Here is a 98,275-nt window from a genome sequence, read left to right on the forward strand (position 1 = left end):
GCCGCTTGCCCTGTCGATGGGGCGCATTATAGGGATCTGGATCACGCTGGCAAGGGATGTTTCGAATTAAATTCTAATTATTAGCTCGACCGCTCACCAATCCACCAAAAAGCCTATTTATCCCGCAATAAGACGCTCATTTGACGACATAGAGCTGTCTTCCGTGATGCCTTGCTGGTTACAGATCAAGGTTGTGGTGATTTGGTGTCACCACATCTATATGCATGGTGATCGAGGTCACGCCTTCGGGTAACATAGCGCCCCTTTGCGATTCACACACTCTTGGGCTTTGGAGAGTTTAATGCCTTTTGCACTTGGCCAGCGTTGGATTAGTGATACAGAGACGGATCTGGGGTTGGGGACTGTCGTTGCTGTTGAAGGACGCATGGTGACCCTGTTGTTTCCGGCTACCGGTGAAAACCGCATGTATGCCAAAGAAGAAGCGCCGGTCACCCGGGTCAGCTTCAATGTGGGCGATCAGATAGCCAGTCATGAAGACTGGACCATGACGGTCGAAGAAGTGCAGGAGAAAAACGGTCTGCTTATATATGTAGGTGTACGCACCGACAATGATGAGCCCGTTGCCCTCAAGGAAGTGTTTCTCAACAACTTCATCAAGTTCAACAAGCCGCAGGATCGCCTGTTCGCCGGTCAGATTGACCGTATGTCCCGTTTTACCCTGCGCTACGAAGCCCTGATCAACCAGCACCAGCGGCGTCGCAATCCGACCCGCGGTCTGGCCGGTGGCCGGGTCAGCCTGATCCCGCACCAGCTTTATATCGCCCATGAAGTGGGCCACCGCTACGCCCCGCGCGTGCTGCTGGCTGATGAAGTGGGCCTGGGCAAGACCATAGAAGCGGGCATGATCATCCATCAACAGCTGCTCTCGGGCCGTGCCCATCGGGTGCTCATCCTGCTGCCCGAGACACTCCAGCACCAGTGGCTGGTCGAGATGCTGCGCCGCTTCAACCTGCACTTCTCCCTGTTTGACGAGGAGCGCTGCATCGAGGCCTTCGCCGATGCGGAGAACCCCTTCGAAACCGAACAGCTGGTGATCTGCAGCCTCGACTTCCTGCGCAAGAAGCGTCGTCGCTTCGAACAGGTGCTGGAAGCCGAATGGGATCTGCTGGTTGTCGACGAGGCGCACCACCTGGAGTGGAGCGAGGAGGCCCCGAGTCGCGCCTACGAGATGGTGGAAGCGCTGGCCGAACAGGTGCCGGGCGTACTGCTGCTGACCGCGACCCCGGATCAGCTGGGCCACCAGAGCCACTTCGCCCGTCTGCGCCTGCTCGATCCCGAGCGTTTCTACGACTACGACGCCTTCCTCATCGAGGAGCAGGCCTATGGCCAGGTCGCCAGCGCCGCCCAGGAGCTGCTGGATGGCGAGAGCCTGAGCGACGAAGCCAAGCAGATCCTCGCCAGCCAGCTGGAAGGGCTGGATCTGAGCGATGCCGCCGCCCGCCAGCAGGCCGTCGCCACGTTGCTGGATCAGCACGGCACAGGCCGAGTGCTGTTTCGCAACAGCCGCGCCAATATTCAGGGCTTCCCGGAGCGTCACCTCAACGTCTACCCCATGCCGCTGCCGGAGCAGTACAAGACAGCCATCAAGGTGATGGGCATGATGGGCGGCAACGGCGGTGAGCTGCAGACTCGCGCCCTGCGCTACCTCTATCCAGAGAAGATCTTCCAGCAATTTGAAGGCGAGAACGCCACCTGGACCCAGTTTGATCCCCGCGTTGACTGGCTGCTGGAGCTGCTGCTCTCTGCCCGCCAACAGAAGGTACTGGTGATCTGCTCGGAAGCGGCTACCGCCATCGCGCTGGAAGAGGCGCTGCGTACCCGTGAAGGGATCCGCGGCACAGTATTCCACGAAGGAATGTCCATTCTGGAGCGGGACAAGGCCTCGGCCTATTTCGCCCAGCAAGAGAGTGGTGCTCAGGTGTTGCTCTGTTCCGAGATAGGTTCAGAGGGTCGCAACTTCCAGTTTGCCAGTCATCTGGTGCTGTTCGATCTGCCCCTCAACCCGGATCTGCTGGAACAGCGCATCGGCCGTCTGGATCGCATCGGTCAGCAAAATACCGTCGAGATCCACGTTCCCTATCTGGAAGGGACTGCCCAGCGAGCCTTGCAGCTCTGGTACCACGACGGACTGGATGCGTTCGAGCAGACCTGTCCGACCGCCCGCCCGGTATTTGAAGCCGTGCGTGACGAGCTGTTCGAACTGCTTGCCGCCAATACGGGTGATCAAGCCGCTCTGGATGCCCTTCTGGCCAGGACACGGGAGATCCACGAGCCGCTCAAATCCCGCATGGAACAGGGGCGCGATCGCCTGCTGGAGATCCACTCCAGCGGTGGCGTGGCTGCGCAGCAACTGGTCGACAAGCTGACTGCCGAAGATGACGACACCGGCATGATCTCCTTCGCCCTCAAGATGTTCGACGAGATCGGCGTCAATCAGGATGACCGTGGCGAGAATGCTCTGGTGCTGACGCCGGGGGATCACATGCTGGTCTCCAGCTTCCCGGGTCTGCCCCAGGATGGCATGACCATCACCTTCGATCGTCCGACCGCACTGTCGCGGGATGACATGGCGCTGCTCTCCTGGGATCACCCCATGATGCGCGGTGGCATCGACCTGATCCTGGGTTCCGAGATCGGCGCCACCTCTGTGGCCCTGCTCAAGAACAAGGCGCTGCCGGTCGGCTCCATCCTGCTTGAGCTCATCTTCGTGGCCGAGTCTGCGGCTCATCCCCAGCTCTACCGCTTCATGCCGCCGACGCCAATTCGCCTGCTGATGGACAAGAACGGCCAGAACCTGGGTGAGAAGGTGGCATTCGATGCCTTCAACCGCCAGCTGACACCGGTCAACCGCCACCTTGGCAGCAAGCTGGTAACCGCTTCCCAGCCGGTGATCCACGGCCTGATTGGCAAGGGCCAGCCGATTGCCGAAGAGCTGAAAGCCGGGATTGTCGACAAGGCGCGCGCCCAGATGGCGCAGACCCTGCAGCAGGACCTGGATCGTCTCGAAGCACTCAAGGCGGTCAACCCGAACGTGCGCGACAGCGAACTGGATTATCTGCGTAATCTGCAGGCAGAATTGCACCACCTGATCGATCAGACCCAACTCAAGCTGGATGCCATCCGCTTTATCGTGGTCACCCATAACTGACGCGATACTGAAGAGACATGACCGGCTCACGCGGGATCCCATGCCCTTTATGATTGTGGTTACCCATAACCGATGGGGGCTTGCCCCCACCTTCTGATGCGAGACATTTATGTTTGAATACTCACCGCCTCTGGAACCCTGGCTCGATATCCTGTTCAAGGACAAGGACATCATGGTGGTCAACAAGCCCACTGGCCTGCTGAGCGTCCCCGGGCGCGGCCCCGAGAATGAAGACAGCGTCCTGCATCGGGTGAAACAGCAACACCCCAAGGCGGCGGCAGCCCATCGCCTCGACATGTCCACCACGGGGGTCATTGTCATCCCTCTCACCCCCAATGCCCATCGGGAGCTGAGCCGGCAATTTCGCGAGCGGGAGACCGAGAAGCACTACCTCGCCTGGGTGTGGGGCGAGCCGGAAGCGGACTCGGGTCAGGTAGATCTGCCGCTCTGTGTCGACTGGCCCAACCGTCCGAAACAGAAGGTTGACTTTGAGGAGGGGCGCCACGCCCTGACCCTATGGGAAAAACTGAAGGTGGAGAACGGCAACAGCCTGATCAAGCTGACCCCCATCACGGGCCGTTCACACCAGTTGCGCGTCCATATGCTGGAGCTGGGGCACCCCATACTGGGTGACAACCTCTATGCCCATCCGGACGCGCTGGCGGCGGCCCCCCATCTCTACCTGCATGCGGCCATGCTGACCATCAGCCACCCGCGCAGCGGCGAGCGGATGACTTTTGAAGCCCCCGCACCTTTTCCGCTATAGGCCAGATCGTGGACATAAAAAAGCCCCCATCAGTTGATGGGGGCTTTTTCATTATGATCAGACGCGAATATCGATTTTACTCCCCAGTGTGGAGCTGGCCGATGTCGCTGCGGTCGGGGCTGATTGAGCAGCCGTCTGGAGCAGTTTCAAAGCGGCTTCACCATCCTGGGTTTGCTGTTTCTTGGCCAGACTGGCTGTCAGCAAAGCAGAACCAAATGACGTTGATGCAGAACTAGATATATCCATGGTGTACCTCCTGCCCTAAGACTATCGGCCATCCTGTGCCAGACATGAATCATTTTGGCTAAATTAAATACGTCTTGTTGGGTTGACGCCGCTCCAGCCACTGCTCTTCCATCTCCAACAAGGTCTGATAGACCTTCTCTGCCTGCTCGGGGCGACTGAACAGATAGCCTTGTCCGTAAAGATGAATGTCAGTGAGGGTGCGCAGCACATCGAGCTGGGCCTGGGTTTCGATTCCCTCACACACCAGACTCTTGCCCAGCATGGATCCCATGCGGCAAATGTTGGCGACCAGCTCCGAGGCTTCTACCGAGGTATCGATCCCCTGAATGAAGGAGCGATCTATCTTCACCTTGCTGACCGGCAGTTTCTGCAGATAACTGAGGGAGGAGTAGCCGGTCCCGAAGTCATCCAGTGCCAGCTGTACCCCCTGCTGATTGAGATCCTGCATCAGCTGCAAGGAGTTTTTCACCTCGCGCATGGTGGTGTCTTCCGTCACTTCCAGCACCAGGCTGGCAGCCGGGATATGGTGCTCCATCAAGGCCTTGGCCACCAGCTTCAACAAGTTGCGCTGGTACATGCCAGGCGAGATGTTCACGCACATCTGCAAGTCGACCAGCCCGAGCTGCTGCCACTGGTAGAGCTGCTCACAGGCGGTATTCAGCACCCAGCTGCCCAGTTTCTCGGCCAGCTGGAACTCTTCCGCCACCTGGATCACCTCATTGGGCGGGATGAAGCCCAATTCAGGATGGCGCCAGCGCAGCAGGGCTTCGACCGCCTCGCAGCGGCCACTTTCGAGATTGACGATGGGCTGGTAATAGAGTTCGAGTGCATTGTGCTCCAGCGCCATTATCATGTCGCTGGCCAGATGCTTGCGACGCGCAGTCTCATTGAGCAGCGAATTGTCATAGATGACATAAGGAACATGGGTCTTGCGACTGTGGAACAGCGCCTGCTCGGCCCGACTGAGCAGCTCCTGCGTCAACTTGCTGTCCATCGGGAAGAAGGCGATGCCGATCCCCACCTCCAGCCGGAACGGATAATTGTCGATGATGATGTCCTGCTTGAGTGCATGGAGCAGGCGTGCCACCAGCTCCCTCACCTGCCGCAGATCACTGCTCTCGCGCTGGATCATGGCAAACTGATCGCCCCCCAGGCGCGCTACCCACTCGTCGTTTTCACACAGGCTGCGGATCCGCTTTGCCAGCTCCTGCAGCAGGAAGTCACCTGTGTTGTAGCCGAACTTGCTGTTGATATCTCGAAAATCGTTGATATCCACCAGCACCAGCCCGAACGGTGTTTCCTTGGCCGCGTAGGACTCCATCTTCTCCAGCAACGCCAGCCGGTTGGCCAGCCCGGTCAGGGGATCGACCCGTGCCGCGCGGAAGTGCCGGCGAGCCTCGCGGATCAGCAGGCCACTGAGCAGCATCACCGACAGCACCAGGCCGGACACCATGAACAGCAGGGCATTGCGCAGCTGACCGAAACGCTTGTCATTGCCCGAATAGACATTGATGTTCTTCTGCATGACAGACGCAAGGGAGTAAGAAAGGGGTTCCTGCAAGGGGGCCAGTCGCATCATTATTTGCTGATAGTCCGGCGTACCAGACTTCAGCTGGGTGATGTTGGGCTCCATCTCGCGGATATTGCTTTCGATCAGCTGCACCAGCCGCAGTGTCTTCTGCTTGTCCTTCATGCTCTGGCGCAGCTGGCCACTGAGCAGGATCGGTGTGCGGCTCCAGAGGATGTCGTAACGCAGCATCAGGGTGTCGTGATCGATACCGCCATAATGATAGATCTCAACGGAGTTGAGGAAGCGCCCCAACTCCAGCTGCAGTTGCATCAGGGCCCAGGAGACATCATAGGTATATTTCTCCATCACCCGGGTCGCATTCTGTATCTGCGCGAGGCAATACAGGGTACTTCCCGTGAACAACAGGATGGATAGATAAAGCACCACAAGTAAAGGCCACGCCTTGGTCTTTGCTTTCACCCGCACTCCCGCAAACCATTCTATCAATGCTGGATATCAACCGAACTCAGTTGCCAGATCATCATGTCGGTAAATTCTGACCGTTTCAGCTCAGGATACTGATCCAGCGGTAGGATAAACCAAAGCGGCCCCTTATTCCGTACCCGCATGGTAACCCCGTCATCCTGCCAGGCCAGAATAGGGTCATATTGTTTGACCTTATCCCAGTTGATCCTGATCTGGAAACTGTTCAATGCGGTCAGAGTAATGGCCTTGCCATTAGCCCCGACGGCAGTCAGCACGTCCGCCAGTTTGGGCCCCACATACTTGTGCGGTTTGTCGACCCAGGGGTTGCTCGTCACTATCTCGTGCTGTGGCAGCGCCTTGAGCATGGTCAGATCGAAGGCAACGACCCCCTCGGTCGCCTCGGCGGGCATCACATTGCCGGTCACCTTCAAGATGACGGGTCCCTGCGGCGCCTCCAGGGCCATGGCTGGCATTGCCAGAGAAAACAGTAATGTAATCAAACCCAGTACACGCATATTCACCTCAGATAAAGTTGCCAACGATAGACTCAGTTTAGTCGCCATAAAAAAAAACGGCTCGCAAAAGCGAGCCGTTTGGTAACCATGGCAGAATTACATCATGCCCATGCCACCCATGCCGCCCATGTCAGGCATGGCAGGGGTATCTTTCTTCGGCAGCTCGGTGATCATGCACTCTGTGGTGATCATCAGGCCGGCGATGGAAGAGGCGAACTGCAGCGCAGAACGGGTCACCTTGGTCGGATCCAGGATACCCATGGCCAGCATGTCACCGTACTGTTCGGTGTAAGCGTTGTAACCGAAGTTGCCTTCACCATTCTTCACGGCGTTGGCAATGACGGAGGCTTCTTCGCCGGCGTTGATGACGATCTGACGCAGCGGTGCTTCCATGGCGCGCAAGGCAACCTTGATACCCACGTTCTGGTCTTCGTTGTCACCGCGCAGATTGGCCAGCTTGGCAGCGACGCGCACCAGCGCGACACCACCACCGGCAACCACGCCTTCTTCTACGGCTGCGCGAGTTGCGTGCAGGGCATCGTCAACGCGAGCTTTCTTCTCTTTCATCTCGACTTCGGTAGCGGCGCCGACCTTGATCACGGCAACGCCGCCAGCCAGCTTGGCTACGCGCTCTTGCAGCTTCTCACGGTCGTAATCGGAAGAGGTATCTTCGATCTGCTGACGGATCTGGGCCACACGGCTCTCGATCAGGGCTGCATCACCTACGCCATCGATGATGGTGGTGTTTTCTTTGGTGATGACGATGCGCTTGGCACGGCCCAGGTCTTCCAGGGTCGCTTTTTCCAGCTCCATGCCCACTTCTTCGGAGATCACGGTACCACCGGTCAGCATGGCGATATCCTGCAGCATGGCCTTGCGACGGTCACCGAAACCGGGTGCCTTGACGGCAGCCACTTTCACTATGCCACGCATGGTGTTGACCACCAGGGTCGCCAGCGCTTCGCCTTCCACGTCTTCGGCAACGATCAGCAGCGGCTTGCCTGCTTTGGCAACGCCTTCCAGCACCGGCAGCATCTCGCGGATGTTGGAGACTTTCTTGTCAACCAGCAGGATGAAGGGATCATCCAGCTCGACGGAACCGGTTTCCGGCTTGTTGACGAAGTAGGGAGAGAGATAGCCGCGATCGAACTGCATGCCTTCTACTACAGCCAGCTCGTCGTCCAGACCCTGACCATCTTCAACCGTGATGACGCCATCACGACCGACTTTGTCCATGGCTTCGGCAATCAGCTTGCCCACTTTCTCATCAGAGTTGGCGGAGATGGTACCCACCTGAGCGATGGCATTGTTGTCAGCACACGGCTGGGACAGCACTTGCAGCTCGGCAACGGCAGCGATGACGGCCTTGTCGATGCCGCGCTTCAGATCCATCGGGTTCATGCCGGCGGCAACGGCCTTCAGGCCTTCGTTGACGATGGCCTGAGCCAGTACGGTCGCCGTGGTGGTACCGTCACCGGCGGCATCGTTGGCTTTGGAAGCAACTTCCTTGACCATCTGGGCACCCATGTTCATGAACTTGTCTTCCAGCTCGATTTCGCGAGCAACAGAGACGCCATCCTTGGTGATGGTCGGGGCACCGAAGGACTTGTCCAGTACCACGTTGCGGCCTTTCGGGCCCAGGGTGACCTTGACGGCATCGGCCAGGATGTTGACGCCTTCGAGCATCTTGATGCGGGCTTCATTGCCAAACTTGACTTCTTTAGCTGCCATTTTCTTCAATCCTTAAATCAATTCGGGGAAAAGGGTGAATTACGCTTCGACAATCGCCAGGATGTCGGTCTCGGACAGGATCAGTACATCCTGACCATCCAGCTTCTCGGTCTTCACACCGTAGCCTTCGTTGAAGATCACCTTGTCACCCACCTTGACGGCGAGGGCTTTGACGTCGCCATTGTCCAGAATTCGGCCAGTCCCCACGGCAAGTACTTCACCACGGGTGGACTTCTGGGCCGCAGTACCAGTCAAGACAATGCCGCCAGCGGATTTGGCTTCAGCTTCGATGCGCTTGATGATGACGCGGTCGTGCAGTGGACGAATTTTCATCGATAACTCTCCCAAAATGAGTCTCTGTGTTGCTTTGAGGAATGGCCATTCCTGGCCAAATTAGATATGCCTCTGATGTGGGGCGTTTTTGTTAACCCTTCAAGGGCAAATACAAAAAAAATATTTTCACGTACTATGAATATCTTCGATGGATCGCCCGTGTCCCGGTCAGGAAACCGGATTTGCGCTGCTTGCAGCCAGAACGCACTTCGCCAGATGCAAGAGACGAGCCCGTGACCCGACCCAATCCCATGCTGACCGCCCCCATGACGTCCGTGTTGTTGCGCATGACGGGCCCCATGATACTCGGCATAGTCGCCATACTGGCGTTCAACCTGGTCGACACCTTCTTCATCGGCATGCTGGGCACCCAGGCGCTGGCGGCCATCAGTTTTACCTTCCCGGTCACTTTCGTGGTGACCTCGCTGGCGATGGGGCTGGGGGCCGGCCTCTCGGCCGTGATTGGTCACGCGCTCGGCCAGGGCCGGCATGACGAGGCCGCCCGCATCACCACCGACAGCCTGTTCCTGGCCGTGGTGCTGGTGACCCTGCTCTCCGTACTGGGCGCCCTGACGATAGTTCCCCTCTTCACCCTGCTCGGGGCCAGCCGTGAGCTCATCTCGCTGATCCACGACTACATGCTGATCTGGTACCTCACTGTGCCTCTGCTGGCGCTGCCCATGGTGGGCAATGCCGCCATCCGGGCCACCGGGGATACCAAGACCCCGAGCCTGGTGATGGGGGTGGCGGGACTGGTCAACGGTGTGCTGGATCCCCTGCTCATCTTCGGCATAGGCCCTTTTCCCGAGTGGGGGATCCGCGGGGCGGCCATTGCCACTTCACTCTCCTGGCTGATGGCCATGCTGGTCAGCCTCTATATATTGCGCCATCGGGAAGGCTTGCTGCGCTGGCGCCTATCCCCGCGCCCGCAGTTGCTGGCTCACTGGCGCGCCCTGCTGCACGTGGCGGTACCGGCCTCCTTTACCAACATACTCAACCCGCTGGCCAATGCCGTGTTGATGACCATCTTCGCCGGCTTGGGCACCGAGGTGGTGGCCGCCTATGGCGCCGCATCGAGAGTGGAAGCCTTGCTGCTGATCGTGATGATGGCGCTCTCTTCCGTGCTGGCCCCCTTCATTTCTCAAAACTGCGGAGCGGGCAACCCGGCCCGCGCCAAGGCGGCACTGCAGTTCTGCATGCGCTTCGCCCTGCTGTTCCAGCTCGGCGTCTACGGCCTGACCTGGCTGCTGGCACCGCTCATCGCCAACCTGTTCAGTGATCACCCGCAGGTGGTCCGTCTCATCATCCTTTATCTGCACCTGGTGCCCATAGGTTACGGCTTCCAGGGCATGGTGATGCTGCTGGCCTCGGCGCTCAACGGTGTCAGGGCCTCGAGCGTCTCGTTTCTGTTCAACGGGTTGCGACTGTTTGTCTTCTTGCTGCCAGGAGCCTGGCTGGGGGCGGAACTGGGTGGGGAACAGGGAGTCTATCTGGGGATACTGCTGGCCAATCTGGCGGCGGGCATACTGGCCTGGTGGTATGCCCGTCACCGCTTCGAACGGCTGTGCCATCAGGGCAAACCCTGACAGGCACAGTCTCAATACTGAGGTTTATTCTTTACGTTCAAACTCGCCTTCTATGGTGGTCCCGCCACGATTGGCCTCACCCGGTTGTTCCTCACCAGGACGCGCCTCGAACGTAGGCTGCTGCGCCTGAAAACCGCCCATCTGCATCCTGAACTGGCCGCTGCCCACCAGCTTGTCGGCCAACCTGTTGCGCAGCCAGGGCTGCAACAGCAGGATACCGAAGATATCGGTCACAAACCCCGGGATGATCAGCAGCAAGCCGGCCAGCGCCAGCATCATGCCCCCTATCACCTCGCGGCCCGGCATCTCGCCCTGCTGCATCTTTTGCTGCGCATTGAGCAGGGTCTTGATGCCTTCACTGCGCACTAGCGATGATCCGATCACGGCGGTCAGCACCAGCAAGCCGACGGTTGGCAAGGCGCCAATCACCGAGCCCACCTCGATCATCACGGTTAGCTCGAGCAGCACCAGACCGACCAACAACAGAAATAACTTGCCCATAACAACCTCAGTGCGGGTGAATTTGAATGAATCTCAGGTCGGTGGCAGCCACCGAAATAATCTTGCTGCCAACCCACCATGATATAGGTCCTTGATAATTAAAATGGGGGTACCCCTTCGTTTTTCAAGTCTGAAGGGTGATAGCACGCCGGATATTCAGAAAAAACGGCCCGCTGGACTGTGATTGAAGTCCTTGTTCTGTCAAAGTAAATCGTTCGATTGCAATATCTGTTTAATGACCACAAGTTATTTGAGGTTGTCTCAAATTTAGTGATCCAGGTCTAATATCAGATACCTCAATTGAGGTAATATCGACGCCAGTAATTAAGGGAGCAAAAAAGCCCCCAACTGCCCCACTCGATGTGTGGTGCTTCAGGATGAGCCGTGCGTAAGGAACTCGCGACCACTCGGTGAGGATCGTTTCCATTTATCTGATTTCTGAGGCATTACAATGAGCGACATCAAGAACGTCCGCATTGAAGAAGACCTGCTGGGCACCAAAGAAGTTTCCAACCATTTCTACTACGGTGTGCACACCCTGCGCGCTGTCGAGAACTTCAAGATCAGCTCTCAGAAGATTTCTGACGTTCCGGAATTCGTCCGCGGCATGGTACTGACCAAGAAGGCCGCCGCCATGGCGAACGGCGAACTGGGCACCATCCGTCCTGAGATTGCTGACAAGATCGTAGAAGCCTGCGACCTGATGCTGAACACCGGTAAATGCTTCGACCAGTTCCCGGTCGACGTTTATCAGGGTGGTGCCGGCACCTCCGTCAACATGAACACCAACGAAGTACTGGCCAACATCGCCCTCGAGATCATGGGTCTGGCGAAAGGCCGTTACGACGTCATCAACCCGAACGACCACGTCAACAAGTGCCAATCCACCAACGACGCCTACCCTACCGGTTTCCGCGTTGCCGTGGTGAACAGCACTGACACCACGCTGCATGCGCTGGAAGCGCTGATCGCCGCCTTCGATGCCAAGGCCGCCGAGTTCAAGAGCATCCTGAAGATGGGTCGTACCCAGCTGCAGGACGCGGTTCCCATGACTCTGGGCCAGGAATTCCACGCCTTCGCCGTCACCCTGCGTGAAGAGATCAAGTCCATCAAGCGTTGCCAGGAGCTGCTGCTGGAAGTGAACCTGGGCGCGACCGCCATCGGTACCGGCCTGAACACCCCGCCAGAGTACTCAGCCCTGGCCATCAAGCGCCTGGCCGAGATCACCGGTCGTGCCTACGTGCCGGCTGAAGATCTGATCGAAGCGACCTCCGACTGCGGCGCCTACGTGATGCTGCACGGCGCCATCAAGCGTCTGGCCATGAAAATGTCCAAGATCTGTAACGATCTGCGTCTGCTCTCCTCTGGCCCGCGCACCGCACTCAAAGAGATCAACCTGCCGGAAATGCAGGCGGGTTCCTCCATCATGCCGGCCAAGGTCAACCCGGTCATCCCGGAAGTGGTCAACCAGAGCTGCTTCAAGGTATTCGGTAACGACGTCACCATCACCTTCGCCGCCGAAGCCGGTCAGCTGCAGCTGAACGTCATGGAGCCCGTGATTGGTCAGGCCATGTTCGAATCCCTGAGCCTGATGGAAAAAGCCTGTATCTCCCTGCGCGAGAAGTGCGTCGAAGGCATCACTGCCAACCCGGAAATCTGCATGAACCACGTGCTGAACTCCATCGGCATCGTGACCTACCTGAACCCCTTCATCGGCCACCACGAAGGGGACATAGTCGGCAAGATCTGCGCCCAGACCGGCAAGAACGTCCGTGAAGTCGTGCTGGAACGCGGCCTGCTGACCGCAGAGCAGCTGGATGAAATTCTCTCCATCGAGAACCTGATGAACCCGCAATACAAAGCCAAGCGCTACACCCGCGAAGCCACCGTATAAGCGAGCAAATGGGCCGGGTTTATCCCGGCCCATAAAGTCAGTTCCCGATCGGTCTCACCCAGCCCCATCGGGAATTGGCTTTTCTGCCAAATAAAACCTAAAAAAACTGGAAAATGGAGTGTTCACTATGATTGTTATCGAGTTACTTGTCGTGCTCGCCGCTATCTATCTGGGAGCCCGGATAGGCAGTATCGGTATCGGCTTTGCCGGTGGTCTGGGTGTGCTGGTACTGACCTGGGGCCTGGCCCCTGGGACGTGATCATGATCATCGCGTCCGTCATCTGTGCCATTGCCTGTATGCAACTGGCCGGTGGCATGGACTACCTGGTGTCGCTGGCAGAAAAGGCCTTGCGCAAGAACCCCAAATACATCACCTTCGCCGCCCCGGTCGTCACCTATCTGATGACCATGCTGGCCGGTACCGGTCACACCGCCTTCTCCACCCTGCCGGTGATCGCCGAAGTGGCCAAGGAGCAGGGCATTCGTCCCTCCCGTCCGCTCTCCATCGCGGTTGTCGCCTCCCAGATCGCCATCACGGCCTCCCCGATCTCCGCGGCCGTGGTTGCCTTCTCCGGCATGCTGGAGCCGTTCGGTGTCGACTACCTGACCCTGCTGGCCATCTGCATTCCGTCCACCTTCCTCGCCTGTATCCTGGGCGCCTTCATTGCCAACATGATGGGCAAACCGCTGGAGCTGGATGAAGTCTATCTGGAGCGTAAAGCCAAGGGGCTGATCAAGCTGCGTGGCACCACCAAGCTGGAGCTGAAGCCTTACGCCAAGGTTTCTGTCTGGATATTCATCGCCGCCATCGTGGCCGTCATGGCCTATGCCACCGCCATCTCGGGCAAAGTGGGCCTGATCGCCAATCCGCCGATCCCCCGTGACGGTGCCATCATGGGCATCATGCTGGCTGCTGCCACCATCATGACCCTGGTCTGCAAACTGGACGCTACTCAAGTGACCAACATGCCGACCTTCAAGTCCGGTATGTCTGCCTGTATCTGCGTACTGGGTGTGGCCTGGCTGGGCAACGTCTTCGTGAAAGGCAACATGGACACCATACAGCTGATCGCCGGCGACCTGCTGAACCAGTACTCCTGGCTGCTGGCCGTGGTGCTGTTCTTCGCCGCCATGCTGCTCTACTCACAAGGCGCCACCACCAAGGCCCTGATGCCGGCCGCACTGGCGCTGGGTGTCAGCCCGCTGACCGCCATCGCCTCGTTCGCAGCCGTGAGCGCCCTGTTCGTACTGCCGACCTACCCGACCCTGCTGGCCGCGGTCGAGATGGACGACACCGGCTCGACCCGGATCGGCAAGGCCGTGTTCAACCACCCCTTCTTCATCCCCGGCACTGCGACCATCGCTTTCGCCGTGGCACTGGGCTTCTTCTTTGGCGGTCTGATACTCTGATCAGCATTTCATGCCATAAACCTTCAAACGGCCCGCGACGGGCCGTTTTTTATGCCTCGTTTTTACGTCAAATCATTAATTAATCCTCATCCGCTTCAGTTTCTATCAAGGTTCGCAGATCTACTCTGGGGCATCGGAACAGAGACCGATCAACAGGGCCGAGCACAGGTCCGACAGTGTTTACACCAGAGGAATGAACAATGAAAAAGACCGCATTGACTATGGCCATCTCCAGCGTGCTGCTGGCCGGTGGTGCGCAAGCCGCTACCGTCTATGACCAGAACGGCACCAAACTCGAGATCGGTGGCCGTGCTCAAGGCATGTACTACGGTACCGATAACAACGGCACCGAAGGTGATCAGAGCTACTTCCGTCTGCACGTTGGCGGCGAGACCAAGATCGACAACGAGCTGACCGCGTTCGGCTTCGCTGAATACAACCTGCCGGTCTCCGGCTCTGACAACGACGAGCTGCGTTTGGCTTACGCCGGCATCAAGCACGATCGTTTCGGTGCCTTCAGCTATGGCCGTCAGGATGGTCTGTTCACCAAAGCCGTGAACAACTACACAGACGTGCTGCCTGAGTGGGGCGGTGACGGCCTGGGTAAAGACACCGAAGTGTTCGGCACCGGCCGCACCAATGGTCTGGCCCAGTACATCTACACCTATCAGGGTCTGACCCTGGGTGCCCAGTTCACCGGCAACAACGATCCGCAGAACGCCGACCGTTCCGTGATGAACGGCCCGAACAGCGCCTGGAATTCTGAAGGGTCTGCAGAAGGTTTCGCCGTCTCAGCCAACTATGACTTCGACATGGGCCTGAGCTTGGGTACCGCCTACAACCAGGCAGGCAAGACCGACGAACAGGCTGCCAACGCCGCCTTCGGTGGCGATCGCGATGCCAAGCTCTACGGCGTGGGTGCCAAGTACGCAGTCGGCGACCTCTACCTGGCCGCGACCTACTCCCACGGTGAAGACCACCTGTTCGTCAACAACGGCTACGCCGAGAAGATGGATGGTTATGAAGCCGTAGCCCAGTACACCATCGGCAAGTTCAAGCCGTCTCTGGCCTACCTGCGTACCGACGTGAAGGACAGCGCTCACGGTATCGATGACACCGCCACCGAATACGTATCCATCGGTGCCTGGTACAACTTCACCGACAACTTCAACGCCTATGTTGATTACAAGATCAACCTGTTGGACGAAGTGGGTTCTACCAGCATGAATACTCTGGGCAAGAACACCGACGACGTGGTCGCCGTGGCCCTGCAGTACAACTTCTAAGTAATTGGAAGTCAGTTATACCCTGTGATACCAATGTCTACTGCTTGAATTACTTCCGGCCGCCCTGCGGCCGGTTTTTTTATTGCCTGTCAGATGTTGACCCGCGCCAGACTCGGCTCGCGGTGAAAACAGTTCACCAGCAGCAGCAAGGTCGTCACACCGACCGTCCCCAACACCAGCCAGGGTAACCAGGGCTGCCCCTGGGCATTGGCGTAATCATGCAGGGCACCTCCCCCCACGTATCCCGTCATGCCACCGAGCGCCAGCCCCAGCCGGCTGAAGCCCATGTAACTGCCACGCGCGCCCGGCTGCGCCAGCTTGGTCATGAGGGTCTCCCGCGCCGGCTCGGCGATGACGATCCCCAGATAGAAACAGGCAAGCAGCATGAAGACGGCGGGCAATGTGGTCGCAAACGCCACCAGCCCGATACCGGCCGTCATCAGCAACACGCCCGCCATCAGTCGGCTCTCCAGCTTGAAGTACTTCTCGCCATAACGGGCGAGAGGGTAGAGCAGCGCCAGCGAGATGGCGGTCTCCAGGGTATACATCCAGCCCACCGCCGTGGTGCTGCCCGCCATCTGTTTCACCAGGATGGGGAAGATCAGCATCACCTGCACCCAGAGCGCGTAGTAGCCGCTCAGGATCAGCACCAGCCGGCAGAAGGCCTTGTCCGCCAGCACCTGGCCGAGGCCGGCCCGGATAGGCGTCGGCCGCTGCGAGAGCTTGTAGGCCGGCAGGATCAGCAGGTTGCACAGCGCGGCGCAGACAAACAGGCCGGCCCCCAGCAGGCAGACATACTCGAAGTCGAAGTTGAGCAGCCAGCTGCCGAGCAGGGCCCCCACCACGGCGCCCGCGCTCTCCAGCATCATCAGCAGGGAGATGTAGCGACCCCGCTGGCGCGGACGGGTGAACTTGATCACCAGGGCGGCCCGGGGTGGATCGAACAGACAGCCCCCCAGCCCCGAGATGATGCAGGAAAGGATCAGCTCAAGCCCGCTCTGGGCATAGGCCAGACTGGCAAAGCCCGCGGCCCGCAACAGCATGCCGCCCACTATGAGTGGCCGGGCGCCAAACTTGTCTGCCAGCGAGCCCCCCAGCACCCCCAACCCCTGCTGGGTCAGCTGACGCAGCCCCAGCGCCAGACCGACCACCCCGGCCGCCCAGCCAAGCTGATCCACGAAGCGCAGGCTGATCATGGGCATCACCACGAAAAAACCCAGGATCACCAAGAGGGAATCCAACGCCAAAAACCACCGCCCCAACCGCCTCGCCCGCTCTACCATGACTGCCTGACCCCTGCTTCGCTAATGACATCCAACTCGCTCGTCTCATCGCCCGGATGACGCCGTCGCCAAACCGGGTCAAGGGTGACTGCAACCCTCTGACCCGGCATGGCAATATGCCAATGCACAACGATTGATACTGCTATTCTGGAAGGCCGCCAGATATAGTGGTAGCCGACAACTGGCTATATTTCATATTGGATTACGTTATGGCTATGACCCTGGATGACTTGCAACTACTACTGGATGTGGTCAATCGCGGCAGCTTCAGCAAGGCGGCGGCCATTCGCGGCTGGTCGCAACCCATGGTCAGCCAGCGGATCGCCGTGCTGGAACAGGCGCTGGGACAACCCCTGTTTCGCCGCCACAGACGCGGCGCCACGCCCACTCCAGCCTGCGAGCAGTTTCTGCCTGCGGCGGCGGCGGCCCTGAGTGCCTTGGAAGGGGGACGCCTGGCGATGCAGGGGGCGCCTGCCCTGCCCCGCATCAAGCTCTCCTGCCTGCCCTCCCTGACGACCGTGGTGTTTGGCCCCCTGCTGCTGGCGCTGGTGGATGAAGCGTTCGAGATCCGCTGCAACACGGATCACTCCGGCATCATAATGCAGGAGCTGCTGACCGGTGAGACAGACGTCGGCTTCATCCTCAAGTGCCCGGCCATCGCCGGCATCCAGCTCGAACTGCTCTACCGCTCCCCCATCATAGCGGTGGCCTGCGCCACCCATCCGCTGGCCGGGCGGCAGGGGCTGACCCTGCAGGACATAGCCAACGAACGGCTGGCCCCCCAGCAGTGGGGCACAGGCTGCGACGAGCTGATCCTGCAACTGCGACTGCTGCGCCAGGTGGCAAGCCCGCTGCACGCCATCCAGCCCGCCAGCGCGGCGCGGGAACTGGCGCTGGAGCACGGCTTCATCACCCTGATGCCGGCGCTCGCCATCAGCCGGGACCTGGAGTTTGGCCGCCTGGTCCAGCTGGATGTGGTGGATCTGCCGCAGGATCACTGGGATGTCATGATGGCCTGGCGCAGCGGCAAGCGGCCCAACCCCGCCAAGGAGCGGGTGCTGGAAGCCGCTCGCACCCTGGCCCGGCGCTGGTCTGGCAAACCCGCATAAAAAAGCGCCGGACAAGTCCGGCGCCAAACGCTAAGTCACATCAAGCAGGGATCAGTAGGTCGCCTTGAGGGTCACACCGGAGAAGGCGCTGAAGCCGCTCAGCTGCACATACCAGGTACCCGCCTTGGGCGAATTCAGGGTGCAGGTCTCGGTGTTGCCACTCTTGTAAGGGCGGCAGTCATAGCTGGTGCCGGTCGGCAGCGCCCCGAACTTCACATAGAGATCCGCATCGCCTGTGCCGCCACTGCTGGCGACCACCAGCTGGCTCTTGCCGGCCGGCACGTCGATGGTGAAGTTCACCTTGCCACCCTTGGCGGCGGAGAGCCCGCTCACCGGGACCCCGTTTTGCAGCACGCTGCCGGGGGGTGGCGGTGTGGTACCGCAGGAGGCGTTGACGCCGACCGTGGTGAAGGCCGCCGCCACGTCAGTCACGCTGTAGCCCAGATCGGTGGCCGCCTTGGTCACGCCGCAGGCGCCCTGATCGTAGGTGGTGTTGGCGCCCCAGTAGAGGCGGTTGGCCAGCACGAACACTTCGAAGGCCTTGCGGGTATTCCAGCCACTGGTGTTGGCCAGCAGGTAGAAGGCACGGTTGTAGACACCCGAGCTGTGGTGCACGTCGATGCCGTCATAGTAATCGCTGGCATGACCGATGGAGCTGCCGTCACGGGTCGGATCCTCGAAGTAGCGCAACGAGCCGTTGCCCTTGAAGATCTGGGCCCCGACCAGCCAGTCGTTGCTGCCCTTCATGTAATTTTCAGCCGCTTCCCCCGCCATGTCGGAGAAGGCCTCGTTGATGCCGCCCGATTGGCCCGAGTAGACCAGACCCGAGTTCTGCTCGGTGAAACCGTGGCTCACCTCGTGGGCGGCCACGTCCAGGCTCACCAGCGGGTAGAAGGTGGTGGCGCCGTCACCGAAGGTCATCTGGCTGCCGTCCCAGAAGGCATTCTCGTAGTTGCGGCTGTAGTGCACCCGCATCTTCAGCTTGAAGCTGAGCGGCGCCGTGTTGTACCAGTTGCGGTACATGTCGAACACCACGTTGCCGAAGTAGTGGGCATCGTTGAGCGGCGAGTAGGCACCGTTGATCTCCTTGACCGTATTCTCCGGGCAGGTGAACTGGTGTACGGCCCCCCCCGTGGTGGCGTGATTCATGTTGACCGTGTCCACGTTCGGGCTGGTCATGCGGCAGCTGTCGTCCACCAGCAGGGGGCCGAAGTCGGAGCCGTAGAAGTATTTGCCGGTCTTGACGTTGCCACCCGGGCCTGTGGCGTCCTTGTGGTTGATCCCCTCCCAGCGCTTGAGCTCGGCCCCGCTCTGGGCATCGATCACCACGAAGGGACGGCTCGGCTGCTCGCTTGCCGCCAGCCAGGAGACCAGATAGACCAGACGGGCCTGACCGGCCTCATCCTGCATCACGAACAGCTTGACCCGCTCGTTGCTGCCCTTGGCCCCGGCACGGGCCTTGCCAGCGGCATCGGCCGGTGACAGGGCGGCGGTCGGGCTGGCCACGTCGGCATCGATCTGGCGCAGGATCTGGCCGGAGACCTGGCTTATCTGACCACCGAGGGACTGTTCGGCCACCAGCACCTGGCCCCAGACCGGGATGCCGTGCCAGGTCTGCTCATAGCGCACCCGCTGCTGGCCATTGGGCAGCTTGACCGCCCGCACCTGACGAAACTCGCCATCCCCGGCCAGCGCGCTCACCCCAGCGGCACCGCTCGGTGCCCCCTGAATGCCCGCCACCTGATGTACGTCAACCTGTTCTGCAGCCAGCGCTGCGCTTCCCCAGCAGGCCAATACCACGGCCAAATAGACTTTGTTCATCTCGTCTTTCCTTAAGTCGATGAAGATTGCACGCCGGGTCCGTTGCCCGGCGTTCCTACACTAGTTGGCACGATCGAAATTGCTGCCTGTCATATGTGACAGCGCAGCACGAACCGGTAGCAGGATCTGCTGTTTCATATGTTTGGTAGCGCAAACAGAACTAAAGGCAGTGAATGACGCTAAAAAAGGGCGGAGAATGACAAGGCCTCGTACAGCCCCCAAGACAGGCCCCTCCATATGGGGATAGCGAACGCAGGCGAGAGACTGAAAGTCCTTGGCGCACAAGGGGTTGATTGGCTACATTGGCTGTTTGGCGGCCCGCACCGGGCCAAGACGCGGCAGGGAGGTAAGGATGTTTTCATGGCAACTGGACGATGAGTTGGCGCTGCTGTTCCTGCAGCCCGACATGGCCAGCGAACTCTTTGGCCTGTGCCGGGAGAACCGTGACTACCTGACCCAATGGCTGCCCTGGCCCCCCTACATACAGCAACCGGCCGACAGCGCCACCTTCATCCGCCACGCCATCGAGAAGTTTGCCCGCGGCGAGGGGCTGACCACCGCCATCGAGTATCAGGGCGAGGTGGTCGGCGTCATCGGCTACAACCAGATCGATCAGGCGCTGGCCAAGGTCACCATAGGCTACTGGCTGGCGGAACGCTGGCAGGGCAACGGCATCATCACCCGCGCCTGTCAGGCCCTGATCCACCACGCCTTCGAGGAGATGGGGATGGAGAAGGTCGAGATCAGCGCGGCGGTGGAGAACGAGCCCAGCCGGGCTGTGTGCGAGCGACTCGGCATGCAGCAGGAGGGGATCAGCCGGCGGGCCGAACGGCTGGCGGACAGGGTGGTGGATCACGTCCATTACGGCCTGCTGCGCGATGAGTGGTTAAGGCAACGAGATCACTGATGGCCGAGGCCGCCCTGGCTGGCACCATGCTTATGAATCCACAGAGGGAACCTTGATGGCACTACCGCACCTCAGCACGGCCCGTACCCGACTCACCGTATTGCCGCCCGAGCGGGCCGACCTGATGCTGGATTTCTATCTGCGCAATCGCGCTCACCTCACCCCCTGGGAACCCAGCCGGGACGAGAGTTTCTATACCCTGAGCCACTGGCATGGCCGCCTGCGCGACAGCTATGGCCAGTTCTTCAACGGCAGCGCCGTTCATCTGGTGGCGCTCGACCCCCAGGGCGAGCAGGTGATCGCCACCTGCAACTTCACCCACATACTGATGGGCATGTTCAAGGCCTGCCATCTTGGCTATGCCATCGATCAGGCCCATGAAGGCCAGGGCCTGATGCAGGAGGTGGTCGAGGCCGGCATCGAGTACCTGTTTCGGGAGCACGGCCTGCACCGCGTCATGGCAAGCTATATGCCCACCAATCTGCGCAGTGGTGCCCTGCTCGAGCGCCTCGGCTTCGAGCGGGAGGGCCTGGCCCGGGACTATCTGATGATCAATGGCCGCTGGGAGGATCATGTTCTCACCGCCCGGCTCAACCCGGCGGTCTAACGCCATCAGGCCAGCCATATGCCAATCCATCACACTGCGCAGCGCCGCCCTGCTCGAGCGCCTCGGTTTCGAGCGGGAGGGCCTGGCCCGTGACTATCTGATGATCAATGGCCGCTGGGAGGATCATGTGCTCACCGCCCGGCTCAACCCGGCGGTCTAGGCAAGAAGGGGCTGGCCAACCGCGGGGGACCTTGCCCGCCAGACATAAAAAAACGGGTCCGGAGCTTGGCTCCGGACCCGTCTTCAGCAGAGGTGCAGGCTTAGTTGGCCTTGGCATCGCTCACTGCGGCTTCAACCTTGGAGGCAGCTTTCTCGACGGTTGCAGTCGCTTCGGAAGCAGCCTTCTCTACGGTAGAGGTGGCTTCGCTAGCGGCTTTCTCAACAGTTGCAGCAACGTCGGCGGCCGGAGTAGCAGCCGGAGCGGCGGCTTCTTCTTTCTGACCACAAGCGGTCAACATCAGACCCAGGATACCGGCTACCAGTACTTTGTTCATGTGCATACCCTCAAAAAAATATGGAGAGATGGTTCGTTCAACCATCACAGTGCGTCCTTTCACCCGGTTAGAAACCCATAGGCCGGGAGCCAAGAGGCGCGCGAAATATATCCCCATACGCGCCTAATGAAAACGAGTATCACAATGATATTTTCTCGTTGGCTGGATGAAAAGAACTGCTACAACGACAAACATTAATACAAAACACTCACCATTCGGTCAACCTGTACAATAAAACACCGCAACTGGCGTAATTACTGGCGATAAACGGCGATTCTCCCCATTCGGGTGAGAGGCGAGATATGCATCTCAGTCAGACAAGTTCTGACAAGCCAGCCGCTTCCCTTGCTGGTGGCTGTCACGGGCCAGATCCAGCAGCGCCATCACCGCCAGTGCCTCGCTGGCCGGCACCGGATTCTCTCCCTCCCCCTTGATGGCGGCGCAGACGCCGCGATAGTAGGCGCCATAATCCCCGCCCTCACCGACCACAGTCTGCTGCTGGAGCTGACCATCCCGAATGCGGCTGAGCTGGCCGGGTTCGCTGTCGAGGCCCCAGTCCGCCGCCGGTGGCCGCTTGCCGAGCTTGAGCTGATCTTCCTGCACATCCATGCCGAACTTGATAAACGAGCCTTCACTGCCGTGGATGACGAAACGGGGCATGGTGGCCGACACCAGACAGCTGCCGTGCAATATCACTCTCAACTCGCCATAGCCCAGCACCAGGTGGAAGTAGTCATCCGCCAGGGCGCCTGGGCGCTGCTGCGCCAAATCCGCCTGCAGCCAGTCCGGTTGGCCGAACAGTTGCAACGCCTGATCCAGAATGTGGGGACCGAGATCGAACCACAGACCCGAGCCCGGGCCGCCCGCCTCGCGCCAGCGCTGGCGCACTTGTGGACGATAGCGATCGAAGTGGGATTCAAATTGGGCGATCTGCCCCAGGGCACCTTCTGCCAGCAGGCGGCGTACGGTGAGAAAGTCTCCGTCCCAGCGCCGGTTGTGAAAGATGCTGAGCAGCCGCTGCTGCTTCCCGGCCAGCTCCACCAGGGCCTTCGCCTCGGCCAGATCCAGCGCGAACGGCTTGTCGATCACCACGTGCTTGCCGGCCAGCAACGCCTGACGGGCTATGGGGGCATGGGTATCGTTCGGTGTGGCGATCACCACCAGATCGACGTTCGGATCGGCCAGCACCTGCTCCAGCGAGCCGACCCGGCAACCGGGCAGTTCGGCCTGCACCTTGGCGGCATCCCGGCTCACTACCCAACCGAGGGAGAGCCCCGGAGTGCTGGTCAGGAAGGGGGCGTGAAAAGTCTGGCCTGCGAAGCCATAGCCCACCAGGGCGGCGTTGAGAGTCTGGCTCATCCGGTTTTCTCCACGGGTCTGTCATTAGGGTCAGGCGAGGTATCGCCTGCAAAAGAGAAGGGGGCTCATGGCCCCCTGAGTGTGCCCATCAGAGCACAGGATTTATTGCAAACACAAGCGCCGGCCCTGCCGGGTCAACAGCAGCAACAGCGGCGGCAACAGCAGCCACATGTGCAGCGCCAGCTGATTGAGCGGATCCGGCATCAACCAACCAGTGATCCCCACCAGGGCGCCAGAGCCGCTCATCTGGAACAGACCGAGCAGGGCCGCCGCCGTCCCGGCGCAGTGGCCGAAGGGAGCCAGTGCCATGCCGGCTGCCGCCCCCAGCACCATGGCAAAGCCGATGCTGGAGAAGAACACGGGCCCCATCATGGCCAGCGGATGCTCGACGTGCTGCACCAGGGTCAGTGCTATGGCCGACAGCGTGATCACCAGCAGGCCGATGCGCAGCGTGCGTCTCGGCCCCACTCTGGCGATGAAGCGGGGCGCCAGGAAGCAGGCCAGTATGTTCAGCGCCGCATTGGCGGTGAACCAGTAGCTGAAGCCGCTCATGTCCAGCCCCAGCTTCACCATCAGCTGCACTGGCGCAGCCGTGACATAGGCCAGGATCACCGCCATCGCCAACATGCAAAGAGAGGCGTTGAACAGGAAGCTCGGGGAGCGCAGCACAGGGCTGTAGCGGGACCAGCTGATGAGCGGGCCGCTGCTGCTGGTCTCGTCCGGGCGGGTCTCCGGCATGCGCCACAGCAGCCAGCTGCCGACGACGACCGCATAACCGGCCATGAACCAGAAGTTGGCAGACCAGCCAGCCTTGGCGGTGAGCCAGCCGCCGAGCAGCGGCGCCAGCGCAGGAATGAAGCAGATGGCGCCGTTCAGGTAGGAGATCATCTGGCCGCTCTTCTTGGGGCCATAGCTGTCACGCACCACAGAGAAGGCAGCGACCGAGGTGGCACAGGCACCGAAGCCTTGCAGCACCCGCGCCAGCATCAGCTCACCCAGGCTGGCGGCAAAACCGGCCGCCAGTGCGCTCAGGCCGTAGAGCAGCACGCCGCCCAGAGCGATGGGCTTGCGGCCATAACGGTCGGCGAGCGGCCCTACCAGCAGTTGCCCCAGTCCCATGCTGAACAGGAACCAGGTGATGGTGCCCTGCATCAGGGTCGCTTCGGCACCGAGCTGCTCGGCCATCTGCGGGATGGCGGGCAGGTAGATGTCAATGGCCAATGGACTGAACAGCACCAGCAGGACAAGCAGAAGAATCAATGGCATCAGTCACCTCAAGCCGTAAGGGAAAATCGATTGGGGCGCGAGTCTACTGACTCACAGTAATGAATTGAAATGGTATTTAATCACTTTGGTTATTCCTATACGGAAACATGTAAGTTGTTCGCATCTCCACCGGGGCCACAGGAGTGGCAAGCCAGGGCGGTATTGAGGGCAATTGGCGCTTTTACTCAAGGCGTGCCCCGCATAGAATGCGCAGATTATTTTTGCGGAGGTGCTCGATGAACAAGCTTGTCCTGGCAACAGGTAACCAGAAAAAGGTGAAGGAATTGGCCGCCATGCTGGCCGATATGAAGATCCAGGTGATCCCACAGAGCGAGTTTGCTGTGCCTGATGCCGAAGAGACAGGCACCACCTTCGTCGAGAATGCCATCATCAAGGCCCGCCACGCCGCCCGCATCACGGGTCTGCCCGCCGTCGCCGACGATTCGGGTCTGGAAGTGGATCTGCTGCACGGTCGCCCCGGCGTCTACTCCGCCCGCTTCGCCGGCGAGCATGCCAGCGACAAGGATAACATCGAGAAGCTGCTGGCCGAGCTCAAAGGCGCCCCCGATTACCTCAAGAGCGCCCGCTTCTGGTGCGTGCTGGTCTACATGCGCCACGCCGACGATCCCACCCCCATCATTTGCCAGGCGAGCTGGGAGGGGATGATCATCGACGAACCCCGCGGTCAGCACGGCTTTGGCTATGATCCCGTGTTCTTCGTGCCCGACCATGACTGCACCTCGGCCCAGATGCCGAGCGAGCTGAAAAACCAGCTCAGCCATCGCGGCCAGGCGCTGGCCAGGCTGAAAGCCGCGCTGGCTGCGACTCACTGAGTTCGTAGCCCCTCACCAATCAAGCATTGTCATCTACAATGGGGGCCGTCAGCCCCCGTTTTTATTTTTGATTATTGGAAGCCCCATGCTGCAACTGCCGCCCCTCTCCCTCTATATCCATGTGCCCTGGTGCGTCCAGAAGTGCCCCTACTGCGACTTCAACTCCCACGCCCAGAAAGGGGAGCTGCCTCACCTCGAGTACGTGGCCGCCCTGCTGGAGGATCTGGATCAGGATCTGAAGTGGGCCCAGGGGCGTCCGCTCTCCTCCATCTTTATCGGTGGCGGCACCCCCAGCCTGCTGAGCGTCCAGGCCATGCAAACCCTGCTGGACGGGGTGCGCGCCCGTATCGCGCTGACCCCGGATTGCGAGATCACCATGGAGGCCAACCCGGGCACGGTTGAGGCGGACAAGTTCGCCGGCTTCCAGCGGGCGGGCATCAACCGCATCTCCATCGGGGTGCAGAGCTTCCAGCAAGAAAAACTGACCCGGCTCGGCCGCATCCACGGCCCCGAAGAGGCGCGTAAGGCCGCCGAACTGGCCCACGCCATCGCACTGCCCACCTTCAACCTGGATCTGATGCACGGCCTGCCGGATCAGAGCCTGGACGACGCCCTCTATGACCTGCAGCAGGCCATCGACTGCGCACCGCCGCATCTCTCCTGGTATCAGCTCACCATAGAGCCGAACACGGCCTTTGCCTCCAAGCCGCCCACCCTGCCGGAGGATGACACCCTGTGGGACATCTACGAGCAGGGCCACGCCATGCTCACCGCCCAGGGCTATCAGCAGTACGAGATCTCGGCCTATGCCAAGGCGGGCTATCAGTGCCGCCACAACCTCAACTACTGGCGCTTCGGCGATTATCTCGGGATCGGCTGCGGCGCCCACGGCAAGATGACGGATCTGGCCTCCGGCCAGATACTGCGCAGCGCCAAGGTGAAGCACCCGAAAGGCTATCTGGATCCCGCACGTTCTTATCTGGACAAGCAGTGGCAGGTGAGCGAGGACGAACTACCGCTGGAGTACTTCATGAACCGGTTCAGGTTGTTCGAGCCAGCCCCCAAGGTGGAGTTCGAGGCTTACACCGGCCTGGGCCTGGAGCGGGTGGAGACTATGCTGGCGATTGCCCAGACCAAGGAGCTGATCGAGGATCTCGGCGACAGCTGGCAGCTGACGGCCCTCGGCCATCGCTATCTGAATGTGCTGCTCGAGCTATTTATGGACGAGTAAAGACGGGTTCACAATCTTGCTGTAAGACAGTGAGCCAGAACCATCGAATAGAAAAACAATCGGGGCGCCATTGGCGCCCCGATTGTTTTTACTTCCTGCCTACGGCAGAAACCCGCTCAGCAGCAGACGCTCATCATCTGCTGTTGGCCGGGCTCCCACCGCTTGCCGTGCTTGGCCTTGCGCTGATAACTGCCCTTGCCCTTCTTGCTGGGCTCAACCCTTGCCTGGAACAGGGGGGAGGTCACCAATGCCTTGAGGTGATTGTCCTGGATGACCCCGCGTTGATGATCGTGAGCGGGCTCTGTGGTGGCGATAGCCACCTTCTGCTTGGCCATATCGGCTCCTTTGCGATGACTGACTCTCGTAAGCGATTGTTCAACGCCTGGCCGAAGTGGATCCCACGGTGGCGAAAAACGCGCCGATTGTGCGCCTCCCCGAAGCCGAGTGCAAGCGGGGGTGGCGCAAGGATTCAGGCGGCGGGCGGCAAGGATCCCGGCCGGTAGACGACCCGCACCAGACCACTCGGCAGCAGAGTGCTGGAGACGGGGTTGAGGCCGCCGGGCAGGGTGCCCGCAAACAGCGGCACGCCAGCGCCCAGGGTGACCGGCACCCAGAACAGGGTCAGCTCGTCGACAAGCCCGGCTTGCAGGCCCTGGCGCACCAGATTGCCGCCGTCCAGATAGAGGTGGCGCGCGCCCTCCTGCCACAGCTCGCTCAGTACCTGCGCCAGGGCGCCTTGCCGGAAAGAGACGTTCACAGCCGGCTCGGCCGGCCTGTGGGTCAGCACCACCACCGGCTTGTCGCCGTAGGGCCACTCAGGGAAGGCGCGCACGACATCGAAGGTGTTGCGCCCCATCAGCAGTGCATCCGCGCCCGCCATCAGGGCGTTGTAGCCGGTCTCCTCCCGCGAGTCACTGGAAAAGGGGGTCAGCCAGTCGAGACTGTCCCCCTCCCCGGCGATGAAGCCGTCGAGGGAGAGCGCCAGGAAGGCGGAGATCCGTGGGCGCTGCTTGGTGCTGATAGATTCAGTGCTCATGATCGTGATGCTCGTGGCGGGACGGGGCTCCGGACTCCAGCGTCTCGAGGATGGCGCAGTGCTCCGCCGAGCGCGGGCCGCCACAGCAGATGTTGGAGAGCTCGCGCAGGTTCTCGCGAAAGCGGGTCAGCTCCATGATCTTCTGCTCCACCTGGGCCAGCTTGGTGTCGGCCACCGCCTTCACCTCCTGACAGGTGACTTTGGCCTTGTTGGTATCCAGATCCAGCAGCTCACCTATGTCGGCAAGGGAGAAGCCCACCGACTTGGCACGTATGATGAACTCCAGTCGCCGCCTGTCCTGCTCGCCATAGAGGCGGTAACCGGACTCGTTGCGGATCCCGGGCGAGATGAGGCCGTTCTTCTCGTAAAAACGCAGGGTATCCGCCTTTACCCCGCACGCCTTGGCCAATTCCCCGATCCGATACATGCCCTCTCCCCCATTGGATTTGCCGTTCAAAAAACCGGAACCCACTATCGCCCCTTTGCCAATGGATTGCCAGCCAGGGGCAGAAAACGGGCAAGCAAAAGGTGCCGCGGTCACTTTTTTTCCATCAAAACACTGAAAAGACAAACGTTTCACAAAAAACCACCAGAAAACGTTTAACACCGCACCAGACAAGGCTTTGTCACCTTAAAAAATCCACCACAGCTCACATTTTTTGTGTAGAATACGCGCCCACAAGAGAGCGTCGCGTCAAGCGGGCATTTCCTAAAACACGTTTGCCAACAGCAGGTCTTTTTGGCGAGAGTGGTTTGCGAAATCCCCCACTTCCATTTATTTGGGGACTCTCTGTGTTGAGCCTCGTCTCCCATGGAACGGTCCCCGTTATGCTGAGGACGATAGTGTGATGGAACAAGCTCGACCCATTCGCCGTGCACTGCTGAGTGTGTCTGACAAGACTGGCATCCTGGAATTTGCCAAGGCACTCAACGAACGTGGCGTGGCCTTGCTCTCCACCGGCGGCACCGCCAAGCTGCTCGCCGATGCGGGTCTGCCGGTGACCGAGGTCTCCGACTACACGGGTTTCCCCGAGATGATGGATGGCCGGGTCAAGACCCTGCATCCCAAGGTCCACGGTGGCATTCTCGGTCGTCGCGATCAAGATGACGCCATCATGGCCCAGCACGCTATCTCCCCCATCGACATGGTTGTCGTCAACCTCTACCCCTTCGCCGCGACCGTGGCCAAAGCGGGCTGCACCCTGGCCGATGCGGTCGAGAACATCGACATCGGCGGCCCGACCATGGTTCGCTCCGCCGCCAAGAACCACAAAGACGTAGCCATAGTCGTCAAGGCAGCCGACTACGCGCGCGTGATCGCCGAGATGGATGCCAACGGCAACAGCCTGCAGCTTGCTACCCGTTTTGACCTTGCCATCGCCGCCTTCGAGCACACAGCCGCCTATGATGGCATGATCGCCAACTACTTCGGCACCATGGTGCCTAGCTATGGTGACAACAAGGAAGGCGACGCCGAGTCCCGTTTCCCGCGCACCTTCAACAGCCAGTTCATCAAGAAGCAGGACATGCGCTACGGCGAAAACAGCCATCAGGCTGCCGCCTTCTATGCCGAAGAGCAGGCCGCATCGGGCTCAGTCGCAAGCAGCCAACAGCTGCAGGGCAAGGCGCTCTCCTACAACAACATCGCCGATACCGATGCTGCGCTGGAGTGCGTGAAGGAGTTCAGCGAGCCGGCCTGCGTCATCGTCAAGCATGCCAATCCCTGCGGCGTGGCCATAGGTGACGACCTGCTGACGGCCTACGAGCGCGCCTACCAGACCGATCCCACCTCGGCGTTTGGCGGCATCATAGCCTTCAACCGCGAACTGGATGGGGCTACCGCCGCCGCCATAGTCGCCCGCCAGTTCGTGGAAGTGATCATAGCCCCGAGCGTCAGCCAGGCAGCCCGTGACGCCGTTTCCAACAAGCAGAACGTGCGCCTGCTCGAGTGCGGCCAGTGGACTGCGCCGGCTCAGGGCTTTGACCTCAAGCGGGTCAACGGCGGCCTGCTGGTGCAGGAGCGGGATCTTGGCATGATGACCCAGGGCGACCTGAAGGTGGTCAGCAAGCGCCAACCGACCGAGGCCGAGCTGAAAGACCTGCTGTTCTGCTGGAAAGTGGCCAAGTTCGTCAAATCCAACGCCATCGTCTACGCCAAAGAGGGCCAGACCATAGGGGTCGGCGCCGGCCAGATGAGCCGGGTCTACTCCGCCAAGATCGCCGGCATCAAGGCCGAGGATGAAGGGCTGACGGTGGCGGGCTCCGTCATGGCCTCCGATGCCTTCTTCCCGTTCCGCGATGGCATAGATGCCGCAGCGGCCGCCGGCATCGCCTGCGTCATCCAGCCGGGTGGCTCGATGCGCGATCAGGAGGTGATCGACGCCGCCGACGAACACGGCATGACAATGGTGTTCACCAACATGCGCCATTTCCGTCACTGATGGGTCAGGGTCGCCGCTGGCGGCCCTTTTGTTGTCTCTTTTCCACTGACTATTTTCAACCGGCGACGCGCCATCTGCGGGCCGAGTCGGTTACCACGAATAGAAGCGAGCGATACGATGAAAGTACTGATCATTGGCAATGGCGGTCGTGAACACGCCCTGGCCTGGAAGGCCAAACACTCCCCACTGGTACACCACGTCTTCGTGGCACCGGGCAATGCGGGCACCCAGCTGGAGCCAGGTGTCGAGAACGTCGCCATCGAGGCGACCGACATCGAGGGACTGCTGGCCTTCGCCAGGGAAAAACAGATAGGCCTCACCATAGTCGGGCCGGAAGCGCCGCTGGTGAAAGGGGTGGTCGATGCCTTCCGCGCCGCCGGTCAGCCCATCTTCGGCCCAACCGCCGCCGCTGCCCAGCTGGAAGGCTCCAAGGCCTTCACCAAGGATTTCCTGGCCCGTCACGCCATTCCGACCGCCGACTACCAGAACTTCACCGAGGTGGAGCCGGCACTGGCCTACCTGCGTGAGAAGGGCGCCCCCATCGTCATCAAGGCCGATGGTCTGGCAGCGGGCAAGGGCGTGATCGTCGCCATGACCCTGCAAGAAGCGGAAGACGCCGTGCGTGACATGCTCTCCGGCAATGCGTTCGGCGAAGCGGGTGCCCGGGTGGTGATCGAAGAGTTTCTGGACGGGGAAGAGGCGAGCTTCATCGTCATGGTGGATGGCGAGCACGTGCTGCCCATGGCCACCAGTCAGGATCACAAGCGAGTCGGCGATGGCGACACAGGCCCCAACACAGGTGGCATGGGAGCTTATTCCCCGGCCCCCGTGGTGACGGCGGACGTGCACCAGAAGGTGATGGAGCAGGTGATCATGCCGACCGTGCGTGGCATGGCGGCCGAAGGCAATGTCTACACCGGCTTCCTCTACGCCGGCCTGATGATAGATGGCCAGGGCAACCCCAAGGTGATCGAGTTCAACTGCCGTTTCGGCGACCCGGAAACCCAGCCCATCATGCTGCGGATGCAATCCGATCTGGTGGAACTCTGCCTGGCCGCCTGCGCCGGCAAGCTGGATCAGAAGGAGGCCATCTATGACCCCCGCGCCGCCATCGGCGTGGTGCTGGCAGCGGGCGGTTATCCTGGCGACTACAGCAGCAATCGCCCCATCAGCGGACTGCCGGTGGATGAAGTGGCCGGCGAGAAGGTATTCCATGCCGGCACCCGGCTGGAAGGGGATACCAGCCTGACCCAGGGTGGCCGCGTGCTGTGCGCCACCGCCCTCGGCCATACCGTCGCCGAAGCCCAGCAGCGGGCCTATCAGCTGGCGGCTCGCATCAAGTGGGACGGCCTCTTCTACCGCAAGGACATCGGCTGGCGTGCCATCGAGCGCGAGCAGCAGCAGTAATTTCCACCTGTGACACACAGATTATCATCAGGGCCTGCGGGCCCTTTTTCATATGGTGCGACCGGCTGGATTTGTTAACGGCTCTCACCCTTGCCCCAGGGGGATCCCTCACCACCGCCCTCACATTTTCCCCTCTGGCGTTACCATTTGTGACAAAAAACAGCAATTTTCACAAACAGTTCACGGTGGCTCATGGCATCATGCCTGACATGAACGCCAAATAAGGGTTCATAAGAAACCAATCTAAATTGATAAGCATGTCGTTAAATAAGGAAATCCCATGTTGAAAACTGTTCGCCCCCTGTTGCTGCCCCTGATGTTTGGCCTGATGACCCTGCCCGCCATGGCCGGCGAGCTGGAACAACCGATGAAGAAGATCGGCTTCAACTACAAGCAGGCCGTCAAGGCCGGCGACGCAGCCTCCATGGAGAAACACATCAACGAGATGAAGGCTCAGCTCGACGTCGCCAAGCAGAAGAACATGCCTGCCGCCAAGAAAGAGAAGTTTCTGGAAGGGATGAACGAGGTGCAGACCGAGCTGGATGCCAGCCTGGCAGCCCTCAAGGCGGGTGACGAAGCCAAGGCGCGTGAGCACCTGGCCAAGGTCAATGACCTGAAGAAGGAGTACCACAAATATGCCAAGCAAAAAGGCTGAGCCCTTTCACTGGGATAGTCTGGTCCGCCTCACCCACTGGGGTGTGGCGGCCGCCTGTATCGGCAACCTCTGGCTCAACGATGCCGGGGAAGAGTGGCACGAATGGCTGGGGTATGCCGCCATGGCACTGATCAGCCTGCGCCTGGTGTGGGGGTTCTCTTTCGCCAGGGGCCATGCCCGGCTGCGAGCCCTGATCCCGAGCCGGGCAGATTTTCACCAGCAGGCCGTGGAGCTGCGTGAACGCACCCCGGCAACCCCCGGCCATCACGGTAGCGGCAAGCTGGCGGTATGGGCGCTCTGGCTGACCGTACTGGCCACCGCCGGTAGCGGCTGGTTCCAGAACACAGAGCTGGGTTTCGAACTGGGGGCCGATGACTGGCACCTCTGGTGTACCTGGGCGCTGCAAGGGCTGATCGCGCTGCACCTGACGGCCCTCGCATTCACCTCCTGGCGCCAGCGCAGCAATCTGGTGGTGCGCATGTTGCCTGCGGTGCGCGGCGCACGCCCGCAGCAAGTGCCGGCGCGTCAGGATCAGCATTCCTGACATGTCAGACAGACCCGCGCGCCCCTGGCCGGGTCTGTCCCTTGTCGACTCGCCATTGCCCTCTACGCCGCCGATCTGGATCGATGCTGGTAAATAGCCAGAAACAAAAAGGCCGCTCATGATGAGCGGCCTTTTTACGGAATTTGGTGGCCCCTGCCCGACTTGAACGGGCGACCAATCGATTATGAGTCGACTGCTCTAACCAACTGAGCTAAGGGGCCAGATTGTTGGTTTTGCGGCGTGGATTATAGGGGATGTAGAGAAGCCAGTCTATAGGTAGATCAACCACTTGGCGACATTTTGTCCACTTTCCTGCCAATATTCCTGCCAACCCGCTCACGTCCCGTAAAGTCCGGATAAAACAAAGCCCCGCATGGCGGGGCTTTTGAGACGACGGCTCTGGGCACATACCCGGGACTATTCGTCCAGGAAGCTGCGCAGCACTTCCGAGCGGCTCGGGTGGCGCAATTTGCGCAGTGCCTTGGCTTCGATCTGACGAATACGCTCACGGGTGACGTCGAACTGCTTGCCCACTTCCTCGAGGGTGTGGTCAGTGTTCATGTCGATACCGAAACGCATCCGCAGTACCTTGGCTTCGCGGGCAGTCAGGCCAGCCAGCACTTCGCGCGTCGCGTTGCGCAGGCTTTCGCTGGTCGCCGCATCAGCCGGCAGAGCGAGCGTGGTATCTTCGATGAAGTCGCCCAAGTGGGAGTCTTCATCATCACCGATGGGCGTCTCCATGGAGATGGGCTCCTTGGCGATCTTCAATACCTTGCGGATCTTGTCTTCCGGCATGCCCATGCGCATGGCCAGCTCTTCCGGGTTCGGTTCACGACCCATCTCCTGCAGCATCTGACGGGAGATACGGTTGAGCTTGTTGATGGTCTCGATCATGTGTACCGGGATACGGATGGTACGGGCCTGATCCGCGATGGAGCGGGTTATGGCCTGACGGATCCACCAGGTAGCGTAAGTCGAGAACTTGTAACCACGACGGTATTCAAACTTGTCTACCGCCTTCATCAGACCTATGTTGCCCTCCTGGATCAGATCCAGGAATTGCAGACCACGGTTGGTGTACTTCTTGGCGATAGAGATAACCAGACGCAAGTTGGCCTCAACCATCTCTTTCTTCGCACGGCGGGCCTTGGCCTCACCTATGCTCATGCGGCGGTTGATGTCCTTGATCTGGGCGATGGAGAGACCAGTCTCTTCTTCGATCTGCTGCAACTTGCCGATGGAACGCAGCACTTCTTCGTCCATCTCGACCAGACGCGGAGACCAGGCTTTGCCAGCCTGTTTCTGGTATTCAAACCAGGCAGTTTCACACTCGTTGTTGGTGAAGGCCGCGACGAAGGTTTTCTTCGGCATCTTGGCCTGCTCAACGCAGAGCTTCATGATGATGCGTTCCTGTACGCGGACCCGCTCCATCATCTCGCGCATGTTGTTGACCAGGCGATCGAACTGCTTGGGCATCAGGCGGAATTGACGGAACACATCGGCCAGCAGGGCAATCGCAGCCTGGGTGTCTTCGTGAGCGCGGCCATTCTTCTGGATGGAGAGGCGCGTTACCTCATACTGGGCACGCAGCTCGCCAAACTTTTCGCGAGCGACTTCCGGATCCGGACCACCGTCACCGTCGTCGTCCGAGCTTTCGCCGTCTTCGTCTTCATCTTCGTCTTCATCTTCGTCTTCGTCGGCCAGATCGTCTTCGCCGAGTTCAGAACCGATGTGAGTCGCGGTCGGCGCGACGTCGTCGGTCTCGTTAGGATCGATGAAACCCGAGATGATATCGGACAGACGAAGCTGTTCGGCTTCGTATTTATCATACTGCTCAAGCAGATAGGTAATCGCTTCCGGGTACTCGGCAACTGAGCTTTGTACCTGGTTGATACCGTCTTCGATCCGCTTGGCGATGTCGATTTCGCCTTCGCGGGTCAGCAGTTCGACGGTACCCATTTCCCGCATGTACATGCGGACGGGATCGGTCGTACGACCAATCTCAGATTCAACAGATGCCAGTGCCTGGGCAGCTGCTTCGGCAGCGTCCTCATCGGCGGTGCCACCTTCAGCCATGATAAGGTCATCGGCATCCGGGGCGTTTTCAACCACCTGAATACCCATATCGTTGATCATCTGGATGATGTCTTCGATCTGGTCAGAGTCGACAATGTCTTGCGGGAGGTGATCGTTCACCTCGGCATAGGTCAGGTAGCCCTGTTCTTTACCTTTGGCAACGAGGAGTTTAAGCTGAGACTGCGGGGTTTGCTCCATAGAACTCATCCGGTTGGTGTTGCTAGGTTGCGCGTACAGTGCGCTGCTGCGCAAATAGCCAATTCTAATAGAAAACCGCCAGACATGCTATGTCTGGTTGCGGCGTCGGTCATGAGAAACCCCTGCCCGCAGTATTGTCGGGGCCAGGCGGTTATAAAATTTTTGCTTTTAATCCCGTCGATTCGGGCAACGGTATTCATATTGGGACTAATCACTCAAATATCAAGCCCCACTCTCATTTCTTTTCTCAATCTGTACCTCTCTGATCAGCATCATCAGCTCCTGCGTTTCCTCAGAGCTTAGCCCTTCCTGAGCCACCTTGGCCTGCAGTTCTTCAATTCGTTGCTTCAGAAACTGGTTGATGAAACCGACAAAGGTATCCTGCAGCTCTCCCAGAATATCCGGCTCCTGGTCGAGCTTGATCTCTTCAAACAAGTCGTGCATCGCCAGCTGAGCGAGGATCTCGCCCTCTTTGGTGCCGCGCCAATGCTCCAGCAAGATGCCAGTGGTGATCCCGGGCTGCGCCAGGATCTGCTGATGCAGCTGCAACAGGAACTTGATGCCTTGTACCCGCAGCCCCGCCAGCTCAGGCATGGCCGGCAGTTCGGCCGTCACCGCCGGATATTGCACCATCAGGGCCAGTGCCCGACGCAGCGGCGTCAGCTTGGCGGCCTTGGGTTTGGTGAGTTCGGCCTTGGGTTGGCTATTGCGGGCGAACAGTTCGGCAATGCGCTGCTTGTTCTCACCCCAGCGCATCATGCTGGAGAGACGGGTGATCAGCCCCTCGCGGGTAAACCCCTCCGGTACCCGGCGGATCAGTTCGGCAGCCTTGTTGGCCACCTCGAACTTGCCCGCCTCACCGGACAGTGCAGCATCCCGCCCCAGACGCTCGAACATGAAGTCGGCGAAAGGCTGTGCCTGATCCAGCAGGGCCTCGAAACCCTCCCTGCCAATCTGGCGGACCAGCGAATCGGGATCCTCACCATCGGGCAGGAATACGAACTTGAGTTCACGCCCATCCTGCAGATGAGAGAGGGCATTATCCAGCGCCCGCCAGGCCGCCTCACGGCCGGCCTTGTCGCCGTCATAGCAGCAGACCACTTCGGCCGTGGTACGAAACAGGGTGTGGATATGGTCAGTGGTGGTGGCAGTACCCAGCGCCGCCACCGCATAATCGATGTCGTACTGACCGAGGGCTACCACGTCCATGTAGCCCTCCACCACCAGGATCCGGCGAGGATCCTTGTGGGCCTGCTTCACCTCATAGAGGCCGAACAGCTCCCGTCCCTTGTGGAAGATGGGGGTTTCCGGCGAGTTGAGGTACTTGGGCGTACCCTCTCCCAGCACACGGCCGCCAAAACCTATGACCCGGCCTCGCTTGTCCCGGATCGGGAACATGATGCGATCACGAAAGCGATCATAGCTGCCGGGACCGCTGTCACGCGTGATCAGCATGCCACCCGAGATGAGCAGTTGCTCGTGATCCCGGCTGGCGCCAAAGCGGCGTCTCACCTGATCCCAGTCTGCGGGGGCATAACCGATATTGAAACGCTTGACCACTTCACCAGTCAGACCGCGCCCCTTCAAGTATTCTACCGCCTGGGGTGCGCTCTTGAGATTGCTCTCGTAGAAGCGGGCGATCTGGTTCATCAGCTCATAGAGATCCTTGCTGACGGCCGGTTGGCTATTGGTCGAGCCACCAATGCTCTGCTCGCGAGGCACCTGCATGCCCTGCATGCTGGCGAGCTCTTCGATGGCATCGGGGAATTCGAGACCGTCGTACTCCATGACAAAGCCGATGGCATTGCCGTGAGCGCCACAACCGAAGCAGTGATAGAACTGTTTCTCCTGGCTGACGGTAAAAGAAGGACTTTTTTCGTTATGAAAAGGGCAGCAAGCCTGGTAGTTCTTACCGGCTTTTTTCAGCCGCACTCGCGAGTCGATCAGCTCGACTATGTCTGTGCGTACGAGCAGATCATCGATAAAGGATTGTGGGATCCTGCCTGCCATAACCGTCCTGTTTCACTGCGTAGAAAATAAAAAAGCCGCGCATTCCCAGGGAAGCACGGCTTCTTCGACCAAACAAGAGAGTTGCCTGTTACGCCAAGCGGGTTTTCACCTGAGCACTGACGGCGCCGACATCGGCACGCCCCTGAATTTTCGGCTTCAAGACAGCCATGACCTTGCCCATATCAGCCATGACGGCAGCACCACTTTCAGCGATGGCTTGCTCAATCAGTGCGGCAATTTCGTCTGCGGTCAGCTGTTGTGGCAGGAATTCCTGCAGCACAACGATCTCTGCGGACTCTTTGTCGGCGAGATCCTGGCGACCGGCAGCTTCAAATTGGCTGATGGAATCGCGGCGCTGTTTGACCATTTTGGTCACGACAGCGAGGATATCCTCATCATTGAGCTCGATACGGGAATCAACTTCACGTTGCTTGATTTCTGCCATCAACAAACGGATCGCCCCCAAGCGAGCCTTATCTCTGGCAAGCATGGCAAGTTTTTGTTGATCCTTGAGTTGATCCTTCAGAGACACGGCATTATCTCCCGATTAGTACAGGCGGATACGACGTGCGTTTTCGCGAGACAGCTTCTTGGCGTGACGCTTTACAGCAGACGCTTTGGCGCGCTTACGAATGGTAGTCGGCTTCTCGTAGAACTCACGGCTACGAACTTCAGACAGGATACCGGCCTTTTCGCAAGAACGCTTGAAGCGACGCAGAGCAACGTCAAACGGCTCATTTTCACGGACTTTGATTACTGGCATGTGCCTTTCACCTCAGTGATATATTGTTAGCTGACCATCAGTCGATCAGCATGTCTTAAAATGGTGCGAAATTATACTCTGGACAGGGAATGAAAGTAAACCCGCAGAGATCGCTCTGGTTTAAAAAACCCGCGAAGGTTACCATAGCCGTCTCATTTTAGCAGTGAAATTTTTTAGCAATGCGTGTATTGGGCATAGAGACATCCTGTGACGAAACCGGGATCGCGATCTTCGACGATCAAAAAGGGATCCTTTCCCATCAGTTATACAGCCAGGTCAAGCTGCATGCGGACTACGGTGGCGTCGTCCCCGAGCTCGCCAGCCGGGATCACGTTCGCAAGACGATCCCTTTGATCCAGGCCGCATTGCAAGAGGCGGGACTGGATAAAGATGACATAGACGGCATCGCCTATACCGCGGGTCCAGGGCTGGTTGGCGCCATTCTGGTAGGGGCCACCATAGGCCGCTCGCTGGCAATGGCGTGGAACAAACCGGCCATCGCCGTGCATCATATGGAAGGCCACCTGCTGGCTCCCATGCTGGAAGAGAGAGCACCCGAGTTCCCCTTCGTGGCGCTGCTGGTCTCCGGCGGTCACTCCATGCTGGTACGGGTCGACGGTATCGGCAGCTATCAGCTGCTGGGCGAGTCGATCGATGATGCCGCCGGTGAGGCCTTTGACAAGACCGCCAAGTTGATGGGGCTGGACTACCCGGGTGGCCCCCTGCTCTCCCGGCTGGCCGAGAAAGGTGCCAGCGGCCGCTTCCACTTTCCCCGCCCCATGACGGACAGGCCCGGACTCGACATGAGCTTCTCCGGCCTCAAGACCTTTGCTGCCAACACCATTGCCGCCAACGGTGACGATGAGCAGACCCGCGCCGACATAGCCCGTGCGTTTGAAGATGCAGTGGTCGATACCCTGGCCATCAAGTGCCGTCGGGCGTTGAAAGAGACCGGCCTCACGCGGCTGGTGGTCGCCGGTGGCGTCAGCGCCAACCGTCACCTGCGTGCCCAGCTGGCCGAGCTGATGGAGAGCCTCAAAGGCGAGGTATTCTATCCGCGTACCGAATATTGCACCGATAACGGCGCCATGATCGCCTATGCCGGCATGCAGCGTCTGAAGGCAGGTGTATTCGAGCCGCTGGCGGTCAAGGCGGTGCCGCGCTGGCCGCTGGACACCCTGGATCCTGTGTGATCCTGCGGATCCGGTTGCAATGAAAAAGGGGCTCATGGCCCCTTTTTTGTTGTTGTCAGCCGCGCCAATGCGGCCTGATTGGTACTCGCTAATTGGTACGAAACAGCGCCTCGATGGAGAGTCCCTGCCCCAGCAGGATCTCCCGCAGGCGGCGCAGTCCTTCCACCTGGATCTGGCGTACCCGCTCCCGGGTCAAGCCGATCTCGGACCCCACGTCTTCCAGCGTGGCCGGTTCATAACCGAGCAGACCGAAACGACGCGCCAGCACCTCGCGCTGCTTGGGATTAAGCTCCTCCAGCCAGTGCACTATGCTGGCACGCATGTCGTCATCCTGCGACTCCAGCTCGGGCCCCATGCCACGTTCGTCAGAGAGCACATCCAGCAGCGCCTTGTCGCGATCTCCGCCGATGGGAGTATCCACAGAGGTGATCTTCTCGTTGAGCTTGAGCATGCGATTCACGTCGTCTACAGAACGATCCAGCGCAAAGGCGATGTCTTCTGCGGTCGGCTCATGATCGAGACGGTGAGAGAGTTCACGAGCGGTACGCAGATAGACGTTCAGCTCCTTGACCACATGGATGGGCAGACGGATGGTGCGAGTCTGGTTCATGATGGCCCGCTCTATGGTCTGGCGGATCCACCAAGTGGCATAGGTCGAGAAACGGAAGCCGCGCTCCGGGTCGAATTTCTCTACCGCGCGGATGAGGCCGAGGTTGCCCTCTTCGATGAGATCCAGCAGCACCAGGCCGCGGTTGTTGTAGCGACGGGCGATCTTGACCACCAATCGCAGATTGGACTCAATCATGCGCTTGCGGGCGGCTTTATCGCCTCGCAAGGCACGACGAGCGTAATAGACTTCTTCTTCGGCGGTGAGCAGGGGGGAGAAACCTATCTCCCCCAGATAGAGCTGGGTGGCATCCATCACCTTGTTCAGTTCCGGTGCCATCAGTTCGTCGGAAATAGTCTCTTCGACCTCGGCCGCTACTTCCCGAACCTCTTCCTCCTCGTGGGTCTCCAGCTCCTCGTCGAACTCTAACTCTGCATCCTGCATAACCAGTTGTTCTTGGCTCATGGCGTGTCTCCCTGACCTGAACCAGAGTATGACTTAACTCTCTGGGGTTAACGCTTTGGCAAATGGCTCATCGGGTTTATCGATTTGCCTCGATACCGGATTTCAAAGTGCAATCGCACATCCGGTGCGTCCGTGCTACCCATGTTGGCAATGACTGCTCCGCCCTTGACGCTGTCCCCTTCCCTGACCCGTAACTCATCATTGTGAGCGTAGGCAGAGAGGTAGTCATCATCATGCTTGAGGATGATCAGCTTGCCATAACCCCTTAGTGCGCTACCCGCATAGACGACCTTGCCGCCACTCGCTGCGTAGACGGGTTGTCCCTTCTGACCAGCGATATCTATGCCCTTGTTTCCCTGTTCTGCAACGGAGAAACCCTCGACGATCCGGCCTTGTGTCGGCCAGTGCCAAGAAAGTCTCGACTGAGGCTTGTTGTCTGTTTTTTGTTCTTTGATCTGAGCGTATTCTTTTGAAGATGGCTGAGCAATCGTTTTCTGTTTGATAAATGGGGTGGTCGTACCTGATGGCGCTGTCGCCAGAGGTTTGGGGCCGGTGCTTTGTGGCGTGACCGGACGGGTCGCGGCAACCATCTGGCTGTCTCCCGTACTGGCAGACTGCACATTCAGCACCTGGCCGACGTGGAGTGCATAGGGCGTCTGCAGACTGTTGCTCTGTGCCAGCGTCTGATTCGACATGCCAAACTGACGGCCTATGCTGCTCAGGGTATCACCGCGCCGTACCTGGTAGGTGCCGGCACTGCGGGCAACAGTCTGACTGCCAGCGGATGAATCGAACCGGATCTGTTGCCCTGGATAGATGTTATAGGGAGGGCTGATGCCGTTGAGGCTGGCCAGAGACGGCACATCATTGCCCGAGTTGAAGGCGATGGAGTAGAGGGTATCCCCTTTTTTCACCGTGTAGCTGTTGCCCTGAATGGCCGGCTGAGCCGCCCCCTGACGAATCGGTACTGTGGAAACGAGGCGATCATTGCCCAATCCCTGTACCGGAGCAGCAGTCTTGCTGGAAGAGCAAGCGAGCAGCAGCCATGACAACACGACGATACTGCTTCCTTGCCAAACACGCGAACGCATAGTGGATCCTTAACGACTAAACCAGAAATAGGCCACAACGGCCAAACCAATACAGAGCCAGCCCAGCACATCCACATAGTGCATCAGCTTGCGCTCCATCTTCTCACCGCCCCAGCGCATCAGGCCTGCCACCAGGAAAAAGCGCATGCCACGACCGATCAACGAGGTCACGATGAAGGGCAACAGCGCCATTTGCAGCAGGCCTGCCGTGACGGTAAACACCTTGTAGGGGATCGGCGTGAAGCTGGCAATAAAAATCACCCAGATGCCCCACTGCTCGAACCACTGCCGGGCCAGGCTAATTTTGTCTTCATATCCCACCGAGGCAACCAGCGGCTGCACCACTGGCTCCCACAGGGCATAGCCGAGTGCATAGCCAAACAACGCCCCCAATACGGAGAAGGTTGTCGCCAACCCGGCGTAGTGCCACGCCTTGTGCGGCCTGGCCAGCGCCATGGGCGCCAGCATGACGTCCACCGGGATCGGCCAGAACACAGACTCGACAAAGGCGGTGATCGCCAGATAATAAGGGGCGTACTTGTGGCGGGCCCACTGCATCACCAGCACGTACAGACGAGAAAACAAGGTCACTCAACATCTCCGTCGATCAGGGGAACAAACCGCACCGGCTCCAGGATCTTGCTGGTCAGCTGGGAGCCGGATCGCTCGATCAGCTGCAGCGTCTGCTGGCTGTCCCCCACCGGCAGTACCAGACGGCCGCCATCAGCCAGTTGATCGGTGAGGGCTGTGGGCACCTCGCTGGCCGCCGCAGTCACCAGGATCGCGTCAAACGGCCCCTTGTTGGGCCAGCCCAGCCAGCCGTTGCCGTGCTTGGCGGAGACATTGTGCAGATCGAGCTGCCGCAGCCGGCGTCTGGCCTGGAACTGCAGCGACTTGATCCGCTCCACCGTGTAGACATGCTCCACCAGGTGAGCCAGCACCGCCGTCTGATAACCGGAGCCAGTGCCGATCTCCAGCACGTGGGCCGGATCATTCTGGATCAGCAACTCTGTCATCCGCGCCACCATATAAGGCTGGGAGATGGTCTGACCGTGGCCTATGGGCAACGCCGTGTTGTCCCAGGCCTTGTGGGCCATGGCTTCATCCACAAACAGCTGGCGCGGCACTTTCGCAATCGCCGCGAGTACGCGGAAATCACGAATGTCCTGTGCGATCAGCTGGTTTAACAGGCGCTGTACTATCACACCTTCATCCCTGCAGGTCTAACCAAGCCCCCAGACCCGCCAGACTGCTGTAGGCAGTCATATCGATGGTCAGGGGGGTGATCGAGACGTAGCCCTGCTCGATGGCGGCGAAATCCGTGCCTTCTCCCGCATCCTGCTGGCTGCCGGGGGGGCCGATCCAGTAGATGGGCTGACCACGGGGATCCTCGCTGCAGATCACAGATTCCGCCCGATGGCGGTTGCCAAGGCGAGTCACCCTGATCCCCTTGATCTGATCGAGGGGCAGGTCCGGCACGTTGACGTTGAGGATCTGATCGGCAGGCAGCGGGTGCACCATCATGCCCTTCACCAGCAGGGCCGCATAGTGGGCCGCACTGGCGAAATGGGTCTTGCCTACCAGCGAGATGGCCAGCGAGGGAAAGCCGAGGTGACGCCCTTCGGTAGCCGCCGCGACCGTGCCCGAGTAGATGACATCATCCCCCAGGTTGGCACCGTGGTTGATGCCAGCCACCACCATGTCGGGTTCAGGGCGCACCAGTTCGTTGACCGCCAGATGCACGCAGTCGGTCGGCGTCCCCTTCACCGCATAGCTCTCGATCCCATTAAAACCGGTTTCGCTGAGACGGGTAACCCGCAACGGCACCTCCAGCGTCAGGGAGTGACTCGCGCCGCTGCGGTTGCGATCCGGCGCCACTACTATGACTTCGCCACAGGCCGTCAGCGCAGTGCTGAGGGCTCGGATCCCCTCGGCATGCACGCCATCGTCATTACTGACCAGAATTCGCATCGGACTGATTCCTGAAACCATGATCGGCCTCTTCGGCCTGCATTAATTCGCGTACCACGCTGGTGGCAAAGGCACCGGCCGGCAGGAAGAACGACAGGGTCAAGGCCTCGCCGTCCAGCTGCCAGCTCATCTGTTCCGGCTTGAGCAGGAGCGGGCGGCGGTCCTGATCCAGCCCGGCCTTCTCCAGACCTGCGCACCATTCGGGGTAAGCGGCCAGCACTCTCTGCTCGAACTCGGCCGCTGCCCCCTGGCTCGCCAGCCGGCCACGGCCCCACTGGGGAGCGGTCAGCTGCACGTCACCGGAAGCGAGACGCGCCTCCAGCTCCGGGGTCAGCAACTCTTCGCTGAAGATGGAGTGGCTGCCCTTTAGCATCACGCAATCACCGGCCAGCAGCTGGTGAGCCAGCCCCTGCTCGATACGGGCACTGACGATGGCATTGAACAGCATGCTGCGAGCGGCGGAGAGGTAGAGGGAGCGCTTGTTGCGATCATTGATCCGCTTGCCGGCAAACATCGCCTTGGCCGCTTCCAGATTGTTGCCACCCCGGCCAAAACGCTGCTCGCCGTAATAGTTCGGCACCCCCTGACTGGTGATGGCCTGCAGGCGAGACGCCAGTCCCTCGGTCTGTTCCAGCCCGGTCAGACGCAGGGTGAAGTGGTTGCCCTTGAGATAGCCAACCCGCAGCTTCTTGTTGTGGCGCTTCACCTGCAGGATCTGGATGCTGTCACTCTCGATCACCGAAAGGTTCGGCTCTGCCTTGCCCGGCAGGTGAATGCCGAACCACTGCTCGGTCACGGCGTGGCGATCCTTGAGGCCAGCCCAGGTCACAGCGTTGCGATTGACCCCGGCCGCATCGGCCAGCAGGCCCGCCACCCAAGCGGTGTTCTCGCCGGTTTTGCGCACCCGCACGAAAATGTGTTCGCCCTCGCCGCAGGGCTCGAAGCCGAGATCCTCAACCACCACGAAATCACTGGCCTCGGCCTTGAGGATGCCACGGGCGGCGGGCGCTCCGTGCAGATAACTGAGTTGTTCCAACATTATTGTTTCACCAGTAAGACGACGGCTTCGGTGGCGATCCCTTCCTTGCGCCCCGTAAACCCGAGTTGTTCTGTGGTAGTCGCCTTGACATTCACCCGGTTCAAATCACACATCAGGTCGGCGGCCAGCACGGCGCACATGGCGTCGATATGGGGTGCCATCTTGGGGGCCTGAGCTATGATGGTCACGTCCAGATTGCCGATGGCATAACCCGCCTTTTTTACTCGGGCAAACACGTCCCGCAGCAGGATCCGGCTGTCGATCCCCTTGAATTGCGCGGCGGTATCGGGAAAGTGGCGGCCTATGTCACCGGCGCCTATGGCGCCAAGCAGGGCATCGCTCACCGCGTGCAGTACCACATCGCCGTCGGAATGGGCCAGCAGTCCCTGTTCATACGGCACGGTGACGCCACCCAGCATGCAGGGGCCAACCCCACCAAATTTGTGTACATCAAAACCATGTCCAATTCGTATCACGCCTGACATCCTCCAAACACGCAGGAAACTTCTCCGCCTAAACCTTGTTCACCTCAAGATCGGCCTGACATCCTCCAAACAGGCAGGAGACTCATCCACCCAAACCCTGAGCACCTCAACCGCACGTCCCATCCGGATCATGCTCGCTCCTTGTCTGGGTGTATCGACTTATGCCTGCTGGCTTAAAAACAGCCCCGCCAGAGAGAGATCCTCCGGCCGGGTCACCTTGATGTTGTCGGCACGCCCTTCCACCATGCGTACTGTGAAACCGGCACGCTCCATGGCGGAGGCCTCGTCGGTAATGGTAGCCCCCAAGGCCAGCCCCTCCTCCAGCGCCCGCAGCAGAGTGCGGGCGGGAAACATCTGCGGCGTCAGGGCATGCCAGAGCTGCTCGCGATCGACGGTGCCGAGTATGTTGCCCATGGCGTCTGAACGCTTCATGGTGTCGCGCACCCGGCTGCCGAGAATAGCGCCACCACACTGGATGGCGGTGGCGATGAGCCGGTCGAGATCGCCGTGGGTCAGACAGGGACGGGCGGCATCGTGCACCAGCACCCACCCACCCTCTGCCACATGCAGCGCATTGAGAACGGAAAAGGCGCGCTCGGCGCCCCCCTCTACCCGCAGGACACGCGGGTCGGTCGCAACGGGCAGGGCATCAAACCAGCGATCGTGGGGCGCCAGCGCCACTATCACCCGAGCGATGGCCGGGTGTGACAGCAGGGCGCCGAGGGTATGCTCGAGAATGGTCTGTCCCGCCAGTTGCAGATACTGTTTCGGACAATCGGCGCCCATCCGGCTGCCAATCCCGGCGGCGGGGACTATGGCGCTCAGCCCGGTCTGGCGATCAGTCATCGTAGGCTGCGTCTCCCGAGCTGGAGCCCTTGTCCTTATCCTTGGGGATGATCCGGTAGAAGGTCTCGCCCTGCTTGATGTAGCCGAGATCGTTGCGCGACAGCTCCTCTATGGCCTCGAGGCCCGAGGTCAGATCGTCAATCTCGCGATAAATCAGGTTGTTGCGATCCTTGAGTACCAGATTGTCCTGCTGCTGCCGGGAGATGGCGTCGGACAATTCGTGATAATCGGACAGGCCATTCTTCCCCAGCCAGAGGTCATATTGAAGCCCTCCCAACAGGAAGAGCAGGATAAGAGTGAGTAGCCGCATGCACTGAGTCTCCTTCAAGCGGCCTAGTTTCCCATATTCGCAGGCAAGACAAAAGGAAGCCTGTGTCCCGGATGGGCTGGGCCGGAATAAAAAATGCAGAAACCGCACCCGGCGATGACGGAAACGAAAAAGCCCCGCCAGATTGGCGGGGCTTTGAGCAGATTAAGGGCGGGCTGGAATTAAGCCTGGTTTTTAACTTCTTTCAGACCGCGGAAAGGAGCTTTGGCACCCAGAGCTTCTTCGATACGGATCAGCTGGTTGTACTTGGCAACACGGTCAGAACGGCTCATGGAACCGGTCTTGATCTGGCCAGCAGCGGTACCAACAGCCAGGTCGGCGATGGTCGCGTCTTCGGTCTCACCGGAGCGGTGGGAGATGACGGCAGTGTAGCCAGCGTCTTTGGCCATCTTGATGGCAGCCAGAGTTTCGGTCAGGGAACCGATCTGGTTGAACTTGATCAGGATGGAGTTGGCAACGCCGTTGTCGATGCCGCGCTTCAGGATCTTGGTGTTGGTTACGAACAGGTCGTCACCCACGATCTGGATTTTCTTGCCCAGTTCAGCAGTCTGGTAAGCAAAACCGTCCCAGTCAGATTCGTCCAGGCCATCTTCGATGGAGACGATCGGGAACTTGGTGGTCAGGTCAGCCAGGTAGTCAGAGAAACCGTTGGAGGTGAAGATACGACCTTCGCCTTTCAGGTTGTACTCTTTCTTCTCTGCGTCGTAGAACTCGGAAGCAGCACAGTCCATGGCCAGGGTGATGTCTTTACCCAGGACATAGCCAGCAGCAGCAACGGCTTCTGCGATCACTTCCAGCGCTTCGGCGTTGGATTTCAGGTTGGGAGCGAAACCACCTTCGTCACCAACAGCAGTGTTGTAGCCCTTGGACTTCAGCACTTTGGCCAGGTTGTGGAACACTTCGGCGCCCATGCGAACGGCTTCTTTCAGGGTCTTGGCGCCAACCGGCTGGATCATGAACTCCTGGATGTCGACGTTGTTGTCGGCGTGCTCACCACCGTTGATGATGTTCATCATTGGCAGCGGCATGGAGTAAACACCCGCGGTGCCGTTCAGCTCGGCGATGTGAGCGTACAGCGGCATGCCTTTGGCGGCAGCGGCGGCTTTGGCGTTGGCCAGGGAAACAGCCAGGATGGCGTTGGCGCCAAACTTGGATTTGTTCTCGGTGCCGTCGAGGTCGATCATGATCTGGTCGATAGCGGCCTGGTCCTTGGCATCTTTACCCAGCAGAGCTTGAGCGATCGGGCCGTTTACGGCTTCGAGGGCTTTCAGAACGCCTTTACCCAGGAAACGGCTCTTGTCGCCGTCACGCAGTTCCAGCGCTTCGCGGGAACCGGTGGACGCGCCAGACGGAGCGGCTGCCATACCAACAAAACCACCTTCCAGGTGAACTTCGGCCTCAACGGTCGGGTTACCACGGGAGTCGATGATTTCACGACCGATCACTTTAACGATCTTGGACATGTGTATTTCCTCAGGTTTCGTAAAAAAACAACAAAAATATGCCAAAAAAAGCGGCTGTGGCACAGAGCCTCAACCGCATTTATTTTCAATTACTTCAGATTACGCTTCTGATACTCGCCTGCCGCCTTCACAAAACCGGCGAACAGGGCGTGGCCATCACGGGGAGTCGAGGTGAACTCCGGGTGGAACTGCGCCGCCACGAACCAAGGGTGATCCGGGATCTCGATAATTTCCACCAATTTTTTGTCGGCGGAGAGACCGGTCACTTTCAGACCTGCCGCTTCAATCTGCGGCAGCAGCTTGTTGTTCACTTCGTAACGGTGACGGTGGCGCTCGTAAATGGTCGGGCTGCCGTACATCTGACGCACCTTGGAACCTTCGACCAAGTGGCAGAGCTGGGAACCCAGACGCATGGTGCCGCCCAGATCGGACTTCTCGGTACGAGTCTCGACGTTGCCTTCGTCATCCACCCACTCGGTGATGAGACCGACGACCGGATAGGCGCAATCTTTCTTGAATTCGGAGGAGTGAGCCCCTGTCATGCCCGCCACGTTGCGTGCAAATTCGATCATGGCAACCTGCATGCCGAGGCAGATGCCCAGATAGGGGATCTTGTTCTCACGGGCATACTGGGCAGCCTGGATCTTGCCTTCCACGCCGCGCTCACCGAAGCCACCCGGCACCAGGATCGCGTCCAGACCTTCCAGCAGCTCGGAGCCACGGGTCTCGATGTCCTGGGAGTCGATGTACTTGATGGTGACGGAGAGACGAGTCTTGAGGCCACCGTGCTTGAGCGCCTCGTTGACGGACTTGTAGGCATCCGGCAGGGAGACATACTTGCCGACCATGCCGATGGTCACTTCCGCAGTCGGGTTGGCCTCTTCGAAAACCACCTGTTCCCACTCGGACAGGTCAGCCTCCTTGCACTCCAGACCGAAACGCTCGGTGAAGTAGGAGTCCAGATTCTGGGACTTGAGCAGGGCCGGGATCTTGTAGATTGAATCGACGTCTTTCATGGAGATGACGGCGCGCTCAGGCACGTTGCAAAACAGGGCAATCTTGGCACGCTCATTGGCCGGAATGGCACGGTCAGATCGGCAGATCAGCACATCCGGCTGGATCCCGATGGAGAGCAGCTCTTTCACCGAGTGCTGGGTCGGCTTGGTCTTCACCTCGCCGGCGGCAGCCAGGTAAGGTACCAGGGTCAGGTGCATGAACATGGCGCTGTTGCGGCCCACTTCGGCAGCCAGCTGACGAATGGCCTCGAGGAACGGAAGGGACTCGATGTCGCCCACGGTACCGCCCACTTCGACGATAGCAACCTGATGGCCTTCGGCACCGGCAATCACCCGCTCCTTGATGGCGTTGGTGATGTGCGGGATGACCTGAATGGTGGCACCCAGATAGTCGCCACGGCGCTCTTTGCGCAGCACGTCGGCGTAGATGCGACCAGTGGTAAAGTTGTTGCGGCGAGTCATCTTGGTGCGGATGAAACGCTCATAGTGGCCCAGATCCAGATCGGTTTCGGCCCCGTCCTCGGTTACGAATACTTCACCGTGCTGGGTCGGGCTCATGGTGCCCGGATCCACGTTGATATAGGGGTCCAGTTTCATGATGGTCACATCCAGACCACGGGCTTCCAGAATGGCTGCCAGAGAAGCTGCGGCAATGCCTTTGCCGAGGGATGAAACAACGCCACCAGTTACAAAAATATATTTTGTCGTCATGCTGAACCTGAAAGAAGTTTAGGGAATTTTAAGGGGTGCTTCGGGGATGAAGCAGGACGGGGAAACAGTATACCAAAACCCCCTCTCCCAAACAATGAACAAAAATCTATCAGGCTCACCGCCCCCTCATCTTGCGCCAAATCAACTTTGTTCGGTTTCCTTGGCCTTGTCCCAGGCTGCGTCCAGCTTTTCCAGCGAGCAATCGGTCATTTTCAGCCCTTCCGCGGCGATAAACTGCTCAACCTGACGAAAGCGACGTTCGAACTTGCTGTTGGCGCCCCGCAGAACCTGCTCCGGATCCTTGCCAAGATGACGTACCAGGTTGACGGTGGCAAACAGCAGGTCACCGAGCTCATCGCTCACCCGCGCCTCGTCGACGTCGGCCATCAGCGCCTCTTCCATCACCTCGTCGATCTCTTCGTGGATCTTGTCCACCACGGGGCCCAGCGTCTTCCAGTCGAAGCCAACAGTGGCACAGCGCTTCTGGATCTTGGCCGAACGGGTCAGGGCCGGCAGCGCGAGCGGTATGTCATCCAGCACGCTTTCCTTGTCGAGCGCGGCCCGCTCTTTGGCCTTCTCGGCCTCCCAGTTCACCTTCACCGCCTGCTCGTCACCGAGATCCGCATCGGAAAACACATGGGGGTGGCGACGAATGAGCTTCTCGCTCACCGTATCCACGATATCGGCGAAATCGAACAGCCCCTGCTCCTTGCCCAGCTGGGCGTAGAACACCACCTGGAACAGCAAATCACCGAGCTCCCCCTTCAATCCCTGCCAATCGCGGGTTTCGATGGCATCGGCGACCTCATAGGCCTCTTCCAGGGTGTGCGGCACTATGGTCTGGAAGCTCTGCTTGAGATCCCAGGGGCAACCCTCTTGCGGGTCACGCAGGCGAGACATGATATCGAGCAATTGAGAGAGGTCGTAACGTTGGGACATGGGAGATCCGCTTTCAGGTCGTTCAAACAGAGGAAAAGCGACCGGCCACCCTAGGCCGGTCGCTGGGTATCAGAGGCGCTTGGCGCTGATCACGTCGTTGAGCTGGCTGAGCTTGGCCAACGCCCGGTTGAAGGCGTTGATGTTGTAAATCTCCAGCTCCATGTCGATCTCGGCGGTCTGCTCGCGCACGTTGGAGCGCGAACGCACCCCCATCACGTTGATCTTCTCGTTGGCCAGCACTGTGGTGATGTCCCGCAGCAGACCCGAGCGGTCGTTGGAGAGGATGCGGATGGTAAGGCCATAACCACCCGAGTAGTTCTCCCCCCACACCGCATCGATCAGTCGCTCCGGGTTGCGACGGGAGAGCTCCTTGAGCTGCTCGCAATCATCCCTGTGGATGGACACCCCGCGCCCCATGGTGATGAAACCCTGAATGGTGTCGCCCGGGATGGGCTGGCAGCAGCGGGCGATATGGGTCATCAGATTGCCGACCCCTTCCACCACTATGTGATCCTTGGGCTTGGGCCGGAACGGGGTGTTGGCCTTCTGCTCCAGTTTTTCCAGCACACGGCGATCTTCTTCCTCCGCCGTCGGCTTGTTGTAACGGGTGTCCAGGTAGTTGAGCAGCTGGTTGATGCGGATGTCGCCGCTGCCGATACCGGCCAGCAGGTCTTCCAGCTCCTCTGCATGGAAACGCTCGAGCACCACCTTGTCCACCTTGGAGAGGGTCAGGTTGTGTCTGTCCAGCTCCTTCTCCAGCAGCTCCTTGCCGGCGGCTATGTTCTTGTCCCGATCCAGCTTTCTGAACCAGGTGGCCACCTTGGCACGCGCCCGGCTGGAGCGCAGGAAACCCGAGTTGGGGTTCATCCAGTCGCGGCTCGGGTTCGGCTCCTTCTGGGTGATCACCTCCACCTGGTCGCCGGTTTGCAGCGCATAGGTGAAGGGCACGATACGACCGTCAATCTTGGCGCCGATGCAGCGGTGGCCGATCATGCTGTGCACGTGATAGGCAAAGTCGAGCGGGGTGGCACCCGCCGGCAAGTCGATGACATCCCCTTTCGGGGTGAACACATAGACCCTGTCCTCGAACACCTGGCTGCGCAGATCCTCGAGCAGGGACCCGCTCTCGGAGAGATCCTCCTGCCAGGCGAGCAGCTTGCGCAGCCACTCGATCTTGTCTTCGAAGTTGTTGGCCTTGTTGGCGGCCTGGGCCCCTTCCTTGTAACGCCAGTGAGCAGCCACCCCCAGCTCGGCATCCTGATGCATCTGGTCGGTACGGATCTGGATCTCCACCGTCTTGCCTTCGGGCCCCACCACGACTGTGTGGATCGACTGGTAGCCGTTGGGTTTGGGGTTGGCGACATAGTCGTCAAACTCGCGGGGAATATGGTGGAAATGGGTATGGACTATGCCGAGCGCCGCGTAGCAATCCTGCAGCCGCTTGGTCACCACCCGCACAGCGCGCACGTCGAACAACTCGTTGAACTCGAGGTGCTTCTTCTGCATCTTGCGCCAGATGCTGTAGATGTGTTTCGGTCGGCCATAGACTTCGGCCTCCACATCCGCTTCCTTGAGGGCATCGCGCAGGGACTGCACGAACTCGCGGATGTAGCGCTCCCGGTCGAGCCGCTTCTCATCGAGCTGCTTGGCGATCTGCTTGTAGGTGTCCGGGTGCAGGTAACGGAAGGCGAGATCTTCCAGCTCCCATTTGAGCTGACCTATGCCGAGCCGGTTGGCCAGAGGGGCATAGATGTTGGTGATCTCCTGGGCCATCAGCACCCGGGTCTCTTCATCCGCCTTCTTCGCTTCCCGCAGGCAGGCGATGCGCTCCGCCAGCTTGATGACCACGGCACGCACATCCTCGACCATGGCGAGCAACATGCGACGCACGTTGTCGACCTGCTCCGGCGAGGTCTCGCTGCGGTGCAGGGTCTGCAGCGAGCGGATGGCTTCCATCTCCAGCACCCCTTCCACCAGCTTGGCGATCTTGGGACCGAAGTCTTCGTCCATCCGCTCCTGGCTGATGAGACCGGCTTCGACGAAGGGGTAGATGATGGCGGCCTTGAGGGTGCCGAGATCCATGCTGAGCATCAGCAGAATGCCCGCCATCTCGACGCCACGCACCAGCAGGCGGTTGGTGAGCGCCTCGTCACCAAGCGTCAGACAATACTGGTAGACGGTTCGCAACTGATCCTTGTCACTGTCACTCAAGGAGAGCGAGCTGACCCACTCTTCCAGGGTGAAGTTGTCTTTCAAATGAATATCGCGAACCGCAACCATGGTATCAATCCTTTAAATTATTGGGCCGAAAGCTGCCGCTTCCTCCCCCTCACCTGATGAGACTGCCTCAAATGGGGATATCTGGAGAACTTTTCAAGGCATATTGTCAATAAAGACAATAGAGTTCTCCAACAGGCCCTGCCGATTTACGAGGGGCTAGATTACCCCAATCACTCCCGCTCAGACAGCCTGATGGACGCCAGATACACCAGAATAAAAGAACATATCCGCGCCCCACACACATCAAACCAAGGGGCTGGATTACTCAGTTCATTCCCGCTCAGACAGCCCGATGGACGCGAGATACACCAGAATAAAAGAACATATCCGCGCCCCACACACATCAGACCAAGGGGCTGGATTACTCAGTTCATTACCGCTCAAACAGGGCCATGGACTCCAGATGGCCGGTGTGGGGGAACATGTCTAGCATCCCCAGGCGTACCAGTCGGTAGCCCCCTTTCACCAGCACCTGACTGTCACGGGCCAGGGTGACCGGGTTACAGGAAACGTAGACCACTCGCTTGGGTGAAAGTTTCACGACGTGCCCCATCACCTCCAGCGCACCGGGGCGGGCCGGATCCAGCAGCACCAGATCGAACCCTTCCCGCGCCCAGGACATGCCAACTATGTCACCGCTCAAGTCCGCCTTGTAGAAACGGGCATTGTCGATGCCGTTGCGACGGGCGTTCTCCTCGGCGCGGGCCACCATGGCCAGCTCCCCTTCCACGCCCACCACTTCCCGGGCCTGACGGGCCAGTGGCAGGGTGAAGTTGCCTATGCCGCAAAACAGATCCAGCACCTTGTCATCCTTGCTCGCCCCGAGCCACGCCAGCGCCTGGGCCACCATGCTCTGGTTGATGGGACCGTTGACCTGAATGAAGTCACCAGGAGCAAATGCAAGGGACAGGCCGTCCAGTGAGTAGGATGGCTGGAATACCTGATGCAACGGCTCGATGCGTTCATCGGCAGCCTGCAGATAGAGGTCTATCCCCTGCGCCTGCGCAAAGGCCACCAGCAGGGCGCGATCCCCCTCGTTGGGACGACCCGTATGGCGCAGCAGCATCATGATCCCCTGCTCGGCCTGAATGAGTTCGGCATGGCCCAGCTCACGCTGGCTCTTGAGGCGATTGAGGCAGTCGCGCAGAGGGTTAATGAGGGCAGAGAGCGGCTCGGCCAGTACGGGGCAGCCCTCGATCTCCACCAGGTCGTTGGATTGGCGACGACGAAAACCGACCCGGGTACAGCGGCCATTCTTGTCAAACTTGATGGCCAGCCGGCAGACCCGGCGGTAGGCGCGAGACTCCCCTGTCAGCACGGGCGCCAGCGCTGGCGCCTTGATCTGCCCCAGCCGCTCGAACAGGCTGACCAGGCCGGCCTCCTTGGCGGCCTGCTGATCCGCCTCACCGAGATGCTGGGCATTGCAACCGCCGCACTCACGGTAGTGGATGCAGAAGGGGGCGATGCGATTGACCGCCGGGGTCACCACCTGTTGCAAGGCGGCGTGGGCATACTGCTTCTTGTCTTCGAGGATGCGGGCCTTGACCTGCTCGCCGGGCAGCGCCCCTTCGATGAAGATCGCCTTGCCCTGATGACGGCCGATACCGACGCAGTGGTGATCCAGACTGTCTACCGTAAATTCAATACGTTGGGGCTGGGTGGATTTCTTTTGGGGCTTGAAAAACTGGGCCATAAAACTTGGTGCCTATAGGTGGCTATGTCATGATTGTGGAATCTGCAGCAGGCTATTGTCCCACAAGAATAATAGTATGACCAAATCCGGCCTGCGGGCCCGCCCACTGTCGTTTGCCCTCTTGCCAACCCTGCTCTTCGGGGGACTATCCGCATGACCCAATCCGGCCTGCGCGCTCATGTCGTGCCATTGACCATCTTGCCCACCCTGCTCATCGGGGGACCATTCGCATGACCAAGTACGGCCTGCGAGCCCGGGTGCTGGCCTTTACCATATTGCCGACCCTGATCATTGGCGGCCTGATGGCCGGCTATTTCACCTTCCACCGCTACCAGCAGCTGGAAAACAACCTGATCGATCAGGGCATCAACATCATAGAGCCGCTGGCCATCGCCAGTGAATACGGCATGACCCAGCACAGCCGGGAGTCGCTCAAGCGGCTGATTGGTCTGACCCACCGCAAGAATTCGCCGCTCATCAAGTCCATCGCCGTCTTCACCCAGGACAACCAGCTGTTCGTGACGTCCAACTATCACAGGGACTTCACCCGGCTGCGGCTGCCCGATGGCAGCCAGATCCCCGAGCTGACCAGCGTCACCCTGTACGGTGACGACATCATATTGCGCACCCCGATCCAGGCCGAGACCAGCATGGATGGCTTCCCGCTGCCCAGCGATGTAGAACCACCCATGATCGGCTACATCTCCATGCAGATGACCACAGACAGGGCCATGATCCTGCAGTATCGCGACACCTTCTTCGCGGTGATCATGGTGCTCATCGGTCTGGCCGTCAGTACCCTGTTTGGCTTCAGGCTGGTCAAGAGCGTGACCCAGCCCATCACCGACATGGTGCAGGCGGTGCACAAGATCAGGGAGGGGCGACTCGACACCCGGGTCAGCGGCCAGCTCACCGGCGAGCTGGACATGCTGAAAAACGGCATCAACGCCATGGCCAAGGCGCTCTCGGAATACCACGAGGAGATGCAGCAGAACATAGATCAGGCGACCTCGGATCTGCGGGAGACACTTGAACAGATCGAGATCCAGAACGTCGAGCTCGACATGGCCAAGAAGCGGGCGCAGGAGGCGGCGCGGGTCAAGTCCGAGTTCCTCGCCAACATGTCCCACGAGCTGCGCACCCCGCTCAACGGTGTCATCGGCTTCACCCGCCAGCTGCTCAAGACGGCGCTGACGCCGAGCCAGACCGACTACATGCAGACCATAGAGAAGTCGGCCCGCAACCTGCTCGGCATCATCAACGACATCCTCGACTTCTCCAAGCTGGAGGCCGGCAAGCTGCAGCTGGAACACATACCGTTCAGCCTGCGCGACACCCTCAACGAGACCATGCACCTGCTCGGCCCCAGCGCCCACGACAAGCAGCTCGAACTCTCCCTGCAGGTGGATGCCGAGGTGCCGGACTACCTCACCGGCGACCCCATGCGCCTGCAGCAGGTGCTGACCAACCTCACCGGCAACGCCATCAAGTTCACCGAGCGCGGCAACGTGGATGTGCGCATCGAGCAGACCGGGGGCAGCAACGGCAACAAGGTGCGGCTCAACGTGCTGATCCGCGATACCGGCATCGGCATCTCGGAAGAGCAGCAGCGCCAGCTGTTCCAGGCCTTCAACCAGGCCGACTCCTCCATCTCGCGCCGCTATGGCGGCACTGGCCTCGGCCTCGTCATCACCCAGAAGCTGGTGCAGCAGATGGGGGGCCAGATCCGTTTCGAATCCGAACTGGGCAAGGGCTCCGTCTTCTCCTTCAGCCTGGACATGGACGTCTCTCCCCTGCCCCAGACCGACAAGCTGCCGCTGGATCGCATCCAGGGCAAACGGGTCTGGCTGCTGGAGCCGGATCCCTTCAGCCACTCCTCCCTCTGCGCCCTGCTGGCGGAGTGGCAGCTGGATGTGCAGTCGCTCGCCATCGACACCATCTGGCCCGAGATGAGCAACCAGGACATGGTGATCATCGGCAGCAGCACACTGCACACACCGCAGCAGGTGATCGCCCGCCTCGACGGGCTGGACGGCCAGCAGAACACCATAGTACTGCTCAGCAGCCACGAGCCCGCGCTCTATGACGCCATGCTGGCTCACGGCGCCCAGCACTGTCTCTCCAAGCCCACCAACCACCGCAAGCTGCTGCACGCCCTGCTCTCCCCCGAGGCAGCCAAGAGCGCGCCGCTGCCCGCCCCGACCCAGCGCCAGGTGCAGCAAGTCAAGGTGCTGGCGGTGGACGACAATGCGGCCAACCTCAAGCTGATCGCTGCCATGCTCAAGGAGATGGTGAGCCAGGTGGAGGTGTGCAAGAACGGCAAGGAGGCGGTCAGACTGGCCCAGAGCCAGCCATTCGACATCATCTTCATGGATATACAGATGCCGATCATGGATGGCATCAGCGCCACCCAGGCGATCCGCAGCCAGTCCCTCAACACAGAGACGCCGATCGTGGCGGTGACCGCCCACGCCATTCCCGGCGAGCGGGAGCGGCTAATCCGGCAGGGGATGGATGACTATCTGGCCAAGCCCATCGACGAGAGCATGCTGGCCCAGCTCATCACCGACTTCGCCCATAGGCGCCACCAGAACCACGCGGATCAGCAGATCGACTGGTCTCTCGCGGTACGTCAGGCCGCCGGCAAGCTGGATCTCGCCAAAGAGATGCTGACCATGCTGATGGCCAGTTTCGACGAGGTGGATCCCGTGCTGGAGGCTGCCCTCGCCGGTCAGGTGGAGGATGCAGAGGTGCTGGCCCAGCTGCACCGCCTCAACGGCGGCTGCGCCTATTCCGGGGTGCCCGGCCTGCAACGGCTGCTCTCCCAGCTGGAGCAGCAGCTGCGCGACGGGGTGCCGGTCAGCGAGCTGGAGCCCGAATTGCTGGAGTTGCAGGATGCGATGGAGCAGGTGCGTCAGGAGGCGCCACGCTACCTCGTCTGAATGAGCGAGATGCAGGGCTGCCCGCCATTGGCAGCAGCCCCTTACCCCCTTTTCCTGACAGGGCCAGCCCCGCTTTTTCTGACGCGGGGCGCGCCAGATGGTAAAGTTGCGCCGTTTCTACAGGAGTCAACATGACCAACAACGATATTCTGCGCCGTCTGCGCTACGCCCTCACCATCAGCAATGACCAGATGGTCGAGATGTTTGCCAAGGGCAACCTGACGGTCACTCACGCCCAGCTGCACAGCTGGCTGATGAAAGAAGCCGCCGAAGGAGAAGAGCAGGAGGCTGGCTATGTCGCCTGCCCCGATGCGGCCCTGAGCCAGTTCCTCGACGGCTTCATCATAGCGCGTCGCGGTGTGCGGGAAGATGCCCCGGCCCAGGTGATCCCGAACCGGATCAACAACAACATGATACTGCGCAAGCTGCGCATCGGCCTGAACTACAAGGAAGAGGACATGCTCGGCACCCTCAAGCTCGCCGACTTCAACCTCTCCAAGTCCGAACTGAGTGCCCTGTTCCGCTCCAAGGATCACAAGCACTATCAGGATTGCGGGGATCAGATCCTGCGCAACTTCCTCATCGGCCTCACCGCCAAGTACCGCGCCTGAGTCATGGGCCAGCGTCTCCGCTCACTGTCAGCCCGCCTCTCGCTGGCCAGTGGGCGGCGCTGGCCGTCGCGTCTTCCCGCTCCGGGCGCGAACAGGGCCAGGTGGCTGCGGCTATGGCCACTCTGCCTCATACTGCTGCTGAGCGCCTGCCAGCCAGCCCCCTATCAGCTCTCGTCCCGTTACCCCAGCGCCAACCAGAATGAACGCATCGCCTTCCTGATCCTGCACTACACGGATGAGGACGATGCCCACTCTCTGCGCCTGCTGACCGAACCGGCCCACCAGGTGAGCGCCCACTACCTGATCCCCCGCGACACCGATCAGACGCCGTTCCCCGTCTATCAGCTGGTGCCCGACCGCCAGCGCGCCTGGCATGCGGGCCGCAGTCGCTGGCACCAGTATGCGGGGCTCAACGCCAGCTCCCTCGGCATCGAAATCGTCAACCTGGGCTATCCGCCGGAAGATGAGCTGCTACCCGCCCACCAGCGACGCTGGCAGCCTTACACCCGGGCGCAAATTGCCGCCATCGGCGCCCTCACCCAAGAGCTGGTGCAGCGCTATCAAATACCGCCAACCCAGGTGCTGGCCCACAGCGATGTCGCCCCCGAGCGCAAGCAGGATCCCGGCCCCCACTTCCCCTGGCGCGAGCTCGCCCTGCACTACGGGGTCGGCGCCTGGCCCGACGAGGCCAGAGTCACGGCCCTGCGCCAACAGCCAGCCCCCGCCTGGGATGCCCTCACCTGGCAACAGCAACTCGCCCGTTACGGCTATGGGGTCGCCTCAAGCGGCGCCTGGGATGAGCAGAGCCGCGCCGCCCTGCGCGCCTTCCAGCTCCATTTCCGCCCCGCCCTGGTCAGCGGCGAGCCCGATGAACAGAGCCAGGCCATACTCACCGCCCTGCTGGAGCGTTACTTCTCCGAGCCGGGCTGAGCATCGCTCCTGACAACGAAAGAGGGACGCCATGGCGTCCCTCTTTCTCAATCCCTTTTCGCGGCCCGGATCAGGCTGGCACCAGCAGCACCTCTATCCCCGCTTGGCGCAGCCCGGCCAGGGTCTCGGCCGCAATGGCGTCATCCGTGATCAGGGTGTGGATCCGCCGGGTGTCGACTATCTTGTGCAGGCTCAAGCGCCCAAACTTGCTGGAATCCGTCACCACTATGATGCGCTCGGCCACGTGGCACATGCAGCGGTTGAGGCGCGCCTCATCCTCATGATGGGTGCTGACACCGCGCTCCAGATCGATGCCATCCACCCCGAGAAACAGCAGGTCGAAGTGGTAGTTCTGCAGGGACAGATCCGCCTGGGCGCCGTAGAAAGAGAGCGACTTGCGGCGCAGGTGTCCCCCCGTCATCAGCAGCTCCACCCCCTCAACCTCCAACAGGGCATTGGCCACGTTCATGCCGTTGGTCATCACCACTATCTCCTGATGCTCGCGCAGGTGCCGCGCCACCTCCAGGGTGGTGGTCCCCGAGTCGAGAATGAGCCGACTCCCCGCCTGCACCAGGCTCGCCGCCATGGCACCGATACGCTGCTTGACCGGGGTATTGAGCACGCTCTTGTCGGCTATGGTGCGCTCGGGCACCGCCTGATTCGGTTCGCACAAGAGGGCGCCACCATAGGCGCGTACCGCCACCCCCTGCTTCTCCAGAAACGCCAGATCGTTGCGAATGGTGACTGTGGATACCTGATAGTGACTGGCCAGCTCGTTGACCTGGACGCTGCCATTGCTGCGCAGTTGCTGAATGATGCGTTCCCGCCGCTCGCTGGTGCCGAGCACGCTTTTTTCGGTTGTTTGCATAGTCTCTCTGCCGGAGTGCTGTGGTGAAAACCTGGGCTTTCACTTCGTTACGTTTGCCTATTAACGCCCAGCCTTTATGCCAAATCAAGCTTTCATTGGTTTAAAAAGCCTCACAAGACTCTTCCGGAACGTCAAAAGCCTTTCGATTCATTTCTTTTTGTGATCTTGCTCAAGATGCGAGCACGCTTTTATTTCGTTAAAGGGGCGAGGCGCCTAGGGTAAAGAAAGACATCGAAAGATAAAAATCGCATTCAGCCATGAGGAAGAGGGAAATGAAATCAATGCTGGCACTGATCGCACGACACAAGCAGGGGGAACCGGTCGGGATCCATGCCGTCTGCTCTGCCCACCCGCTGGTGCTGGAGGCCGCCCTGCGGCTGGCGGCACAAGGAGATGATCTGCTGCTGGTCGAGGCCACCTCCAATCAGGTGGATCAATTCGGCGGCTATACCGGCATGACGCCGGTGGATTTTCGCGATCGCCTGCACCGGCTCGCCGCCGAGTGCGACTTTCCCTTGCAGCGACTGGTATTGGGAGGCGATCACCTGGGCCCCAACCGCTGGCAGGGGGAGCCGGCCGAGCAGGCCATGGAACACGCCGAGGTGCTGATCGCCAGCTATGTCGCCGCCGGCTTCAAGAAGATCCACCTCGATTGCAGCATGTCCTGCCTGGGGGATCCTGTGCCGCTCCCCGATGAGCTGGTCGCCGAGCGGGCCGCCCGGCTGGCCCGGATCGCCGAGCAGACCTGCCAGGCCGAGTTTGGCTGTTGCGATCTGGTCTATGTGATAGGCACAGAGGTGCCGGTACCGGGCGGTGCCCATGAGCAACTGGCCGAGCTGGCCGTGACCACACCGGAAGCCGCCCGCCATACCTTGAACACCCACCAGCAGGCCTTCGCCCGGGTCGGGCTCGACGCCATCTGGCCCAGGGTGATCGGCCTGGTGGTGCAACCCGGGGTGGAGTTCGATCACACCCATGTCATCGACTACCGCTCCGACAAGGCCGCCCCCCTCAGCCGGATGATCGAAGCCTATCCCCATCTGGTGTTCGAAGCGCACTCCACCGATTACCAGACCCCAGACGCCTACTGCCAGCTGGTGCGCGATCACTTCGCCATCCTCAAGGTCGGCCCGGCCCTCACCTTCGCCCTGCGGGAGGCGCTGTTCGCCCTCGCCGCCATCGAGGAGGAGCTGGTGGTCGCCCGCGCCTGCTCGGGTCTGCGCCAGGTGCTGGAGGAGACAATGCTGGATCGTCCCGACTTCTGGCGCAGCCACTATCAGGGCAATGCCAACGAGTGCCGGCTGGCCCGCGGTTACAGCTATTCCGACCGCATTCGCTACTACTGGCCCGACAGCCGGGTCGACGACTGCTACGCCCGGCTGCTCGCCAACCTGGCCGCCGAGCCAATTCCCCTGCCTCTGCTCAGCCAGCATCTGCCGCTGCAATACCGCAAGGTACGCCAGGGCACGCTGTCGGCCAGGGCCCACGACCTTATTCTCGATCAGGTGCAGGAGGTGCTGCGTCAATACGCCCATGCCTGTGGCACCACCCCCGTCAGTCATTCCCGGCTCACCCCGGTTGCATAAGGAGTTGTAGAGATGATCCTCGGTTATCCAGAAGAGACACTGCGCAAGGCCAACGGCCTGGCCACCGCCCGCGAAATCCGCCAGCAACCCGCCGCCTGGCGGGAGACTCTCACCATGGTGGAGGAGTGCCGCGCCACCATAGAACGCTTCCTGCTGCCCCTGCTGTCCCGGGGCAACCTGCGGGTGATCCTGACCGGCGCCGGCACCTCCGCCTTTGCCGGCCGGGCCCTGGCACCCTACCTCTGCGCCAGACTCAATGGTCGCTTCGAGGCGATCGCCACCACCGACATAGTCACAGACCCTGGCGAATACCTGGCGCAGGATTGCCCGACTCTGCTCATCTCCTTCGCCCGCTCCGGCAACAGCCCGGAGAGCGTGGCCGCGGTCGAACTGGCCAGCCAGCTGCTGAGCGAGTGCCACCACCTGGTGCTCACCTGCAACGGCGAGGGGGAACTCTATCGTCGCTGCCAGAAGGATGCCCGCTCCCTGGCGCTGCTGATGCCGCCCCAGACCCACGACCGCAGCTTCGCCATGACCAGCAGCCTGACCAGCATGATGCTGAGCTGCCTGGCGGTGTTCCTGCCGCGCCAGTTCAATCCCGCCGCCAGCCAGCCGCTCATCGCCCTGGGGGACGCCATTCTGCCACAGGCCGAACTGAGCGTGCCCGAGTGGAATCAACCGCTGCCGGAGCGGGTCATCTACCTCGGCAGCGGCAGCCTGCAGGGGGTGGCCCAGGAGGCGGCGCTCAAGCTGCTTGAACTCACCTCGGGTCAGCTGATGGCCATGTACGACTCCCCCACAGGTTTTCGCCACGGGCCCAAGTCGGCCATCAACCGCCAGACCCTGATAGTGCTGATGATCTCCAACGATCCCTACACCCGCCAGTACGATCTGGACCTGCTCGGCGAGCTGCGTCAGGAGGGCCACGCCGCCCGGGTCGTCGCCCTGGCCGATCGGCACCATCCCGCCATCGAGGAAGGCGAACATATCTACCTGCCCACCCCCCTCAACGGCGACGATGCCGAACTGGCGTTCTGCTACCTGCTCTACGCCCAGTACTACGCCTTCCACACGGCGCTGGCGCTGGGCATCACCCCGGACAATCCCTGCCCGAGCGGCCGGGTCAACCGGGTCGTGCAGGGCGTCAACATCTATCCGTTCAACCAGCAAGGAGGCGTCTGATGCCCAACATAGTGCTGAGCCGTATCGACGAGCGCCTGATCCACGGTCAGGTCGGGGTGCAATGGGTCGGGTTTGCCGGCGCCAACCTGGTGCTGGTGGCCAATGACGAGGTGGCGGAAGACCCCATACAGCAGAACCTGATGGAGATGGTGCTGGCGGAGGGGATAGCGGTGCGCTTCTGGCCGCTGCAGAAGGTGATCGACAACATAGGCAAGGCCGCCGATCGCCAGAAGATATTGCTGGTGTGCAAGAACCCGACGGATTTTCGCACCCTGGTCGCGGGGGGCGTGCCCATCCCCCGCATCAACGTCGGCAACATGCACTACGCCGACGGCAAGCGTCAGATCCACAAGACGGTATCCGTGGATGAGACGGACATAGCGGCGTTTCGCGCCCTGCAGGACGCCCACGTCGAGTGCTTTGTCCAGGGAGTGCCGACCGAACCGGCACAGGACATTTTCAACCTGATCTGATTAAGGACAATTGTGATGGAAATCAGTTTATTGCAAGGGCTCTTGCTGGGCATTCTGGCGTTCTTCGCCGGACTTGACCTGTTCAACGGCCTGACTCACTTCCACAGGCCAGTGGTACTGGGTCCGCTGGTGGGCCTGATCCTCGGCGACCTGACCACCGGCATACTGGTGGGCGGCACCCTGGAGCTGGTCTGGATGGGGCTGGCCCCGCTGGCGGGGGCGCAACCACCCAACGTCATCATAGGCACCATAGTCGGCGCCACCTTCGCCATCACCACCGGGGTCAAGCCGGATGTGGCGGTCGGGGTCGCGGTGCCGTTCGCGGTGGCGGTCCAGATGGGGATCACCTTCCTCTTCTCGGTGATGTCGGGGGTCATGTCCCGCTGTGACCGGATGGCGGAGGCTGGCGATACCCGCGGCATAGAGAGGGTCAACTACCTGGCACTGCTGGCACTCGGCACCTTCTACTTCCTGTGCGCCTTCCTGCCCACCTACTTCGGGGCCGAACACGCCAAGACCGCCATCGACGTGCTGCCCGCCCGCCTCATCGACGGCCTAGGGGTCGCCGGCGGCATCATGCCCGCCATCGGCTTCGCCGTGCTGCTCAAGATCATGATGAAGAACGTCTACATCCCCTACTTCATCCTCGGCTTCGTCGCCGCCGCCTGGCTCAAGCTGCCGGTGCTGGCCATAGCCGCGGCCGCTCTGGCCATGGCCCTGATCGACTTCATGCGCAAGGACCCGGCGCCGCAAGCCCGCCCCACCCAGGAGGAAACTGAAGATGGTATCTAACAACACAGCCCGGCAGATCGCCCCGGCGGCCGAGCCGCAACCGACCCGCACCCTCTCCGACGACGTCTACGAAGATCAGCAACTGGGGGCCGAGCTGACCCGCCAGGACATCAATCGCTTCGCCTGGCGCTCCCTGCTGTTGCAGGCCTCCTTCAACTACGAGCGGATGCAGGCATCCGGCTGGCTCTACGGCCTGCTGCCGGCGCTGCAGAAGATCCACACCAACCCCAAGGATCTCTCCCGGGCCATGAAGGGGCACATGGGCTTCTTCAACACCCACCCTTTCCTGGTCACTTTCGTGATGGGCATAGTGCTGGCGATGGAGCGCTCCAAGCAGAACGTCAACAGCATACAGAGCACCAAGATCGCGGTCGGTGCGCCGCTCGGCGGGATTGGTGATGCCATGTTCTGGCTCACCCTGCTGCCCATCTGCGGCGGGATCGGCGCCGATCTGGCGCTGCAGGGCTCCATCATGGGCGCCGTGTTCTTCTTCCTGCTGTTCAATGTGGTGCACTTCGGCCTTCGCTTCGGACTGGCGCACTACGCCTACCGCATGGGGGTCGCCGCCATTCCGCTCATCAAGGCCAACACCCGCAAGGTGGGACATGCCGCCTCCATCGTCGGCATGACGGTGATCGGCGCCCTGGTCGCCACCTATGTGCGGCTCGGCACCACCCTGGAGATCACCGCCGGTGATGCCGTGGTGAAGCTGCAGGCAGACGTGCTCGACAAGCTGATGCCGGCCTTCCTGCCGCTGCTCTACACCCTGGCCATGTATGCGCTGATCCGCCGCGGCTGGAGTCCGCTGCGCCTCATCGTCATCACGGTCGCGCTCGGTATCGTCGGCAAGTTTGCAGGCTTCCTCTAATCCGGTGCCGGCGACAGGCCGGCCCCCTTTGCTGTAAAGGAACACCTTATGTTGGGCATCATCATTTGCGGTCATGGCGGCTTCGCCAGCGGCATGGAGCAGGCCATGAACCAGATCCTCGGCGAGCAGGAGGCGGTAGTCGCCATCGACTTTCCCGAGTCCTCCACCACGGCCCTGCTGCAGGGTCAGTGCGAGGCGGCACTGGCGCGGGTCGACCGTGGCGACGGTGTGGTCTTTCTGACCGATCTGCTGGGCGGCACCCCGTTTCGGGTCGCCTCCACCCTGGCACTGCGCCAGCCAGACCGGGAAGTCGTGACCGGCACCAATCTGCAGCTGCTGCTGGAGATGACCATGGATCGCGGCGAGCTGACCCCGTCCCAGTTTCGCGAGCAGGCCCTGTGCTGCGGCCATCGCGGCCTCACCAGCCTGGTGGATGAACTGGCGCGCGAGCGGGCCGAATCGCGGGTCGAGGAGGGTATCTAGATGGCAACACGGATCCGGGCCCGTCGCCTGCTGACCGAGCAGGGTTGGCTGGAGCATCAAATGCTTGCCCATGAAGGCGGCGTCATCACCGCCATCGCCCCCATCCCGGCCGACGATCCGGTGCGGGAGGTCGAGTTGCTGGTGCCCGCCCTCATCGATGGCCACGTGCACGGCGGGGCCGGCGTCGACGTGATGGACGAGGAGGCCGGCGTGCTGGCCCGGCTTTCCCTCGCCAAGGCGGCGGAAGGGGTCGGTGCCTTCCTCGCCACCACTGTCACGGCACCGCTACCTGCCATCACGCGCGCCCTGAGCCGGGTCGCCGATGCCATGGAGAGCGGCATGCCGGGCGCCCAGCTGCTCGGCAGCTATCTGGAGGGCCCCTACTTCACCCCCGACAACAAGGGCGCCCACGATCCTGCCCTGTTCCGGGAACTCGACCTGGCCGAGCTGGCGCAGTTGCAGCGCCAGGCACGCGGCACCCTGAAGGTCGTCGCCCTTGCCCCCGAGAAGGCCAACGCCCTGGCGGCCATCTGCCACCTCAAGGCGGCCGGCATCCGGGTCATGCTGGGTCACTCCGCCGCCGGCCACGACACCACACAGGCGGCACTGACGGCCGGTGCGACCGGTCTGGTGCACTGTTTCAACGGCATGCGCGGACTGCACCACAGGGAACCCGGCATGGTGGGAGCCGGCCTGGTGCATCCCACCGCCTGGCTGGAGCTCATCGCCGACGGCCATCATGTGCATCCGACAGTCCTCAAGCTGTGCCATCGCTGCGCCGGGGATCGCCTGCTGCTCATCACGGATGCCATGCGCGCCGCCGGCATGCCGGACGGCCACTACCTGCTCGGTGACTACCGGGTGGAGATGAAGGACGGGGTGGTGCGCACCGCCACCGGCGGCCTGGCGGGCAGCACCCTCACCCTGCTCGGGGCTGTGCGCAACATGGTGCATCTGGCCGGCGTGCCCCTTGCCGAAGCCATCCAGATGGCATCGCTGGCCCCTGCCCGCATGCTCGGCATCGACGGCCAGCTCGGCTCGCTGGCCGTCGGCAAGCGGGCCAACCTGCTCGCCCTCACACCGGCCCTCTACCAGCAACATATCTGGGTCGCCGGCAGGGAGATAACTCCCGCCAGCACCCCCGCCTCTTTCTCTGAACCCGACGCCACTCAAGGCGCCAAGGAGTCCTCATGTATCTGATCTCGTCCCACGAAATGCTCAAAGATGCCCAGCGCCGCGGCTACGCGGTACCGGCCTTCAACATCCACAACCTGGAAACCGTCGAGGTGGTGGCCCGCACCGCCGCCCAGCTGAGCTCCCCCGTCATCCTGGCCGCCACGCCGGGCACCTATCGCCATGCCGGGGTCGAGTATCTGGTCTCCATCTGCGCCTCGGCGGCCCACCAGTACCGCATACCGCTGGTGCTGCACCTGGACCACCACGAGGATGAACAGGATATCCACTTCAAGGTCGAATCCGGCATCCACTCCGCCATGATCGACGCATCCCACCTGCCATTCGAGGAGAACGTCGCCAAGGTGCAGCGGGTCGTCACCTTCTGCCACCGCATGGGGGCGAGCGTGGAGGCCGAGCTGGGCCAGCTCGGCGGACAGGAGGATGACCTGATAGTGGACGCCGCCAACGCCCATCTGACCGATCCGGACAAGGCGGCCGAGTTCGTGGCGCGCACCGGCATCGACTCCCTCGCCGTGGCCATCGGCACGGCCCACGGCCTCTACAAGGAGGAGCCGCGCCTCGACTTCGATCGCCTCGCCGCCATCCGGGACAGGGTCTCCATTCCGCTGGTGCTGCACGGCGCCTCCGGCATTCCAGACCGGGACGTGCGCCGCTGCATCGAGCTCGGGGTCTGCAAGGTCAACGTGGCCACCGAGCTGAAGATCGCCTTCTCCGACGCCATGAAGGCCTTCCTCGCCACCCACCCGGATGCCAGCGATCCGCGCCAGTATCTGGTGCCCGCCATGGCCGCCATGGAGGAGGTGGTCGCCGCCAAGATCCGCATGTGCATGAGCGACGGCAAGCTGTAACCGGCCTGCGGGCTCGCCAGCCTGGTGAGCCCGTACCCGATCCCGCAAATCCGCCAGCCTCAGGAGGACGCCAAGCCCCATCACCCCAGTCACACCGCCATTCATCATCTATACGGAGATAAATATGCACGCACGTACCGCCATGACGCTGCTGGTCCTGCTGACCCTGCCCGCCCTCGCCCGGGCCGAGGTGATGTCGCTGCAGGGCAACCAGTACCAGATCAGCGTCAAAACGGATGCCGGAAAATTCCAGGAGATCACCTTCACCAACAGGGCGAACGGGGATGTCATCCGCTCGAATACCCTGTTCGATATCAAGGGGCTGGATGACAGGCTGACCTCGTCGGCCGACTTCACTGTAGATGCGTTTGCCAAAGAGCAGGACCACATTGACATCGCACTGAGCAACGCCGACTTCCTGATCAAGAGCGAGATCCGGCTGGCCAAAGACAAGCGCTACGCCAGCATCGACTTCTCCCTCGACACCCTCAAGAATGGCAAGCGGATCAACGGCTTCTCCATGCTGCCGTTCCACTCCCAGGCACCCTTTGTCTACGGCGCCATCAACAGCTCCCCCATCGTCAGCGACAGTTTCTTCATCACGCCGCAGAATCCGCTGGTCAACACCCGCGCCTACGAGGGGGGCGTCAGCCAGCTGATCCCGCTCACGCTGCCGCTGGAGCAGGGCAAACCGCTCACCTATCGCACCTATGTCGGCACCTTCGACGAGGGTCAGCTCAGACGTGACTTCAACGAGTTCATCAACGACGCCCGCGACAGACCCTACGCCCCCTATCTGCACTACAACTCCTGGCTCGACATCGGCTTCTTCAACCCCTACACCGAAGCCGACGCCCTGACCCGCATCAAGCAGTTTGGCGAGGCACTGGTCACCCGGCGCGGCGTGACCATGAGCGGCTTCCTGTTCGACGATGGCTGGGACGACCGCAAGGGCAACTGGGGCTTCAGCAAGGACTTCCCGGACGGCTTTCGCAAGCTCAAAACCGCGGCCGAGCAGTATCACGCCCAGCTCGGCATCTGGTTCTCTCCCTGGGGTGGCTACAACAAGCCGAGGGATGAACGGGTCTCCCATGCCGCCGAATTCGGCTACGAGCTGAGCGATGGCAAGTTCGCCCTCTCGGGCCCCGTCTACTACAAAAATTTCCATCAGAAGGTGATGTCGCTCATCCAGGATCAGGGCGTCACCCACTTCAAGTTCGACGGCACAGGCAACGCCAACAAGCAGATCAAGGGCAGCCAGTTCACCAGCGACTTCGATGCCGCCATCCACCTGATCTCGGATGCCCGCGCCGCCAACAAGGAGGTCTTCATCAACCTGACCACGGGCACCACGGCCTCCCCCTCCTGGCTCTTCTTCGCCGACTCCATCTGGCGCGGTGGCGATGACATCAACTTCTATGGCCCCGGCTCCAGGGTCCAGCAGTGGATCACCTACCGGGATGCGGAGACCTACCGCTCCATCGTCAAGCAAGGCCCGCTGTTTCCGCTCAACTCCCTGATGCTGCACGGGCTTGTCTATGCCAAGCAGGCCAAACATCTGGATCAGCAGTCGCCACAAGATTTTGCCGATCAGGCCTGGAGCTACTTTGCCACCGGCACCCAGCTGCAGGAGCTCTACATCACCCCGGAGCTGCTGAGCGGCGAGAACTGGGATCTGCTGGCCAAGGCGGCGCTCTGGTCGCAGCAGAACCAGGCCGTGCTGTTTGACAGCCACTGGATTGGCGGTGACCCCACACTGCTGGCCGTCTATGGCTGGGCGGCGTGGAGCCCAGCAAAGTCCTTCATTACCCTGCGCAACCCTTCGAGCCAGCCTCAACAATTCTTCCTGGAACCGACTCGCCAGCTTGAAGTGCCCACCACAGAGGCGAAAGGCTTTAATATCAAGCCACTATATGGCGACAACAAAACCGTGCCGACGTCAATCAGCGATGGGATGGTCATCAAGCTGGCGCCACTGGAGCTCATCACCCTGGAGCTGACGCCCATCAAATAAGCATGGATCCAATCAGCCGGTGGCTGATGCCATACAAAAGGGACGCCGCGGCGTCCCTTTTTCATCTCTCATCAACCCAGGTCGGTCAGATCCCCTGACGGGCTTCCTGCATCAGCAGGCGCATGTCGCTGACCGCCTTGGTCAGGCCGTCGAAGGCGGCGCGGCCTATGATGGCGTGGCCAATGTTGAGCTCATAGAGCTCGGGAATAGCGGCGATGGCCTTGACGTTGTGGTAGTGCAGGCCGTGACCGGCATTGACCTTGAGCCCCTTGCCGGCGGCATAGGAGGCGCCGGCAGCGATGCGCTTGAACTCGGCGTTGCGCTCGGCATCCGTGCTGGCATCGGCGTAACGGCCGGTGTGGATCTCGATGAAGGGGGCGCCACTCTCGGCGGCCGCATCGATCTGGTGCGGATCGGCATCGATAAACAGCGACACCTGGGCGCCGATGGCCGAGAGACGCGTCACCGCATCCGTAATTTTGTCAAGCTGACCGGCCACGTCCAGACCGCCCTCTGTGGTCACCTCGGTGCGCTTCTCTGGCACCAGGCAGACGAAGTGGGGCTTGATGCGACAGGCAATGCCGATCATCTCCTCGGTCACCGCCATCTCCAGGTTCATCCTGGTCTGTATGGTCTGGCGCAGCACCTCGACATCACGGTCAGTGATGTGGCGGCGGTCTTCCCGCAGGTGGATGGTAATGCCATCGGCACCGGCCTGCTCGGCCACGAAGGCGGCCTGCACCGGATCAGGATACTGAGTGCCACGGGCATTGCGCAGGGTGGCGATATGATCGATGTTCACACCCAGATAGATTTCGCTCATTGATGACTCCTTGAAACACTTCATCTGTTAACTGTGCGGCTGCCGCCTTGGCGCCAGCGCGGATATCCATATGTCACTGTGTGCTGGCTTTGCGCTTTAAGAACAGCTCCCGGCTCTTCAACTGCCGTTTGCTGAAACATGGGAGGCTGCAGCGCCAATCGGCGTTAGCTTTTCCGTTTCAAAAACAGCTCCCGGCTCTTTAACTGGCGTTTTCCCAGATAGGGCTGCAGCGCCAGCCGGCTGAAACGCTTGGCCGCCTGCAGCAAGGGAGGCGTATCGAATCGCCCCTCGGAGAAGGCCAGCAGGTGGGCACCGAGAAACAGGGTACGGGGATCCGGCGCCCGCTCGCAAGCGACAAAGCCCAATTCGCGCTCGAAGCCGTAGAGCAGCTCGGGCTGGATCGCGGACTCGTCGTCGGCGGCGTATTCGAAGTCCACCGCATAGCCGAGCGCCTGCAGCAAGAGGAACTCGAAGCGACGCAACGGCAGCTCAGGCGTCTCGCCATCCGCCAGCGCCATCAGGGCACGGGCATAGGCGTCAAACACCTCGGGAAAGGGGGTGTGGGCCTCCAGCAGGTAGTAGACCAGCTCGTTGAGGTAGAGGCCGTAGAAGAGGCGGTCGCCACCGAGTCGCAATGAGTGATCCGGACATTCGACCTGGGCGAGATTCTTGAGATCCCCCTTGCCGCGCCAGCTGATGGTGAGCAGGGAAAAAGGTTGAAGCAGCCCCTTCAGAGGGGAGCGTGGCCCGCGAGAACCGCGAGCCACCAGGGTAAATCGGCCACTATCCTGGGTAAACACCTCGACCAGCTGACTGGTCTCCCGATAGGGCCGACTGTGGATGACGAAAGCCGGGCTCAGCAATCAGTCATCGCCATAGCCGAGACTGCGCAGGGCGCGCTCGTCGTCGGCCCAGCCTGCCTTGACCTTGACCCACAGCTCAAGGAACACCTTGTTCTGGAACAGGCGTTCCATGTCGATGCGAGCCTCTGTGCCTATGGTCTTGATCTTCTCGCCCTTGTTGCCGATGACCATCTTCTTCTGGCCATCGCGCTCCACCAGGATCAGGGCGTTGATGTGATAGATGCCGCTCTCTTCCACCTTGAAGCGCTCGATCTCCACGGTCACAGAGTAAGGCAGCTCCTCACCGGTGAAACGCATCAGCTTCTCGCGGATGATCTCGGAGGCCATGAAGCGGGAAGAGCGGTCGGTCACGTAGTCTTCCGGGAAGAAGAAGTTGTTCTCTGGCAGCAGATCCTTGGACCACTCGCGGATCTTATCCACGTTGGTGCCCTTCTCGGCACTGATGGGCAGGATATGGGAGAACTTCATCTGCTGGCCCAGCCACTCCAGATGGGGCAACAGGTCTTCCTTGTCCTTGACGTTGTCGATCTTGTTGACCGCCAGCACCACGGGACAGGGCAGATGGCGCAACTTGCCGAGCACCATCTCGTCATCCTTGGTCCAGTGAGTACCGTCGACCACGAACACCACCATGGCCACATCCCCCAGCGAGCTGGTGGCGGCGCGGTTCATCAGGCGGTTGATGGCCCGCTTCTCTTCGATGTGCAGACCCGGGGTATCCACATAGATGGTCTGATGGTTATCCTCGGTGTCGATCCCCAAAATCCGGTGACGGGTAGTCTGGGGTTTCTTCGAGGTGATGCTGACCTTCTGGCCGAGCAGCTTGTTGAGCAGGGTGGACTTGCCCACGTTGGGGCGGCCCACGATGGCGACAAAGCCGCAATAGGTGGTATCTGTATCTGTCATGACAGTCTTTCCAATGCTTGCTGCGCCGCCGCCTGTTCGGCCTTGCGACGACTGGTACCGACCCCGACCAGCGGACCATCCAGGCCTTCCACGTCGCACTGGACTGTGAATTCCTGGTTGTGGGCCTCGCCCTTGACGTTGGTCACCGTGTAGGTCGGCAGGGATTTGCGGCTTCCCTGCAAAATTTCTTGCAGGCGGGTCTTGGGATCCTTCTGCTCTATGCCCGGGCGTATCTCGTCCAGACGACTGGCATACCAGTTCAGCAGCAGCACCCGCACCGCCTCAAGATCAGTATCCAGATAGACGGCGCCGATCACCGCCTCAACCGTGTCGGCCAGAATGGATTCGCGGCGGAAACCGCCGCTCTTGAGTTCGCCGGGCCCGAGGATCAGGTGATCCCCTAGGTCAAACTCCCGGCCCAGTTCGGCCAGGGTCTTCTCGCGCACCAAGGTGGCGCGCATACGGCTGAGATCCCCTTCCGCCGCTTGCGGGAAGCGGTGGAACAGAGCATCGGCAATCACCAGACTCAAGATGGAGTCTCCCAAAAATTCCAGTCGCTCATTGTGACGGGAACCGGCGCTACGGTGAGTCAGCGCCCGGGTCAACAATTCCTGATCGCGAAAGACATGCCCGAGACGGGACTGCAGTCTGTTCATTTTGATATTCATTTACTTGATTCCGCCAATGCGGTTGAAGCGCACACCTGTCGGTACCCAGCTTGGCAGCAGGGAGCCTTCTTCACGCTCAAATTCAAAACTTATCCAGATAGCGACCGCCTTGCCCACCAGATTCTGCTCGGGCACAAAGCCCCAGAAACGACTGTCGGTACTGTTGTCACGGTTATCACCCATCACGAAGTACTGACCTTCCGGCACCACCCACTCGTCGGGGTAGGTGCCGGGCTGGCGATAGTAACGGCCGACCATATCGGGCATCAGCGGGTTGCGCAGGGTCTCGTGAGACACCTCACCCAGCTGCTCGGTATAGCGGTCAAGCGGGATCCCCATCTGGGTAAATTCACCCCTTTGTTCAAACTTGACGTCGAGCTTCTGGAAGCCCGGGCACGTTTTCCCTTCCTGCTCCTCGCACTTGGGCCGGATCATCAGCTCCTTGTTGCGATAGATGACCCTGTCACCCGGCATGCCGACCACCCGCTTGATGTAGTCCACCCGGGTATCCAGCGGATACTTGAACACCACCACATCGCCGCGCTTGGGTTCGCCAGTCTCGAGGAACTTGGTGTTGGTCACCGGATCCTTGAGGCCATAGGCAAACTTCTGCACCAGGATGAAGTCGCCCACCAGCAGGGTGGGCATCATGGAGCCAGACGGGATCTGGAACGGTTCAAAGATGAACGAACGCAAAATCAGCACGAGGGTGATGACCGGGAAGACACCTGCGGTCTGTTCGATCCAGACCGGCATGGGGGCAACCTTGGCCAGGGTTTTCTCATCCAGATGGGCGCCGCCATGGGCACGGGCCACTGCAATCTTGGCGGCCCGCTGCTTGGACCAGATCATCTTGTCCAGACACCAGATAACACCGGTGATCGCGCAGACCACCACCAGGATCAGGGAAAACGTGCTTGCCATCGATTAATCCTTTCCTACATGGAGAATTGCGAGGAAGGCTTCCTGCGGCACGTCGACACGGCCCAGGGACTTCATCCGCTTCTTGCCTTCTTTCTGCTTGTTCAGCAGCTTTTTCTTCCGGCTCACGTCACCGCCATAACACTTGGCTGTCACGTCTTTACGCAGGGCCTTGACGGTGCTGCGGGCGATGATCTGGTTGCCAATGGATGCCTGAATGGCGATATCAAACATCTGGCGCGGGATCAGCTCACGCATCTTCTCCACCACCTGGCGACCGCGATACTGGGCGTTCTCCTTGTGGGTGATGATGGCCAGCGCATCGACACGCTCACCGTTGATCATGATATCCAGACGGACCATCTCGGAGGTTTCAAAGCGCTTGAAGCCGTAATCCAGCGAGGCGTAACCACGACTGGTAGATTTCAGACGGTCGAAGAAATCGAGCACCACTTCCGCCATCGGGATTTCATAGGTCAGTGCGACCTGGTTGCCGTGATAGACCATGTTGGTCTGCACGCCACGCTTCTCGATGCAGAGGGTGATGACGTTGCCCATGTACTCCTGCGGCAACAGAATGTTGCACTCGGCGATAGGCTCACGCATCTCCTTGATGTTGTTGACCGGAGGCATGGCGGACGGGCTGTCGATATGGATGGTTGAGCCATCATTGAGCTCAATCTCATAGACCACGGTCGGCGCCGTGGTGATGAGATCCAGATCGTATTCCCGCTCCAGACGCTCCTGGATGATCTCCATGTGCAGCATGCCAAGGAAGCCGCAACGGAAACCGAAGCCCAGCGCGGTGGAACTCTCAGGTTCGAAGAACAGGGAGGCATCGTTCAGGGACAGTTTGTCGAGGGCATCACGGAACGACTCATAGTCATCGCTGGAGATGGGGAACAGGCCCGCATACACCTGCGGCTTCACCTTCTTGAAACCCGCCAGCGCTTTTTCGGCGCCGTTCTTGGCCTGAGTCAGGGTATCGCCGACAGGGGCGCCGTGGATGTCCTTGATGCCGCAGACGACCCAACCTACCTCGCCACAACCCAGGCCCTGAGTATCCACCTGCTTGGGCGTGAAGATACCGATACGATCGACACCCCACACCTGACCGGTGCTCATCACCTTGATCTTGTCGTTTTTCTTGAGGGAGCCGTTCTTGATCCGCACCAGAGAGACGACGCCCAGATAGGAGTCAAACCAAGAGTCGATGATCAGCGCTTGCAGCGGTGCATCGGGATCACCGACCGGCGCCGGGATGCGAGCCACTATCTCTTCCAGCACAAGGTCAACGCCCAGGCCGGTCTTGGCGGAGCAACGGACAGCATCGATGGCGTCGATGCCGACTATGTCTTCGATCTCCTCGGCAACCCGCTCGGGCTCTGCGGCCGGCAGATCGATCTTGTTCAGCACCGGCACCACTTCCAGCTCCATTTCCATGGCGGTGTAGCAGTTGGCCAGAGTCTGTGCCTCAACCCCCTGGCCGGCATCTACCACCAGCAGCGCCCCTTCACAGGCCGCCAATGAGCGGGAGACTTCGTAGGAGAAATCTACGTGGCCCGGGGTGTCGATAAAGTTCAGCTGGTAGGTGTTACCGTCTTGTGCCTGGTAGTTCAGGGTCACACTCTGTGCTTTGATGGTAATGCCGCGCTCGCGCTCCAGGTCCATGGAGTCAAGCACCTGAGCCTGCATCTCGCGGGAGGACAGGCCACCGCAAGTCTGGATCAGACGGTCCGACAGGGTCGATTTACCGTGGTCGATGTGCGCAATAATCGAAAAGTTACGAATGTGTTTCATCGAGCAAGAATCACTCAAAATTAGGTTAGGGCCGGATATGGAGGCAGGATTTTACTGGATAACCCGGTCGACGGCCAATCTTTAGTCGACGGAGCACCAGAAATACAGGCCTGCACGGTCAGGAGAGGTTGCGGGTGTGGAGTACCACGCCCAGCATGCGAGGGCCATATGCCCCCTGATCGAGTCGAGTGGAAAAGTAACGAACCAGTGAAAATCCGATGAGGCCACCCAGCAGGCAGCTGAGGATGGTGATCCCCTCACCGCCCGCCAACAAGGGTGCCAACCAGAGCTGACCAAGCAGGGCGCCAGCCAGCAGACAGAACAGCGGCAACACATATACCAGTGCTGCGCCCCGCAGTATGCTCGCCTGGGGAATGCCGAGCCTCACTTGCTGACCGACGCTCACCTCTGCGGTAAGGGCAACCCGCAGCCGTTGCTGCTTCATCGGAAACGCCTTGGCAACCGTACCGGTACCGCAGTTGGACTGTTGATGACAACCGCTGCAGGCGGAGCGCCGTTCGCACTCCACCCAGGCATGTTGCCCATCAATGGCCACTACGGTCGCCAGCTCTTCGCTCATTTCACTCACAAGACGTTTCCACAATAACGAGGGACAGATTGACCCAATCTGAACATGACTGCCCCGCTTGAGCAAGCGGGAGTACAAATACGACTACTGCACAGTCTCATTGCGGGCCAGAGGCTGCACCGACTCGGCGATGCGTTTCGCCGTTTCGGCCGGCACTTCACCCACGACCGTAATCTCGACCCCCACATCGTTGACGTAGCTCACCAGCGAGGTCGCCCCCTGGCGGATCAACTGCTGGCGCACCGCCTGCTTGGGATCGACCCTGGCCACATAGACGGAGAGATCCACCAGACCATCAGAGAGCATCATGTAATCCACCGGCAAGCTGGTGGTCACCAGCTGGTGCCGGTCCTGAGACAATACCTTGAAACCATCAGGCAACCAGGTGAGATGCCAGTTCAGCGTCTGCTGTGGCGCCGGGTAGGCATCCTCCAGCGCCAGCGCCTGGGGCAGCTTGCTGCCCGCCAGCTTCACCAGCCAGGGCGCGGGGGCGCTCTGCCTGTCCAGATCCACGCCCAGCACCTGCTCGACCAGGTTGCCTTCCCGATCCACCATGTCCACCCGCAACAACAGCTGGCTCTGCTCATCGACCCAGAGCACGAAGCCATACTTGTCCGCCTCTTTGGGCACCAGCCTGACTACCTGCGCCACCAGACCGGCGACCCGGCTGCGGCCAGCCAGCACGGGGTCATAGCTTTCCAGCACCCGGGGCAGCGGCATCTTCACCAGAGTGGCCCAAACACCGGGGAAGCGAGCGCCTTTGAGGGTGTAGGGTTCGTGGGTATTTTCGAAGAAGGTGAACTCGTCCTGACGCTGCAGGTACTCTATGGTCTTGCCGTCCAGGTAGCTCAGGTGAGCCACCTCCTTGCCATCGATCACCCCATGACTGAAACGTATGGGTTCGAGGCGCCCCTGACGGGCCTTGACCATGGATAATTCGAAATTCTGTTGCGAGACGGCACTCTGCATCTGCTGCAACAAGGCCTCGGCCGACTTATCGTCGGCCGAGGCCTTGGCACAAATCAGCAGGAGAGAGGCCAGCAAAATACGGCTGGACTGGCGCACGATCTGATCCCTAAAAATGCGTTATTCCTGAATCTGCTTGTCTTGCAGCAGACGCTGTTGCAACTGATGATCACGCAGGAAGGCATTGATGCGCTCACGCTGCTCCTGCATCTGTTGCTCACTCAACCCTTGCTGGCGGGCGGTCGCCCGATTGCCATCCTGCGGGTAGTGCACGCTCACCGGCGAGGCACTGCCACCGACAGGAATGGTGTTAAGCACAGGGTTGGTCGGTATGCCGTCATGACCCTGATACTGCTGCACCCCGAAGATGACGGCAGCGGCGACAGATGCGGCGATGGCGTATTGCCCCACCTGTTGACCGACCCGACGAAACAGCGGAACCACCTTGGCACCGGTATGAACCTGCGGCGCAGCTGGCTTGCTCTCCACCGGCTTGGGCGCCAGTATGGTGGGCTCATCTTCCAGCGCAGCCATTATGCTGTCACTGAGATCCAGCTGCAGATTGACCGGCAGGTCCCCCCGCATGGCATCACCGATCAAGTGGTAACGAGACCAGGTATCTTGCAGCGCCGGATCCATTCCCAGCTCGCTCAGAACCTCAACATCGCTCAAGTCACCATCCATCAGGGCCGAGAGTTGCTCTTTAGTTGCCATAAGTTAACCTGTCTTTCCCCAGTTAATTCTCGATCAGAGGTTTCAGCTTTTTATCGATTGCTTCCCTCGCCCGGAAAATACGGGATCTCACCGTACCCACAGGGCAATCCATGATTTCGGCAATCTCTTCATAGCTCAACCCTTCCAGTTCACGGAGGGTGATGGCTGTCCTCAAGTCTTCAGGCAAAGCTTCTATGGCGGAAAACACGGTGCGCTTGATCTCGTCGGTCAGCGCCAGGTTTTCCGGTGTTGCGACCTCTTGCAAGGCTTCGCCACCACCATAGTATTCTGCCTCGTCCGCCTCTACATCACTGCTGGGCGGCCTGCGCCCCTGAGAGGTCAGATAATTTTTGGCCGTATTCACGGCGATTCGGTACAACCAGGTGTAAAACGCGCTCTCGCCACGGAATGTCGGCAACGCCCGGTAGGCTTTGATAAATGCCTCCTGCGCCACATCCGGCACATCACCCGGATTGTTGACATACCTGGCAACCAGGTTGACCACTTTATGCTGGTATTTTTTTACCAACAGGTTGAATGCATTTTTATCGCCACGCTGGACCCGTTCAACCAGCTGTTCGTCCAGTAGATTCTGGTCGCTCATCAGAGCCGTAAAACCCCCATCAGGTTATCGTTTTTCTTTTCCGGCCCTTCCTAAGCGCACAAGTTCAGACAGGAGGAATCAGGGAAAGTTCGGTTGCATTGAAAAAAATGTGACGCAGGCTGCATCACCGCCCTCGCTTGGGCTACCATGGTGCCAGTTCTTAATCCAGGCCAATGATACTTATGAAAGCAAGTGTTGAATACCTTTGCGATGTACTGATCATTGGCAGCGGTGCCGCTGGTCTGTCCCTCGCGTTGCGGTTGGCAGACCAGGCCAAAGTCCTGGTTCTGAGCAAGGGGCCCATCAGTGAGGGGGCCACTCTCTATGCGCAAGGAGGCATCGCTGCCGTTTTCGACGAAACCGACAGCATCGAATCCCACGTGAGCGACACGCTCAACGCCGGAGCTGGGTTGTGTGACCCGGCCGTGGTGGAGTTCACAGCCCGCAACGCCCGCGAATCCATCCAGTGGCTGATCCAGCAGGGGGTGCCCTTCGATCAGGAGGAGGACGCCGAGGGCGAGTCCCACTATCACCTGACCCGCGAAGGGGGCCACAGCCATCGCCGCATCTTCCACGCGGCCGATGCCACCGGCAAGGCGGTGCAGCTCACCCTGATCGATCAGGTGCGCTCCCACCCCAATATCCAGCTGATGGAGCGCTTCAACGCGGTCGACCTCATCACCACCCGCAAGCTCAACCTGCCGGGCAACAAGGTGCTGGGCGCCTACGTCTGGAATCGCAACGCCGAGCAGGTCGAGGTGATCCGCGCCCGCTTCGTGGCGCTGGCCACCGGCGGCGCCTCCAAGGTGTATCAGTACACCTCCAACCCGGACGTGAGTTCGGGTGACGGCATCGCCATGGCATGGCGCGCCGGCTGCCGGGTGGCGAACCTGGAGTTCAACCAGTTCCACCCCACCAGCCTGTTCCACCCCGATGACCCCAACTTCCTGCTGACCGAAGCCCTGCGCGGGGAAGGTGCCTATCTGCGTCGTCCCGACGGCAGCCGCTTCATGCTGGAGTTCGACGAGCGGGCCGAGCTGGCCCCGCGGGACATAGTCGCCCGCGCCATCGACCACGAGATGAAACGCCTCGGTGCCGACTGCATGTATCTGGACATTAGCCACAAGCCAGCCGACTTCATCATCAAGCACTTCCCGACCATCCACGAGCGCTGCCTCGCGGTCGGCATCGACATCACCAGGGAGCCGATGCCCATAGTCCCGGCGGCCCACTACACCTGTGGCGGCGTGATGATCGACAACAATGGCCAGACCGACATACCCGGTCTCTATGCCATAGGTGAAGTGACCTATACGGGGCTGCACGGCGCCAACCGCATGGCCTCCAACTCCCTGCTCGAGTGCGTGGTCTATGCCCATCAGGCGGGAGCCGACATCATGGCCAAGCTGCCCATGAGCGTGGAACCGCCCCATCTGCCCGCCTGGGATGAGAGCAAGGTGGACGACTCGGACGAACAGGTCGTTATCCAGCACAACTGGCACGAGCTGCGGCTGATGATGTGGGACTATGTGGGGATAGTGCGTACCAACAAACGCCTGGCCCGCGCCAAGCGCCGCATCGACCTGCTCAAACAGGAAGTGCAGGAGTACTACGCCAACTTTCGCGTTTCCAACAACCTGCTGGAACTGCGCAACCTGCTGCAGGTGGCCGAGCTCATCGTCAACTGCGCATTGCAGCGCAAGGAGTCACGCGGCCTGCACTACAACCTGGATTATCCAGACATGCAGCCAGACTCCAAACCGACGGTGCTGACCCCGGAGCGGGACTGATACTGCACCAGTGATGAGCCAAGGGAGATACGCAACCTGCATCCCGGACTACCGGACATGCAATCAGACTCCAAACCCACGGTGCTGACCCCGGAGCGGGAGTAATCACCCGCTAGCCGTCACCCAGATGACCTCGCCCCGGCGGGGTCATTTGCTATGAGGGAGAAGGGGAGAAACAGACGGGACGATTAACGGGCGGGTAGCGTTAGTTTGATGGCGCGGGCCAGCGCCCTGTAATGCTCCGGCGCGAGCGCGTCGGAGAAGAGCCAGAGACGGGCATAGAGCCCATCCCCTGTTACCAGTTGCAACCAGAGTGCCCCTGGCAGGATGCGGCTGCGCGTGCCCAGCTGGTAGCGATGGCCCTGCCATTCCAGCCATTGCCCATCCCACGCCAGCAAACCGGCACTGCGACGGGTGCTGCGCCAGGTCAGCCAGCCCCCTATCAGCCAGCAGGGCAACCACAGAGCCCACTGCCAGCCATTGATCAGACTGGCAACCGGCCACCACAACAGCAGAAACAGGATCAGCAGCAGAACGCGCTGCTGCCGGGAAGGTATGACGGGCATGACCACCCGCATCAGGGATCAGCTCAAGCTGTCGTGGCGCGCCTGATTGCGCTCCAGGATCAGGGGGATCATGGCGGCAAAGGCGGGGTCAGCCGGAACGCCGTGGCCCATGCACCACTTGAACAGGTCAGGGTCATCGCTCTCCAGCAGACGAATGAAGGTCTGCTGCTGCTCATCGTTCAGGCTGTCGAACTCGTGTTCAAAGAACGGCATAAAGATCACATCCAGCTCGAGCATGCCACGACGGCAGGCCCACTTCAGGCGGGATTTTTCAATTGGGCTCAACATGGAACTCTCCTTACAAAGACCCGGGGATGGTAACAGCTGGATTTTCCGGCTGACAAACATTCCTTACGTCTTTACCATGCAGGTCACATACTTTCTGTCTCTGGAATACCATCGTGAGCCTGCAAACGCCTGTTTTTCCTGCCGAGCCAACCCTTTTCTCCCTGACCGACCTGGCCATCACCAGTCTGACCGGTGCGGATCGCGTCAAGTATCTGCAAGGCCAGGTCACCTGTGACGTCACTGCCCTGCAACCGGGTCAAAGCACGCTGGGCGGCCACTGCGATGCCAAGGGCAAGCTGTGGAGCGACTTCCGTCTGCTCTGCCTGAACGATCGCCTGCTGTTGCTGACCAAGCCCTCCGTGCTGACGCGTCAGTTGCCCGAGCTCAAGAAGTTTGCGGTATTTGCCAAGGTCGAGATAGGCGAGAATCATGGCCAGGCAGTCGGCGTGGCCGGTCAGGGGTCGGATGACTGGATCGCCACCCGCTTCGGCCTGACCGAGAGCGGGCTCATCGAAGAGGGCATGGCGGTACGGGTCGAAGCGGATCGCTGGCTGCTGGTGAGCGAGCAGCCGCAGGTACTGGATCTGCCTGCCGGCAGCGAATCACTCTGGTGGGGACTGGATATCAAGGCCGGCATCCCCCATCTGGAAGCCGTGCATCAGGGGGAGTACATACCCCAGATGTTGAACCTGCAGGCGCTGGATGGCATCAGCTTCATCAAGGGCTGCTACATGGGGCAGGAGACAGTCGCCCGCGCCAAGTATCGCGGTGCCAACAACCGCGCCCTGTTCGTGCTGGCCGGCACCGCCAGCGAGCCCGTCGCCTGTGGCGATGCCCTGGAGATCCAGCTCGGTGACAACTGGCGGCGCAGCGGCATGGTGCTCAACGTCTGGCAACAGGCTGGTCAGGTGTGGATCACGGCCGTGCTGCCCAAGGATACAGAGACCGATGCCCGTTTTCGTTTCAAGCAGGAGGAGGCCTCCAGCCTTGCTCTGCAAGCCCTGCCCTACTCGCTGACTGAGTAAGGTCGGCTAACGAGGCACCCGCGCCAGCAGTGCTTCTTTAAGCCAGCGCCCCGCCTGCCCGAGCGGGCGGGCGCGATGCCACTGCAACTCCAGCTCCAGTTCGGCCTTGGCGATGAAATCCGGGTTGAGCACCACCACCTCCCCCCGCGCCAGCGGCCGATGCAGCAGAAAATCGGGGATCGCCGCCCACCCCAGCCCTAATTTGACCAGCTCCAGAATGCCGAGATCCCCCTCCACCCACCACACCTGTGCCGAGAGGCGGAAGCGGTGGCGCTCCGTGCCCTCCCGCCGTCCCGTCACCATCAGCTGGCGGGCCCCTTGCAGATCGCTCTCTCGCAGCGGCGTCCTGTGGGCCAGCGGATGATCGGGGGAGACCACCAGCGGCATACCGACGGAGCCCAGCGAACGGGAGGCTATCTCCCGCTCCGGCTGCTCCTTCTGGTAACTGATGCCAAGCTGGGCCCGACCGCTCTTGAGCAGCTCGGTCACATCCTCCATCAGGGGAAACAGCAGCTCCAGTTCGACACCCGGGTAACGAGTGGCGAACTCCTCCAGCAGGGAGCCGAGCCATGGCAGGTGGGAATCATCGTCGATGGCCAGGGTGAGCCGCGACTCTATGCCTGCGGCCAGCTCCCCGGCGATCGCCTGCAAGCGCTCGCTTTGGGCCAGCAAGATGCAGGCTTCCTGGTGGATGCGGGTGCCCGCCTCCGTCAGCACGGGATAGCGGGCCGAGCGATCAAACAGCTCCAGCCCAAGATCTATCTCCAGGTTGGCGATAGCGGTGCTGACCACGGACTGCGCCTTGCCCAGCTTGCGGGCAGCCGCCGAGAAGGAGCCGGTCTCTGCTGCCGCCAGCAGCGCCTTGAGTTGTTCCAGCGAGGGGTTCATCCGGTTGATCCTGTCATGACCTGGCTGTGCGCCAATCTATCTATTTTAACGATAGATACCAACGTGAACCTATCATAAATTCGCGATAAATTGGCCGCCATAGACACTCAGACACAGATAGATAGAGAGACAGACCATGCGTAATACCCGTGACCGCCTGCGCCATGCCATTGGCTTCGAACTGATTGGCCTGCTGATCGCCGCCCCCCTGGCAAGCTGGATCACTGGCGTAGGACTCAACCATATGGGGCCGCTGGCGTTGTTCTTCTCGGTGCTCGCCACCGTCTGGAACTACGTCTACAACATCGGCGTGGACAAACTGCTGCTCAAGTATCAGGGTCACACCCACAAGACGCTCTGGCAGCGGGTATGGCATGCAATGGGCTTTGAAGGGGGCCTGCTGTTTGTCGCCTTGCCAGTGATGGCCTGGTGGCTCGAGATCAGCATGATGGAGGCGCTGGTGCTAGATCTGGGCTTCGTGCTGTTCTACCTGGTCTACGCCTTCATCTACAACTGGAGCTATGACAAGGTGTTCCCGATACCGGGTCAGGTGCAGCAGAACGCACTGGGTTAGGAGACAGGAAAACAGGGCAGGAATAACGAGGCACCATCATGCGACTGGCATGATGGTGCTGGAGGAAGGCAAGCCAGTCGGGCCTGCCGCAGCCTTCAGGCTTGCGCCTTCAGCTCTTCGGTCGGGGCATCCGCCTCTGCCGACTCCTGGGTCAACATGGCCTCAAGGTCGCTCTGGTACTGATTCAGCAGGCGCTGGGCCGCCACCATGTCACCCTTGTGCAGACGCTCGAACAGATGGTGTTGCACCACGCCGTTGAGATACTCCACCGTGACGGGTTGCTCCAGGGCAGCCAGCAGCTCCTCTTTTTCCAGTTCGGCATTGATTTCATCGGCACTGGTACGCAGCAGACCGGCCAGTTGTACCAACATACGGCGCTCACCTTCGCGCAACAGGCTCAACATACGGTTTCTCTGCTGCTCATTCTGTTGGGTCATACATTTCCTTACGTCGAGTGGGAACAAGCCCGCTCATTCTGCCCTGTCCCTTTGATAGCGTCTATCTCATGCCCCCCACTTATTTTCATGTCGAGCCGATAAAGGCCGCCAGATGCTATTTGCCCCGTCGCTAGGTATAGTAGCCACTGGTTTACGGGCGCCTGGCCGCCCAGCACGGACGAGATATTTCACCATGACAGATGCTATTCTGGTGCTCTGCACCTGCCCAGATGAGGCCAGTGCCGACCTCATCAGCGAACAACTGCTGAACCAGCGGCTGGCGGCCTGCATCAATCAACTGCCCGGTCTTACCTCCGTCTATCGCTGGCAGGGGAAGATCGAGCGGGCACGGGAGATCCAGCTCATCATCAAGTCGCGGTCCTCCCTGTTCGAACCCTTGCGCCAATGCATTCTCAGCCATCACCCCTATGAGGTGCCGGAGATCCTGGCACTCCCGACAAGCCAGGGCCATCAGCCCTATCTCGACTGGTTAACACAGGAAACCTCATGACGCTGTCTCGCCTGCTCTCCCCCCTGCTTGTGCTCTCCGCCCTGCTGCTGTCCACCCTGAGTGCGACGCCGGTTCAGGCCGGCAGTGACAGTCTGCTGAGTGCTCTTGGCATCGAGGCCAACGCCCAGCCCAAGTTTCTGAAAGTCGACGACGCCTTCGTGCTTGAGAGTGAACAGCAGGGCAAGCAGTTGCTGCTGACCCTGCGCATCGCCGATGACTACTACCTCTACCGCCACAGCTTCCGCTTCAAGGGCGAGAACCTCGCCTTCAGCGAACCCGTCTTGCCCGCAGGTGACGAGCATCAGGATGACTTCTTCGGCAAGACCCGGGTCTACTACCGGGAGGTGCAGATCCCCGTCACCCTGACCGAGGCGGGCCAGCAGGCCAGCCTCACCGTCAGCTATCAGGGCTGTACCGACGGCCTCTGCTACCCGCCCACCGACAAGCAGATTGCGGTGCAGCCCATGGTGGCCAGTACCAGCGATGTCGCGCAGGCCAGCATGGATGCAGCCGCCGACACCACGGCCAGCAGCCAGCAGGATCAGCTGGCCGCTGCCCTTGGCAGCCAGGGATTCTGGCTCAGCATAGCCGCCTTCTTTGCGCTGGGGCTCGGCCTCGCCTTCACTCCCTGCGTCTTCCCTATGTACCCCATTTTGACCGGCATCATAGCTGGTGCGGGCCATCATCTTTCCACCCGTCGCGCCTTCCTGCTCTCCTTCGTCTATGTGCAGGGAATGGCGGTGACCTATACCCTGCTCGGGCTGGTGGTGGCGTCGGCGGGCCTGAAATTCCAGGCGGTACTGCAACACCCCTATGTGCTGATCGGGCTCTCCGTCATGTTCGTGCTGCTGGCGCTCTCCATGTTCGGGCTCTACACCCTGCAGCTACCGAGCAGCCTGCAAACCCGGCTGTCCGGCCTCTCCAACCGCCAGCAGGGCGGCTCAGTGCTCGGGGTCGGCATCATGGGGATGATCTCCGGCCTGGTCTGCTCCCCCTGCACCACGGCCCCGCTCTCCGGCGCCCTCATCTACGTGGCCCAGAGCGGCGATCTCTGGCTCGGCGGCGCGGCCCTCTATGCCCTCTCCTTGGGGATGGGGCTGCCGCTGCTGCTGCTCGGCACCTCGGGCGGCAAGCTGCTGCCCAGGGCCGGAGCCTGGATGGACGTGATCAAGCAACTCTTTGGTTTTGCGCTATTGGCGGTGCCCATACTGCTGCTGTCACGGCTGTGGAGCGATCAGATGGCCACCCTGGCCTGGCTGGGTTGGGGATTGGTGCTGTGCGGCTATCTCTATCACCACAACCAGCATCAGAGTCACTCGGTGGCACGCAGCCTGCGCGGCTTCGTGCTGCTGCTGGCGATGATCAGCGCCGTGGTGGTGGGCAAGGACCTGCTGCTGCCCGAACCCGGCGTCAAGGCCAACGCCGACGTCCAGGCACCCCAGTTCATCCGCATCAAGACGCTGGATGATCTCAAGATGCAGCTGGCCGCCGCCCGCGGCAAGCCGGTGCTGCTGGACCTCTATGCCGACTGGTGCGTCGCCTGCAAGGAGTTCGAGCACAAGACCTTCAGCGATCCCGCCGTGCGTGAGCGCTTCGGCCAGATGGTATTGTTGCAGGCGGACGTCACCGCCAACGATGATGCAGATGTGGAGCTGCTCAACGGCCTCAACGTGCTGGGGCTGCCGACCCTGATCTTCTTCGACCGTGCCGGCAACGAGGTGAGCGGCCAGCGGGTGACCGGCTTCATGGGCCCCGCCGAGTTTTTGGGTCAGCTCGACAAGTTGCGTTGAAGGCGGCAGGCCCGGTCTGACGCCAGGGCCCAACGGTTAACCGCTGATTTTTCTGGCAATCCCTTGTATATGACAGGCGCCGTGGCAGAATTTGCCCTTTCCCGTCTCGTTCGTCCGGAGTTTTGATGAAAAAGTGGTTCATCCCCCTGCTGGCCCTCTGGCTATATGGCTGTTACGCAGGCCCCGGTGAAGAGGCGATCCAGTCCCAGGTGACCGCCAAACTGCAGGCAGAGACAGATACCCATCTGTTCGAGATCAGCGACTTCACCCTTATCGACAAGGAGGAGCGCATGGAGGGGGTCTATCTGATCAAGGTGAGCTACCAACTCCATTTCAAGAAAGGGCTGGATCAGTTGCGGGTGCAGCACGACGAGGACCTGGTCTATGACAGGGTCGGCCCCTTCCAGCAGGAGATGGGACTGATGGAGCTGGAGCGCAAATACGGCGAGTTCGAAGCGGGACAGGTGCTGCCACAGCAGGCCGACGTCTGGATGATGAAAACCGAACAGGGCTGGCGCCTGGCCGAGCCCCCTCAGTAAACGCCGACCCACAGCTCCCGGCCAAGGCAACGCCTCCTCGACGGTTTTCTCTCTCCTTACAGCAGATCCTTCATCCGGTGCCACAGCATCCCGAGCGCCAGCAGGGGCGAGCGCAGCGCCGGGCCACCGGGGAAGGTCATGTGGGGCACGCTACTGAACAGATCGAACCCCCGGCTCTCCCCCTTGATCGCCTCGGCCACCAGCTTGGCCGCCATGTGCGTAGCGTTGAGGCCATGACCGGAATAGGCCTGGGCATAGAAGACGTTGGGATGATCCTGCAAGCGGCCAATCTGTGGCAGGCGGTTGGCACCTATGCCTATCATGCCCCCCCACTGAAACTCGATGGCGGTGCCCGCCAGCTCAGGGAAGACCCGCAGCAGCTTGGGCAGCATGAACGCCTTTATGTCCTTGGGATCGCGCCCAGAGTAGTTGCAGGCCCCGCCAAACAGCAGGCGACCGTCGGCGGAGAGACGATAGTAGTCGAGCGCCACGTTCTGATCGCACACCGCCATGTTTTGCGGCAGCAGCCGCTGGCGCAGCCGCTTCTCCAGCACTTCGGTGGCGAGAATATAGGAGCCGGCCGGCAGCACCCTCCCCCCCAGTTCGGGATTAAGATCGTTGAGATAGGCGTTGCAACCGATCACCAGATAATCGCTGCAGACCCGGCCGTGAGCCGTGGTGATCTGCACCCGCTCGCCATAATCGATATGCGCCACCCTGGACTGTTCGAACAGGGCAACCCCCAGGCTGGCGGCGGCACGCGCCTCGCCCAGCGCCAGGTTGAGGGGATGCAGGTGGCCCGAACCCATGTCGATCATGCCGCCGATATAGCGATCAGACCCCACTACTGAGTGGATCTCCTCCCGTGGCACCAGCGTGATCTCGTGCTGATAGCCAAGGCTGGCCAGATGCGCCGCCTCCTCTTCAAACCCGGCCAGATGACGTTGGCGGGTCGCGAGATCGCAGTAGCCCCAGGTGAGGTCACAGTCGATGTTGAAGTGCTCGATGCGCTCTCGCACCAGCTGGACCGCCTCCAACCCCATCAGATCCAGCTCGCGCACCCCCTGCTCGCCTATCCAGCGGGCAAACTGGCCTGTGTCATGGCCTATGCCGCGAATGAGCTGGCCGCCGTTGCGGCCGGACGCCCCCCAGCCGATGCGATTGGCCTCCAGCAGGGCTACCTTGTAGCCCGCCTGTGCCAGGTTGATGGCGGTGTTGAGGCCGGTGAAGCCGCCACCTATGATGCAGACGTCGACATTGAGCTCACCGCTGAGCTCGGGCCACTGCTGATTGTCATTGCGGGTGGCCGCGTAATAGGAGGCCACGTGTTCATGATGTCCGTTGTGCTTTCCTGCCTGCATACTCAGCGTCCTGCCTTGGTAGCCATGCGTTTACTAAAATAAACAACCTGTCATCGATAATACCCAGCCCCCCGCCACCAATCCAGCCTCCGTGGATCACAGAAATGCAAAAGGCGTCCCAAAGGACACCTTTTGCTGCATTCGTGGCTTGAGGCAGGCCATCGACAGACTCATTTCCCCGGATACCGCAGGGATCTTTGCTGCGATCAGGGTCTGATACTGGCCCCCACAAACACGAAAGGCGCCCCGAGGGGCGCCTTTGCAGCAATCAAGATACGGTAACGAATTACAGTACGTTGATGGCGTTCAGGTCGGAGAAAGCTTTCTCCAGACGGGCGATCATGGAAGTCTGACCGGCACGCAGCCATACGCGCGGATCGTAGAACTTCTTGTTCGGCTTGTCAGCACCTTCCGGGTTGCCCAGCTGACCTTGCAGGTAAGCTTCGTTGGTCTTGTAGAAGTGCAGCAGACCTTCCCAAGTAGCCCACTGGGTGTCGGTGTCGATGTTCATCTTCACGACGCCGTAGGAGATGGACTCGCGGATCTCTTCCAGAGTGGAACCTGAACCACCGTGGAACACGAAGTCCAGAGACTTGGCAGGCAGACCAAACTTCTCGGAAACGAACTTCTGGGAAGCATCCAGGATGGACGGGGTCAGCTTGACGTTACCCGGCTTGTAAACACCGTGCACGTTGCCGAAGGAGGCAGCGATGGTGAAACGCGGGCTGATCTTGGACAGACGCTCGTAGGCGTAAGCCACGTCTTCCGGCTGGGTGTACAGGGCGGATTGGTCCATGTGGCTGTTGTCCACACCGTCTTCTTCGCCACCGGTGCAACCCAGTTCCAGCTCCAGAGTCATGTTCATCTTGGCCATGCGGGTCAGGTACTCGCAGCAGATGTCGATGTTCTCTTCCAGAGACTCTTCGGACAGATCCAGCATGTGGGAGGAGAACAGCGGCTTGCCGGTTTCAGCAAAGTGCTTCTCGCCCGCTTCCAGCAGACCGTCGATCCACGGCAGCAGCTTCTTGGCAGCGTGGTCGGTGTGCAGGATAACCGGGATGCCATAGGCTTCGGCAACGGCGTGAACGTGCTTGGCACCGGAGATGGCACCCAGGATGGCGGCTTTCTGGCCTTCCAGCTTCAGACCCTTGCCGGCGGTGAATACGGCACCACCGTTGGAGAACTGAACGATAACCGGCGCTTTGACCTTGGCGGCAGCTTCCAGCACGGCGTTAACGGAGTCGGTACCAACGCAGTTGACGGCCGGCAGAGCGAAGCCGTTCTCTTTGGCGATGGCGAATACTTTCTGAACGTCATCACCAGTGATCACGCCGGGTTTTACGAAGTCGAAAATTTTCTTAGACATGTTTAATCGTCCTGTTCTCGTATGCCGTTAATAAAAAATGGGGGGTTCATCATGAACCGGCACAGCGGCCACATGATAAACGAAACGGGAGGCTTTTGCCCCCCGTCTCGGGTCAATTAGGCTTTGGCGCGCTGTTCCAGCATCGCAACAGCCGGCAGTACCTTGCCTTCTACAAACTCCAGGAAGGCGCCGCCGCCGGTGGAGATGTAGGAGACTTTGTCGGCGATGCCGAACTTGTCGATGGCGGCCAGGGTGTCACCACCACCAGCGATGGAGAAGGCCGGAGAAGCAGCGATGGCTTCGGCGATCACCTTGGTGCCTGCGGAGAACTGGTCGAACTCGAACACGCCGACCGGGCCGTTCCACAGAATGGTCTTGGCGTTCATGATGATGTCGGCCAGGGCCTTGGCAGAGTCAGGGCCGATGTCGAAGATCATGTCGCCGTCGGTCACGTCGGAGACGGACTTGATGGTGGCCGGAGTGGACTCGGAGAACTCGGTACCCACGACCACGTCTGTGGTGACCGGAATGTTGGTCTCGGCGGCCAGTTTCTTGGCGGTGTCGAGCAGGTCGTGTTCACACAGGGACTTGCCGACGTTGTGACCGGCAGCTGCGATGAAGGTGTTGGCGATGCCACCACCGACCACCAGCTGGTCAGCAATCTTGGAGAGGGATTCCAGTACGGTCAGCTTGGTGGAGACCTTGGAGCCGCCCACGATGGCAACCATCGGACGCTCGGGCTTGAGCATGGCTTTGCCCAGGGCTTCCAGTTCACCGGCCAGCAGGGGGCCTGCACAGGCGATCGGGGCAAATTGAGCCACACCGTAGGTAGAACCTTCGGCGCGGTGAGCAGTACCGAATGCATCCATTACAAAGACGTCACACAGGGCGGCGTATTTTTTGGCCAGCTCTTCGGTGTTTTTCTTCTCGCCTTTGTTGAAACGGCAGTTTTCCAGCACAACCAGCTCACCGGCGGCGACATCTACGCCATCCAGGTAATCCTTGGCCAGGCGGACCGGGCAGGACAGAGCGTCTTTCAGATAGTTGACAACCGGAGCCAGGGAGAACTCTTCGTTGTATTCACCCTCGGTCGGGCGACCCAGGTGGGAGGTGATCATCAGCTTGGCGCCCTTTTCCAGAGCCAGCTTGATGGTCGGCAGCGTCGCCACGATACGTGCGTCGGAAGTGACCTTGCCGTCTTTTACCGGTACGTTCAGGTCAGCACGGATCAGAACGCGTTTACCCGCCAGATCCAGGTCGGTCATCTTGATAACAGACATATTCAGTCCTCTATATTTTCAGGTAATGTTAAAAACAGTAACCTTGCGCCCGTTCAGGCTCTCAGCCTGCGGCCATCATGGCCCGGGTGGTATCCAGCATACGGTTGGCGAAGCCCCATTCGTTATCGCACCACATCAACATCTTGACGAGGTTGGCATCGCTGACCCGGGTCTGGGTACCATCAATGATGCAGGAGTGTGCATCATGATTGAAGTCTACGGAGACCAATGGCTCTTCCGTGTAATCCAGAATACCGCTTAATGTACCTCTGGACGCCCGTTGCAGGGCTTGATTTACGTCAGTAACCGTCACTTTTTTACGAACAGTAATACTGAGATCCATTGCGGTTACGTTGATGGTCGGCACCCGTACCGCGATCGCCTCGAACTTGCCGGCGAAGTGGGGGAGGATTCGCTCCAACCCCTTTGCCAGCTTGGTATCCACCGGAATGATGGACTGGCTGGCAGCACGGGTTCGACGCAAGTCGCTGTGGTAGGCATCGATGACTTGCTGATCATGCATGGCCGAATGAATTGTCGTAATAGTACCACAATTTATCTCGAATTCTCGATGCAATGTTTCGATGACGGGCACCACGCAGTTGGTGGTACAGGAGGCGTTGGAGACGATCCGCTCCCTTCCTGTCAGCACCTGATGGTTCACCCCGTAGACGATGGTCGCATCTACATCCGCATCCGCCGGATGGGAGAACAAGACCTTGCCCGCCCCCGCTCCCAGGTGACGCTCGGCATCGGCCCGCGAGCCAAATACCCCGGTGCAGTCCAGCACCACATCCACCCCCAGCGCCCGCCACGGCAGGTTGGCAGGATCCCGCTCGGCGAACAGTGAGATGAGATCCTCCCCCACCAGCATGCTGCTGCCAGCCAGCTGCACCGGATACCGGAAGCGGCCGTGGCTGGTGTCGAAACGGGTGAGGTGCACCATGGCCTCGGGCGCCGCCAGCTCGTTGATGGCAACTATCTTGATGGTCTGATCGCGCCCGCTTTCATAGAGGGCGCGCAACACGTTGCGGCCGATCCGCCCGTAACCATTGATGGCAATCTTGATCATGGAAAAAGTGTGTCCTTAGCGACGGCAAAGAGGGCAGATGGATGGCTCACGACAGCAGGGCATCCTGGAATACGCCACGAGCCAGCAAGGCGGCCCCGAACACCCCGGCGCTATCCCCCAGGGCAGGAGCAATAATGGGGGTCGCGAAGCGGGGATTAAAGAGGAAGGGCAAAATTGTCTGCCGCCCGGCGCTGTAGAGACTCTGCACATTGCCAACCCCGCCACCGATGACGATCACATCCGGATCCAGAATGTTGACCACGTTGGCCAGCGCCTGACCAAACAGCAGGTGCAGTCTGTCTATGGTGAGCTTGGCCACGTGATCGTGGGCGCTGGCCGCCGCAATCTGGGCCAGCGACAGATGACGCTTGGCCTTGGCCTGATACCAGGCTTCCAGCGCGGGGCCGCTGATGAAGGTCTCGACGCAGCCGCGCTTGCCGCAGTAGCACTCGGGCCCGTCGGGGGAGAGCACGTTGTGGCCCCACTCCCCGGCGATACCGTGGTGGCCGTTGAGGATCTGGCCATTGATGACGATGCCGGAGCCGACCCCGGTGCCCATTATGATGCCGAACACCACGCGTGCAGAGGGATGGTGCTGGCGCACCGCCCCCAGGTGGGTCTCCGCCAGCGCGAAGCAGTTGGCGTCGTTGGCGATCAGCACGGGCACGCCCAGCCTGCGCTCCAGATCTTCCTTGAACGGCTTGTCGTTGAGTTCTGTGGTGTTGCAGTTCTTCATCAGCCCGGTCTGGGGATCCCGCGCCCCCGGCGTTCCCATGCCCAGCACGGTCGGCCGCTGACCCAGCCTGGCGGCGCACTCGTCCACCAGTTTGGCGATCTGGCCGATCATGTGCTGATAGCCGCCTTGGCGCTCGGTGGGGATGCGATGACGCAGCAGCACCTCGTCGCCATCGAGCACCACGCATTCACACTTGGTACCACCGAGATCTATGCCCCAATCCAGTGACTTCTTGCTCATCTTGCCTCCTGCCATGACCAAGGATGCTGCCGCGAGGACGCTACGTTTCCGCCTCAGCTGCGACCGCCCATCTTGCTCTTCATTTATCCGCGAGTGTGGCGCAGTGTAACCCGAGCCGGGGCCGGGATGCAGCCCCAAACCAGGGCGGACCGGATAACAAAACGGGGCCCGCAGGCCCCGTTCTCACTGTGCTTTTCACCGGTCTCAGCGACCGTGGTACTGAGCCGACAGCTCGTGCACCGCATTGACGAAGACGCCGGCGTGCTCGGGATCCACGTCCTGATGGATGCCGTGGCCCAGGTTGAAGACGTGGCCGTTGCCGCTGCCAAAGCCCGCCAAGATGGTGGCGACCTCTTCGCGAATGCGCGCTGGCGCGGCATAGAGCATGGAGGGATCCATGTTGCCCTGCAGTGCCACCTTGTCACCGACCCGGCGCTTGGCATCCGCTATGTCTATGGTCCAGTCCAGTCCCAGCGCATCGCAACCTGTGGCGGCGATCTGCTCAAGCCACTGGCCGCCGTTCTTGGTGAACAGGGTGACTGGCACGCGGCGGCCCTCATTTTCACGGATCAGACCATCGACGATCTTGTGCATGTACTGCAGGGAGAAGTCGCGGTAATCCCGCGGGGTCAGCACGCCACCCCAGGTGTCGAACACCATGACAGACTGGGCGCCGGCCTTGATCTGGGCATTCAGATAACTGATCACGCTGTCCGCCAGCTTGTCCAGCAGCAGGTGCAATGTCATGGGCTCTGCATACATCATCTGCTTGATCTTGGTGAAGGCCTTGGAGCTGCCCCCCTCCACCATGTAGGTTGCCAGGGTCCAGGGGCTGCCGGAGAAACCGATCAGCGGCACTTCGCCCTTGAGCTCGCGGCGTATGGTGCGCACCGCGTTCATCACGTAGCCGAGCTCGTCTTCCGGATCCGGGATGGGCAGCGCCTGCACGTCGGCCATGGATTTGATGGGGCGCTCGAAGCGCGGGCCTTCGCCGTGTTCGAAGTAGAGGCCCAGCCCCATGGCGTCGGGCACGGTCAGGATGTCGGAGAAGAGGATGGCGGCATCGAGCGGATAGCGGCGCAGCGGCTGCAGGGTGACTTCACAGGCCAGCTCGGCGTTGCGGCACAGGGACATGAAGTCCCCCGCGACGGCGCGGGTCGCCTTGTATTCCGGCAGGTAGCGGCCGGCCTGGCGCATCATCCATACCGGGGTCATGTCCACTTCCTGGCGCAGCAGGGCACGCAGGTATCGATCGTTCTTCAGCTCTTTCATCCCAGTTCCTGAGTTCATATCCAGCATAAAATGGCGGATATGATACCACTTTGTGCGCGGCGGCGGACGGCCCAAACGCGCCGCAGGGCCGCCGGAGTGCAAAGATGTGAAGGGGCGCAAACAAGCGCCCCGTTTTTTGCCGGGCTCAACCCGACCTCAGCCAGCCTCGTCCAGACTCTGCTCGATCAGGCGCCGCGCTATGGTGCCGTGGGGCGGCAGCCGTGGCAGCGCATCGGCCTCGAAGAAATCGGCCGCCACCAGCTCTTCATCCTGCACCCGGATCTCGCCGCTCTCGTAGTCGGCGGTGAAGCCCATCATCAGGCTGTGGGGGAAGGGCCAGGGCTGGCTCGCCACGTAGCGCACGTTGCGCACCCGGATGCCGCTCTCCTCGAACACCTCCCGCGCCACGCACTGCTCCAGATTCTCACCCGCCTCCACGAAGCCGGCCAGCACGGTATACATGGGATCGTCCGCCTGATAGTGACGGCGATGGGCCGCCAGCAGGATCGCCGGCCCCTTGCGCACCGCCACTATGATGCAGGGGGAGATGCGCGGGTAGACGACGTGACCCTGCCGGCACATCTGTGCCCACTCCCCGCTCTTGGGCGCCATGGGGGCGCCGCACTCGCCGCAGAAGCGATGGCTGCGGCGGAAGGTGGCCAGCTGCCAGGCTCGGCCCCCAAGGCGAAAACCCTCTTCATCGCCGGCCACCATCAGCTGGCGCAGCGGCATGAACCGACTGAGGTCGGCCTCAGTCCCCAGATCCAGCAGATAACAGGGCAAGCCGTCCCATTCGTCAAAATGCTCAAAGGTGGCGGATTGCAGATGGGCGGGCAGGCTGGCGCGGGGGCCTTGTGGAATGCGCCCCTGTTCATCCAGCAGGACGAGGTGATCGCCCCCCAGCACGAACCAGCGGGCCTGTTCGGTTAATGGCATCAGATGAACACTCTTGTTGCGATGTCAGATGAGAATGGCTTGCCCGGCATGATGCACAGGACGCGGCCCGGTGAAAAGTGACGAGTCGCGACCATATTACGACCGCATGGGCCCGCTGGCGACCCCAAGATGGCAGCCCAAAGGGCAAGGTAGTGCCAATAGAAAGGCCGCCCGCAGGCGGCCTGATGTTGGTCACGGTCGATCAGGCGTCGCCCATCGCCAGCAGGGAGGCGTTGCCGCCCACCGCCGTGGTGTTGATGGTGCGGGTCTTCTCGGTCACAAAGCGACTCAGGTAATGGGGGCCGCCCGCCTTGGGGCCTGTGCCGGAGAGGCCCTGCCCACCGAACGGCTGCACCCCGACCATGGCGCCTATCTGGTTGCGGTTGATGTAGACGTTGCCCACGTTGATGCGGCTGGCCAGCTCCTCGGCATGGGATTCGTTGCGGCTGTGGATCCCCAGCGTCAGGCCGTAGCCGGTGCCGTTGATATCCGCGATCACAGTGTCCAGCTCCTTGGCGGCGTAGCGCACCACGTGCAGGATGGGGCCGAACTGCTCCTTCACCAGCTCGCGGATGGAGCCGATTTCCAGCGCGGTCGGCTGCACGAAGTGGCCCGCCAGCGTTGCGGATGGCATGGGGGCCTGAGCGATCAGACGTGAGCGCGGGATCATGTGCACCAGGTGCGCATCCAGCCCGGCCTTGGCCTCGGCATCGATGACCGGGCCCACATCGGTATTGTGTTCGGCCGGGTTGCCCACTTTCAGCTCCTGCAGCGCACCGGTCAGGATCTCCAGCACCCGCGGCGCTATCTCCTCCTGCAGGTAGAGCACCCGCAGGGCGGAGCAGCGCTGGCCGGCGCTCTGGAAGGCGGCGCTCACCACGTCGCGCACCACCTGCTCAGGCAGGGCGGTGGAGTCGACTATCATGGCGTTCTGACCGCCGGTCTCGGCGATGAGCGGCAGTATGGCGCCATCGCGCTGGGCCAGGGTCATGTTGATCAGCTTTGCGGTCTCGGTGGAGCCGGTGAAGCAGACGCCGCCGATGCGGGCATCCGCCGTCAGCTTGGCGCCCACGGTGGCGCCGTCACCCGGCAGCAGTTGCAGCACGTCACCGGGAATGCCGGCCTGATGGGCCAGGGTCACCGCCAGGTGGGCGATGAGACCGGTCTGCTCCGCCGGTTTGGCGATGACGGTGTTGCCGGTGGCCAGCGCCGCGGCGATTTGACCGAGGAAGATGGCCAGCGGGAAGTTCCACGGGCTGATGCAGACAAAGACGCCACGGCCCTGCAGGAACAGCTCGTTCTGCTCACCCGTGTAGCCGGGCAGCAGGGTCGCCTGCCCCATCAGGCCACGGGCCTGCACCGCGTAGTAGCGGCAGAAGTCCACCGCCTCGCGCACCTCGTCGATGCCGTCCTGCAGCAGCTTGCCCGCCTCGCGGGTACACAAGGAGATGAACTGCTCGCGGTTCGCTTCCAGCAAATCCGCCAGCTTCTCCAGCGCGGCGGCGCGCTCGCTCACCGGCGTCTCGCGCCAGCGCGGGAAGGCGGCATGGGCCGAGGCCAGCGCCTGCTCCACCGCCTGCTCGTCGGCCCAGTGGATCTTGCCCACTAGCTGGCTCACGTCCTGCGGGCTCAGCACGGTACGGGCCTCGCTGCGCTTGAGGGTCTCCCCATCGACTATGGGGCCGGCCAGCCACTGCTTGCTCTCCAGCTCCTTCAGCTTGGCGAAGAAGGGGCGCTGGATGGAGACTATGTTCATGTTGACGCCGCTGGAGTTCTTGCGATCGGTGAACAGGTTCACCGGCTGCGGAATGCGGTCATTGGCCAGGCTGCCATAGCGCTTCAGGGTGCGCAGCGGGTGCTCGGCCAGGCTGTCCACCGGGGTGTTGGGATCCACCAGCTTGTGGACGAAGGAGGTGTTGGCCCCGTTCTCCAGCAGGCGGCGCACCAGATAGGGCAGCAGATCCTTGTGGGCACCGACCGGCGCATAGATGCGGCAGTGCAGGCCGGGACATTCGCTGAGCACGGCGTTGTGCAGCTCCTCCCCCATGCCGTGCAGGCGCTGGAATTCAAACTGGCGATCGCCGGCCATCTCCAGGATGCTGACCACTGTATTGGCGTTATGGGTGGCAAACTGGGGCGAGATGAAGCCGCGGGTCGGTTCGCTCAGCAGGTAGCGGGCGCAGGCGAGGTAGGAGATGTCGGTACCCGCCTTGCGGGTAAACAGCGGATAGCCGGGCAGACCGGCCTGCTGGGCATATTTCAGCTCGCTGTCCCAGTAAGCTCCTTTCACCAAGCGAACCGGGATCAGATCCCCCTGCTCGCGGGCCAGCCCGGTCAACCAGCAGAGCACAGGCAGGGCACGCTTGGAGTAGGCCTGCACCACCATGCCGAGCTTGCCCCAGCCACGGTTGGCCTCGGAGCGATAGAGCTGCTCGAACAGGTCCAGCGACAGCTCGAGGCGGTCCATCTCCTCGGCATCTATGCTGATGGCCACGTCCTTGTCACGGGCCAGACGCACCAGCCCCACCAGTCGCTCGCTCATCTCGCCGAGCACCCGCTCGCGGTTCGCCACGTCATAGCGCGGATGCAGCGCCGACAGCTTGATGGAGATGGAGGGGGCCGGGCCGCCGTCGCTGATGCGCTCATTGCCGACCGCCTCGATGGCGCGCTGGTAGTCGCCGAAATACTTGTCCGCATCGGCCAGGGTCAGGGCGGACTCCCCCAGCATGTCATAGGTGTGGGTGTAACCCTTCTCCCGGGACTTGCGGCTCGCCTTCAGCGCCTCCTTCATGTCGCGCCCCAGCACGAACTGCTTGCCCATGATCTTCATGGCGGCGTACATGGCGGAGCGCACCACGGGCTCGCCCAGCTTGTTGACCATGCGACCCAGCATGTTGGCCGGATTGCCGTCCAGCTTCTTGTCCAGCTTGATGATCTTGCCGGTCAGCATCAGGCCCCAGGTGGAGGCGTTGACCAGGGTGGAGTCGCTCTTGCGAAAATGGGACGACCAGTTGGCGCCGGAGAGCTTGTCCTTGATCAGGGCGTCGGCGGTCTCGGCATCGGGAATGCGCAGCAGGGCCTCGGCCAGGCACATCAGTATGATCCCCTCCTGGGTGTCCAGGCTGTACTCCTGCAGGAAGGCGTCTATGCCATCGCCGGAGCCACTCTCCTTGCGTACCTTGGTCACCAGGGTACGAGCACGCTGGGTCACCCGCTCCAGCGAGGCGCCATCCCCCGGCAACATGGCAGAGAGCTCCGCCAGATAGGCGTTTTCATCCACCACGTAATTCTGGGTGATGGCTTCGCGCAGGGCGGCCAGATCGGAGGGAAGGTAGTCAGCTGCAAGAACTTGAGTGGCTTTGAACATATGGGGTCTTCCTGTACGCCCGCAGGCTATATCGACGAAGGCGGCCGTGCCGCCGAAACGCCGACAATGTATACAATATCGACCCATAGATGAAATGAAATTGTTGCCTGATATTAACAAATATCGCTGATTGGCTCATTTGGCGCACATTAAAGCCGGGAGCTGGCGAGGTGGGCAATTTCATCGCCTTATTTTGTATACAATTTTATGCGGAGCAAAAAAGAAGGGTCGCTATTGCGACCCTTCTTCATCCGACCGACAGAAACGGTCCGTTTGTCCTGCATTCACCACGACTGCAACACCGGGGCAGAACCTGGATCAGTTCATCCAGCGCTCGCCGCGGCTGCGACGACGGGGCAGCATGGGGAGCAGGATACCGAGCAGTATGCCGCCGCCCACCATGGCACCACCGCGGATGAACCAGTCCATCTGCATGTCGTGCTCCTGGTTGTCATAGCTCTGGGTCAGGGCGTCGTTCTGCTCCTTTAGGTTCCCCATCTCCTCGCTCTGGCTGGCGAGCTGGGCCTTCAGGCTGGCGATCTCCTTGCTCTGCTCGGCGATCTTGCCATCCTTCTCGGTGAAGCGTTTCTCGTTGTCACCGTTGAGGTTCTGCAGGCGAGCCTTGAGCTCCTCCAGCTCCTTCTGGACCTGGGGCAGCCGCTCGCGCAGGCTGATCTCGCCCTGCAGCTCGCTGTTCTTGATCCAGCCATCGCGGCCACGACCGTCCACCACCTGGGTGAAGCCGGCCTCGTTGTTCACCGCCTTTACTTCCAGCGGTTCACCAGCCTTGACGCTGCCGAGGATCCGGTACTGGGTACCCGGACCATTGTGGATAAAGGTAAAGATGTTGTCTGAGACATAACGGGTATCGGCCAGTGCCTGTTGGGCACACAAGCAGATCAGGATCCCGAGAAGGGCGCGCATGGTCGATCGATTCTCTTCATTTGGTTAGGTGACTGGCCGAATGTTAAGGCTCTGTCCCAGTTATG

General features: G+C 60.8%; 89 protein-coding genes, 1 tRNA gene and 2 pseudogenes. 35 read left to right on the top strand and 57 right to left on the bottom strand.

Annotated elements, in window-relative coordinates; genetic code table 11:
• Positions 1-301 precede the first annotated feature (301 nt).
• Together rapA and rluA are read left to right on the top strand one after the other, a co-directional pair.
• The gene (gene rapA / locus BN1118_RS05510) at positions 302-3,169 is read left to right on the top strand and encodes an RNA polymerase-associated protein RapA (protein WP_043554918.1); all 2,868 of its coding nucleotides are present in this window, start codon (positions 302-304) and stop codon (positions 3,167-3,169) included.
• Between the two features lie 109 nt (positions 3,170-3,278).
• Positions 3,279-3,935 (top strand): bifunctional tRNA pseudouridine(32) synthase/23S rRNA pseudouridine(746) synthase RluA, encoded by a 657-nt coding sequence (gene rluA, locus BN1118_RS05515; protein WP_042872591.1) that lies wholly within the window; start codon positions 3,279-3,281, stop codon positions 3,933-3,935.
• A 57-nt stretch (positions 3,936-3,992) separates the two neighbouring features.
• Here rluA and BN1118_RS21010 read toward each other — a convergent pair whose 3' ends face one another.
• From BN1118_RS21010 to BN1118_RS05535, 5 genes are all read right to left on the bottom strand, one after another.
• Complete coding sequence (locus BN1118_RS21010) at positions 3,993-4,181, bottom strand: hypothetical protein (RefSeq protein ID WP_080741189.1); 189 nt, start codon at positions 4,179-4,181, stop codon at positions 3,993-3,995.
• A 58-nt stretch (positions 4,182-4,239) separates the two neighbouring features.
• Positions 4,240-6,171, bottom strand: a complete 1,932-nt coding sequence (locus BN1118_RS05520; protein ID WP_043554920.1) for a putative bifunctional diguanylate cyclase/phosphodiesterase — start codon at positions 6,169-6,171, stop codon at positions 4,240-4,242.
• Positions 6,172-6,194: 23 nt separating this feature from the next.
• Positions 6,195-6,692 (bottom strand): putative pterin-binding protein, encoded by a 498-nt coding sequence (locus tag BN1118_RS05525; RefSeq protein WP_043142043.1) that lies wholly within the window; start codon positions 6,690-6,692, stop codon positions 6,195-6,197.
• Positions 6,693-6,788: 96 nt separating this feature from the next.
• Positions 6,789-8,423, bottom strand: a complete 1,635-nt coding sequence (gene groL, locus BN1118_RS05530) for a chaperonin GroEL (RefSeq protein WP_043554921.1) — start codon at positions 8,421-8,423, stop codon at positions 6,789-6,791.
• 39 nt (positions 8,424-8,462) lie between these two features.
• Positions 8,463-8,756, bottom strand: coding sequence for a co-chaperone GroES (locus tag BN1118_RS05535; protein WP_005318973.1), 294 nt, complete (start codon positions 8,754-8,756; stop codon positions 8,463-8,465).
• Between the two features lie 233 nt (positions 8,757-8,989).
• On the opposite strand from BN1118_RS05535, the gene BN1118_RS05540 reads away from it, so the two are divergent.
• Positions 8,990-10,342, top strand: coding sequence for an MATE family efflux transporter (locus BN1118_RS05540; RefSeq protein ID WP_043554922.1), 1,353 nt, complete (start codon positions 8,990-8,992; stop codon positions 10,340-10,342).
• A 24-nt stretch (positions 10,343-10,366) separates the two neighbouring features.
• Here the strand turns inward: BN1118_RS05540 and BN1118_RS05545 are convergent, their stop codons facing one another.
• Complete coding sequence (locus BN1118_RS05545; protein ID WP_043142052.1) at positions 10,367-10,843, bottom strand: FxsA family protein; 477 nt, start codon at positions 10,841-10,843, stop codon at positions 10,367-10,369.
• 451 nt (positions 10,844-11,294) lie between these two features.
• On the opposite strand from BN1118_RS05545, the gene aspA reads away from it, so the two are divergent.
• The 3 genes and pseudogenes from aspA to BN1118_RS05560 all read left to right on the top strand — a co-directional run bounded on the left by aspA (position 11,295) and on the right by BN1118_RS05560 (position 15,433).
• Positions 11,295-12,737 carry an aspartate ammonia-lyase gene (gene aspA / locus BN1118_RS05550; RefSeq protein WP_043142053.1) on the top strand — a complete coding sequence of 481 codons (1,443 nt, stop codon included), beginning with the start codon at positions 11,295-11,297 and terminating at the stop codon, positions 12,735-12,737.
• Positions 12,738-12,864: 127 nt separating this feature from the next.
• Positions 12,865-14,147: pseudogene (locus tag BN1118_RS05555) on the top strand (anaerobic C4-dicarboxylate transporter).
• 200 nt (positions 14,148-14,347) lie between these two features.
• On the top strand, positions 14,348-15,433 hold the full coding sequence (locus BN1118_RS05560; RefSeq protein WP_043554925.1) for a porin: 1,086 nt from the start codon (positions 14,348-14,350) through the stop codon (positions 15,431-15,433).
• An 89-nt stretch (positions 15,434-15,522) separates the two neighbouring features.
• Here the strand turns inward: BN1118_RS05560 and mdtH are convergent, their stop codons facing one another.
• Complete coding sequence (mdtH, locus tag BN1118_RS05565; RefSeq protein ID WP_043554926.1) at positions 15,523-16,716, bottom strand: multidrug efflux MFS transporter MdtH; 1,194 nt, start codon at positions 16,714-16,716, stop codon at positions 15,523-15,525.
• A 209-nt stretch (positions 16,717-16,925) separates the two neighbouring features.
• Here mdtH and BN1118_RS05570 point away from each other — a divergent pair, with 209 nt between their 5' ends.
• Complete coding sequence (locus BN1118_RS05570; protein WP_043142060.1) at positions 16,926-17,825, top strand: LysR family transcriptional regulator; 900 nt, start codon at positions 16,926-16,928, stop codon at positions 17,823-17,825.
• Between the two features lie 51 nt (positions 17,826-17,876).
• On the opposite strand, the gene BN1118_RS05575 is transcribed toward BN1118_RS05570, so the two are convergent.
• Positions 17,877-19,646: a M4 family metallopeptidase gene (locus BN1118_RS05575; protein WP_043554927.1), complete on the bottom strand. Its 1,770-nt coding sequence runs from the start codon at positions 19,644-19,646 to the stop codon at positions 17,877-17,879.
• A gap of 352 nt (positions 19,647-19,998) precedes the next feature.
• Between BN1118_RS05575 and BN1118_RS05580 the strand changes: the two genes are divergently transcribed.
• The 3 genes and pseudogenes from BN1118_RS05580 to BN1118_RS21590 form a co-directional block, all read left to right on the top strand.
• On the top strand, positions 19,999-20,553 hold the full coding sequence (locus BN1118_RS05580) for a GNAT family N-acetyltransferase (RefSeq protein ID WP_043554929.1): 555 nt from the start codon (positions 19,999-20,001) through the stop codon (positions 20,551-20,553).
• 55 nt (positions 20,554-20,608) lie between these two features.
• Positions 20,609-21,160 (top strand): GNAT family N-acetyltransferase, encoded by a 552-nt coding sequence (locus tag BN1118_RS05585; protein WP_043554930.1) that lies wholly within the window; start codon positions 20,609-20,611, stop codon positions 21,158-21,160.
• 37 nt (positions 21,161-21,197) lie between these two features.
• Positions 21,198-21,320 (top strand): annotated as a pseudogene (locus BN1118_RS21590) (30S ribosomal protein S5 alanine N-acetyltransferase); the annotation flags it as partial.
• Positions 21,321-21,420: 100 nt separating this feature from the next.
• On the opposite strand, the gene BN1118_RS05595 reads toward BN1118_RS21590, so the two are convergent.
• From BN1118_RS05595 to BN1118_RS05605, 3 genes are all read right to left on the bottom strand, one after another.
• Complete coding sequence (locus BN1118_RS05595; protein WP_043142271.1) at positions 21,421-21,654, bottom strand: hypothetical protein; 234 nt, start codon at positions 21,652-21,654, stop codon at positions 21,421-21,423.
• Between the two features lie 309 nt (positions 21,655-21,963).
• Entirely contained in the window at positions 21,964-23,013 is a 1,050-nt protein-coding gene (locus BN1118_RS05600) for an oxidoreductase (protein WP_043554933.1), read from the bottom strand.
• Between the two features lie 102 nt (positions 23,014-23,115).
• Positions 23,116-24,279: a multidrug effflux MFS transporter gene (locus BN1118_RS05605; protein WP_043554934.1), complete on the bottom strand. Its 1,164-nt coding sequence runs from the start codon at positions 24,277-24,279 to the stop codon at positions 23,116-23,118.
• A 236-nt stretch (positions 24,280-24,515) separates the two neighbouring features.
• On the opposite strand from BN1118_RS05605, the gene BN1118_RS05610 reads away from it, so the two are divergent.
• Together BN1118_RS05610 and hemW are read left to right on the top strand one after the other, a co-directional pair.
• Positions 24,516-25,112 (top strand): XTP/dITP diphosphatase, encoded by a 597-nt coding sequence (locus BN1118_RS05610; RefSeq protein ID WP_043554935.1) that lies wholly within the window; start codon positions 24,516-24,518, stop codon positions 25,110-25,112.
• Positions 25,113-25,197: 85 nt separating this feature from the next.
• On the top strand, positions 25,198-26,343 hold the full coding sequence (hemW, locus tag BN1118_RS05615; RefSeq protein WP_043554936.1) for a radical SAM family heme chaperone HemW: 1,146 nt from the start codon (positions 25,198-25,200) through the stop codon (positions 26,341-26,343).
• Positions 26,344-26,459: 116 nt separating this feature from the next.
• Here hemW and BN1118_RS05620 read toward each other — a convergent pair whose 3' ends face one another.
• The 3 genes from BN1118_RS05620 to zntR all read right to left on the bottom strand — a co-directional run bounded on the left by BN1118_RS05620 (position 26,460) and on the right by zntR (position 27,806).
• The gene (locus BN1118_RS05620) at positions 26,460-26,678 is read right to left on the bottom strand and encodes an alternative ribosome-rescue factor A (protein WP_043554937.1); all 219 of its coding nucleotides are present in this window, start codon (positions 26,676-26,678) and stop codon (positions 26,460-26,462) included.
• A 134-nt stretch (positions 26,679-26,812) separates the two neighbouring features.
• Positions 26,813-27,364 carry a dihydrofolate reductase family protein gene (locus BN1118_RS05625; protein ID WP_378039944.1) on the bottom strand — a complete coding sequence of 184 codons (552 nt, stop codon included), beginning with the start codon at positions 27,362-27,364 and terminating at the stop codon, positions 26,813-26,815.
• 4 nt (positions 27,365-27,368) lie between these two features.
• Positions 27,369-27,806, bottom strand: a complete 438-nt coding sequence (gene zntR, locus BN1118_RS05630) for a Zn(2+)-responsive transcriptional regulator (protein ID WP_043142084.1) — start codon at positions 27,804-27,806, stop codon at positions 27,369-27,371.
• Positions 27,807-28,227: 421 nt separating this feature from the next.
• Between zntR and purH the strand changes: the two genes are divergently transcribed.
• The 4 genes from purH (at position 28,228) to BN1118_RS05650 (ending at position 32,426) form a co-directional block, all read left to right on the top strand.
• Positions 28,228-29,820, top strand: a complete 1,593-nt coding sequence (purH, locus tag BN1118_RS05635; RefSeq protein WP_043554939.1) for a bifunctional phosphoribosylaminoimidazolecarboxamide formyltransferase/IMP cyclohydrolase — start codon at positions 28,228-28,230, stop codon at positions 29,818-29,820.
• Between the two features lie 117 nt (positions 29,821-29,937).
• Positions 29,938-31,227 carry a phosphoribosylamine--glycine ligase gene (gene purD, locus BN1118_RS05640; RefSeq protein WP_043554940.1) on the top strand — a complete coding sequence of 430 codons (1,290 nt, stop codon included), beginning with the start codon at positions 29,938-29,940 and terminating at the stop codon, positions 31,225-31,227.
• A 280-nt stretch (positions 31,228-31,507) separates the two neighbouring features.
• A complete protein-coding gene (locus BN1118_RS05645) occupies positions 31,508-31,882 on the top strand; it encodes a cytochrome b562 (protein WP_043142093.1) in 375 nt (124 codons plus the stop codon).
• On the top strand, positions 31,863-32,426 hold the full coding sequence (locus tag BN1118_RS05650) for a cytochrome b/b6 domain-containing protein (RefSeq protein WP_043554941.1): 564 nt from the start codon (positions 31,863-31,865) through the stop codon (positions 32,424-32,426). Before BN1118_RS05645 ends, BN1118_RS05650 begins: the two co-directional genes overlap by 20 nt.
• 144 nt (positions 32,427-32,570) lie before the next feature.
• On the opposite strand, the gene BN1118_RS05655 is transcribed toward BN1118_RS05650, so the two are convergent.
• The 5 genes from BN1118_RS05655 to rpsU all read right to left on the bottom strand — a co-directional run bounded on the left by BN1118_RS05655 (position 32,571) and on the right by rpsU (position 37,473).
• Positions 32,571-32,647, bottom strand: a tRNA-Ile gene (locus tag BN1118_RS05655).
• A 196-nt stretch (positions 32,648-32,843) separates the two neighbouring features.
• Entirely contained in the window at positions 32,844-34,739 is a 1,896-nt protein-coding gene (rpoD, locus tag BN1118_RS05660; protein ID WP_290019324.1) for an RNA polymerase sigma factor RpoD, read from the bottom strand.
• A gap of 183 nt (positions 34,740-34,922) precedes the next feature.
• Positions 34,923-36,710, bottom strand: coding sequence for a DNA primase (gene dnaG / locus BN1118_RS05665; protein WP_043142101.1), 1,788 nt, complete (start codon positions 36,708-36,710; stop codon positions 34,923-34,925).
• Positions 36,711-36,798: 88 nt separating this feature from the next.
• Positions 36,799-37,242: a GatB/YqeY domain-containing protein gene (locus tag BN1118_RS05670; protein WP_043554942.1), complete on the bottom strand. Its 444-nt coding sequence runs from the start codon at positions 37,240-37,242 to the stop codon at positions 36,799-36,801.
• A 15-nt stretch (positions 37,243-37,257) separates the two neighbouring features.
• The gene (rpsU, locus tag BN1118_RS21015; protein ID WP_005309452.1) at positions 37,258-37,473 is read right to left on the bottom strand and encodes a 30S ribosomal protein S21; all 216 of its coding nucleotides are present in this window, start codon (positions 37,471-37,473) and stop codon (positions 37,258-37,260) included.
• A 179-nt stretch (positions 37,474-37,652) separates the two neighbouring features.
• On the opposite strand from rpsU, the gene tsaD reads away from it, so the two are divergent.
• On the top strand, positions 37,653-38,666 hold the full coding sequence (gene tsaD / locus BN1118_RS05680) for a tRNA (adenosine(37)-N6)-threonylcarbamoyltransferase complex transferase subunit TsaD (RefSeq protein ID WP_043142105.1): 1,014 nt from the start codon (positions 37,653-37,655) through the stop codon (positions 38,664-38,666).
• 88 nt (positions 38,667-38,754) lie between these two features.
• Here the strand turns inward: tsaD and rpoS are convergent, their stop codons facing one another.
• From rpoS to rlmD, 14 genes are all read right to left on the bottom strand, one after another.
• The gene (gene rpoS, locus BN1118_RS05685) at positions 38,755-39,738 is read right to left on the bottom strand and encodes an RNA polymerase sigma factor RpoS (protein ID WP_042872653.1); all 984 of its coding nucleotides are present in this window, start codon (positions 39,736-39,738) and stop codon (positions 38,755-38,757) included.
• 47 nt (positions 39,739-39,785) lie between these two features.
• On the bottom strand, positions 39,786-40,829 hold the full coding sequence (locus BN1118_RS05690) for a peptidoglycan DD-metalloendopeptidase family protein (protein ID WP_043554943.1): 1,044 nt from the start codon (positions 40,827-40,829) through the stop codon (positions 39,786-39,788).
• Between the two features lie 9 nt (positions 40,830-40,838).
• The gene (locus BN1118_RS05695; RefSeq protein ID WP_043554944.1) at positions 40,839-41,420 is read right to left on the bottom strand and encodes a YqaA family protein; all 582 of its coding nucleotides are present in this window, start codon (positions 41,418-41,420) and stop codon (positions 40,839-40,841) included.
• A complete protein-coding gene (locus BN1118_RS05700) occupies positions 41,417-42,034 on the bottom strand; it encodes a protein-L-isoaspartate(D-aspartate) O-methyltransferase (protein ID WP_043142113.1) in 618 nt (205 codons plus the stop codon). Before BN1118_RS05700 ends, BN1118_RS05695 begins: the two co-directional genes overlap by 4 nt.
• Before the next feature lie 4 nt (positions 42,035-42,038).
• A complete protein-coding gene (surE, locus tag BN1118_RS05705; RefSeq protein WP_043142115.1) occupies positions 42,039-42,800 on the bottom strand; it encodes a 5'/3'-nucleotidase SurE in 762 nt (253 codons plus the stop codon).
• Positions 42,781-43,839 (bottom strand): tRNA pseudouridine(13) synthase TruD, encoded by a 1,059-nt coding sequence (truD, locus tag BN1118_RS05710; protein WP_043142118.1) that lies wholly within the window; start codon positions 43,837-43,839, stop codon positions 42,781-42,783. The genes surE and truD overlap by 20 nt, the downstream gene beginning before the upstream one ends.
• Entirely contained in the window at positions 43,839-44,315 is a 477-nt protein-coding gene (gene ispF / locus BN1118_RS05715; protein WP_043554993.1) for a 2-C-methyl-D-erythritol 2,4-cyclodiphosphate synthase, read from the bottom strand. Before ispF ends, truD begins: the two co-directional genes overlap by 1 nt.
• A 168-nt stretch (positions 44,316-44,483) precedes the next feature.
• Complete coding sequence (ispD, locus tag BN1118_RS05720; RefSeq protein WP_043554946.1) at positions 44,484-45,170, bottom strand: 2-C-methyl-D-erythritol 4-phosphate cytidylyltransferase; 687 nt, start codon at positions 45,168-45,170, stop codon at positions 44,484-44,486.
• A complete protein-coding gene (gene ftsB, locus BN1118_RS05725; protein WP_042872668.1) occupies positions 45,163-45,480 on the bottom strand; it encodes a cell division protein FtsB in 318 nt (105 codons plus the stop codon). The genes ispD and ftsB overlap by 8 nt, the downstream gene beginning before the upstream one ends.
• Before the next feature lie 179 nt (positions 45,481-45,659).
• The gene (gene eno, locus BN1118_RS05730) at positions 45,660-46,961 is read right to left on the bottom strand and encodes a phosphopyruvate hydratase (protein WP_043142126.1); all 1,302 of its coding nucleotides are present in this window, start codon (positions 46,959-46,961) and stop codon (positions 45,660-45,662) included.
• A gap of 89 nt (positions 46,962-47,050) precedes the next feature.
• Entirely contained in the window at positions 47,051-48,688 is a 1,638-nt protein-coding gene (pyrG, locus tag BN1118_RS05735; RefSeq protein WP_042872670.1) for a glutamine hydrolyzing CTP synthase, read from the bottom strand.
• Between the two features lie 141 nt (positions 48,689-48,829).
• On the bottom strand, positions 48,830-49,627 hold the full coding sequence (gene mazG / locus BN1118_RS05740) for a nucleoside triphosphate pyrophosphohydrolase (protein ID WP_043554948.1): 798 nt from the start codon (positions 49,625-49,627) through the stop codon (positions 48,830-48,832).
• Between the two features lie 69 nt (positions 49,628-49,696).
• Entirely contained in the window at positions 49,697-51,907 is a 2,211-nt protein-coding gene (gene relA / locus BN1118_RS05745) for a GTP diphosphokinase (protein WP_043142131.1), read from the bottom strand.
• A 373-nt stretch (positions 51,908-52,280) separates the two neighbouring features.
• Positions 52,281-53,600: a 23S rRNA (uracil(1939)-C(5))-methyltransferase RlmD gene (rlmD, locus tag BN1118_RS05750; protein ID WP_043554950.1), complete on the bottom strand. Its 1,320-nt coding sequence runs from the start codon at positions 53,598-53,600 to the stop codon at positions 52,281-52,283.
• Between the two features lie 230 nt (positions 53,601-53,830).
• On the opposite strand from rlmD, the gene barA reads away from it, so the two are divergent.
• From barA to BN1118_RS05765, 3 genes are all read left to right on the top strand, one after another.
• Positions 53,831-56,542, top strand: a complete 2,712-nt coding sequence (barA, locus tag BN1118_RS05755) for a two-component sensor histidine kinase BarA (protein WP_043554952.1) — start codon at positions 53,831-53,833, stop codon at positions 56,540-56,542.
• A gap of 131 nt (positions 56,543-56,673) precedes the next feature.
• Entirely contained in the window at positions 56,674-57,153 is a 480-nt protein-coding gene (locus BN1118_RS05760; protein WP_005318863.1) for a YehS family protein, read from the top strand.
• A gap of 3 nt (positions 57,154-57,156) precedes the next feature.
• Positions 57,157-58,083: an N-acetylmuramoyl-L-alanine amidase gene (locus tag BN1118_RS05765; protein ID WP_043554953.1), complete on the top strand. Its 927-nt coding sequence runs from the start codon at positions 57,157-57,159 to the stop codon at positions 58,081-58,083.
• A 70-nt stretch (positions 58,084-58,153) separates the two neighbouring features.
• Here BN1118_RS05765 and BN1118_RS05770 read toward each other — a convergent pair whose 3' ends face one another.
• Entirely contained in the window at positions 58,154-58,951 is a 798-nt protein-coding gene (locus BN1118_RS05770; RefSeq protein ID WP_043554956.1) for a DeoR family transcriptional regulator, read from the bottom strand.
• Positions 58,952-59,223: 272 nt separating this feature from the next.
• On the opposite strand from BN1118_RS05770, the gene kbaZ reads away from it, so the two are divergent.
• From kbaZ to BN1118_RS05815, 9 genes are all read left to right on the top strand, one after another.
• Complete coding sequence (gene kbaZ, locus BN1118_RS05775; RefSeq protein WP_043554959.1) at positions 59,224-60,537, top strand: tagatose-bisphosphate aldolase subunit KbaZ; 1,314 nt, start codon at positions 59,224-59,226, stop codon at positions 60,535-60,537.
• A gap of 12 nt (positions 60,538-60,549) precedes the next feature.
• Positions 60,550-61,719 carry an SIS domain-containing protein gene (locus BN1118_RS05780; RefSeq protein ID WP_043142149.1) on the top strand — a complete coding sequence of 390 codons (1,170 nt, stop codon included), beginning with the start codon at positions 60,550-60,552 and terminating at the stop codon, positions 61,717-61,719.
• Complete coding sequence (gene agaV, locus BN1118_RS05785) at positions 61,719-62,192, top strand: PTS N-acetylgalactosamine transporter subunit IIB (protein ID WP_042872688.1); 474 nt, start codon at positions 61,719-61,721, stop codon at positions 62,190-62,192. Before BN1118_RS05780 ends, agaV begins: the two co-directional genes overlap by 1 nt.
• 15 nt (positions 62,193-62,207) lie before the next feature.
• Entirely contained in the window at positions 62,208-62,984 is a 777-nt protein-coding gene (agaW, locus tag BN1118_RS05790) for a PTS N-acetylgalactosamine transporter subunit IIC (RefSeq protein ID WP_043554961.1), read from the top strand.
• Positions 62,974-63,852, top strand: a complete 879-nt coding sequence (gene agaE, locus BN1118_RS05795; protein ID WP_043554964.1) for a PTS N-acetylgalactosamine transporter subunit IID — start codon at positions 62,974-62,976, stop codon at positions 63,850-63,852. The genes agaW and agaE overlap by 11 nt, the downstream gene beginning before the upstream one ends.
• A 48-nt stretch (positions 63,853-63,900) precedes the next feature.
• Positions 63,901-64,335, top strand: coding sequence for a PTS galactosamine/N-acetylgalactosamine transporter subunit IIA (gene agaF / locus BN1118_RS05800; RefSeq protein ID WP_043142160.1), 435 nt, complete (start codon positions 63,901-63,903; stop codon positions 64,333-64,335).
• Positions 64,336-65,535: an N-acetylglucosamine-6-phosphate deacetylase gene (gene nagA / locus BN1118_RS05805; RefSeq protein ID WP_043554966.1), complete on the top strand. Its 1,200-nt coding sequence runs from the start codon at positions 64,336-64,338 to the stop codon at positions 65,533-65,535.
• Positions 65,526-66,380 (top strand): tagatose bisphosphate family class II aldolase, encoded by an 855-nt coding sequence (locus BN1118_RS05810; protein ID WP_043554968.1) that lies wholly within the window; start codon positions 65,526-65,528, stop codon positions 66,378-66,380. The genes nagA and BN1118_RS05810 overlap by 10 nt, the downstream gene beginning before the upstream one ends.
• Before the next feature lie 124 nt (positions 66,381-66,504).
• A complete protein-coding gene (locus BN1118_RS05815; RefSeq protein WP_043554969.1) occupies positions 66,505-68,394 on the top strand; it encodes an alpha-amylase family protein in 1,890 nt (629 codons plus the stop codon).
• Positions 68,395-68,479: 85 nt separating this feature from the next.
• Here BN1118_RS05815 and pdxJ read toward each other — a convergent pair whose 3' ends face one another.
• The 10 genes from pdxJ to rpoE all read right to left on the bottom strand — a co-directional run bounded on the left by pdxJ (position 68,480) and on the right by rpoE (position 77,248).
• Entirely contained in the window at positions 68,480-69,217 is a 738-nt protein-coding gene (gene pdxJ / locus BN1118_RS05820; protein ID WP_042872703.1) for a pyridoxine 5'-phosphate synthase, read from the bottom strand.
• Between the two features lie 164 nt (positions 69,218-69,381).
• Positions 69,382-70,080 (bottom strand): DNA repair protein RecO, encoded by a 699-nt coding sequence (gene recO, locus BN1118_RS05825; protein WP_043554971.1) that lies wholly within the window; start codon positions 70,078-70,080, stop codon positions 69,382-69,384.
• Positions 70,081-70,986 carry a GTPase Era gene (era, locus tag BN1118_RS05830; RefSeq protein WP_043554972.1) on the bottom strand — a complete coding sequence of 302 codons (906 nt, stop codon included), beginning with the start codon at positions 70,984-70,986 and terminating at the stop codon, positions 70,081-70,083.
• Complete coding sequence (gene rnc / locus BN1118_RS05835) at positions 70,983-71,654, bottom strand: ribonuclease III (RefSeq protein ID WP_043554974.1); 672 nt, start codon at positions 71,652-71,654, stop codon at positions 70,983-70,985. The genes era and rnc overlap by 4 nt, the downstream gene beginning before the upstream one ends.
• Positions 71,655-72,578, bottom strand: coding sequence for a signal peptidase I (gene lepB / locus BN1118_RS05840; RefSeq protein WP_043142178.1), 924 nt, complete (start codon positions 72,576-72,578; stop codon positions 71,655-71,657).
• 3 nt (positions 72,579-72,581) lie between these two features.
• The gene (lepA, locus tag BN1118_RS05845) at positions 72,582-74,375 is read right to left on the bottom strand and encodes a translation elongation factor 4 (RefSeq protein WP_005318848.1); all 1,794 of its coding nucleotides are present in this window, start codon (positions 74,373-74,375) and stop codon (positions 72,582-72,584) included.
• Positions 74,376-74,493: 118 nt separating this feature from the next.
• Positions 74,494-74,955 carry a SoxR reducing system RseC family protein gene (locus BN1118_RS05850; protein WP_042872716.1) on the bottom strand — a complete coding sequence of 154 codons (462 nt, stop codon included), beginning with the start codon at positions 74,953-74,955 and terminating at the stop codon, positions 74,494-74,496.
• Positions 74,956-75,048: 93 nt separating this feature from the next.
• Complete coding sequence (locus BN1118_RS05855) at positions 75,049-76,029, bottom strand: MucB/RseB C-terminal domain-containing protein (protein ID WP_042872719.1); 981 nt, start codon at positions 76,027-76,029, stop codon at positions 75,049-75,051.
• Positions 76,030-76,050: 21 nt separating this feature from the next.
• Positions 76,051-76,644, bottom strand: coding sequence for an RseA family anti-sigma factor (locus tag BN1118_RS05860; RefSeq protein WP_043142185.1), 594 nt, complete (start codon positions 76,642-76,644; stop codon positions 76,051-76,053).
• Positions 76,645-76,666: 22 nt separating this feature from the next.
• Positions 76,667-77,248: an RNA polymerase sigma factor RpoE gene (gene rpoE / locus BN1118_RS05865; RefSeq protein WP_042033782.1), complete on the bottom strand. Its 582-nt coding sequence runs from the start codon at positions 77,246-77,248 to the stop codon at positions 76,667-76,669.
• A 182-nt stretch (positions 77,249-77,430) separates the two neighbouring features.
• Between rpoE and nadB the strand changes: the two genes are divergently transcribed.
• Complete coding sequence (gene nadB / locus BN1118_RS05870; protein ID WP_043554976.1) at positions 77,431-79,038, top strand: L-aspartate oxidase; 1,608 nt, start codon at positions 77,431-77,433, stop codon at positions 79,036-79,038.
• 188 nt (positions 79,039-79,226) lie between these two features.
• On the opposite strand, the gene BN1118_RS05875 is transcribed toward nadB, so the two are convergent.
• The gene (locus BN1118_RS05875; protein WP_209428858.1) at positions 79,227-79,604 is read right to left on the bottom strand and encodes a protein YgfX; all 378 of its coding nucleotides are present in this window, start codon (positions 79,602-79,604) and stop codon (positions 79,227-79,229) included.
• Positions 79,605-79,622: 18 nt separating this feature from the next.
• On the bottom strand, positions 79,623-79,892 hold the full coding sequence (gene sdhE / locus BN1118_RS05880; protein ID WP_042872728.1) for an FAD assembly factor SdhE: 270 nt from the start codon (positions 79,890-79,892) through the stop codon (positions 79,623-79,625).
• A gap of 113 nt (positions 79,893-80,005) precedes the next feature.
• Between sdhE and ygfZ the strand changes: the two genes are divergently transcribed.
• Positions 80,006-80,917: a tRNA-modifying protein YgfZ gene (gene ygfZ / locus BN1118_RS05885; protein WP_043554978.1), complete on the top strand. Its 912-nt coding sequence runs from the start codon at positions 80,006-80,008 to the stop codon at positions 80,915-80,917.
• Between the two features lie 6 nt (positions 80,918-80,923).
• On the opposite strand, the gene BN1118_RS05890 is transcribed toward ygfZ, so the two are convergent.
• Positions 80,924-81,805, bottom strand: a complete 882-nt coding sequence (locus tag BN1118_RS05890) for a LysR family transcriptional regulator (protein WP_042872733.1) — start codon at positions 81,803-81,805, stop codon at positions 80,924-80,926.
• Positions 81,806-81,941: 136 nt separating this feature from the next.
• Here BN1118_RS05890 and BN1118_RS05895 point away from each other — a divergent pair, with 136 nt between their 5' ends.
• A complete protein-coding gene (locus tag BN1118_RS05895; protein ID WP_021139191.1) occupies positions 81,942-82,379 on the top strand; it encodes a PACE efflux transporter in 438 nt (145 codons plus the stop codon).
• A 95-nt stretch (positions 82,380-82,474) separates the two neighbouring features.
• Here the strand turns inward: BN1118_RS05895 and BN1118_RS05900 are convergent, their stop codons facing one another.
• Complete coding sequence (locus BN1118_RS05900; RefSeq protein ID WP_042872738.1) at positions 82,475-82,816, bottom strand: hypothetical protein; 342 nt, start codon at positions 82,814-82,816, stop codon at positions 82,475-82,477.
• Positions 82,817-83,009: 193 nt separating this feature from the next.
• Between BN1118_RS05900 and cutA the strand changes: the two genes are divergently transcribed.
• From cutA to BN1118_RS05915, 3 genes are all read left to right on the top strand, one after another.
• Entirely contained in the window at positions 83,010-83,327 is a 318-nt protein-coding gene (gene cutA, locus BN1118_RS05905) for a divalent-cation tolerance protein CutA (protein ID WP_042872740.1), read from the top strand.
• Positions 83,324-85,117 carry a protein-disulfide reductase DsbD gene (locus BN1118_RS05910; protein ID WP_043554980.1) on the top strand — a complete coding sequence of 598 codons (1,794 nt, stop codon included), beginning with the start codon at positions 83,324-83,326 and terminating at the stop codon, positions 85,115-85,117. Before cutA ends, BN1118_RS05910 begins: the two co-directional genes overlap by 4 nt.
• Positions 85,118-85,242: 125 nt before the next feature.
• A complete protein-coding gene (locus BN1118_RS05915) occupies positions 85,243-85,656 on the top strand; it encodes a hypothetical protein (protein ID WP_043554981.1) in 414 nt (137 codons plus the stop codon).
• 56 nt (positions 85,657-85,712) lie between these two features.
• Here the strand turns inward: BN1118_RS05915 and BN1118_RS05920 are convergent, their stop codons facing one another.
• From BN1118_RS05920 to BN1118_RS05960, 9 genes are all read right to left on the bottom strand, one after another.
• Entirely contained in the window at positions 85,713-87,017 is a 1,305-nt protein-coding gene (locus BN1118_RS05920; protein WP_043554984.1) for an NAD(P)/FAD-dependent oxidoreductase, read from the bottom strand.
• A 286-nt stretch (positions 87,018-87,303) separates the two neighbouring features.
• Positions 87,304-88,383 carry a class II fructose-bisphosphate aldolase gene (gene fbaA, locus BN1118_RS05925; RefSeq protein ID WP_042872748.1) on the bottom strand — a complete coding sequence of 360 codons (1,080 nt, stop codon included), beginning with the start codon at positions 88,381-88,383 and terminating at the stop codon, positions 87,304-87,306.
• 116 nt (positions 88,384-88,499) lie between these two features.
• Positions 88,500-89,663 carry a phosphoglycerate kinase gene (locus BN1118_RS05930; RefSeq protein WP_005318809.1) on the bottom strand — a complete coding sequence of 388 codons (1,164 nt, stop codon included), beginning with the start codon at positions 89,661-89,663 and terminating at the stop codon, positions 88,500-88,502.
• 61 nt (positions 89,664-89,724) lie between these two features.
• The gene (gene epd / locus BN1118_RS05935) at positions 89,725-90,735 is read right to left on the bottom strand and encodes an erythrose-4-phosphate dehydrogenase (RefSeq protein ID WP_043142216.1); all 1,011 of its coding nucleotides are present in this window, start codon (positions 90,733-90,735) and stop codon (positions 89,725-89,727) included.
• 46 nt (positions 90,736-90,781) lie between these two features.
• A complete protein-coding gene (locus BN1118_RS05940) occupies positions 90,782-91,711 on the bottom strand; it encodes an ROK family protein (protein WP_043554986.1) in 930 nt (309 codons plus the stop codon).
• A gap of 204 nt (positions 91,712-91,915) precedes the next feature.
• Entirely contained in the window at positions 91,916-92,983 is a 1,068-nt protein-coding gene (hemE, locus tag BN1118_RS05945) for a uroporphyrinogen decarboxylase (protein ID WP_043554988.1), read from the bottom strand.
• A gap of 156 nt (positions 92,984-93,139) precedes the next feature.
• Positions 93,140-93,919: an NAD(+) diphosphatase gene (gene nudC, locus BN1118_RS05950; RefSeq protein ID WP_043554989.1), complete on the bottom strand. Its 780-nt coding sequence runs from the start codon at positions 93,917-93,919 to the stop codon at positions 93,140-93,142.
• A 202-nt stretch (positions 93,920-94,121) separates the two neighbouring features.
• Positions 94,122-97,286, bottom strand: a complete 3,165-nt coding sequence (putA, locus tag BN1118_RS05955) for a bifunctional proline dehydrogenase/L-glutamate gamma-semialdehyde dehydrogenase PutA (protein WP_043142225.1) — start codon at positions 97,284-97,286, stop codon at positions 94,122-94,124.
• Positions 97,287-97,604: 318 nt separating this feature from the next.
• On the bottom strand, positions 97,605-98,210 hold the full coding sequence (locus BN1118_RS05960; protein ID WP_043554990.1) for a TIGR04211 family SH3 domain-containing protein: 606 nt from the start codon (positions 98,208-98,210) through the stop codon (positions 97,605-97,607).
• Positions 98,211-98,275: the final 65 nt, after the last annotated feature.

The organism is Aeromonas bestiarum (genome assembly GCF_000819745.1).
Classification (GTDB): Bacteria; Pseudomonadota; Gammaproteobacteria; order Enterobacterales; family Aeromonadaceae; genus Aeromonas; species Aeromonas bestiarum.

What these genes read in the sequence shown, in the direction of transcription:
- rapA (WP_043554918.1), top strand. Translation starts at nt 302, where the DNA reads ATGCCTTTTGCACTTGGCCAGCGTTGGATTAGTGATACAGAGACGGAT.
- rluA (WP_042872591.1), top strand. Translation starts at nt 3,279, where the DNA reads ATGTTTGAATACTCACCGCCTCTGGAACCCTGGCTCGATATCCTGTTC.
- BN1118_RS21010 (WP_080741189.1), bottom strand. Translation starts at nt 4,181, where the DNA reads ATGGATATATCTAGTTCTGCATCAACGTCATTTGGTTCTGCTTTGCTG.
- BN1118_RS05525 (WP_043142043.1), bottom strand. Translation starts at nt 6,692, where the DNA reads ATGCGTGTACTGGGTTTGATTACATTACTGTTTTCTCTGGCAATGCCA.
- groL (WP_043554921.1), bottom strand. Translation starts at nt 8,423, where the DNA reads ATGGCAGCTAAAGAAGTCAAGTTTGGCAATGAAGCCCGCATCAAGATG.
- BN1118_RS05535 (WP_005318973.1), bottom strand. Translation starts at nt 8,756, where the DNA reads ATGAAAATTCGTCCACTGCACGACCGCGTCATCATCAAGCGCATCGAA.
- BN1118_RS05545 (WP_043142052.1), bottom strand. Translation starts at nt 10,843, where the DNA reads ATGGGCAAGTTATTTCTGTTGTTGGTCGGTCTGGTGCTGCTCGAGCTA.
- aspA (WP_043142053.1), top strand. Translation starts at nt 11,295, where the DNA reads ATGAGCGACATCAAGAACGTCCGCATTGAAGAAGACCTGCTGGGCACC.
- BN1118_RS05560 (WP_043554925.1), top strand. Translation starts at nt 14,348, where the DNA reads ATGAAAAAGACCGCATTGACTATGGCCATCTCCAGCGTGCTGCTGGCC.
- mdtH (WP_043554926.1), bottom strand. Translation starts at nt 16,716, where the DNA reads ATGGTAGAGCGGGCGAGGCGGTTGGGGCGGTGGTTTTTGGCGTTGGAT.
- BN1118_RS05570 (WP_043142060.1), top strand. Translation starts at nt 16,926, where the DNA reads ATGGCTATGACCCTGGATGACTTGCAACTACTACTGGATGTGGTCAAT.
- BN1118_RS05575 (WP_043554927.1), bottom strand. Translation starts at nt 19,646, where the DNA reads ATGAACAAAGTCTATTTGGCCGTGGTATTGGCCTGCTGGGGAAGCGCA.
- BN1118_RS05580 (WP_043554929.1), top strand. Translation starts at nt 19,999, where the DNA reads ATGTTTTCATGGCAACTGGACGATGAGTTGGCGCTGCTGTTCCTGCAG.
- BN1118_RS05585 (WP_043554930.1), top strand. Translation starts at nt 20,609, where the DNA reads ATGGCACTACCGCACCTCAGCACGGCCCGTACCCGACTCACCGTATTG.
- BN1118_RS05595 (WP_043142271.1), bottom strand. Translation starts at nt 21,654, where the DNA reads ATGAACAAAGTACTGGTAGCCGGTATCCTGGGTCTGATGTTGACCGCT.
- BN1118_RS05600 (WP_043554933.1), bottom strand. Translation starts at nt 23,013, where the DNA reads ATGAGCCAGACTCTCAACGCCGCCCTGGTGGGCTATGGCTTCGCAGGC.
- BN1118_RS05605 (WP_043554934.1), bottom strand. Translation starts at nt 24,279, where the DNA reads ATGCCATTGATTCTTCTGCTTGTCCTGCTGGTGCTGTTCAGTCCATTG.
- BN1118_RS05610 (WP_043554935.1), top strand. Translation starts at nt 24,516, where the DNA reads ATGAACAAGCTTGTCCTGGCAACAGGTAACCAGAAAAAGGTGAAGGAA.
- hemW (WP_043554936.1), top strand. Translation starts at nt 25,198, where the DNA reads ATGCTGCAACTGCCGCCCCTCTCCCTCTATATCCATGTGCCCTGGTGC.
- BN1118_RS05620 (WP_043554937.1), bottom strand. Translation starts at nt 26,678, where the DNA reads ATGGCCAAGCAGAAGGTGGCTATCGCCACCACAGAGCCCGCTCACGAT.
- zntR (WP_043142084.1), bottom strand. Translation starts at nt 27,806, where the DNA reads ATGTATCGGATCGGGGAATTGGCCAAGGCGTGCGGGGTAAAGGCGGAT.
- purH (WP_043554939.1), top strand. Translation starts at nt 28,228, where the DNA reads ATGGAACAAGCTCGACCCATTCGCCGTGCACTGCTGAGTGTGTCTGAC.
- purD (WP_043554940.1), top strand. Translation starts at nt 29,938, where the DNA reads ATGAAAGTACTGATCATTGGCAATGGCGGTCGTGAACACGCCCTGGCC.
- BN1118_RS05645 (WP_043142093.1), top strand. Translation starts at nt 31,508, where the DNA reads ATGTTGAAAACTGTTCGCCCCCTGTTGCTGCCCCTGATGTTTGGCCTG.
- BN1118_RS05650 (WP_043554941.1), top strand. Translation starts at nt 31,863, where the DNA reads ATGCCAAGCAAAAAGGCTGAGCCCTTTCACTGGGATAGTCTGGTCCGC.
- dnaG (WP_043142101.1), bottom strand. Translation starts at nt 36,710, where the DNA reads ATGGCAGGCAGGATCCCACAATCCTTTATCGATGATCTGCTCGTACGC.
- rpsU (WP_005309452.1), bottom strand. Translation starts at nt 37,473, where the DNA reads ATGCCAGTAATCAAAGTCCGTGAAAATGAGCCGTTTGACGTTGCTCTG.
- tsaD (WP_043142105.1), top strand. Translation starts at nt 37,653, where the DNA reads ATGCGTGTATTGGGCATAGAGACATCCTGTGACGAAACCGGGATCGCG.
- rpoS (WP_042872653.1), bottom strand. Translation starts at nt 39,738, where the DNA reads ATGAGCCAAGAACAACTGGTTATGCAGGATGCAGAGTTAGAGTTCGAC.
- BN1118_RS05690 (WP_043554943.1), bottom strand. Translation starts at nt 40,829, where the DNA reads ATGCGTTCGCGTGTTTGGCAAGGAAGCAGTATCGTCGTGTTGTCATGG.
- surE (WP_043142115.1), bottom strand. Translation starts at nt 42,800, where the DNA reads ATGCGAATTCTGGTCAGTAATGACGATGGCGTGCATGCCGAGGGGATC.
- truD (WP_043142118.1), bottom strand. Translation starts at nt 43,839, where the DNA reads ATGTTGGAACAACTCAGTTATCTGCACGGAGCGCCCGCCGCCCGTGGC.
- ispD (WP_043554946.1), bottom strand. Translation starts at nt 45,170, where the DNA reads ATGACTGATCGCCAGACCGGGCTGAGCGCCATAGTCCCCGCCGCCGGG.
- ftsB (WP_042872668.1), bottom strand. Translation starts at nt 45,480, where the DNA reads ATGCGGCTACTCACTCTTATCCTGCTCTTCCTGTTGGGAGGGCTTCAA.
- eno (WP_043142126.1), bottom strand. Translation starts at nt 46,961, where the DNA reads ATGTCCAAGATCGTTAAAGTGATCGGTCGTGAAATCATCGACTCCCGT.
- pyrG (WP_042872670.1), bottom strand. Translation starts at nt 48,688, where the DNA reads ATGACGACAAAATATATTTTTGTAACTGGTGGCGTTGTTTCATCCCTC.
- mazG (WP_043554948.1), bottom strand. Translation starts at nt 49,627, where the DNA reads ATGTCCCAACGTTACGACCTCTCTCAATTGCTCGATATCATGTCTCGC.
- relA (WP_043142131.1), bottom strand. Translation starts at nt 51,907, where the DNA reads ATGGTTGCGGTTCGCGATATTCATTTGAAAGACAACTTCACCCTGGAA.
- rlmD (WP_043554950.1), bottom strand. Translation starts at nt 53,600, where the DNA reads ATGGCCCAGTTTTTCAAGCCCCAAAAGAAATCCACCCAGCCCCAACGT.
- barA (WP_043554952.1), top strand. Translation starts at nt 53,831, where the DNA reads ATGACCAAGTACGGCCTGCGAGCCCGGGTGCTGGCCTTTACCATATTG.
- BN1118_RS05760 (WP_005318863.1), top strand. Translation starts at nt 56,674, where the DNA reads ATGACCAACAACGATATTCTGCGCCGTCTGCGCTACGCCCTCACCATC.
- BN1118_RS05765 (WP_043554953.1), top strand. Translation starts at nt 57,157, where the DNA reads ATGGGCCAGCGTCTCCGCTCACTGTCAGCCCGCCTCTCGCTGGCCAGT.
- BN1118_RS05770 (WP_043554956.1), bottom strand. Translation starts at nt 58,951, where the DNA reads ATGCAAACAACCGAAAAAAGCGTGCTCGGCACCAGCGAGCGGCGGGAA.
- kbaZ (WP_043554959.1), top strand. Translation starts at nt 59,224, where the DNA reads ATGAAATCAATGCTGGCACTGATCGCACGACACAAGCAGGGGGAACCG.
- BN1118_RS05780 (WP_043142149.1), top strand. Translation starts at nt 60,550, where the DNA reads ATGATCCTCGGTTATCCAGAAGAGACACTGCGCAAGGCCAACGGCCTG.
- agaV (WP_042872688.1), top strand. Translation starts at nt 61,719, where the DNA reads ATGCCCAACATAGTGCTGAGCCGTATCGACGAGCGCCTGATCCACGGT.
- agaW (WP_043554961.1), top strand. Translation starts at nt 62,208, where the DNA reads ATGGAAATCAGTTTATTGCAAGGGCTCTTGCTGGGCATTCTGGCGTTC.
- agaE (WP_043554964.1), top strand. Translation starts at nt 62,974, where the DNA reads ATGGTATCTAACAACACAGCCCGGCAGATCGCCCCGGCGGCCGAGCCG.
- agaF (WP_043142160.1), top strand. Translation starts at nt 63,901, where the DNA reads ATGTTGGGCATCATCATTTGCGGTCATGGCGGCTTCGCCAGCGGCATG.
- nagA (WP_043554966.1), top strand. Translation starts at nt 64,336, where the DNA reads ATGGCAACACGGATCCGGGCCCGTCGCCTGCTGACCGAGCAGGGTTGG.
- BN1118_RS05810 (WP_043554968.1), top strand. Translation starts at nt 65,526, where the DNA reads ATGTATCTGATCTCGTCCCACGAAATGCTCAAAGATGCCCAGCGCCGC.
- BN1118_RS05815 (WP_043554969.1), top strand. Translation starts at nt 66,505, where the DNA reads ATGCACGCACGTACCGCCATGACGCTGCTGGTCCTGCTGACCCTGCCC.
- pdxJ (WP_042872703.1), bottom strand. Translation starts at nt 69,217, where the DNA reads ATGAGCGAAATCTATCTGGGTGTGAACATCGATCATATCGCCACCCTG.
- era (WP_043554972.1), bottom strand. Translation starts at nt 70,986, where the DNA reads ATGACAGATACAGATACCACCTATTGCGGCTTTGTCGCCATCGTGGGC.
- rnc (WP_043554974.1), bottom strand. Translation starts at nt 71,654, where the DNA reads ATGAATATCAAAATGAACAGACTGCAGTCCCGTCTCGGGCATGTCTTT.
- lepB (WP_043142178.1), bottom strand. Translation starts at nt 72,578, where the DNA reads ATGGCAAGCACGTTTTCCCTGATCCTGGTGGTGGTCTGCGCGATCACC.
- lepA (WP_005318848.1), bottom strand. Translation starts at nt 74,375, where the DNA reads ATGAAACACATTCGTAACTTTTCGATTATTGCGCACATCGACCACGGT.
- BN1118_RS05850 (WP_042872716.1), bottom strand. Translation starts at nt 74,955, where the DNA reads ATGAGCGAAGAGCTGGCGACCGTAGTGGCCATTGATGGGCAACATGCC.
- BN1118_RS05860 (WP_043142185.1), bottom strand. Translation starts at nt 76,644, where the DNA reads ATGGCAACTAAAGAGCAACTCTCGGCCCTGATGGATGGTGACTTGAGC.
- rpoE (WP_042033782.1), bottom strand. Translation starts at nt 77,248, where the DNA reads ATGAGCGACCAGAATCTACTGGACGAACAGCTGGTTGAACGGGTCCAG.
- nadB (WP_043554976.1), top strand. Translation starts at nt 77,431, where the DNA reads ATGAAAGCAAGTGTTGAATACCTTTGCGATGTACTGATCATTGGCAGC.
- BN1118_RS05875 (WP_209428858.1), bottom strand. Translation starts at nt 79,604, where the DNA reads ATGCCCGTCATACCTTCCCGGCAGCAGCGCGTTCTGCTGCTGATCCTG.
- sdhE (WP_042872728.1), bottom strand. Translation starts at nt 79,892, where the DNA reads ATGTTGAGCCCAATTGAAAAATCCCGCCTGAAGTGGGCCTGCCGTCGT.
- BN1118_RS05890 (WP_042872733.1), bottom strand. Translation starts at nt 81,805, where the DNA reads ATGAACCCCTCGCTGGAACAACTCAAGGCGCTGCTGGCGGCAGCAGAG.
- BN1118_RS05895 (WP_021139191.1), top strand. Translation starts at nt 81,942, where the DNA reads ATGCGTAATACCCGTGACCGCCTGCGCCATGCCATTGGCTTCGAACTG.
- BN1118_RS05900 (WP_042872738.1), bottom strand. Translation starts at nt 82,816, where the DNA reads ATGACCCAACAGAATGAGCAGCAGAGAAACCGTATGTTGAGCCTGTTG.
- cutA (WP_042872740.1), top strand. Translation starts at nt 83,010, where the DNA reads ATGACAGATGCTATTCTGGTGCTCTGCACCTGCCCAGATGAGGCCAGT.
- BN1118_RS05910 (WP_043554980.1), top strand. Translation starts at nt 83,324, where the DNA reads ATGACGCTGTCTCGCCTGCTCTCCCCCCTGCTTGTGCTCTCCGCCCTG.
- BN1118_RS05915 (WP_043554981.1), top strand. Translation starts at nt 85,243, where the DNA reads ATGAAAAAGTGGTTCATCCCCCTGCTGGCCCTCTGGCTATATGGCTGT.
- BN1118_RS05920 (WP_043554984.1), bottom strand. Translation starts at nt 87,017, where the DNA reads ATGCAGGCAGGAAAGCACAACGGACATCATGAACACGTGGCCTCCTAT.
- fbaA (WP_042872748.1), bottom strand. Translation starts at nt 88,383, where the DNA reads ATGTCTAAGAAAATTTTCGACTTCGTAAAACCCGGCGTGATCACTGGT.
- BN1118_RS05930 (WP_005318809.1), bottom strand. Translation starts at nt 89,663, where the DNA reads ATGTCTGTTATCAAGATGACCGACCTGGATCTGGCGGGTAAACGCGTT.
- epd (WP_043142216.1), bottom strand. Translation starts at nt 90,735, where the DNA reads ATGATCAAGATTGCCATCAATGGTTACGGGCGGATCGGCCGCAACGTG.
- BN1118_RS05940 (WP_043554986.1), bottom strand. Translation starts at nt 91,711, where the DNA reads ATGAGCAAGAAGTCACTGGATTGGGGCATAGATCTCGGTGGTACCAAG.
- hemE (WP_043554988.1), bottom strand. Translation starts at nt 92,983, where the DNA reads ATGAAAGAGCTGAAGAACGATCGATACCTGCGTGCCCTGCTGCGCCAG.
- nudC (WP_043554989.1), bottom strand. Translation starts at nt 93,919, where the DNA reads ATGCCATTAACCGAACAGGCCCGCTGGTTCGTGCTGGGGGGCGATCAC.
- putA (WP_043142225.1), bottom strand. Translation starts at nt 97,286, where the DNA reads ATGTTCAAAGCCACTCAAGTTCTTGCAGCTGACTACCTTCCCTCCGAT.
- BN1118_RS05960 (WP_043554990.1), bottom strand. Translation starts at nt 98,210, where the DNA reads ATGCGCGCCCTTCTCGGGATCCTGATCTGCTTGTGTGCCCAACAGGCA.